Genomic DNA, 112,418 nt, shown 5'->3' with positions numbered 1-112,418 from the left:
AGTCACGACGTTCTTGGTCATGACGTCGCGGACGCGCCGGGAATGGGAACGAACATAGTCGGCAGCCTTCGTGACATCGTCGTCGAGCCAGCGATGCAGCCAGGACTTGTGCGGGGCAGTCTCGATCTCGGCACGGCGGATGAGGTCGGCCTCGGAGACGATTCCGATGACTCGTCCCTTGTCGTCTATGACGGGCAGGGCACTGACATGCTCGCTGGTAAGAATTTCAGCCGCATCGAATACCGAAGCATCCGCCAACACCGACACGACGCCGATGGTCATCACATCCTTGGCCCGCATGATCCCCCCTTATTCGTCTTGTACGTTTCGTCCTTACCCGTTGAGCTGCTGGAGGGCGAGCTTGTCGGTGAGGGTGATGGTGCGTCCGGCGGCGCCGAGCTTGATCAGCCCGTCCCGGACCATCTGCGTCAGGGTGCGCGACACCGTCTCGATCGTCAGGCCGAGATGGTCGGCGATGTCGGTGCGCTGCATCGGCAGGTCCAGCCGGTCGCCCTTGGCCAGGCGGCCCGCCATGTCCATCAGGAAGGTCGCGATCTTTTCCTGCGCCGTCTTGCGGCCCAGCAGCACCATGTGGTCCTGCGCCCGCTCCAGGCTGGTGATCATCGACGTCATCAGCTGGTCCCCGAACGCCGGGTTGTCGTGCAGCAGGTTCGCAAACCGGCCGCGCCGGAACGCCAGCACCACCGTCTCCTCCACCGCCTCGGCCGTGAAGCGGTGCTCCGCCCCGTTCTCCAGCCCGAAGATGTCGCCCGCCAGCTGGAACGCGTCGATCTGCCGGCGCCCGTCGCTCAGCAGCTTGCACACCCGGACCGTCCCGGAAACAACCTGGTAGAAGAAGTCCGCCGCCTCGCCTTCCGCGAACAGCTCCTCGCCCTTGGCGAAGGTCCGGCGCGTCCCGCCCCGATCGTCCGCCAGCGCGGACCGGCCCAACGCGGCACTGCCCTGCATCGCCAGATAACCGGCGGGTATGCGGGCCTGGGGAGCGGCGGTACGGGTCGAAGCGGCGTAGGCTGGCATCGGTCTGTCCCTTTCCAATGATGACGCCTCTTCCCTACGACGGCCTCCAACCCGCCACCATTCAGGTAATGACCTAAGGGGTTCTACGTAGGTTGGGGATCCGGCCGGATTTCCACCGTTTCCGGCTGCATCGAAGCGGAGACCTGACCATCGAGTTCGTCGAACGCCTTCAGCAGGATGCCGACGCGATAGGCCGAGGACAGCCATTCGGCCAAACGCGGATAATTGTCGACCAGCCAGTTGAAGGCCCCTTGGACCGAGACAAACGCCGCTGCCGCCTGCGTGACTTCGCCCAGACTGACGGTGCCGGCCACGTAGTTGGGCGCGCAGAACAGAAGACCGACCACGGGAGCCAGCAGCGTGTTACCGTGTGAGACAAGCGTCGTCCGCATGTGCTGACCACATAGCCGCTTCCATTGATGGATAACTTCGGTCTGGGCGGTCGCCAGGATCGAGGCATCTTCCGGCTGCGGGGCGAGCGTCGCTCGCGTGTTGACGCGCGCCACGACATACTTGAAGTCCGCTTCTGCCTGGTTCTTGTTCTCGATCACCTCGACCATGTTGCGGCCGATGACCATCATGCCGAGCGTTGTCGTGCTCGCATAGACGACGGACGCGATCACGAGATAGCCGGGAACGGCGATGGTCCCTCCCCAGATCCGAATCTCCAGGGCACCACCGACGTTCCACAACACCACGATGAAGACGCTGGCGGCGAGGACAGACGAAAGCAGGCCGACGACCAGATCGATGGGGGCGTCCGTGGCCAGGCGGGCATCCTCCGTGATGCGATATTCCGGATTTTGGCGCTGTCCATTCACGAAGCCGAGCCGTTGATAGCGCTGATCGGCAAGCCACGAAGTAATCAGCTGATGTGTAAGCCAGTCGCGCCACAGGCGCTGGAAGGTCATACGCCCCCATACGGCAATGATCGCCAAGGTAACGCTTGATGCCGCAAGGGCCGCCAGCACCCGCGCCTGGTGCCAGATCTGGCGGCCGTCGCGAGCCTCGAGCGCATTGAAGAAATCCCGATTCCAGAAGTTCAGGCGGTATTGGACGATGAGCTGGAGGATGACGCAGACCGCAAGCATGGCCATCAGCGCCCAGGCTGTCGGTCGGTGCCAGAAGCCACGCGCCGTCTGCCAGAAACGCCGCATCGCTGCCCGGCCGGTCCGATAGCGCGATGCGGGGTCGGTCTCAGTCACGGCGAGGGCTGGCGGCGCACTGCACCTGCCCCTTCTGCAAGGCTCAGTAACCCGATGAAGGCCGGGGTGGGATGCAGGATCACCCGAGTCGGAATGCGGGCCACATATGGCTTGAGCCGGCCCTTCGCCTCGAATTGACTGCGAAAGCTCGAACGGGCCAGGTGGTCGACGAACCGCGGGACGATGCCCCCACCGATAAAAATGCCGCCGAGCGCGCCGAACATCAGCGCCATGTCGCCGGCAACGGCGCCCAGAAAGGCGCAGAACGTGTCGACGGCGGTCCGGCATGCCGGACACGAGCCATTGAAAGCCCCCGTGGTCACCTCGACCGGTGTACGGGCACGGCTCATGCCGCCCTCCAAGGCGACAATGGCGTCATGCAGGTTGCTCAGCCCGGACCCCGACAGGACTCGTTCAGACGAAACCCGGCCGTAGCGACGGCGCAGGAAAGAGATGATTGCCTCGGACTCCTTGTCCATTGGCGCCAAGGCAGCGTGGCCTCCCTCGCTCGGCAATACGCATCGTCCACCCGGTCCGGCAAACAGACAGGCCATGCCCAGCCCTGTTCCCGGCGCGATGATAGCCATCGGGGCACCGGGCACGCTTGTTGCAGGACCGATCAGACGCGTCTGCGACAAGGGCAGATCGGGCAGCCCGGCGGCAACTGCCTCGAGGTCGTTGACGACACGCACCCACGGGATGTTGAAGGCGTGGGCAAGCTCTTCCTCATCGATGATCCAGGGAGCGTTCGTCAGATGGCAACGCCCGCCCTGCACAGGACCTGCCGTTGCGAAGAGCGCTCCGTCGATCCGTTGGCTGCCCCCGTCGGCCTTGATGAAGGCCGCCACCGCTTCGACGACGTTGCGGCGTGCACCGACTTCGGTCGCCCAAGTCGGCCCGATCGTCAGACCGGACGTGAAGGTGAAGCGCGCATAGGTACCGCCGATATCCGCGAGCAGAAGCCGCTTCATGAGACCTCTCGCATCGCCTCGCTGTTGATCAGTCGTGCATACCAGTGCGCCGATTCCTTCGGGATGCGACGCTGCGTTGGATAATCGACATAGACCAGGCCGAAGCGATTGGCATAACCGGCCCCCCATTCGAAGTTGTCGAGCAAGGACCAGACAAAATAGCCATGCACATTGGCTCCCATGCCGACGGCCTCACGCAGGGCGCCAATATAGGCCTTCAGGTAACTAATCCGTTCGTGATCCAGGACCTGACCGCTCTTGTCCGGCGCCTCGTTCGCTCCGGCGCCATTCTCGGTGACGTAGACCGGCAAGCCATAGCGGCGGGAAACTTCGACCAGCAGATCGCGAAAGGCTTCCGGATCGAGTTGCCAACCGATCGGCGAGCGACGCACGGTGGGTGGCGCATCAGCCCAGGCAAATCCGAGCGCGGCGTCGACATCCGCCCGGGCGAAGATCGGCGAATAGTGGTTGACGCCGAACCAATCGATCGGCCGCCGAATGCGATCCAGGTCGCCGGCCTGGATGTAGGGCTCGATGAGCTTGGCCAATGGTTCGGGATAATGGCCGAGCACCTGCGGTTCAGGAAAAACCCTGTTCCAGTAGGCATCGAGCACTCTCGCCGCAGCCGCATCCTCGGGCGAGGAACCGAGGGGCCGTGCCGGTTGCACGTTGTGGATGCAGCCGATTAGCGCCCGAGGCACCTCGGCTCGAATGGCATCGACACCTGCCCCGTGGGCAAGATTGATATGATGGATCGCCTGATGAAGCGCCGCCGGATCCTTCTTGCCGGGAGGATGCCAGGCGAGGCCGTAGCCGAACAAGCTGAAGACAGAAGGCTCGTTGAACGTCACAAAGTGGCGCACGCGGTCACCGTAGCGCTTGGCCACGAGAGCGGCATAAGCGGCATACCAATCGACGATGGCCCGGTTCTGCCAGCCCCCCTCCTCCTGAAGCGCCTGCGGCAGATCCCAATGATAGAGACAGAGCCAGGGCTCGATGCCGACAGCGAGCAGACCATCGATCAGCCGATCGTAAAAACCGAGGCCCGCTTCGTTGGAAATCCCTCGCCCGTCCGGCAAAACCCGCGGCCAGGCGACAGAGAAACGATATGCGCCAACCCCGATGCGATGCATCAAGCCGATATCCTCGCGGTAGCGGTGATAATGATCGCAGGCAATGTCTCCCGTATCACCGTTGGCGACGTGCCCGGGTACTTTCGAGTAGAGATCCCAAATGCTGGGGCGGCGGCCATCGTCTTGGGCCGCGCCTTCGATCTGATAGCTCGACGTCGATACTCCCCAGACGAAGTCTCTCGGCAACCTGGTTCCGGCCACAGGGTTCTCGGGGTCACGCATCGAATTGCCTTCCATCGAAACTCGTCTGCACGCCAATCCACTTTAAGCACGCTGCGCGGCAGATGCGAACAGCCACCATTAGCGCAAGGATGTGACGATCACCGGCCCAGTCGTTGACTTGCATCAACGAAATCCATCGGCTGAACCACTTCGAACCGCGCCGGTCGGACTATGCCATCTGCAATCGTCCGAATATCTCGCATTTGACCAGGTCCAAGACGAAGGCCAGGACCACGGCGGCGGCAAACAGCCCGCCAATGATTCCCAAGGGCAGACTGCTCATGAGAATTCCCCGATTGGCCATGGTCGGGACGATCAAAATGTCCGCAAGCGAGGCGAGAACGACGATCCCGCTCGGCCGGGAAGACCAGATGCGTCCGCGCTCGCGCACGACATAGAACACCGCCTGGCCGTTGAAGACCAACGTTACGAGTGTCAGCGTTTGCAATGCGCCCAGGGACAGGCCGAGCTGGTATTTTCCGAAGGCCAGCACCGCCGAGCAGAAGATCAGATCGAAGAGCCCCAGGATGGCGCCGGCCAATGTCAACCTTCCCACGCGCCAAGTGTTGGGGCGCCGAGACGGCCTCACATTATCGGTCGTTGCCGACATGGCCAGAAAGTCGCCGGTGATCATCGACAGAACCATCATCATCGGCGTCAGCACGGCATGGCGGATCATCACGAGGCCGATTGCGAGAAACAGCACCTGGCGCACCTTGTTGACGATCGAGCGCAGCGTGTAGGTCAATATTCTCTGGAAGGTTATGCGGCCTTCGCGCACCGCCGCGACGATCCCGCCAAGGCCGGGCTCCGTCAGCACGATGCCTGCCGCCGACTTGGCGACGTCGGTTGCGGTGGACACCGCAATCCCGATCTGGGCCTGTCGCAGCGCTGCAGCGTCGTTGGCGCCGTCACCACACATGCCGACGGTATGACCGGCCGCCTGCAGCGCCTTGACGAGATTGAACTTGTCTTCCGGCAGGACGCCAGCGAAGACGGCATAGTCGGACAGCGATGTGCTGCCTGCCGCAATCGGTCCCGGAGGGCGAACAGTTCCGGAAATGCCCACCTGCCGTGCGATGACCTCCGCTGTCAGCGGTGCATCGCCGGTCGCGATGACAACTTCGACGCCAAGGTCCCGAAGTTGGGCAATGCACATCGCGGCGTCCGCCCGCGGTGGATCGCTGAGCGCCAGCAAGCCTGCAAGCTGCATTGCGCCTGCTTGAGCACGAGCGACCGCGAGCACCCGGAAACCCTGCCGCTCGAGGTCGGTGGCCGCTTCGGTCGAGCCGGGACAAGGCTCTGCCAGCGCCGCAACCGTGGCGAAGGCGCCTTTGACGATGCGGATCGCCTTGTCCGTCCCATCCTCGATGGTGGCCTGGGACATTTTGCTGGCAGGATCGAACGGCACGAAATTGAGCAGTCTGCTGCGAAGGGATGGATCTGGCCGGGCAGCCCGCCGGACGGCCTGGTCGACCGGATCCGAGCCGCCTTCCGAACTGGCGAGCGCGCCCAGTTCGGCCACCTGCCGATTATCAAACCCGGGAAAGGCATGAATGGCGACCACCGCCAGTTCGTTGCGCGTAAGGGTCCCGGTCTTGTCCGAGCATAGAAGATCCATCGAGGCCGCTTCATCGACCGCGGAAAGACGCGTCGGAAGCACACCTTGGCCGGCGAGCTTCTGTGCGCCGATAGCCGTCGCCAACGTGAAGGTGGCCGGCAGGGCGACCGGCACAGTCGCCAGGACCGCAATCAGGACAAGCGGAATGAACTCCGTCCCTGGCAGGCCGATCGTCCAGCCGTAGGCGATGAGTGCCGATGCCACCACCGCATTTATGGCCGCCAGATAGGCCACGACCCTGAAAATGGTCCGCTGCTGCGCGCTTGTTACGTAGGCGGTGCGGACCAATTCCGCCGTTCGTCCAAACTTCGTGCGCGCGCCGGTTTGCGTAACAACAGCGATGGCTTCGCCGCGCCGGACAAGAACGCCGGCATAGGTTTCCATGCCGGCCGCACCTTCGACCGGCAGGGACTCGCCGGTGATCGTGGACTGATCGAGCAGCACGCCGCCTGTCAGAAGACGAACATCAGCGGCGATGACATTCCCGAGCGAGAGCTTGAGGACGTCGCCGGGCACGATCTCCGATGCAGGAACGGTTCGCCACTCTCCATTGCGGCGCACGTTGGCGTAAAGGGCCAGCCTCGATTTGAGCGCCTCGACCGTGGCGTGAGCCCGGTTCTCGTGGAACAAGGCCAAGGCAGCGTTGAAGACCAGAAGGACGGCAATGACGCTGGCCTCGATGTATTCGCCGAGGATGAGCTGCAGGGCGATGGCTGCCTCGAGCAGACACGGGATTGGCGCAACGAACTTACCGAGGATGAGCCACAACGGATGAACAGCCACCTCGGGCGTTGCATTCGGCCCAAATTCGGCAAGGCGACGGCCGGCCTCCGTCGTGGTGAGGCCGACGGATGACGTCGATGGAGACTCTTGGTCATTCACGGCGGGTGGAGGCGGTTCGCGATCGAAAAATTCTACGACAAACGGAGCGGGCCACGCTGTCTGCGCGGCCCGCATGTAAAGGAACGACCTCAGGCGGCCGTTCGCCACGATTGAATCTCGCACCGATGCGCAAGATGCGGCTGTCAGCTTGCCTTGATCTCGATCTGCTTGCCCTGCTGGGGCGCATTGGCGGTTTTTGGAATCTCCACCGTCAGAACCCCTTTGACGAAGTGCGCCGCAACGTTGTTGCGATCGGCGTCGTTCGGGAGCGTGAAAGACCGCGTGAAGCTTCCGTAGCTGCGCTCGGAATAATGCGTCTTCTCGTCTGTCCGCTCGACCTTCTTCTCGCCGCTGATGGTCAGTACGTCGCCTTCCACGGTGGCCTTCACGTCCTTCTCGTCGAGACCCGGAAGCTCGACCATGACAGTGTAATGCTTGTCGTTTTCCTTCACTTCCACCTGCGGCATATGCTCGAAGGCCCGCAATGCCCGTGGCGCTTCCGTCATACCGGTCTCAGGCCACTTGAAAGGCCAGCTGCTGCGGAGCAGGCGATTGAAATACTGATCGATATCCATGCCGAGCCACGGGAACGACGGAGCGCTGGGTGGCTGAACGGGCTTGGGAACTTGATTGGCCATTGTCATCTCTCCTGTCCTCGGATTAACGATCGACTAGGATCGCGCGCGGCAATCATCGACTCGGTAGCATGGCGAACATTGATCGAGGTCAAACCCGACCAGGGCACCGTTGACCGGATCGGCATCCCCCCGACCTTTCAAAGGCAACGGGCCAGATCCCAGCAAGCTTCGCCAAAACATCGCGCGATGTCCGCGTATTTTGCCGCAGTCGGGCAGATCAGCCGGACACGTTTCCCGACGGATGCGGCGGCCAGGCCGAGCGCGCACTTGGCTTGGCGACGGGATCGACGCAATGCCGCACCGCGGCGACGGCAGAACCGCCCGGCGCCGCCTTCAGGTCAATCGTTGCTTCGCCATCGAACGAACGGTGCCCACCGCGGTCCTTGGCAACCAGATCGAACCGCAGGATCATGGTCTTGCCGTCCTGGACGCCATCAAGAAGGCGATCCGAGACGAGCGGCACCCGATCCGCAACGGCGTCCGCGAGGACGACATAATCTTCGGCGAAGAACAGGCTGATCGGGTAGACGCGACCATCAATCTGCATTTGTGCGCTCGGGTCGGCCCGCAATTCCCGGGGATTGCTCCCCGCTGGCAAAAGCGGCCCTGGAGGCGACACGTAAAGCTGGAACTGCAGGACGCGTCGGTCCCCGGCCTGCTCGCAGGTCAGCACCAGCGCTTCGATATTGAGATTAGTCTTTACCGGCTCGATCACGGCATAGCTGGGCGGCTCGACATTCGGCTCCAGCTTCCATCCCTGCTGTCGTCCGTCCCCGCTTTGGGCAAACGCTGCACCGGCCAGAAGAAAGGCGCCCAGAAGCGTTCCCACGAACACGCCTGCCTTGGTGCGTCGGCGATCAGCTCGGATCGTTGCCATTGCGCTTCTCCTTACCCTTGCATTGGGCACCAGGATCCAGGGGGCCGCGGTGATCCAGATCAAACAAGGGTGGCCGTCGCGCCGATTCCACTCTTGAAATAGTGCGCCATTGATCCAGCGCAACGTCCGGTCGCAGAGGACGGGGCACTAAATCAGCATGTCGAAACTTCGGCCCCTGATTGCACTGGCCGCCATCTGCTCGGCTGCGATTGCCCCTGCGGTCGCCCAAGACGACGGTCGGCCCAAGATTCCCAACGAACTGCGGTCGCTGATCCTGCAGGACCAGCGGACGGCGCTGATGAATTGCCTTGCCGCATCGGTGGACCTCTTCGACGACCGGATCAGTCCCGCCAATGTCGTTGCATCCGCAGTGGCCTGGCACTGCGAAGCGCAAAAGGTTACGGACAATTACTGGAGCGTTCTGGCGTCACGCCGCTGGACGCCAGATACGATCGACATGTTCTACCGGGACCTTGCGCTCCCCTTCGTGCTCAAGCGGCGGGTCGAGCGGCTGAAGGAGGACGCCGGCTATCCCTGAAATGACCGAACGCTACGCCGGCAGGTTCGACAGCTTGCGTATGGCCGTGGTGCACTCCTGGCGGCTTTTCGAGACGGCAAGGGGATCGGCAGCCGCTCCGAAGACCCGTTCGATATCAGCCCATTCCGCCTGACCAAGAACGTTGCGGGCGACCGACAGCAGGTCGCGTTCCTCGATGCGGGCATGGCGCCGCGCAAACCGGACATAGTCATCGGCCACGATTGCCGTCTGGGCAAGACCGCCCTCGACACCATCCTCCCAATCCTTGAGAGCGGCGCGGAGGCGCACCAGATAGCCCTTGCTCGCCGCATGGTCCCGCTGGGCTCGGGCAACGACCCGTGACAGGCCGGGATCGCGGCTGAGGACGGCCTTGAACAGGTAACGCTCTTCGTTCGGCTGGTGAAGTTTCTCGGGAAAGCGGTCGAGATATTCGAGCAGGCTTTTCAGGTGGGTGAAGTCGGCCTTCCCATCTGAACGCATCGCCCGGCGGGCGATCGTGCGAAACGCCAAAAGAACAGAAAACATGGCCTTCTGCCGGTCCTTCATCATCCGAATCGCGTTGGGCATAGCAGTCTTTCCGAGGGGAGACACAATGCGTCCCGAATGCCACGCTGCCGCCGGCGCTCGATTGATATGGATCAAAGACCATTTGGAAAATATGGATAGGGCGTCTCAGCAGGTTGCTGTTTGCATCTCATTCCCAACTGCAGAGCACCTCCTCGGTGGAAGCCGTCCGGATCTGATGCTCGAACCGTTGCCGGAACAAGGCGAGCAGAGCGTCATGGCTGGCATCGTTGCCGCTGCAAAGCGCGTCGGTTGGCAACACGACCCGGAACCCGCGATCGATCGCGGCCATGACTGTCGCCAGAACGCAGACATCCGTTTCGCCGCCGCTGATGATCAGCGTGCCGATCGATCGCTCACCGAGCCATCGACCCAGGGCCCTATTGGCAAAGGCAGAGTACACCGCCTTGTCACAAACCCTCGCCGGCGGCACCAGCCGCCGCAGCGGCTCGACCAGATCGAGGAGTCGCTCGTCGAGAACATTGCGTGTCAGCGCCTGCCAGTGGCGATAGTAGTTGCGCCAGGCGCCCGGCATTTCCCCTGCCTCGCGCGGCGGGATGAACCGGGTAAAGATGGTCCGATCTGGATGGCGGCTGGCAATAGCCACCACATTGGGAATGGTTCTCGCCATCCAGGGCACGTGCCAGGGGCTGGGCTCTGCGAAGACGCGCTGGATGTCGATCGCAACATGAACGGCGTCGCGACCGAGATGAAAGGGCATCGTCCCGCTGGTCATTTGCGTGGCTGGTAGGTGCGATCGAACAGCTTTTCGCCAACCTTCAGCAGGCGATGAGCTCGACGAGGCCCTTTGCGCTCCAGAACCTCGAGCTCCTTGCCGTTGAGGCCAGCATAGCGAGTAAAGAAGGCCTCCAGCTCTTCGAGTTCACGCCCCGGCAGCTCCGCAAGGTCTTTCAGGTCGCGCAAGGTGCGGCTCTGGGTGCCCACGGCGAGAAACCGGTCGTTGCGCTTCCATCCCTCCGTGGCCGTCCGCTGTCGTATCTCCAGCACGCCAATCAGGCGTGCGGACGCTATGATTCCCGAGGATGCGGCGTGGTCGAGCATCAACAACACATCGAGAGGATCGCCGTCGGCACCAAGGGTCGAGGGAACGAAGCCGAAATCATAGGGAAAGACCATGCCTTCGCCCAACACGGACGAGAGGCGCAAGGCATTAACGGCGGGGTCGTACTTGTATTTGTGGGGGCTTCCCCGGGAGGTTTCGACGACGACGTTGACTTCATCGGAACCGGACTTGCATGCCGGCAGGAACAGGAGACGTGCCTGGGATTTCTTCAAACGGGGCATGCACTCATGAACGAGCGTCTTCGAGCGACGTTGCACCCTTGGGTTGGGAGACTGAAAGGAGAACGACCCTCTAGATCTTGAAAGCTCTTTGCCGCGGCAACGCGCGGGCATGGAGGGCTGTTGAATCCGCGCTGGAACAACCAACTCGCCCTTACGAGGATTTGTCATGGCAGCGCGGCCGTCGTGGGAAGGTCATTTGCGCCTGTCGCTGGTCACCTGCCCGGTGGCACTGTACACCGCGACCAGCGAAGCACAGACCATCCGCTTCAACCTGATCAACCCGGAAACCAACAATCGCATCAGAATGAAGACGGTCGATGCCGGGACTGGTGAAGAGGTCGCGCGCGCCGATCTGGTGAAGGGCTTCGAAGTTGCGAAAGGCGAATATGTCCTGTTGGACAAGGAAGACTTCACCGCCGTGAAGCTCGAGTCGACGCGCGTCATCGACATCGAGAAGTTCGTGCCCCGCACCACGATCGACCGTCTGTATTGGGACATGCCTTTCCATCTGGTTCCCGCCAGCAAGACGGGCATCGAGGCTTTTGCCGTCATCCGCGAGGCGATGGAGCACAAGAAGATGGTGGCGATCGGACGACTCGTGATGAACGGCCGCGAACGTATTTGCGCGATCGAGATCGAACGTGAGGGACTCGTCTTGACGACACTGCGCATGGCCGACGAGGTGCGCGGTCTCGAGGCGGTGCCCCACCCCGAACTTCCCAAGGCAGACCCGCGGATGCTCGACATTGCCGAAAGGATCATCGACCAGCAGTCCGGCTCGTTTGACCCGTCGGAGTTCGAGGACCGCTATGAAGAGGCGCTTCGGGCTTTGATTGAAGAGAAACGCAAAGGCCGGCCCATCCGACCTGCCAAGCCCGCCAACGACGACACGAAAGTGGTTGATCTCATGGAGGCGCTACGCAACAGCCTGAAAGCTGGGGGTGCCTCCCGCGAACGAGCGGAGCGTTTTGCGGCATCAAAAGCAAAGACTGGAGCATCGAAAAGGAAACCGAACCGTCGAAGGGCAGCGTGATCATGGGTAAATCTCCGACGTCTTCCCCCGAAAAGGAATACGAGCGCCTCAACCCGGGGGGCGGCCCGCCCGGTCAACAGGAAGAGCGCAAAACGAAGAAGGCCCCCAAGACCACCCGCGACGACGGTGGAGCGAGTATCCCGGGGAGCCAGAATGCGGATGTGAAGGGACCGAAGCCTGAGCGCGGACCGAGAGGCGCAACCACCTGACCGGCTCAGATCCTCCGCAAGTACTCGGCAACTTCCTAACCGGCCGCACCGTTAGCCGGGAGCAACTTCAGTCAGCGAGCGGAGGTCAACATGAAGAACATGCTTCTCGCCGGGGCCGCAGTCGTCCTGCTGGCAACGCCAGCCTACTCACAGTCCATCGCAGAGAAGACCGGTGTCAATTCCACGCTCGGAATCACCCCGACAACGCAGGACTTCGTGACCGAAGCGGTGAATAGCGACATGCTGGAAATCCAGTCCAGCCAGCTGGTGGCGACCAAGGGCGACACCAAGGACAAGACCTTTGCCGAGCAGATGATCAAGGATCACACCGAGACATCCGACAAGCTCAAGCAACTGGTCACCGGCGGGAAGGTCAAGGTGGACATGCCCAGCACGCTGGATAAAAGCCATCAGGCCAAGCTCGACAAGCTCAAGGGGCTGAATGGCAAGGACTTCACGAAGCAATATGAAGACATGCAGGTTTCCGCCCACAAAGACGCGGTATCCCTGTATCAGCGTTACGCCAAGGGCGGTGATAACGCCGACTTGAAGACGTTCGCTGGCGAGACGCTGCCCAAGCTCCAGGAACATCTGAAGATGGCGCAGGATCTCGACAAATAGCAGAGACAGTCAAGCAGGCGGCGCGGTGGCTTCAGCTCGCCGCGCCGTTCTGCGTCCACAGGCGACGGAGAGGTCCATTCGGGCCATAGACAGGATCAGTCCCTGGGACGGCGACCGAGCGGATGCGGGCAAGCGCTGCGTCGTGATCCAGATTTCCAGGCTCCTGTTGGTCATATCGTCCCTCTGGCGGATAGGCACCGACGACAAGCAGATCTTCAGCCGGAGCGACGCGCTGATGCCCTGTCCCGGCCGGAAGCACAACCACGTCACCTGCCTTCACGGTCACGGTGCAGCCTGTGCCGCCCCCGAAACGGACGGTGGCATGTCCGCGGGCGATGCCCAGAACCTCGTGCACCTGGGTGTGAAAGTGGAGGAAATCGAAGATCCCGTTGCTCCAGCCGTTGCCATCGAAGATCTTCTCCAACACGGCCGCCGGGTCGAAGTCCGAGGGCAGCGCAACGGCGTTCGGATAATATAGCATCGGCAAGGCCGGATTGTTCGGCGTCTCCCCGTCGTCCTTAAACGAGAATGTCTGCGGTTCGACCGTGCGCAGCAGACGCTTCAACTCGCCGTCTGAGGGGCGTCCGATCCCTGTCAAACGTTCCGCAACGCGCTTGGCATCCTCGGCAAACGACATCCGGCTCTCCTTGCGGGCTTGGAACGAGCTGCGACGGTACCGGTTCCAATCCGTATGTGTCGCGAGAGCGATATCGTCTCAAGCCACGCTCTTGGAACACCAGCTGCCGACGGCCCACAGGCTGACGATGATGGTACAGAGAGCCAGGGCAATGCCTCCGACGATATCGTACCAATTGATCCCGCCATAGGGATTGTCGAACCAGATCCAATAGAGCACCCGGCCTGACAGTATGGCCAACACTGGCAGCAGAACCCTCAGGATCCAAAGCCAGATCACTTCGTGAGGAGTTGAAGACCTGCTGTCGGAAGCGCTTGGTGCATCGCTCAGGTCGGCATCGACCTGATCAAGCGGCGAGGGCATGTCTCTTTCGACAAGAACACTCGTCATCACCCACTCCCACAACCCTGCGGCGAAGGTGAGCCATTTTCTGCAGACGCAGAAGTGACAAATGACAGTGCCTCGAATCGATCACAGCATGTGAAAACTCGTACGATTCCGCACTCTGCGCCGAAGCCTCAGGCGACATCCGTAGAGCGCGAACCGGCGAAGTCCGAGCATCACGACGGAGGAACCGAGGGCGGTCGCCCGCGTGTTATTCGCGGGCGACGGCGGCGGAGGCCGCCGAGTCACTGTCGAGCGCCTGATCGTCGTCCAGAACGACGGTCACCTTGCGCAGCTTGCCAGTGAAGGCGAACGGCGCCTCGTAATGCGAGACCGGACTGCCGCGATCGCGGCCAATATCGAGACCGGACCATGAAATGAAACTGATGAAGCCGAGCTGGGTCTCGATTGCGCCGGCAGGCTCGCCGTCGATCAGTAGGGTCGCGATATTGAGCCCCTTGCTGCGCCGCATGCGCACCCCGAGGCGGCGATTGCCGGCAGGAACGGGCCGGTCAGAGATCGCGACATGGTGCACGCCACCTACGTTCATGTCGTAGGTCAGGCGGTTGTCCTTGATGTAGAGCGAATAGCCGGAAGTCATATCGCCATGCGCAATCAGGACCCCCTCCGTAGTCGCTCCATCAATGCGCGCATCGGCCTCGATGGTGTAGGTGCGACTGCGGACATCGGGCGCCACGTCGGTCGGCACATGCCCCATGCCGGCATGGAATACGAAGCGGTTGCGGGGACCATGGAACCGCTTGGCGTTGTCGGAAAAGCGCGGCCCGAAGCGATCGTCGAGCGGCAACACCTTGTAGCGCTCGGCCTGGTGCCACCACGCCTCGATCATGGCCTTCAGGCGTTCCGGCTCGCGCTGGGCGAGGTCATCGGTTTCACTGAAGTCGCGATCGAGGTGATAGAGTTCCCACTGATCCTTGTCGAAATCCGTTCCCGGCGGATGGAATGCCACCGCCTTCCAGCCATCCTTCCATAGGCCGCGATGGCCGAACATTTCGAAGTATTGCGGTGAGGACTTCGATGGACTGCCAGCATCTTCCAGACTTGCCGCGAAGCTCGTCCCCTCGATGGGCATCTGCGGCACACCGTTGATGACATCGGGCGCCGTCACGCCCACGACGTCGAGAAGAGTCGGCACCAGATCGGCGGCATGACAGAACTGAGGACGCAGCTCGCCGCGCGCCGTCAGTCCCTTGGGCCACGACATCACCAGAGGGTCGCGAATTCCGCCGCCATGCGTGTTCTGCTTGTAGCGGCGCAGCGGCGTGTTCGAGGCCATCGCCCAACCAAGTGGAAAGTTGGAATGCGTGTCGGGTCCGCCGATATCGTCGATGCGGTCGATTTTCTCCTCAAGCGGCTCGCGGCGCAGATTGTAGGGGCCCATGGCGTTGACCATGCCGAACGGACCGCCCTCCTGGCTGGCGCCGTTGTCGGACATGACCACGATCATCGTATTGTCGAGCTGGCCCGCCTCCTCGAGAAACTTCACCAGCCTGGCCAGATGCCGATCGGCGTGATCGAGCATGGCCGCATAGGCGGCCTGCAGGCGCGTATAGAGCTTGCGCTCGCCGTCCGGCAGTTCCGACCACGGCCGGACCATGTCGTTGCGCGGCGGCAGGCGCGTATCTTTCGGTACGATGCCCATCTCCTTCTGGCGCGCGAGCCGACGATCGCGTTCGAGATCCCAGCCTTCGGCAAAGACGGCATCGTACTTGCGGATCAGATCGAACGGCGCCTGATGCGGGGCATGACAGGCGCCAAAGGCAAGCCAGGTGAGCCAAGGCACGTTCGCGTCATCGGCGACATGATCGGCGATATAACGGATGCCCTGATCGACCAAGTCGGCCGTCAGGTGGTAACCCGTGGCGAAGGTACCTGGCGGATCGACCGGCGTATTGTCCCGCACCAGCTCCGGCGCATACTGGTCGGTCTCGGCATCCATGAACCCGTAGTAGCGATCGAAGCCGCGCCCCAGCGGCCAGCCATCGAAGGGGCCTGTCGCACCGGACTCGGTCAGAGGCGTCACATGCCACTTGCCGAGCATGTAGTTGCGATAACCGTGCGGGCGAAGCATTTCCGCCAGCGTCCCGGCTTCGCGTGCAATCTTGCCCCTGTAGCCGGGATAGCCAGAATCGAAATTGGCGAGGCATCCGACGCCAACCGAATGATGGTTGCGCCCCGTCAGCAAGGCGGCTCGCGTGGTCGAGCACATCGCTGTCGTGTGGAAGCCCGTATAGCGTAGCCCGCGGCCGGCAATCGCATCGATGGTCGGCGTTTCAATCGGCGAGCCGTAGCAACCGAAGTCGGAGAAACCGACGTCATCGAACAACACGATCAGGAGGTTCGGTGCTCCCTGCTTCTTCAGGCCCGCCGGCCGTTGGGGCCGCTCAGGCCAATGCGGCTGTGACTCGCCAACTGTCCTGCCGATCTTTCCCGCCATCGCTCCCCTCCCGTTTCCTGTCTTGTCCAATACTTGTCCCATTGGATCAACCTTGTCGCTGGCCCGGGCCCGCGTTAGGGAAAGGGATGGCTAAGTTCACCTCCGATGGGCTGTCGCTGGCCTACGACGAGTTTGGTGCGCCGGATGCTCGGAAGGCGATCGTTCTCGTGCATGGTTTCTCCGCCAATCGGTACGAGAACTGGAAGCGCATGGGCTGGTACGATGCGCTCGCCGCCAAAGGCTTGCGCGGCCTTGCGCTCGACAATCGCGGCCATGGCGAAAGCGACAAGCCGCATATGCCGGAGAAGTACAGCCGAGAGGCCATGGCGAGCGATATCTTTGCCCTGATGGATGAGGCGGGCATCGAGCGCGCCCACCTGCTCGGCTTCTCGATGGGCGCCCATATCGCGCTGACTGCCGCTTTGCTCGATGGCAGCCGGATCGACCATCTGGTTCTGGCGGGGGTTGGAGCACGCCTCTTCGAGCCCGCGCGCGATCCCGAAGCGATGGCCCGGGCCATGGAGGCGACTTCGGCCGACGACATCAGCGACCCGATGCTGAAGAGCTTCCGGCAGTTCGCCGACGAGCAGAAGGAAGATCGGCTGGCATTGGCCGCCTGTTCACGCGGATCGCGCTCCGCCTTCACGCCGGATGCGCTCGGGTCCATCCGCCGGCCGACACTCGTGGTCGCTGGCATGCGCGACCAGCTCGCGGGTCCGCCACAGGGTCTGGCGGAGGCCATTCCTGGCGCCAAGGCGGTCACCGTGCCAGGCTGCGACCACTTCTCCCTGATCGGCCACGGCCTGTTCAAGGCGAGTGTATTCGATTTCTTCGACGGCTGGCTCGACTGACGTGGCGAGGGTTTCCTTCAAGTCGATTCGTGAGCGCGCAGCCAGGCGCAAGGGCGGCGAGAAGGCGCTGACGAACCTCATGCCCAGGAAGCCGAGCCGCAAGGCTCTCGCTGCCCTTGGCGATGACCGGGTGCTGTCGGAGATGGCCTGTCGCGTCTTCTCGGCCGGCTTCGTCTGGAATGTGATCGACAAGAAATGGCCCGGCTTCGAAGAGGCTTTCCTCGCCTTCCATCCCAAGCGACTGCTGTTCCAGCCCGACGAATTCTGGGACAAGCTCGCCTCCGATAAGCGCATCGTTCGCAATCCGCAGAAGATTCGCTCGGTGCGGGAGAATGCCAGGTTCGTGACGGAAATCGCAGCCGAGCATGGCAGCTTCGGCAAGTTCCTCGCGGGCTGGCCTGAGGACGATCAGGTCGGATTGCTGGAGCTGCTGGCCAAACGCGGCTCCCGGCTCGGCGGCTGGAGCGGCCAGTACCTGCTGCGCTTCCTGGGCTGGGATGCCTTCGTCCTGTCGGGAGACGTCATGCTCTGCCTCCGCGATGCAGGCGTGCCGCTGAGCGCCACCGGAACGTCGAAGAAGGATCTGAAGGCGGTACAGGCCCAGCTCAATGCCTGGAAGGCAGAAAGCGGCCTGCCCATGACACACGTTTCGCGCATCTGTGCCATGTCCATCGGCGAGAATCACGATGTCGCGCGCCTGAAGGAAATCATGCAGCTATGACCGAACTTCTGCTTATCAATCCAAACACCACCTCCTCGATCACGGAGCTGGTGCTGAAGACAGCGAAGGAATTCGCCGGCAAGGATACGATCCTGCGCGCGGTCAGCGGCGCCTTCGGTCCGCGCTATATCGCCTCCCGTGTCGGCTATGCGATCGCAGGCCACGCAGCGGTCGATGCATTGGCCCGAGACAGGGGGCGCAAGGATGCCGTGGTGTTGGCGTGCTTTGGCGATCCCGGCCTCGCGGCCCTGAAGGAAATCGCCAAGGTGCCGGTCGTCGGCATGGCCGACGCTTCCATCCTGCAGGCTTGCGCCATCGGCCAGCGCTTCTCGATCGTCACCGGCGGCGAGCGCTGGAAGCCAATGCTTGAAGAGTTCGTCGCCAGCCACGGCCTGTCGTCGCGGCTCGCCTCTGTCCGCACGGTGGCGCCGACCGGCGCCGACATCGCGCGCAAGCCAAAGGCGGCGTTGGCCTTGCTCGCCAAGGGCTGCCGGGCCTGTGTGCGCGAAGACAGGGCCGACGTGGTCATCCTGGGAGGCGCCGGACTCGCGGGCCTTGCCGCCAAACTGAAGGACGTCGTCGACGTTCCACTTCTCGATGGCGTCGCTTGCGCGATCTCGATGGCAGAGAGCCTCGCCCGCCAAAAGCTGGCCAAGGCGAAGGTCGGGCCGTTCTCCGCACCCGCGCCGGTCGAGAGCATCGGCCTATCCCCCGCCCTCGCCCGCGCCCTGCGCTGACCGGTCAGCCGCGCGTGAACCTCGGGAACAGGACGATGTTCTCGAGATAGATGTGCTGCATCAGGTCATCGGCAAGCTTGGACGTGCCGGCATAGAGGGCCTGCCAGGTGCGGCACGCTCCGGCGGGAACCGTGAAGCCCTCGGTCAGCGTCTCCAACTCCCGCAGGGCTTCGCCGTGGTCGTTGTGCTCGTGGCGCATCCGGGAGATGGGAGCGTCAAGACCCTTGGCGCCCTGCGTCATCGCCGGGAACAGGATGAGCTCTTCCTTGCACATATGCTGGTGGAGCTCCCGCATCATGCGCTCCAGTAAATCGGCCAGACCGACCGGCGCATGCGGCTTACCGGCATGGACCTGCTCGACTTTGCGAGCGAGCTGCACCAGCTCGGGCAGCTCCCGGCGATGCACTTCGTGATAGCGCGCCAGGATGTGTTCGATCAGTTCCACGGTATCCATCGGCGCTGGCGCCTTGGCTTCGGACAGTTCAGACAGCGCCTGCTCGACCTCGGTGACGTCGACGCCGCGAGCGCGCGCCGAGTCGCCGAGCGCGATGTCGCCCTTGCAGCAAAAATCGATTCCGAAGCGACGGAACACCGCCGTCGCACCCGGCAGCGCGGCGGCGATCTCTCCAACAGTGCGTTCATGCCCCGGCAAGCCGCTCGAAAAGTTGGTCATGGCTTCTCTCCTTCACCGGCTGCAACCGGGGTCTGGCGGTGGAATCGGGTGCCGCGGGCCGGCAACGCGCCGGCACGGAGGGCGACGCCGAGTTCCAGGCTCTGTGCGATGCGACGCGCTCGCTCGACGAAGTGCGTCGCCGCGGCCGGCGGACAGATTTCGGACGCCGTCGCCTCGAACAATTCAAGCCAGCGATCGAAATGCCGGGCATCGACCGGTAGATCGACGTGCTTGATCATGGGATTGCCCTGGTACTCGCCGGTCGCCAGCGCGACGGATGACCAGAAACGGCACATCTGTGCCAGATGCGTGTCCCAATCCCGCACGCGAGCATCGAAGATCGGCCCGAGAAGCCCATCCTGGCGCACCTTGGCATAAAAGGCGTGCACCAGCCGCTCGATCATCGCCTCGTCGATTCCGGTTTGCGCCACGACATCTGCGCGTATTAAATTGGTATTCATCATACCTATTTGAGGTCAGTTAATAGGTATTTCCAATGCCTATTATAGCGGAGCGACAATGCGCCTCACAGCCTTTACCGACTTCGGTTTGCGCGCCCTGATGCGGCTCGCCAGCGAACCTTCGCGTTCGTTCACCACAGACGAGATCGCCACCGAATTCGCGATCTCTCGGCATCATCTGATCAAGGTCGTGCGCCAGCTTGCGGCCACCGGCTACGTCAAGACGCAGCGCGGCACGGGCGGCGGCTTTCAGCTCGCACGGCCAGCCAAGGCGATCACCTTGGGCGAGGTCGTGCGCGATCTCGAGGACGATCAGCCTCTGGTCGAATGCTTTCGGGACGACGGCGGCGATTGCGTCCTCACACCACGCTGCCGTCTCAAGAAGCGCTTGTCGGCGGCGCGCAATGCCTTCCTCGAGGAGCTGGACAAGACCACACTGGCAGAATGTGCTTATCCGGCACCGCCGCGTCGAGCAGCAGCCTGAAGGCGTCTCGCGCCTCCGTGGCTTGACACACCGCAAGCCGCTGCCATGGTCGATTCATGCGGTTGGTCAGCTTTCGCCAAGCGGGCGCGCAACGAGTCGGAGCTGTTGTCGACGATGGTATCGTCGATCTGTCGGCACGCATGAACGGCCGCTGGCACAGCCTGCGTGACGCCATCGCCGGCAAGGGGCTGACGGAACTCGCAAAGGCCGCCAGGAACCAACCTCCCGACGTCGCTCTCGATGCTGTCGAGCTGCTGCCCGTCATTCCCAACCCCGACAAGATCGTCTGCGTCGGCGTCAACTACGCAAGCCACGCGAGCGAAGTCGGACGTGAGCCGCCCACCCAGCCCAGTGTCTTTTCGCGGTTGCACAATACGCTGGTCGGGGCACGCGGCCAGATCGTGCGGCCCAAAGCTTCGATCGCCTTCGACTTCGAAGGCGAGCTGGCGGTCATTATCGGCGAGCACTGCCGGCATGTGCCACGCGCCCAAGCCTTATCGGTCGTCGCGGGCTATACCTGCTTTCTCGATGCCAGCGTGCGGGACTTTCAGAAACATTCGGTGACCGCGGGCAAGAATTTTCCGGCCACCGGTCCGCTCGGCCCGTGGATGGTGACGACGGATGTCATTCCCGATCCGCAGGCGCTGACCCTGACAACGCGCCTGAACGACACCGTGGTCCAGCACGACACCACGGACCACATGATTTTCGACGTGGCTTCCATCATCGAGTATCTTTCGACCGTCACTTGGCTCGAGCCAGGCGACGTCATCGCCACCGGTACGCCGGATGGCGTCGGGCTCGGCCGAAAGCCGCCGCTCTGGATGAAGGCCGGCGACACGGTCGAGGTTGAAATCTCAGCCATTGGGACTTTGAAGGTCAATGTCATCGACGAGTGAACCGCTCGGCCTCTCGGCTCCCGAACAGGCCACCGCAGGATGGCGGCGCGACGCGAAGGTCATCTCGCTGATCTCGGCCGTGCACTTCGTGAGTCACGTCCACATCATGCTGCTGCCGCCCATCTTCGGTCAGGTGCGCGAGGCGTTCGGAGTGAGTTATACGGATATCGCCCTTGCCCTCACGGCCTTCAACGTTGCATCGGCGTTGCTGCAGACACCGGCGGGCTTCCTTGTCGATCGCATCGGTCCGCGCGCGGTCCTGACGGCCGGCCTCCTGGTCGGCGCCGCCGCGATCAGCATGGCCGCACTGCTGCCGGGCTATTGGCTCTTCATCATCGCTTACGGTCTGCTGGGCGTGGCCAACACGGTCTACCATCCGGCCGACTATTCAATCCTGTCGGCCACCATCGACGGCAAGCGCATCGGCAAGGCCTTCTCGATCCACACCTTCGCCGGCTATGCCGGCGGTGGCGTGACGCCGGCGCTGGTGATCGGGTGTGCAGCCATCTGGGGCTGGCACGGCGCCTTCATGGCCGCAGCCATCCTCTCCTTCGCTGCGGCGATGCTGCTCGTGGTTGCCGGCCATGTCCTGCCCAAGCCGTCGCGCAAGCCGAGCGGACCGGCACATGGAGATCACAAAGTCGGCCTGGATCTGCTGCTGAGCGCGCCGATTCTGCGCAATCTCTTCTTCTTCCTCTGCCTCGCCATGGCCAATGGCGGCATCCAGACCTACACGGTCGTGAGCCAGCAGGCGCTGCACGGCACGCCCGCCTCGATCTCCAACATTGCCCTGTCAGGCTTCCTGCTGATGAGCGCGGTCGGCGTACTGCTCGGCGGCGTCATCGCCGACCGCACCCCGCATCACGAACGCGTGGCGGCCATCGGCTTTGCCTTCACTTCCACCATGGCGATCCTCATGGGGTGGACGGCCATGCCGGGCTTCGTCCTGATCCTGGTGATGTCCGTCGGCGGCCTGCTCAACGGCATGATCCAGCCCTCGCGCGACATGATGGTGCGCGCCGTCACGCCCGCCGGGTCGTTCGGCAAGGTGTTCGGCTTCGTCAGCACCGGCTTCAATCTCGGTGGCATGATCGCGCCGCTGACCTACGGCTGGCTGATGGATCATGGGCAGCCGCAGATGATCTACGCGATCGTCGTCGCCTTCATCTTTCTCGCTCTGGTCACCGCCGTCACTCGCCGCAAGCCACAAGGAACGCCTGCATGGACTCGCTGACACCTCAACCTTTCGACAAGGGCGCAAGCCTGGCCCACCGCTACGGTGCGGCGGTGCCCGCGGCAGGCCCGTGGAACGAGACGATCGCCCGCCAGCTCGAGCACCGGTCGGTCCGGGCCTACAAGGCCGATCCGTTGCCAGCCGGGACGGTCGAGACCCTCGTTGCCGCCGCGCAGTCGGCTGCCACCAGTTCCAACATGCAATGGTGGTCGGCGATCGCCATCACCGACCCGGCCAAAAAGAAGGTGCTGGCCGAGGTTGCCGGCGGACAGAAGCATATCGAGCAGTGCCCGCTGTTCATCGCCTGGGTCGCCGACATGGCCCGGAACCAGCGTATCTCCGCGCAGGAGAAGGTCGAGTTCGAATGTATGCCGTGGCTCGAGACCTTCATGGTCGCCTGTATCGACGCCGCCCTGGCCGCCCAGAATGCGGTAGTCGCGGCTGAATCGCTCGGGCTCGGCACGGTCTATATTGGAGCCATGCGCAACGACCCGGTGCGTGTGGCCAAGCTGCTGGGCCTGCCGCCGCAATCGTTTGTCGTCGTCGGCCTCTGTGTCGGCTATGCCGCCGAAACCGGCGCAGGGGAGGTCAAACCGCGCTTGCCCCAGGCTACGGTGCTGCATCGCGAGCAGTACAATGTCGAGAACGAGATCGCCGAACGCCACGCCTACGATGCGGAGATGGCCAATTTCTCGCAGCGCCACGAACTGCAGGCGGCAACCTGGACCCAGCGCGTCCTGAACCGTCTCGGACCGATCAAGTCGATGAACGGACGCGAGAAGCTGCGCACCGTCCTGGCGGGCCTGGGTTTCGAAATCCGCTAAACCGACCTATTGCGCCGGCTTGGGTTGAACCGGCGGGCGGGGCGGCTCGAGACTGCGGCCCTTCTCGGGACGCTGCGGCCCGGCACCCCCCTTGGCATCGGGAATCGGGGCGGCGCCCGATGAATTGAGGCCGGACTTGGCATCGATCCCGATCAGCGGCGCCGACGGCGGAATGAGAGGCGATTGCTGTTGCGCCACCGCCATTACAGCCAAAATGACGGCTGCCGCCAAAGAACCGAAGACCCAGAAAAGCACACGCATTGATCGCCCCGATCGGTGACCATCATCGACGGTCCATTGCCCTCCTTTAGCGTGTCGCAGTGGAATTCGAAAGCGACCTCCGCAGCCGGCTCATTGCCCCAAGCCGGTCACAGCCATCCCGTCCCGCTGCAGCAACCGGCCTCGAACACCATTCGTTTTCCTTGGACCGACCGCACGGCCCTCCGCATGGCCTGTGTGGAACAGGAAACCAAGGTGAGGAGAACAGCATGACAGTCCGATTCTCGTACCCGCGAACGCTGGCGACTGTCTCGTTGGTTGGCATGGCGTTGGCGGTCGTCCCCGTCGGCGCCTCGATGGCCCAGAACCCGACCGCGAAGCCGCCGGCGGCCCAGGCGGCCACCAGCAGCCAACCGGAGACCGTGGAACAGCGCATCACGCAGTTGAAGACGGCGCTCAAGATCACGCCCGACCAGGAGCCCAAATGGAATGCCGTGGCGCAGGCGATGCGGGAGAACGCCGCCGCCATGGACAAGCTGGTCAAGGAGAAGCACGCCAAGGACCCAAACATGACCGCCGTCCAGGACCTGGAGACCTATCGGGATTTCACCCAGGCCCATCTCGACGGTCTGAAGAACCTGATCCCGGCGTTCGACGCGCTCTACAATTCCATGCCTGACGCGCAGAAGAAGAATGCCGACCAGGTCTTCATGAATTTCGGGCCGCCGCACGCGAAGACCCGTTCGCAAGGCTGACCGACCCTGGAGGTGCATCATGACAACGCGACTTGGAGTAGTCCTGGTCCTGGCCGTGACGGCGACGATCGGCCTGGCTGGGCAAGCGAACGCCCGCTGGTGGGGCGACGGTCAATGGCACGACGACGACCGTTGGCATGCCTGGCATGAACAACACGAACAGCGCGAGCACGATCCCTACTACCGCTACAACTATCAGCCGCCGCCGGTCGTGTACGGTACACCCTATAATTACGGATATGCCGCGCCGCCCGTGATCTATGGCGGCGAGCCGGGCCTCAACATCCATATCGGTCCGTAATCCGGAAAAGCTGGCGAGGTGACACTTTGGCGGGCCGATGCCCGCCATTTCTTTGTCCGCCGTCAGCGCTCCTCGTTCCGCTCCAGCCAGCTGTGCTCCAGCGCTCGCAGGCGGGCCGTGACGGAGAACAGGAACGCCGTCGACCACCCGAACAGAAGCAGGCCGTTCGCTCCCTCGATGGCGCCGAACAGCCGCCAGTGATGATCGAGCACGACGTCGCCGTAGCCCAGGGTCGTGAAGCTCGTGGTCGAGAAATACAGCGCCGTCTCGAAATCGGGCAGGCCTCCGACCAGCAGATAGGCCACGGCATAGAGCCAGATCTCGATGGTATGGATGGCCACGAGCCCCAGCACGACGAACAGAATGACCGCTCCCTGGCCGGCGGCGCCCTCATGAGGGCGGAAGCGGTGACCGCGTTCTCGCAGGATCCAAAGCAGGGCCAGCAGGCCTCCAAAGTGGATCGTCACCGTCAGCCCGACCATGAAGGTCGCGAGCGCGAAGTTGGCGATCATTCCGACATTGCTCATCACGGCGAACATTTCAGCTTCCTTGATCAAGATCAAAGCGGTCGGCAGCGGACGCTCTCCATTCTTTACCATGTCCTTCGCGGAGCCATTGCACGACATCGCCCATCTCGGCGGGATCGAACTCTTCACACCTCGCTTCGAGCGGAGCCTCTGGTACTTTCACGATCTTCTGGGAATGGAGGTCGTCCACCGGAACGGCAGTTCGGCCTATCTGCGCGGCTGGGGCGACCATTCGGTCAGCACGCTGAAGCTGACATCGGCCGATCGGCCCGGCGTCGGCTGCATTGCCTGGCGGACGGTGAGTCCACAGGCGCTGGAGCGCCGCGCCGAGGCAATCACTGCCGATGGATTGGCGATCGGCTGGACCAATGGGGATTTCGGACGCGGCAGGTCGTTCCGCTTCTGCGACCCGGACGGCCACCTGATGGAGCTCTACTTCGAGGAGCAGAAGTATGATCCGCCCGCCAGATTACGGTCCGCTCTCAAGAATCAGCCGCAGAAATATACCGGCCGGGGCGTCGGCGTACGTCGCACCGATCATCTCGCCCTGCTCGCCGCCGATGTCGGCCGCAATCGCCGTTTCGCCGAGAGCACGCTGGGCTTCCAGCTTCGGGAGCAGGTCCTGTTCGAGCAGGGAAAGCGCGAGATCGGCTCGTGGATGAGCCCCAACGCCATTCATCACCAGCTCGCCTATGTCGCCGACGTCAAAGGCGGTCATGGACGACTGCATCACATCTCGATGTGGGTCGATAATCGCGAGGACGTGCTGCGTGCGGCGGACATCCTGGTCGAGAACGCGATCTTCGTCGAAGCCGGCCCCTCCAAGCACAACAACTCGCAAGGCTTCTATCTCTATTCCTACGAGCCGGGCGGCAATCGGGTGGAGATCTATTCCGGCTCGTACCTCGTGCTCGCACCTGACTGGCGGCCAGTGACCTGGAACGAAGAGGAGCGTGGCAGCGGCACCTACTGGGGCGCGCCGCTGCCCGAGAGCTTCATCCAGTATGCGACGCCGGATATCGAGCCGCCGGGCCGCAAGAGCGATTCGCTCGACCTGCCGGTGTTCTTCTAGCGTCAACGACGGCGTCTCACCGTCTCAATCCCAAGGGTGTGAGACGGTGAGACGAGAGCCGGACCTCAGGCGTGCGGCACCAGAACCTGGCGAACCGTGGCGACGTCCTGCAAACGGTCGAAGCCCTCGTTCAACTCGTCGAACCCGATGCGCTTGCTCATCATGCGGTCGACCGGCAGCTTGCCCTGCTGATAGAGCGAGATGAAGCGGGGAATGTCGCGCACGGGCACGCAACTGCCCATGTAGCTGCCCTTGATGGTCTTCTCCTCGCTGACGAGGCCGCTCTGCTTGAAGGCGAAGTCGGCCGCGATCGGCGACAGGCCGGCCGATACCGTCGTGCCGCCCCAACGCGTCACCAGATAGGCCGTTTCCATCGCCTTGATGGCGCCGGCAAGATCGAAGGCATAGTCGACGCCGCCGTCGGTGAGATCGCGCACCTGCGTTACATGATCGGCATCCTTGGCGTTCACCGTATCGGTGGCGCCAAGCTGGCGCGCCAAGCCCAGCTTCTCGTCGAACAGGTCGATCGCCACGATGCGGCTGGCGCCCGCCAACACGGCGCCGAGCAGCCCGCTGAGGCCGACGCCGCCCAAGCCGACGATCGCGACCGTGCTGCCCGGGCGGATCTGCGCCGTATTCACAACGGCGCCCACGCCGGTCACGACGGCACAGCCGAACAGCGCCGCGATATCGAGTGGCAGGCTCCTGTCGATCACCACCAGCGAGCCGCGATCGACCACCGCATATTCGGCATAGCACGACACACCGGACTGATGGTTCACCGGCTTGCCATCGTAGTGCAGTCGATGATGGCCGCTCAGCAGCTGGCCGGCGGCGCGCGGCGCCACCGAGCGCTCGCAGATATAAGGCCGGCCTTCCAGGCAACGGCGGCAACGACCGCAACTCACATTGAAGGTGAAGCACACGTGGTCGCCCGGTTTCACGTCGTGCACGCCGGCGCCGACCTCGACGATCTCGCCGGCGCCTTCATGGCCCAGCACGATCGGCGTCGGCCGTGGCCGGTCGCCGTTGATCAGCGACAGGTCGGAGTGGCACAGGCCGCCGCCGCCCACCTTGACCAACACCTCGCCCTCGCCCGGCGGATCGAGATCGACCTCGAGGATGTGGATCGGCCTGCTTTTGGCATACGGGCGCGGCGCACCGCACACGGTCAGAACTCCAGCTTTCATCTTCATCAGGCGATTCCTCCATCGACACGCACGACCGATCCGGTGGTGAAGCTCGATCTCGGCGAGGCGAGATAGAGCGCGGCCGTGACGATTTCCTCCGGCCGGCCGCTGCGCTGCAGGGCAGCGGTGCTGTTGAGCTTGTGCTCCTCGCTCCAGGCCTTGCTGACATCCGTCAGGAACCGGCCCGGCGAGATCGTGTTGACGCGGACCTTGGGCCCATATTCGAAGGCAAAAGCCTCGGTGATGGCATTGAGGGCCGCCTTGGCCCCGGCATAGGGGGCGATCTGCGGCCGTGGCCGCAAGGCACCGGCACTCGAGATATTGATGATCGAACCGCCGCCGCCGGCCGCCATGCGGCTGCCCACCAGCGACATCAGGCGGAACGGTGCCTTGAAGTTCAGCGACACGATGCGATCGAACAACTGTTCGGAGGTTTCCAGCGACGACGGCGCGAGCGGCGACGAGCCGGCATTGTTCACCAGGATGTCGACCTTGCCGAAGGCCGCGTAGGCCGCCTCGACCAGGCCGTCGAGCTCCTGCCAGTTGGCGACGTTGCAGGCATGGGTCACTGCCTTGCGCCCGAGCGCCCGCACCTCGGCCGCGACCTTCTCGCAGGCCTCGATCTTGCGGCTGGTGATGAACACGTCCGCCCCATTCGCGGCGAAGGCCTTCACCATTTGGTAACCGAGGCCGCGGCTGCCACCAGTCACGAGGGCGACTTTTCCAGTGAGATCAAACAGGTCAGTCATGGGCACGACTCAAGACGTTTGACGCTGGCATGTCACTTGCTAAGTGTAATTGAAGAGCGGAACGGACAAGGGCGGGCATGAGCATCCACGTCGCGCTGCATCATCAGACGACCTACGTCTACGACCGCCCGGTGTTGCTGGGGCCACAGGTCGTTCGGTTGAGGCCGGCGCCGCATAGCCGCACGCCGGTCCTGTCCTATTCCCTCAAGATCGAGCCCAAGAATCACTTCCTCAACTGGCAGCAGGATCCGCAGGGCAATCACCTGGCGCGGCTCGTCTTCCCGGAACGGACGACCCGGTTCCAGGTCACGGTCGATCTGGTCGCCGATATGTCGGTGATCAACCCCTTCGACTTCTTCCTCGAACCGCAGGCCGAACATTGGCCCTTCGCCTATGACGCCTCGCTGGCCGAAGAGATTGCGCCGTTCCGCAAGCTCGAGCCGCTCGGTCCTCTGCTGAGCCAGTGGCTGCAGACAGTCGATCGCAGCAAGCAGCGCACGGTCGATTTCCTGGTCGGGCTGAATAGCCGATTGCAGAAGGAAATCGGCTACGTCATCCGCCTCGAGCCGGGCGTGCAAAGTTGCGAGCAGACTCTCGAACGCGCCAAGGGATCGTGCCGCGATTCGGCCTGGCTGCTGGTCATGATCCTGCGCCATCTCGGCTTCGCGGCGCGCTTCGCCTCGGGTTATCTGATCCAGCTGACGCCCGACGAGAAGCCACTGGAGGGCCCTGAGGGGCCGACGCACGATTTCACCGACCTCCATGCCTGGTGCGAAGTCTATCTGCCGGGCGCGGGTTGGATCGGCCTCGATCCGACCTCCGGCCTGCTGACCGGCGAAGGCCATATTCCGCTCGCCTGCACACCCGAGCCGTCCAGCGCCGCGCCGATCGAGGGTGCCGTCGACGAGAGCGAAGTCACCTTCTCCTACGACATGAAGGTGACGCGCGTGCGCGAGACGCCGCGCAGCACCAAGCCCTACACCGAGGAGCAGTGGAACACGCTGCTGGGCGTCGGCGAGACGATCGAGCGCGCCATCGCCACGTCCGATCTCAACCTCACCATGGGCGGCGAGCCGACCTTCGTCTCGATCGACGACATGGATGGCGCGGAGTGGAACACGCTCGCCCTCGGGCCGGAAAAGCGTCGCCGCGCCGGCCTGCTGTTCCGTCGCCTGGCCAAGCGCTTCGCCACCGGACCGTTGCTGCATTTCGGCCAAGGCAAGTGGTATCCCGGCGAACAGCTGCCGCGCTGGGCCTTGACCTGCCACTGGCGCAAGGATGGCGAGCCGATCTGGCGCGATCCCGGACTGACCGCGATCGAGGACAAGCCGACGGCCGCCGACGCCGACATCGCCCATCGCTTCGCCGCCGCCTTCGCCGAGCGGCTGCAGCTCGACCCCAGCTATCTGTTCCAGGCCTTCGAGGACACTTGGTATTACTTGTGGCGGGAACGTCGTCTGCCCAGCAACGTCGCCGTCGACGAGAACAAGGCCAGCGATCCGCTCGAGCGCGAGCGCATCGCGCGGGTCTTCGAGCAGGGGCTCGAAACGCCGGTCGGTACGGTGCTGCCGATCGTCCGGGAATACAATGGACGCGGCCGTTGGCGCAGCGGGCCGTGGTTCCTGCGCTCCGAGAAGTGCTACCTGATCCCGGGCGATTCGCCGATCGGCTATCGCCTGCCACTCGATTCGCTGCCTTGGGCGGCGCCCGCCGATGCCGGCTTCATCGCCGAGCCCGACCCGATGATCAGCCATCCAGCCCTGCCGCCGATCGATGCCTTCCGCCGCGCACCGATCCTGCGCCGCCAGCAACAGGGCGTCCCCGCTGACGAAAAGGATGGCCTCCAGGGCGAGGCGGCGCGCCGGGAGGCGTGGCGGCGGGCACTGGCGCCCGATCTCGCCCAGAAGCCTGGCCTCGGCTCCTCGCCGTCGTGGATCGTGCGAACCGCCGTGGCCTTCGAGCCGCGCGACGGCCACCTGTACGTCTTCATGCCGCCGACCGAACGCAGCGAGGACTATCTCGAGCTGGTCGCCGCGGTCGAGGATACGGCCGAGGAACTCGGCCAGCCCGTCTTCATCGAGGGCTATCCGCCGCCCGGCGGCGATTCCCGGCTCCAGCATTTCAGCGTCACGCCCGATCCCGGCGTGATCGAGGTCAACATCCATCCCTCCACCGACTGGCGCGAGATCGTCGACAAGACCGAGATCGTCTACGAGGAGGCCCGCAACACGCGGCTCGGCACGCAGAAATTCATGATCGACGGCCGTCACACCGGTACGGGCGGCGGCAATCACGTGACGCTGGGCGGTCCGTCGGCCGCCGAATCGCCGCTGCTGCGGCGCCCCGATCTATTGAAGAGCCTGTTGGGCTACTGGCTCAACCATCCGTCACTGTCCTATCTGTTCTCCGGACTGTTCATCGGCCCCACCAGCCAGCACCCGCGCATCGACGAAGCGCGCAACGACGCCCTGCACGAGCTCGAGATCGCCTTCCGCCAGATCGAGCCGGGCCGGCAGACGCCGCCCTGGCTGGTGGATCGCATCTTCCGCAACCTGCTGGTCGACGCCACAGGCAACGCGCACCGCACCGAGTTCTGCATCGACAAGCTGTTCACGCCGGACACCGCCGCCGGTCGCCGCGGGCTGCTGGAGATGCGCGCCTTCGAGATGCCGCCGCACTGGCGCATGAGCGTGGCGCAGCAGGCCTTGTTGCGCGGCCTCGTCGCGAATTTCTGGGAGCGTCCCTATGAGCGGCGATTGAGCCGTTGGGGCACGCGCCTGCACGATGATTTCATGCTGCCGCACTTCGTCTGGCAGGATTTCAAGGACGTGCTCGAGGATCTTGCCGCCGCCGGCTATCGCTTCGCGCCGGAGTGGTTCGCGCCGCATTTCGAGTTCCGCTTTCCGCTGATCGGCGAGATCGCCCAGCGCGGCATCGAACTGGAACTGCGCCACGCGCTCGAACCCTGGCATGTGCTGGGCGAAGAGCCGGGCGGCGGCGGCACCGTGCGCTATGTCGACAGCTCGGTCGAGCGGCTGCAGGTCAAGGTCGAGGGCCTGAACGATGCGCGCCACATCGTGGCCTGCAACGGCTATCGCCTGCCGCTGCATGCGACCGGCAATGCCGGGGAATATGTCGCCGGCGTGCGCTATCGCGCCTGGCAGCCGGCCAATGCGCTGCATCCCACGATCGGCGTGCATGCGCCGCTGATCTTCGACATCCACGATAGCTGGAACGGGCGCTCGATCGGCGGCTGCACCTATCACGTGTCCCATCCGGGCGGTCGAAGCTACGATCGCGTCCCGGTGAATGCCAACGAGGCGGAGGCCCGTCGCCGCGCCCGCTTCTTCCCGATCGGCCACACCGCCGGTCCGGCACCGGAACCCGCCGTCATCGACAATCCCGAACATCCCCTGACGCTCGACCTGCGTCGATCGTGAAGGATCTTTGTCACGGCCGAGAGGACCAGGCCGCGAGCCGTTGACGCCCCTTACCCTCGCTTCTCCGCCTATGGCGCTGATTCCGGTCGTCCCGAGCGCCCTTCGGCCAGTCTTCGGGCAGCTCCGCTCGGGTGACGAAGAGACAAGAGAGAGCCTGTAGCGGTGGGTAGACCCGGGCGCCGCCCCATGCGAATTTGCCCGCCTCGTATCGTCCACTTTCCTGCGGGCCCATGGAGTCGTTGCGCGGCCTTTCCTCCACGCCGGCTAGCGCCTACGACGAACTGGTCACCGGCCAGAAGTCGATCCGCTATCATTGGCAGGGCATTTTAAGCGTCATCCGCTCGTTGCCGGGTGGCGGCGTGCGCGAACGCCTGGAAAGCGCCCAGCGGCAGCTCGAGGAATCGGGCGCGACCGTGAATCTTCTGAACGATCGCGGCGCACCGAGCTGGAGCTTCGACCCGTTGCCGTTCGTCATCACGCCTGACGAATGGCAGACCATCGAACGCGGCCTGATCCAGCGCGCCTGGCTGCTCGATGCGGTGCTGGCCGACGTCTATGGCCCGCAGAAGCTCCTGGACGAGCATCTGGTGCCGCCGATGCTGGTCCATGCCAACCGGCACTTCCTGCGGTCCTGCAAGGTCACCGACGGCAAGCCGCCGCAGCGCCATCTCGGCCAGTATGCCGTCGACCTCGTGCGCCTCGGCGACGGCACCTGGCACGTGCTGGCCGATCATACCGAGGTGCCGTCGGGCGTAGGTTATGCCCTGGAGATCCGCCGCGTGCAGGCCCGCGCCCTGCCCGAGGCTTTCCGTGCCATTCCGGTTCGCCATCTGCGCCCCTTCGTCGATCGCTGGAACGATTCGCTGGCGGCGATGGCGCCGCCCGAGATCGAGCGGCCCAATGTAGCGGTGCTCACGCCAGGCTCGCTTTCGGCGACCTACTTCGAGCATGTCTATTTGTCGCGCGCACTCGGCGTGCCGCTGGTCGAAGGCGGCGATCTCGTCGCGCGCAACGGCGACGTGTCGATCAAGACCCTGGCCGGACTGCGGCCGGTGCACATGCTGTTGCGCCGGCTCGACAGCTCCTTCGCCGATCCACTCGAGCTGCGCGCCGATTCGGCGCTCGGCGTGACCGGGCTGGTCGAGGCCACGCGCACCGGAAAGATCGCGCTCGCCAACGCGCTAGGCTCGGGCCTCGTGGAGACGCCGGCGCTGATGCCGTTCCTGGAACGGCTGTGCCAGCGGCTGCTCGATCAGCCGCTGCAGCTTCCCTCGCTCGATGTCTGGTGGCTGGGCGAACCCACCGCCTATGCCTTCGCCATGGCCCATCTCGATTCGATGATCGTCCGTCCCTGCCTGGGCAGCGATCGCGAGCCGATCGTGGTCGGCATGCTCGATCCCGCCGATCGCGAGGCGCTGGTCAAGCGCATGGCGGCCCAACCCGGCCAGTTCGTGGCGCAGTATCCCATCACCCCGTCGCTCAGCCCCAAGTGGGATGGCGAGACGCTGGCGCCGGCCGCCGTCGTGCTGCGCTGCTTCCTGATCGCCGAGGGCCGGTCCTATCGCGTGATGCCGGGCGGGCTGGCGCGCGAACCGGCCGGCGACACGGCGCTGCGCTCGCTCGGCCGGCTGAACGGCACGCTGAAGGACGTATGGGTGCTGGCTGAGGATGCCGCCGACGTCCAGCTCCCTTCCTCGCGACGCTTCCATCAGCTCAGCGTCGAACGCGGCGGCGCCGACCTGCAAAGCCGCGTCGCCGACAACCTGTACTGGTTCGGCCGCTACATCGAGCGGCTCGACAACGATGCCCGCCTGCTGCGCACCGCCGTGACGCGCGTGGCCCAGGGCGTGATCGGTCCCAGGGAATCGTCGGAACTGCGGCAGCTCGGCCGCCTGATCGACCGCGCCAACCTGATGCCCACCACCGCCGCGCTGGCCATGCCGGAGAGCGCGGCCTTCCAGCAGGGCCTTGCCGCCGTGGCCTCGGACCGGCGCGGCCTGGTTGCCGTGCTCGACGCCATCCAGCGCCTCACCGACACGCTGCGCGATCGCTTCTCGGCCGACATGACCGCCGCCGTCGGTCCGCTGATGGCCGATGTGCGCGAACAGCTTCTGTCGGCCCGCGGCGCCCTCGATCCGCTGCTGGCGGCGCTGGATGAGCTGGTGCGCTTCGTCGCCACCCTGTCGGGATTGGCGCAGGAGAACATGACGCGTGGCACCGGCTGGCAGTTCCTCGATCTCGGCCGGCGCATCGAGCGCTCGCAATTCATCCTCGGCTCGGCGCTGGGGCCGTTCCGCCAGTCGCCGATCGACTGGGATGCGGCGATGCGGCTGGCGCTCGAGCTGTGCGACAGCACCATCACCTATCGCACCCGCTATCTCGGCCAGCTCCAGCCCGCGCCGGTGCTCGACCTCGTGATGCTGGACGACAGCAATCCGCGCGCCCTGGCCTTCCAGCTGCGGTCGATCCGCGGCCATCTCGAACGGCTGGGCCAGGCCTCCGGCACGCGCGTGCCCGATACGCTGCACGAGCTCGACATCGACTTCGAGCGCATGGTGCAAATGTTCGGCGGCGAGGAACGGAGCTGGCGGCACGAGGGGCTGGCGCTGGCGGTGCTGCGCGAGATGGTCGAGGACGCCGAACGTCGGCTCGACGACCTCTCGGAGGCCATCACCCGCGCCTATTTCAGCCACGTGCCGGCGGCGCAGGCCGTGGGCTCCATGGGACGATGAGCGGAGACGGAAAGCCGAGACCTCGATGCAATACCTCCTGTCCCACCGCACCTCCTACAGCTACGCCTCGAGCGTCGACTCGGCGCATCACATCGCCCATCTGCGGGCGCGCGAATTCCCCGGACAGAGGGTGACATCGCTGTCGATCGTCACCCATCCGGCGCCGGCGCTGGCCGTGCATCATCTCGATTACTTCGGCAATCACATCGACATCTATCGAATCGACCAGCCGCATCAGCGCTTCGATATCGAGGTGCGCGCGGCGATCGACGTGCGCTTCCCGGCGCCGCCCGACGATGGCAATACGCCGGCCTGGGAGGAGATCCGCACCCAGCTCGCCGGCAACGGTTTCCCCGATGCCATCGAAGCCTGCGAGTTCGTGCACGAGTCGCCATTGGTGCCGATCGACGAGGCGCTGCGCGACTATGGTGCCGCCTCCTTCAGCCCTGGCCGGCCGATCCTGACGGTGGCGCGCGACCTGTGCCGGCGCATCAAGGCCGACTTCCAGTACAATCCCGGCGCCACCGACATCTCGACGCCGCTGGCCGACGTGTTCCGCGGCAAGGCCGGCGTCTGCCAGGACTTCGCCCATGTCATGATCGCGGCCTGCCGCGCCCATGGCGTCGCGGCCGCCTACGTGTCAGGCTATATCCGCACCGTGCATTCGCGCGAGGAAATGGCGCTGCGCGGCGCCGATGCCAGCCATGCCTGGGTCGCGGTGTGGTGCGGTCCGGGCGCGAACTGGATCCATCTCGATCCCACCAACGACCTGGTCGCGAGCGAAGACCATGTGGCCGTCGCCTGGGGCCGCGACTTCTCCGATGTGAGCCCGCTGAGAGGCGTCATCCTCGGCGGCGACGCCCACACCTACGGCGTCGCCGTGACGCTGGTGCCCACGGAGTGAACGCAGCGCCCGTCTCACCGTCTCAATCCCTAAGGCGTGAGACGGTGAGACGGTCGCAGCCTGCGGTCAGCGCGGCGTCGGGGCCTTGTAGATGCGGTCGATCATGGCTCGCGGCAGGGGCTGGCTCTCGGTCTCGGGGATCATGACCTCGATGTAGCAGCCGCCGTCATGGGTCTGGGCCGTGGCGATGGCCTGGTCGAGCTCGGCCACGGTGGCGACGCGGGCGGTGAACCAGCCCTTGCAGCCCATCGCCGCCGGGAGGGCGTGATAATTCCAGGGCGCGATGTCGTCATAGACGTGGCCGCGCTCGCTCAGCACGTCCTCGACGCCGTAGAGGCCGTTGTTCAGCACGAAGATCAGCGGCTTGATGCCGTAGCGGCCCATCACGCCGATGTCGTTGGCGGTGAGCTGGTGGGCGCCGTCACCGGTCACCAGCACGGCCCGGCGCGACGGATCGGCCAGGGCGACGCCCAGGGTGGCGGGCGTGGCCCAGCCGATCGAGCCCCACAGCGTCTGGGACTCGCACGAGACGCCGGCCGGCAGCACCAGCTTCGGCAGGATCGCCGAGGCGGTGCCGGTCTCGATCACCAGCACGTCGCCGGAGCGCAGCAGGCGCTGCAGGCGCGGATAGAACGAGGCTGAACCGAGACGGTCGTCGGGCGCGCCGACCAGGTCCGCCGGCGTCTTCTCCGGCAGCGCCGGCTTGTCGAACACCGGAGCGCCGGCCAGCAGCCCCTCGACCATGTCGGTCAGCGTCGCGGCGGTGAACAGCTTGTCGCCGACATGCACGAAATTCGTGCCCAGCGTGACCAGTCGATCGTCACCGAGGCGATCGCTCCAGTAGCCGGTGTTGAGGTCCTCGAACACGAGGCCTCCGAGATCGAGGATCAGGTCGGCCTCCTCGACCGCCTGCCGCACCGCTGCCGGGGCCGAGGCCTCGCCGGCATAGAGGCCGAGATAGCCCGGGTGCGATTCGTCCAGCACGCCCTTGTCCATCGGCGACAGGGCGAAGGGGATGCGGGTGCGGTCCAGCAGCGCCGTCACCTTCGCCTGCAGCCCGTAGCGGGCGATGATTGCCGTGGGCAGCAGCACCGGCCGCTTGGCCTGCTTGAGCCGGCCGAGCACCGCGGCCAGCGCGCCCTCGATCTCGGCCGGAGCGCTGGCATGGCGCTTCAGGCTGGCCAACGGCTGGCCCTTGAGGGGCGTGCCGACCACCGGCATGCATTGCAGATCCTGGGGAATGGTGATGTAGGCCGGCGCACTCTGGCGCAGCGCCTCGGCAATCACGCGTTCCATCTCGGCGATGGCATTGTCGGGCGTCAGCTGGGCATAGACGCAGGCCGTCGCGGCCGAGAGCGGGATGAAGTTACCGTAGGTGCCGTCGCCCAGCGTGTGGTGCGTGACCAGGCGACGCTTCTGGATGCGCAGGCTGGGCTGGCCGACGACATGGAACACCGGCAGCGAATGGGCGCGGGCGCCCATGACGCCGTTGATGGCGCTCAGTTCGCCGACGCCGTAGGTCGTGGTCAGGATGGCGGCGCCGCGCCGGCGGGCATAGCCATCGGCGGCATAGGCGGCGTTGAGTTCGTTGGCGCACACGACCCACTCGAGGCCCGGGGTGGTTTCGATCGCATCGTCGATCGGGAACGAATAGTCGCCGGGCACGCCGAACACACGGTCGATGCCGAGATCGGCCAGCCGCTGCATCACATATTCACTGACCGTCGGAGTCTTGGACATCTCTCTGCACCTTTTGTTCGTTCGTTCTGCTGTCGACCCTAGTGAAGGCCACGGCCCGGGACCAGCCATACGAACTCTTCGCCGGAGCCGATGACACGATCAAGACGAAGAATGGCTCCCGGACCTGATCGAAGCGCGGCGTTCGAGGCCGCCGTTCGGGATGCTGCCGCACCAACTTTTTTTGACAAGGGATCGCGGTGCGCATCCACAAATGAAAAAAGCAGCGTTATAAGGCGGCTCTCTCTTACATGGTGTCGTCATGGCCAAGCCTGTTGCCGAAAAGCTCAATCCCGGAATCCATGCTGCGGTCCGCCGCATGCTCTCGCCTGCCCCCGCTCCCCAGCCGCGCAGCAAACCGGCGAAGTCGGCCGCGGGCCGCAAGTCGGTCGGCAAGGGCCGGCGCTGATCCGGACTCCCCGGCTTCCCCGCACCGTCTCAGCGTCTCACCGCCCCGGGTTTGAGACGGTGAGACGGTCGGCCGGAGGCCGAGCGCCGTACCCGACGCGGCATGGAACTTGCGTGACTCACTGGCAATCGCAATGGCTGCCCGGTGGATCATGAATTCGATCAGCTTGGACATCCGGATGTTACGGTCGCTGGTGATGGCGGTCGAGACCGGTAGCATCACCGAGACAGCGCGGCGGCTGGGCCGGACGCAGCCTGCCATCAGCCTGCAATTGCAGAAACTGGAAGAACTCAGCGGCAAGGTTCTATTCTCGCACGAAGGACGGCGAATGGGACTGACCTCCGACGGCGACACGGTGCTGACCTACGCCCGGTCGATCCTGCGGCTGCACGACGAGCTTCTGTCCCGTCTTTGCTCGACGGAGATCGAGGGCAACGTCGTCCTCGGGACGCCCGATCTCTATGCAGCCTATGTGCTGCCCGGCATCCTCGGCGTGTTCAAGACGGCCTTCCCGGGCATCAAGGTGGAACTGCGCTGTTCGCTTTCCACGCCGCTGGTTGCGCTGGTCCAGCGCGGCGACGTCGATATCGCCCTCGTCACGCGGATGAACGACTTCGTCGGCGGTCAGGTCGTGTGCCAGGAACAACTCGTCTGGATGGTCGGCGAAAAGTCGCGGGCGCATCTCGAAGAGCCGATCCCGCTCGCGCTCCTGCCGCCGGGAAACATCTACCGTGACCATGCGATCGAGCATCTCGAGCGCAGCGGCAAGAGGTGGCGCATTGCCTGCGTGAGCGAAAGCGTGGGTGGGCTCCAGGCCGCGGTATTCGCCGGCATGGCGGTGACGGTGCTGGGCCGCAGCGCCCTGGTACCCGGCATGCGCGAGCTCGGGCCGGCCGAGGGATTTCCGGCGCTGCCGAAGGTGGATCTGCTATTGTACAAGGCGTCGGGCTCGATCTCAGCCGCCGCCACGGCGCTGCACGCCTATCTCAGCGAATACCTCGACCGTCGCTGGACGTCGGCCGCCGAACAGAATCCGGGGCCGCTCGCCGAGCCGGGCGAACTCATACCGATAGGGTTGGCCACGTAGCCGCCCAGGGCGCGGCGCGTTCGAAGGCTGCGGCGACGGACAGCAGCAGGTTTTCCTTGAACCACGGCACCACGATCTGCAACCCGACCGGCAGGCCGTCACGATCGAAACCGCAGGGGATGGTGGCCGCGGGCAACCCGGCGAGGTTGATCGGCCAGGTGAAGGGCGACCAGCCGAGATGGGGGTCCACCGCACGCCCATCGATCTCGCTGACGCCGATCGTGCCAGCAGCAAAGGCCGTGGTGGCGACGGTCGGCGTCACGAGGACGTCGGCGCGACGGAAGAGATCGAGGAAACGGCCCCGCAACTGCGCCCGCCGATGGCTGGCGGCGACATAGTCGACGGCGGAGTAGCGGCGCCCCTGGGCGACGACCTCTAGATAGTCCGCCTCCGACTCCCTCAGGGCCGAGGGTGGACAGTGCGCCACGGCACCGGCCTGCTCGCTGAAGGCAATCGGCTTGAGCACGGTTTCCAGGATGTCCGGATCGAGCCCGGGATGATCCTCGACCATCGCCGCTCCCAGCCCGCGCAGCGTCTCCACGGCGCGCTCGAAGGCCGCCCGTACCCCGGGCTGAACGGGCGCGAAGCCGAGGTCGGGGCTGAACGCGATCTTCAGGCCTCGCGGCAACGCCGGGTCGGGCGCGAACGGCCCGGCGGCGACCGGTACGTTGCCGGGGTCCCGCGCGTCGGGCGCGGCGATGACGCCCAGCAACAGGGCGGCGTCCCCGACCGTGCGCGCGATCGGTCCGGTATGGGCCAGCGATGCCCAGGACGGCGGGAAGAAGCCGGGTGAGCGCGGCACCAGTCCGAAGGTCGGCTTGAGACCGAACACGCCGCAGAAGGACGATGGCACGCGGATCGAACCGACACCGTCGGTGCCGACCGCCAGCGGACCACAAGCGGCCGCAACGGCGGCGGCGGCACCGCCGCTCGAGCCGCCGCTGGTGCGATCGCGATGCCAGGGATTGCGGGTGATGCCGGAGACCGGGCTGTCGGCCGTGAGCTTGTAACCCGATTCGCAGGTCGTGGTCTTGCAGGTGAGGATGGCGCCTGCCGCACGCAGTGCCGACACCACTGCGGCATCCACCTCCGGCACGAAGGCGGCATTCATCGGCGCCCCGCCCTTGGCCGGCACGCCGGCGACGTAGATCAGGTCCTTGATCGTAACCGGCACGCCCGCGAGCGCTCCCCTGGCGCCGCCGCTGCGCCAGGCTGCCGTGGCGCGATCCGCCTCCGCCCGCGCGCTCTCGTACATGTCCGTCACGACAACGTTGCAGAGTCGGTCAATGGCCTGCAGCGCCGCGATCACCTCGTCGATCACGTCGCGCGGCGTGAAGCGGCCGGCGCCGTAGCCGTCGAGCAGGTCGCGGGCCGACAGGCGGGCGAGACTCTCCGATGCGGGCGCGAGCCTCGCGGACTGGATCTGCACGGGCATGGCTAGACTGCGGGCTGAAGGGCCGCAGCCACGGCCCGCCGGGCCATCACGCCGATCAGATGCGCCCGGAACGCGGGCTCGGCGTGGATATCGGAGTTGAGCCCCTTGGGGTCCACCGTGAAGCCTGCCACCGCCTCGGGCGCAAAATTCTCCGACAAACGCGCCTCGAGCGGGTGGCAGCGGAACACGCTGGAGGCGGCCCCGGTTACCGCGACGCGCACACCGGCCTTGAACTGCGCCACGAACACACCGACGAGCGCGAAGCGCGAGGCCGGATGCGGGAACTTGGCATAGGCGGCGGCGTACGGGACGGGAAAGCGCACCGCCGTCAGGAGTTCGCCCGGCTCGAGCGCAGTCTCGAACATGCCGCGGAAGAACTCGTCGGCAGCGATCTCGCGTCTCGAGGTGACCAGCGTCGCGCCCAGGGCGAGCACGGCGGCCGGATAGTCGGCAGCCGGATCGTTGTTGGCGAGGCTGCCGCCCAGCGTGCCGCGGTTGCGGACCTGCGGATCGCCGATACGGCCGGCAAGCCGGGCCAGGCCCGGGATGGCCTTCGCCACCTCGGCCGAGCGGGCCACGTCGGCATGGCGCGTCATGGCGCCGATGGTGAGCGTCTTGCCGTCGCTCGCGATGCCCTTGAGGTCGGCGATGGACGACAGGTCGACCAGCGCCTCGGGTGCCGAGAGCCGCAGCTTCATCGTTGGCAGGAGCGTCATTCCACCCGCCAGCGCCAGCGCTCCCTCGCCAGCGAGAAGCGCCACGGCCCGATCGATGGTCGCCGGCCGGTCATAGGCAAAACTGCGCATGGACGATTCCTCCTCTATTCCGCGGCCTGGCCGGGCATGGCGTTCTGGATCAGGCGCCAGATCCGGTTGGGGCTGGCCGGCATGTCGATATGCGTGATGCCGAGATGGGCCAATGCGTCGACGACCGCGTTGGTGACGGCAGCGGGCGAGCCGATCGTTCCGACCTCGCCGCACCCCTTGGAGCCGAGTGGCGTGTGGGTGCAAATGGTACTGTGCGTGCTGATCTTCATCGACGGCACCGAATCGGCCCGCGGCATGCAGTAGTCCATGAAGGACCCCGACAGGAGCTGCCCGCTCTCGTCGTCGTAGACGCAATTCTCGAACAGCGCCTGGCCGATGCCCTGGGCGATGCCGCCATGAAGCTGGCCCTCGACGATCATGGGATTGATGACCGTGCCGACATCGTCGACGGCAGTGTACTTCTCCAGCGAGACGACGCCGGTTTCCGGATCGATCTCGACCTCGGCGATGTGCGCGCCGCCGGGATAGGTGAAGTTGACCGGATCGTAGTAGGCCTGCTCCTCGAGGCCGGGCTCCAGGATCTCGAGCGGGTAGTCGTGCGGCACGTAGGCCGCGAGGGCCACTTCCTCGAAGGTCTTCTTGCGATCGGTGCCGGCGATGGCGAAGACCCCGGCGCTGAAATCCACGTCCTGCTCGTCAGCCTCGAGCAGATGCGCGGCGATCTTCTTGCCCTTGGTGATGACCTTGTCGCTGGCGCGCGCCAGCGCCGAGCCGCCGACGGCCAGCGACCGGGAACCGTAAGTGCCCATGCCGAACTGCACCTTGTCGGTGTCGCCGAACACGATGTCGACGTTGGCGAATGGCACGCCGAGCTTCTCGGACACGATCTGGGCGAAGGTGGTCTCATGCCCCTGCCCGTGATTGTGGGTGCCGATCAGGACGGTCACGTGGCCGGTCGGATGCACGCGCACGGTGGCGCTCTCGTAGAGGCCGCCGCGGGCGCCCAGGCGTCCCGCGATGCGCGAGGGCGCCAGACCGCAAGCCTCGATGTAGGTGCTGAAGCCCATCCCGCGCAGCTTGCCTTTCGCCAGGGACGCCTGCTTGCGCGCCGCGAAGCCCGCCACATCGGCCGAGTCGATCGCCCCGGCAAGGCAACCGGCCGGATCGCCGCTGTCGTACTGCACGATGACCGGGGTCTGGTACGGATAGGCTTCCTTCGGGATCATGTTGCGGCGACGAATCTCGACCTTGTCGATACCCATCTCCATCGCCGCAACGTCGACCAGGCGCTCGACGACGAAGGTGGCCTCCGGCCTGCCAGCACCGCGATAGGCATCGACCGGCACCGTGTTGGTGAACACGACCTTCACCTCGCAATAGATGGCGGGAATCGTGTAGACGCCCGACAACAGCGGCGCATAGAGATTGGTCGGGATGTTGGGGCCGAAGGTCGACAGGTAACCGCCCATGTTGGCGAGCGTCTTCACGCGGATGCCGAGGAATTTGCCGGTCTCGTCCAGGGCGAGCTCGGCCTCGGTGACGTGATCGCGTCCATGGGCATCGGAGATGAAGCCCTCGCTGCGCTCGCAGACCCATTTCACCGGACGCCCGACCTTGGCCGCCGCCCAGGTGACCACCGCCTCCTCGGCATAATGGAACTGCTTGACGCCGAAGCCGCCGCCGACGTCCGGCGCGACGACACGCAGTTTGTGCTGGGGAATGCTCAGCACTGCGCTGCCCATCAACAGACGCACCACGTGCGGAAACTGGCTCGTCGTCCACAGCGTGTACTGGCCGGTGGTCGGTTCGTACTCCGCAACGGCGGCGCGCGGCTCCATCGGATTGCCCACCAGGCGGTTGTTGACCAGGCTGACATGCGCGACGTGGGCCGCCTTGGCGAAGGCCTGCTTGGTGGCCACGGCATCGCCCAGCTCCCAATCGCAACAGAGGTTGCCGGGAACATCGTCGAACAGCATCGGCGCACCCGGCCGCAGTGCCTCGAGGACGCCCGACACGGCGGGCAGGACTTCAAAGTCGACGACGATCGCTTCCGCAGCGGCGCGCGCCTGCTCCGCGCTCTCGGCGACGACGAAGGCCACGGCATCGCCCACATGCCGGACCTTCTCTTGGGCGAGCGGCGGATGCGGCGGCTCCTTCATCGGCTTGCCGTCCTTGCCGGTGATGCCCCAGCCGCAGGGCAGGCCGCCCACGTTCGCCGCCTTGAGGTCGGCGCCCGTGAAGACCGCGAGCACGCCCGGCATCGCCTGTGCAGCGGTGCTGTCGATCGCCTTGATGCGGGCATGGGCGTGCGGCGAGCGCAGGAACACGCCGGCCGTCATGCCAGGCCGCTTGATGTCCGCCACGTAGTGGCCGCGGCCGGAAACGAAACGGAGATCCTCCTTGCGCAGCGGCGAGGCACCGATACCGATGATCTGGGACATTGATTTCGGCTCCTTGGTTGGCGACGGTCAGTTGCCGGCGTTCATGGCGGCGGCACCCGCCAACACCGAACGAACGATGTTCTGGTAGCCGGTGCAGCGGCAGATATTGCCTTCCAGCCACTGCCGCACCTCGTGCTCCGTCGGCTTCGGATGGCGTTTCGCGAAGTCGATGGCGCTCATCAGCATGCCGGGGGTACAGAAACCGCACTGCAGGCCGTGGTTCTCGTGAAAGGCACGCTGCATTGGATGCAGACGATCGATGCCTTCGCCCAAGGCCAGGCCTTCCACCGTGGTGACGTCGCGACCATCCACGGAAACGGCGAGGATCGTACAGCTCTTCACCGACTCGTCGTCGAGATGAACCACGCAGGCGCCGCACTGGCTGGTGTCGCAACCGACATGGGTGCCCGTGAGATCGAGTTTGTCGCGCAGCAATTCCGACAGCAGCAGGGACGGTTCGACGTCGACATCCACTGGCTTGCCGTTCAGCTTGAAGCTTATCTTCATCTTTCTGCTCCAGTATTTGCGGATGGCGTCAATCGAGGAGCCGCGCGCTCTGCGACGGCCAGGTCGCGAGAACGAGGTCGCCGATGGCGAGGGGATCGTCGAAGAACTTGCGCTCCGGCACGTAGGCCACGAACTCCTGGCCGGGCACTGCATCGAGCATGACCTTGACGAAGGAGCCCTGGTACTCGACAGCGGTCACGCGGCTATTGACCGAGGCGACAGACGGCGACAGCGTCGTCACACCCGGCCGAACGAGCTCCACCTCGTCGCGCCGGACCGCGAACTCGACATCTCCGCCGGCCGACGCCGCCACCCCCTTGCGCAGGGGAACCTCTATGCCGCGCAGCTGCGGCGACGCCACGACAATGGAGCTGCCGTTCACGCTCTCGACGCGGCCGGCGAGCACATTCTGTCCACCGAGGAATTCCGCGACGTAGCGATCCTTGGGATAGGCATAGACATCGCGCGCCGGTCCCGCCTGCCGGATCTTGCCCTTTTCCATCACGACCACGATGTCGGCGAGCGCAATCGCCTCGAGCTGGGTGTGCGTGACATGGACGAAGGTGATGCCGAGTTCCCGCTGCATACGCCGGAGCTCCTGGCGCATCTGGATGCGAAGCTGCTCGTCGAGCGCCGACAGCGGCTCGTCGAGCAGCAGAACACGCGGCTCGGTGATGGCCGCCCGCGCCAGCGCCACCCGCTGCTGCTGGCCGCCCGAAAGCTGGGCCGGCAGGCGGTCCGCCAGTTCAGTCAATCTCACCTTGTCCATCAGCCTGTCGACGGCGGCATAGCGCTCGGCCTTCGATTGGCCTCTTACGCGCAGGGCAAAAGCGATGTTGTCGCGTACGGTGAGATGGGGAAACAGCGCATAGGACTGGAACATCATGGCCGTGCGCCGCGCCACCGGCGGAAGGCCCACGACGTTATCGCCGCCGATCACGATCTCTCCGTCGGTCGGATCCTCGTGTCCCGCGATCATCCGCAGGATCGTCGTCTTCCCGCAGCCCGAGGGCCCGAGCAGGCAGCAATAGGCACCATCCGGTATCTTCAGGTTGACGCCCTCGACCGCCATGACCTCGCCATCGTAGGTCTTGCAGACGCCTGCCAACTCGATGTCACCCTTCGCACGCGTCATCTCGTCCTCACTCGCCAGCCGCACGGCCGCCGCGTCGGCGTTGGATCGCCACGATGGCGCCGAGGCACAGTCCGATAGTGAGGAAGGACACGATCGTCGTGGTCGTGCCCAGTGCGTAAAGCGACGGGGATGTAACGTTGAGCGTCATGCTCCAGATCTCGAGCGGCAGGGTGTTCAGGGGACCCGACGTCTGAAGCGTGCGGGCGAATTCGTCGTAGGACAGGGTGAAGCCGAACAAGGCGACGGCGACGATGCCCGGGAGAAGGATCGGCAGGACGACGAGCCGGATGGTCTGCAGAGGACTGGCGCCGAGATCGCGCGCCGCCTCTTCCCAGGCGCCATCGAAGCGCGACATGACGGCGAACATGACCAATACGCCAAACGGTAACGTCCAGGAGAGTTGGGCCCCCAGGGCCGATCCGAAGAGACTCGATTCGATGCCGAGGAAATTGCAGAGAAGGCCGACACCGATACCCAGCACGAGGCCCGGCGCCACCAGGCTGCCGATCATCAGATAGAACAGGATCGTGTCGCCCGGAAAGCGCCGGCGGAACGCCCAGCCGGCGAGGAACGAAAACACCACGGTGAGGACCGTTACCAATGCGGCCAACTTGATCGATCGCCCGAAGGCACCCTTGACGTCGCCGGTCCGCACCTGGGTGAAAAGGTCGACGAACCAATGCAGGGACCGCCCCTTCATCGGAAACACCAGACCGCCCCGTACGTCCTGGAACGACAGGACGTAGATGCAGATCATCGGCCCGTAGAGCGCCAGCACGTAGAAGACGAACAGCGCCAGCAATGCATAGAAGGTCCAGGGGCGGGCACCGGCGCGCCTGACTTTGACGGCCGTCCGTGCCCGGATCGGGAGCGTGGCGGAGGCCGTCATGGCGCGATCTCCTTGCGGATGTCCACGGTCCGCAGGATGGCGGCGACCAACCCCATGACGACGAGGGTGAGCACGACCGCGCTTGCGGCGGCCGGCGGATACTGCAAGACCGAAATGTCCTCGTAGAAGGCGCCCACCACCGAAGCCGATCCGCCACCGCTCATGACCTTGATGACGAAGAAGTCGCCCATGACGATCGAGACGACGAAGATCGATCCGAGCGCGATGCCGCTCTTCGACATCGGCACGATGATCAAGCGCATGATGTCGAAGCGACTGGCGCCGGCATCGAGCGCCGCCTCGACGACACGCTTGTCGATACGGGCCATCGAATTGAAGATCGGCACGATCATGAAGATCGTCAGCTGATGCACATAGGCCACCACCACGGCGAAACTCGAAAACAGCAGGAATTCCATCGGCTGGTTGGTGAGTCCAACGCCCATCGCCGCCTGGTTGATGAGCCCTTCCTTCCCCAGCAGAGGGATCCACGAGATCATGCGGATGATGTTCGAGGTCCAGAACGGCACCGTGCAAAGCAGGAACAGGCCGATTGCCAGCAGCTGGTTGCGGACATGGAAGACGAGGAAGTACGCAATGAAGAAGCCGAGCAGGAGCGAGAAGGCCCAGGTCAGGATCGTGAACTTGATCGTCTGCAGGTAGAGGTCGAGCGTCAGCCTGGCGCTGAACAGGCCGGCGTAGTTGGCGAGTGTCGGCGAGGCGATGATGCCGCCAAAGCCGTCGCCTTCCAGGAAGCTGGCCGCCGCCACGACCAGCATCGGGGCCAGGAAGAACGGCACGATCACCAGCGCGAGCGGCAAAATGCAGAGCCAGCTGGCGCCATAGCGCTCGAAGACCTTGGTCATCGACCGTCCCTCCGGCTCTCGGTCAGGCCACCTTGAAGTCGTTCCAGCGCTTGTTCATGTAAGCCGCCTCGTCCATCAACGTGTTCCAGCACGAGATGTTGGTCACGCGATCGATGAACGATCCGCCGTCGCGCTTGGCCCCTGGTTGCTCCATCGGCACGCCGTAGGGATCGAGGACGACCTGGGTCGCGGGCTTGCCCTCGTACCAGTAGTCCCATTCGGCGGGTGTCAGGAACTTCTTCGCCGTCGATGGCACCGGGCTGTAGTAGCCGTAGCGCGCCACGAAGCCACCCTGCCAGCCGGACAGATACCAGTTGAGGTATTCATAGGCGGCATCGCGCTTCTTGCCCGAGAGATGGCTCATCAGCGCCATGCCGTTGCACCAGCCGCGATAGCCCTCCTTGCCGTTCTTGATGTTCACCGGGGCGTAGACGCAGGGGATCGACTTGACGCGCACCGCCGCTACGGCTGGAGACCACATCGACTGGATCACGACCTCGCCGGCCGCCATGAGCTGGACCGATTGGTCGAATGTCGTCCAGGTGGCGCGAAAGTGGCCGTTCTTCTTCAGCTCGATCAGCTTGTCGATCGTGCCGTCGATCTCGGCCTTGGTCATGTTGCCCTTGTTGCCGTACTTCATCAGCCCGGCGCTCTCGAAGCACAGCGCGGCATCCATGATGCCGATGGCGGGGACGTCCAGGATCGCGGCCTTGCCCTTGTACTTCGGGTTGATCAGTTCCTTCCATTCCGTGACCTCGCCCTGCACGAGGTCGGGCCGGTATCCGATCGAGTCGGCGTTGTAGACCTGGGGCAGGAACGTCATCCAACCGGTGACGCCTTCATGCAGGTCCTTCGAATCAGGCTTCTCGATGTACATCGCCTCGTAGGGAGAGATGCCCTGACGGGGAATCTTGTGACCGTCGATCTCGCCCTTGGTGAAGATCGGCAGGATATTGTTGAACTCCTTGATCTTGGCCACCTCGATGCCCTGCAGGACACCGCGCTTCGTGGCGAGCTTGGCCTGCCAGCCCTCCACGTCGGCGATATCGACCGTCGCCGGCTGCGTGATGAAGCGATTGATGGCGGCCGAGGTATCGAGGTTCTGCATCGTCACCTTGAAACCGAGATCCTTCGAGGCCTGGTCGCCGATTGCCTTGACCACGGAGTAGGACACGCCGACGTGGCGCAGCTCGATGTCCTTGATCTCCTGCGCCCAGATGGTCGGGAAGCCGGCGACGGCGTTAGCGCCGGCGGCTCCCGCGAGCGCTGCACCTCCCCGCATCACGGCGCGGCGCGACACCGCCTTGCTGCTGGCCATGCCAGAATCCGCCGCCTTGTCGCTGCTCTTCCGTGAAGTAGCCATTTGAGCCTCCTGCGGAAGAGATCGTCTCTTCCGGTCGTCCGCGTTGATCGAAACTCTTTGTTCGATGATGCGGCGACGCTAACCCAGGCTCGTTAGTGTCTAAAAATTTGAAATTACAATCCGCGGTATTTGCCGGGCTTATAGTGCTCAGCAACTGCTCACCTGCGCGCCTTTCGGGCGATAGGTTGATCGTTCCGCGCCCATAAACCCCTTGTTCGTGGCGCGATCCTCAACAGGTAGTGGTGAAGCGTCGACGAACTACGACAGAAAATCTTTCGTCCAGGCGGTGTAGTCCGCCTCACGCGTGACTCGCTTCATCAGTTCCGCGTCGGCGATGCCGGTGAGCTTGGACGGTGCTGTGCCCTCGCGCAGGGCCTTCAGCGTGTCATGCACGGCCTTGACCGCCGCCGCGAAAGGTTGATGGCCCTGCAGCGCGATGCGCACGCGTCGGGCCGACAGATAGTCGAGATCGGTCAGCTCGCCTGAGACGCCGCCCAGGATCAGCGGCAGGCGGGTGGCGGCGGAAATGGCATCTAGCTCGGCGCGGCTCTTGATGCCGACGAAGAACAAGGCATCGACCCCGACCGCCTCGTAGGCCTTGCCGCGGGCGATCGCGTCCTCGAGCCCGCTGATCTGGATCGCACTGGTGCGACCGGCAATGCAGAGCGCCGGATCCTGGCGACCGGCCAGCGCCGCCTTCATCTTGCCCACGCCCTCGGCGACAGGGATGAGGCGCGGCTTGGCGGCGCCGAATGGCTGCGGCAGCTCGGTATCCTCGATGCTCATGCCGCCGACGCCGGCCGTCTCGAGCTCCTCGACCGTGCGCTTCACACTGAGCGCATTGCCGTAGCCATGATCGGCATCGACCATCAGCGGCAGGTTGCCGGCGCGGTTGATGCGATAGGCCTGGCCGGCGAATTCGCTGAGCGTCAGCACGATCAGGTCCGGCGCCCCCAGCACCGTCATCGAGGCGACCGAGCCCGCGAACATGCCGATCTCGAAGCCGAGATCCTCGGCGATGCGGGCGGAGATCGCGTCGTAGACCGAGCCTGGATGGACACAGCGCTCGCCGGCCAGGACGGAGCGGAAGCGCTTACGGCGGTCGGTCCAGTTCATGTCGTTTCCTCTCCGCTTTGGTGTGGTTTGCGTCGATCGGCGCGCCGGCCCTTCTAGCAAGGCTGCCGCCGCACCGCAGCGGTGCGTTTCGAGGGGCAAACGCCGCCCCGTCCGGCTCTTCCACCCCTGGCGGCAAAAGCGTAGCGTTTGCAGCATAGGCGGCATGGTGGCGCGGCATCCGCCCAAAAAAGAACGCGCCATGGAGGAGACAAACCCATGTTCGAGGTTCTCGATCGACAAACGCGTTTGACCGGTAATCAGAAAAAGATCCTCGCGGCCGCGATCATCGGCGACGCGCTGGAGTTCTTCGACTACTTCCTCATCGCCTTCGTGCTCGCCTTCCTGATCGGGCCCTGGAAGCTCACCTTCGGCCAGTCGGCGATCGTGCTGCTGTCCTCCGGCATCGGCGCGATCATCGGCGCCTATGGCTGGGGCTGGCTGGCCGACCGCATCGGCCGCCGCAAGGTCTTCATCGGCACGGTGCTGAACTTCTCGGCCGCCACCGGTCTCCTCTATTTCACGCCCGACAACGGCTGGATCTATCTCACCATCATGCGCTTCTTCGTCGGGCTGGGTGTCGGCGGCCTCTATTGCGTCGACCTGCCGCTCGTGCAGGAGTTCATGCCGACCTCCAAGCGGGGCTTCATCGGCGGGCTGGTGACCTGCATCATTCCGATCGGTGTCGGCCTGGGCTCGGTGCTGGGCGCCTTCATGGGCGCGGACCAGTGGCGCCTGCTGTTCGCCATCGGCGTCCTGCCGGCTCTGATTGTGCTGCTGGTGCGCCTGTGGGTGCCGGAGTCGCCGCGCTGGCTGGCCCGCCAGGGCCGTCTCGACGAGGCCCGCCAGTCGCTGGCCTGGGCGCTCGAGGTCGATCCCGCGAGCCTGCCCGCTCCCACCGCCTTCGAAACCCGCATCGTCAAGAGCAACTGGACCGACCTGTTCAAGTATCCGCGCAGCCTGATCGTCTCGTGGCTCGGCAATGCCGGCGCCCAAACCGGGGTCTATGGCATCGTGCTGTGGGCGCCGTCGCTGTTCGTCCTGCTGCTGAAGGTGTCGCCGCAGGAAGCCTCCAAGATGATGATTCTGCTCACCATCATGGGCTTCGTCGGCCGCGTGTCCTTCTCCTGGCTGTCCGAACGCATCGGCCGGCGCGCCAGCGGTGGCCTGCTGGGCTTGGGCGCGGGCCTGCTGACCATCCTGGCCGGCTACAATGCGACGACCATGGTGGCCGGCGTGTCGGCCTTCTGGCTGGTCCTGGCGCTGGCCATGTTCTTCGCCGACGGCGGCTTCGCCATCGTCGGGCCTTACGGCGCCGAGATCTGGCCGTCGCATCTCAAGACGACCGGCATGGGCTCGGCCTATGGCTTCGGCGGCATCGGCAAGATCATCGGCCCGCTCGGCCTGGCGCTGATCGTCGGCTCGGGCAACTACCTGAAGCCTGACGTGCCCTTGCCGCAGATTCCGACCGCCTTCACCTATCTCGGATGCTGGTTCCTGATGGCGGGGATCGTCTACTATTTCCTTGGCATCGAAACCAAGGGCAAGTCGAACGAGCAGATCGACGTCGAACTTGCCGCCGCAGACTGACCCGCTTCAAAGAGGACTGCCTTGGATACCCTGATCCCCACTTCCGCCGACCTTGCCGGAGACCAGAGCCTGGTCTCCCGCGCCGAAGCGCTGCGCCCCGCCGTCGAGGCCGCTGCCACGGAGATCGAACAGAAACGGCGCATTCCGCCGTCCCTGCTCGACCAGTTCCATGAGGCGCGGCTGTTCCGCCTGCTGCTGCCGCGCTCGTCCAACGGGATCGAGACCGATCCCATCACCTTCTTCCATGTGATCGAGACCATCGCCCGCGGCGACGCCTCGACCGCCTGGTGCCTGAGCCAGGCCGGCGGCTGCGCCATGTCGGCGGCCTATCTCGCCCTGCCGGTGGCCAACGCCATCTTCGGCGACGACCCTCGGGCGGTTCTGGCCTGGGGGCCGGGTCCGCGCGTGAAGGCGATCGAGTGCGAGGAGAACGGCGCGGTCACGGGCTACAAGGTCACCGGCGTCTGGTCCTTCGCCTCGGGCGGCCGGCATGCCACCTGGCTCGGCGCGCATTGCCCGATCTACAAGGCCGACGGCACGCCGCGCCTCGATGCCGACGGCAAGCCTGTGGAACGCACCATGCTGGTGCGCACCGAAGACGTGGTGTGGACCGACATCTGGGACGTGGTCGGCCTGCGTGGCACGGCCAGCGACCAGTTCTCGCTAAAAGACCATTTCGTGCGCGCCGACCACTCGATCACGCGCGAATACGAGAAGGAGTGCCGTGAGCCCGGCCCGCTCTACCGCATGTCGGCGCTGACCTGCTACGAGGTCGGCTTCGCCGGCGTGGCACTCGGCATCGCCCGCGCCGCCCTCGACTCTTTCGTCGATGTCGCGCGCAACAAGGTCCCGCGCGGCCAGAAGAGTCCCATCCGCGACAACGCCGTGGTGCAGACCAACCTCGCCCAGGCCGAGGTGGCGATCCGCGCGGCGCGTGCCTTCCTGCTGCAATCGGTGGCTGAGATCTGGAAGGAGATCTCCGCCGGCAGTAAGCTGACGCTCGACCATCGCATGGCCATCCGCATGGCCTCGACCAACTCCATCCACCGCTCCCGCGAGGCGGTGGACTTCGCCTACAACGCCGCTGGCGCCACGGCCATCTTCGAGAGCCATCCGCTGGCGCGGCGCTTCCGCGACATCCACACCGTAACCCAGCAGTTGCAGGGCCGGCTTTCCCATTTCGAGACGGTGGGCGCCTGGATGATGGGCGCCGACGCCGATCTGACCTTCGTTTGACCCAACGGAGACGCACCATGCCGCTTGGCGTTCTGCAGCATTACACCATCGAGCCCTCCGACCTGGAGGCCACCAAGACATTCTATTGCGACGTGCTGGGCCTGGAAGACGGCGACCGGCCCCCGCTCGGCTTCCCGGGCTATTGGCTTTACTCCGGCGGAGTGCCGACAGTGCATCTGCTCGGCAAGCGCCAGCCGCGCGACGGCATCGTCGTGCGCGGCACCCGGAAGAAGTTCAAGGATACCGGACGCTTCGACCATATCGCCTTCGCCGCCACCGACATCGACGGCGTGCGCAAGCGATTACAGGAAAAGAACGTACAGTTCCGCGAGCAGACCATTCCGCGAACGGGCGGTCAGCAGATATTCCTCTACGATCCCGACGGCGTCGGCGTCGAACTGAACTTCCCGCCGCCGTAAGACGAGAACCTTTTCCCCGTCGTCATCAGCGAGGGTACGTGATCGTTTCCGTCGACATCCAGGCTGTCGAACCGCTGGCCGACGGCGCGCCGTTCGGCGACGCCGGCGCCTATGAACGCGTGATCGGCGTCGCCAAGGGTGAGGTCAATCCCAATGATATGGCCAACAAGGGCATCGCGCTGCTCGACAAGGCGCCCCGCAATGCGCGGGGGATGGTCGAATACACGAGCGACATCTTCCTCCTGCGCCCCAGAGATGCCGCGAAAGGCAACGGCCGCATCCTCTACGAGGTCAACAATCGTGGCCGCAAGATGCTGTTCGGCAACATTGCCGACGGCCCGCAGGGCGTGAACGATCCCAAGACCCTGGCCGATCTCGGCAATGGCTTTCCCCTGCGCCTCGGCTACACGCTCGTCTGGTCCGGCTGGGACCCCGATGCGCCGCGCGCGAACAAGGGCCTCGGCCTCGATGCCCCCATCGCGACCGTTAACGGCCAGCCCATCGTCCAGAGGGTTCGCGAGGAATTCGTGTCGGGCACCCGCGCCGGTGTCCTCGAGGTTTTCAAGCTGTCGCATGAAGCCGCGTCGCCCGATCCCTCCCGCGCTCGGCTGACGATGCGCGAGCGCGCCGCCGATCCACCCCAGGAGCTGCCGACCAGCGACTGGTCGTTCGTCGACGGCCGCACCGTGAGGCTGCGCGACGGACTGAAGCCCAGGCCCGGCTTCCTCTACGAGCTCCACTACGAGGCAAAGAATCCGAAGGTCCAGGGGCTGGGCTTCGCCGCCACGCGCGATGTCGTCAGCTGGCTGCGTTACGATCCCGCCGGCGTGAAGGCCACCGGTTGGCCGATCAGCCATGCGCTGGCGATCGGCTTCTCCCAGGCCGGCCGCTATCTGCGCCATCATATCGGCGCCGGCTTCAATCGCGACGAGCAGGGCCGCAGGGTGTTCGACGGCATCCACAGCCATATCGCCGGCGCCGGTCGCATCTTCTTCAACGTGCCGTTCGGCCAGCCCGCGCGCACCAACACGCAGCACGAAGACCATGCCTTTCCCGAGAACGAGTTCCCGTTCTCCACCGCCCTGCTCGACGATCCGCTGACAGGCAGGAAGGGCGCCCTCTTCCGCGGCGACGGCTGCGACCCGCTGCTGATCGAGACCAACACCTCGACCGAATACTGGCAGAAGGGCGCCTCGCTCCTGCACACCGATCCGCTCGGCATGAAGGATGTCGCGCTGCCGGCGAATTCGCGCGTCTACATGATCGCCGGGACGCAGCATGGCGGCCGTGCCGGCGCCACCAGCGATCCTGGGCCGAACGTGAATCCCCGCAACCCGCACAACCCGATGCCGGCCGTGCGCGCGCTGCTGGTGGCGCTCGACGCATGGGTCGTGTCGGGCACGGCGCCGCCGGAGAGCCGTGTGCCGACGCTTGGAGACGGCACGCTGGTCGAGCCGGACAAGACCGGCTTTCCCGCCATCCCCGGAGTTGCGGTGGCTAAGATCACCAACGAGGTGGCGCCGCCGGGGGACTGGGTAAACCCCGAACCGGCCGAACGCCGATATCGCACGCTGGTGTGCCGCGTCGATGCCGACGGCAACGAAGTAGCCGGCATCCGCCTGCCCGACATCGCCGTGCCGCTGGCGGCCTACACCGGCTGGAACGAATACAAGCCGCCCTACCCGGCAGGCGAGCTAGCCGATCGCGACGGCAGCTATCTCGCCTTCCCGGCGGCAAAGATCGCCGAGCGCTACAAGAACCGCTCCGACTACGTCGCCAAGGTACAAGCAGTCGTTCAGCACCTGATGACGGACCGCCTGCTTCTGCAGGAGGATGCCGACCGCTACATCGAGAAGGCACGCGCGGAAGCGCGCGTGAAGGACTGATGGCCAAGCTCGACCGCGATGGCGTGAAGATCCACTACGAGATCCACGGGCCGCCTCGAGGCCCGGCCCTCCTGCTGAGTCACGGCTACAGCTCCACCAGCCGCATGTGGGATGGCCAGGTGGCGGCGCTGAAGGACCGCTATCGGGTGATCGTGTGGGACATGCGCGGCCACGGCGAGAGCGATTATCCGGCGGACCAGAGCCTCTACTCGGAAGCGCTGACGGTCGGCGACATGCTGGCGTTGCTCGACCTTGACGGCGCGCAGAAAGCCATCGTGGCCGGCCTGTCGCTGGGTGGCTACATGTCGCTCGCCTTCCATGCCAGCCATCCCGACCGCGTGCGGGCGCTGATGCTGTTCGACACCGGCCCTGGCTTCAAGAAGGACGAGGCGCGCGCCAAGTGGAACGAAACGGCGCACAAGCGCGCCGCCGCCTTCGACACCAATGGTCTCGCTGCGCTCAATACCAGCGACGAAGTGAAGATCGTGCGCCATCGCGACGCCAGCGGTCTCGCCCGCGCCGCGCGTGGCATGCTGGCCCAGCAGAACGACCGGGTGATCCAGTCGCTCGACACGATCGCTGTGCCGACGCTGGTGCTGGTCGGCGCCAACGACACCAATTTCCTCGCCGCCACGAATTACATGGCGGCCAAGATCAAGGGATCGACCAAGGTGGTGATTCCCGACGCGGGCCACGCCGCCAACCTGCATCAGCCCGCGCTCTTCAACCAGGCAGTCGAGGCCTTTCTCGCCAAGTTGCCGGCCAATACCTCATGCTGAGGAGCGAGCGCAGCGAGCGTCTCGAAGCATGGGCAACCGGCACCTTGCTTGTTGCTATCCTTCGAGACGCGGCCTTCGGCCGCTCCTCAGGATGAGGCATTCACTTTTAGGAGGATATCTATGGGCAAGCGTATCGCGGTCGTGGGTGTCGGCGCCCTGGGCGGTTATGTCGGCGGCTATCTGGCCAAATCGGGCGAGGACGTCACCCTGATCGATTTCTGGCCCGAGAACATCGAGGCGATCCGCAAGCGCGGCCTGGAGCTCGACGGCGTGACGCCCGAAGAGAAGTTCACCGTCACCGAGGCCAAGACCATGCATCTCACCGAGATGCAGGAACTGTCGCGGCGGAAGCCGATCGACATCGCTTTCGTGTCGATGAAGTCCTACGACACTGAATGGGCGACCGCGCTCATCAAGCAATACCTCGCGCCCGACGGCTATATCGTGTCGCTGCAGAATTGCCTCAACGAGGAGCGCATCGCCGGCGTGGTCGGCTGGGGCAAGACGGTCGGCATGGTGGCCTCGCTGATCTCGGTCGACATGTACGAGCCCGCCCGCATCCGCCGCACGGTCGCCAAGGGCGGCGACAAGCACACGGTGTTCCGGGTCGGCGAGGTGCATGGCCGCATCACCAAGCGCGTCGAGGAGCTGCGCGACATGGTGGGCCGCATCGACAGCGCCAAGACGACGACCAACCTGTGGGGCGAACGCTGGTCCAAGCTGTGCCAGAACGGCATGAAGAACGGCGTCTCGGCCGCCACCGGCCTCACCGGCACGGACTGCGACCGCAACGATGCCATTCGTCGCTTTGCCATCAAGCTCGGCGGCGAGGCGGTGCGGGTCGGCCAGGCGCTAGGTTATCACATCGAGAAGATCGGCAAGATGGAGCCTGAGACGCTCGCCAAGGCATCGGAGGGCGACAAGGCCGCGCTCGACGAGATCGAGTCGATCATGCGGCCGGGCTCGAACGTCAATCCGAATCCCCGAGCCGACATCCAACGCCCGTCCATGGCGCAGGACATCCGCAAGGGACGCCGCACCGAGATCGAGTTCATGAACGGCTACATCGCCGAGCGCGGCACCTATATCGGCGTGCCGGCGCCCACCCATGCCAAGCTGACGGAGATCGTGAAGAAGGTCGAACGCCTTGAACTCAAGGCCGCGCCGGCCCTGCTGGGCGGTTGAAGATCGGGGACCATAAAGAGCGCTGCTGTGGCGCGAAGCCCAGCAGCCTCGCGAACCGGTCCACTTTCCATTCCGCTTGGCGCTTGCTTCTGTCCCCGCTTCCGCGCGAAGCTTGGGCAATGAGTACGAATATTTCCATCAAACGGCTCGGGTTTTTCACCCGGCTGCTCGATGAAGTCGATGCCGCCGAGCGCTATCGGCTTGCCGCCGCCCAGATCGCGCATGCCGAGCGCTTCGGCTACGACACGGCCTGGATCGCCCAGCACCATTTCCACGAGACCGAGGGTGGCCTGCCGGCCCCGTTCGTGTTCCTGGCGCACGTGGCCGCCAGGACTCCGCGCATCCGCCTCGGCACCGGCATCGTCACCCTGCCGCTGGAGCTGCCGATCCGCGTCGCCGAGGACGCCTCGGTGTTCGACCTGATGAACGACGGCCGGCTGGAACTGGGCGTCGGCCCGGGCGGCAACATGGCCGCCTTCGCCGCCTTCGGCCTCGCCAGCGACGACCGCCATGCCCTGTTCGACAAGAACCTGGAGGTCCTGCGCACGGCGCTGAGCAACCGTCCGCTATTGGGGGGCGACCGGCTCTATCCGGCCAATCCCTCGCTCGACAGCCGCATCTGGCAGGCGACCTTCACCGTGGCCGGCTCGCGGCGTGCCGGTCTTGCCGGCGACGGCCTGATGCTCTCGCGCACGCAGCCGCGCGCCCCCGACGCGTTGGGTGCCTCGCTGGCCGATATCCAGAACCCGATGATCGACGCCTATCTCGAGGCTCTGCCCAAGGGACGCGAGCCGCGCATCCTCGCGTCACGCACCGTGTTCGTGGCCGACGATCACGACGAGGCGATGCGCCTGGCCGAGAAGGGCCTGATGCGCATGCGCCATCGCCTTGCCGCCACGGGCAACCTGACCTCGGGCAATCTGGTCGGCGACATCATCACGGCCATGGACGTCCATGTTGGCACCGTCGAGGAAGTGATCGCGTCGCTGCAGGCCGACAGCACGCTCGAACGGGCGACCGACCTCACCATGCAAGTCCATTCGATCGATCCGCCGCATCCCTTCATCCTGCGCTCGATCGAACTGTTCGCCGAGAAGGTGGCACCGGCCTTGGGCTGGGCGCCCGGCCGCACCGAAGGAGCACGAAGAGTCGCATGACCGACGTCATAAACTTGCTGGCCGGCATCGAAGCCGGTTCGGCGCTCGACAAGGCCCGGGACAACCGGCCGGAAGCCCGCAAACATGCCCAGGCAAGCTACGAGGCGCTGTTCGCGCCCAAGACTCCCGGCACCTTCTCGCTGCAGGAGCGGTTCGCCGTCGCAGCCTTCGTCGCCGGCCTGCATGGCAAAGCCGAGACGAAGGAGTATTACGTCGAGAAGCTCACGGGCACGGGTGCGTCGCCCGAACTCCTGGTCGCGGTGGCCTCGGAGGTCTTCGAGTCCCATACCCACGGTCCCTACGGCCATTATCCGACGGGGCCGCTCACCATCGAGAACAGCGACGGCCTGAAGTATGCCGTCACCGTGACGGCCCGCCATGTCCTCGGCCAGCGTCTCGCGACCGCCTTCGAGCACGCACACATGTTGGTTTTCCATCCGCGCGATGCCGCGCCGCCCTCGCTGCAGGCAATGCTCGATGCCGGCTGGTCGACCACGGACGTCGTCACCCTGTCCCAGCTTGTTTCTTTCCTGGCCTTCCAGATCCGCGTCGTGGCGGGCCTCAAGGTCCTGAATGCGAGGTCCGCATGAGCGAGAAGACCCTGACCCCGCCGCCGCACACCGAGCCGGTCGTCTTCACCCGAGACATGCTCGACTGGCTGTCCTGGCTGCAGCCGCCGACGGAAGAGGAGCTGACGCCGCGCCAGAGGGAAAGCCTGGTCGATGCGGCGCGGTCGAAGTCGGAATATTTCCGCCTGCTGGCGCGCGCCCCGGATATCCTCGAAGCGCGCACGCGGACCGACAAGGACATCTTCTACAATCCGCAGGCCGGTGCGCCGCGCGCCGAGCGCGAGCTGGCCGCCGCCGCCACCTCGCGGCTGAACGGCTGCATCTACTGTGCCTCGGTGCATGCGCGCCATGCCGCGGTCTATTCCAAGCGCACCGACGACGTCGACCGGCTGCTCGCGCAAGGCGTCACCGCCGATCTCGGCGAACGCTGGAACGCGATCGTCTCGGCCTCCGCGGCTTTGACCGCGATCCCGATCGATTTCGGTCCCGAGCATGTCGAGCGGCTGCGCAAGGCGGGTCTCGACGAACTCGCCATCATCGACATCATCAACGCCGCCTCGTTCTTCAACTGGGCGAACCGCCTGATGCTCTCCCTTGGCGAGCCGGCGAAGCAGGGCTGAGCAGCAGACGATCCGAACGTTGATCCTGTTCGGGCAATAAATTGTTTTTGCAAATAGTGTCATCCCGAGCGCAGCGAGGGATCTCGGTCCGGCATCGCTAAGGATCGATCGCTGTGCTCGGGATGACACCGGTGAACGGGGCATCCCTCTAACACCGCGCAGCAGGACGCCACTTGCGCCAACCGCCTCGCCGGATACAGCGGCGATCCGCATCCTCTATCGCGGTATCGAGCCGGTGGGCAACGTGGTGCTCAAGTCAGTTCGATCGTAGGAGCCTCATGGACCGCTTCGCCACTCCCTCCGTGTCATCCCGAGCGCAATGAGGGATCTCGGTCTCGCATCGCTAAGGATCCCTCGCTGCGCTCGGAATGACACGGCAAATGAGGCACAACTGCCTCACTGATTCGAGCTTGTCTAAGCCGCGAGCTTCACGCCTGCCTTGGCGTCCTGCTTGATCAGGTCGGCGCCCTTCTCGGCCACCATGATGGTGGGGGCGTTGGTGTTGCCCGAGGGGACGGTCGGCATGACCGAAGCATCGATCACGCGCAGGCCGGCGATGCCGTGCACGCGCAGCCGGTCATCGACCACAGCCATCGGATCCTGACCCATCTTGCAGGTGCCGATGACGTGATAGGTGGTCTGGCCGTTGCGGCGCGCGAAATCCAGCCACTCATCGTAGCTCTGGACCTTGTCGCCCGGATTGTTCTCGTAGGCGATGTACTTGGCCATCACCGGGTGCGACACGATCTTGCGGGCGATCTGCATGCCCGCGACCGTGCAGTCGCGATCCGTCTGCGCCGACAGGAAGTTCGGCCGGATCGCCGGTTCCGTCCCCGGAGTTGCCGACTTGATGTGGATCGAGCCGCGCGAATCGGGACGGCACTGGCCGATCGTCACTGTCATGCCAGGATCGCGTTCCAGCAGGCGCTTCTGGGCCGAATCGTAGCTCGCATGCGCCATGTGGAACTGCATGTCGGGCGATTCGAGGCCCGGCCGCGTACGCACGAAGCCATACACGATGCCGGCCGTCCAGGTGAGGATACCGCGGCCGGTCGTATAGTACTTGACGATCTCCTTCATCATGTTGAGGCCGCGCGTCTGCTCGTTGAGCGTGATCGGCACCTTGACGCGCCAATTCATGCGCGGCGCGAAGTGATCGCCGTAATTCTCGCCCACGCCCTTCAGCTCGTGCCTGACCTCGATGCCGTGCCGCTTCAGCAGCTCCGACTGGCCGATGCCCGAATGCTCCAGCACGCCTGGCGACTGCACGGCGCCGCAGGACAGGATGACCTCGCGGCCGCAGCGCGCCTCGCGGGGCTGACCATGGACAGTATAGGCGACTCCGACGGCGCGCTTGCCCTCCAGCATCACCTTGCTCACCAAGGCATCGGTCTCGATGCGGAGATTGGGGCGATGGCGGATCGGATCGAGGAAGGCACGCACGGTCGACCAGCGCTTGCCGTTCTTCATCGTCACCTGATAGTAGCCGAAGCCTTCCTGGTGGCCGTTGTTGTAGTCCTTGTTCTTCGGGTAGCCACAGGCGGCGGCGGCATCGATGAAGGTGTCGCAGATCTCGTGGCGTTCATACATGTCGGCGACGTTGAGCGGGCCGCCCTTGCCGCGACTGTCGTCGCCATTGCCCTCGTAGTTCTCCGACTTCTTGAAGTAGGGCAGGATCTGCTCGTAGGACCAGCCGCGATTGCCGAGCTGCGCCCAGGTGTCGTAGTCGAGCGGCTGGCCGCGCACGTAGAGCATGCCGTTGATCGAGCTCGAACCGCCCAGGGTGCGGCCGCGCGGACAGGGAATGCGGCGGCCCGCCATGCCCTCCTCGGCCTCCATCTCGAAGTTCCAGTTGAACTTCTTGTGGTTCAGCAGCTTGGTGAAGCCCACCGGCACATCGATCCAGATCGACTTGTCCGGACCGCCCGCTTCGAGCAGCAGGACCTTGACGTTCGCGTCCTCGGTCAGGCGGTTGGCAAGCACACAGCCTGCCGAGCCTCCGCCCACGATGATGTAATCCCAATCGGCCATCGAACGCCTTCCTCCTTCTGCGGCCCCTCCCTGTCCCGGAAGAGGTGATCTGGCGTGAAGCTTAGCGCAGATGACAGGAAACGTGATGCCCCGGCGCGATTTCGCGCAGCGGAGGCGCTTCCACCTTGCAGTGCGCCTTCGCATAGGGGCAACGCGTGTGGAAATGGCAGCCGGCCGGCGGATTGACCGGGCTCGGCACATCGCCCTCCAGAATCCGCTTCTGCCGCTTCACGGTCGGATCCGGCACCGGGACGGCCGAGAGCAGCGCCTCGGTGTAGGGATGCTGCGGCCGCACGAAAATCGATCGGGTGTCGGCATATTCGACGATCCGGCCGAGATACATCACGGCAATGCGGTGGCTGATATGCTCCACGACAGCGAGATTATGCGAGATGAAGAGGTAGGAAAGCCTGCGCTCGCGCTGCAGGTCCTGCAGCAGATTGATCACCTGGGCCTGGATCGAGACGTCGAGCGCCGACACCGGTTCGTCGCCGACGATCAGCTTCGGTCCCAGCGCCAGGGCGCGCGCGATGCCGATGCGCTGCCGTTGCCCGCCGGAGAACTGGTGCGGGTAGTTGGCCATCTGCGCCGGTCGCAGGCCGACGCGCTCGAACAATGCCGCGACCTGCTCCCGCCTCTCCCTCGCCTTGGCGAGGCCATGCACGAACAACGGCTCACCGACGATGTCGCCCACAGTCATGCGCGGATTGAGGGAAGAGAAAGGATCCTGGAAGACGATCTGCATCTGGCGGCGATACGGCCGGAGCGCCTTCTTCGGCAGATGGGTGATGTCCTGCCCGGCCATGCGTACCGAGCCCGCCGTCGGTTCGATCAGGCGCAGCACGGCGCGGCCGGCGGTCGACTTGCCACAGCCGGATTCGCCGACCAGCCCCAGCGTCTCGCCCTCGCCGATCGAGAAGCTGATGCCGTCGACAGCATGGACCTGTCCGACCGTCCGGCGCAGCAACCCCTTGCGCACGGGGAAGTGCTTCTTGAGGTCCTTCACCTCGAGGATCGGAGTCGCGTCAACCATCGGTGTGCCAGCAGGCGGCCCAGTGGCCGGACTGCTTCTCCTCATAAGTGGGCCGCTCGCGCCGGCAGAGATCGTCGGCCTTGGGACAGCGCGGGGCGAAGGCACATCCCGCCGGCAAGGCGAACAGCGGCGGCACGATGCCGGGGATTTCCTGCAGGCGTTCGGTCTGCCGCCGTTCCTCGCCGCGCATCAGCTCGAGCCGCGGGATCGATTTCATCAAGCCGGCCGTATAAGGATGCAGCGGCTTGGCGAAGAGCGGGCCGACCGCCGCCTCCTCGACCTTGCGCCCGGCATACATGACGATCACGCGGTGCGCGGTCTCGGCCACGACGCCGAGATCGTGGGTGATCAGGATCACCGCCGCCTTGAACTCGCGCTGCAACTCGACGATCAGGTCGAGGATCTGCGCCTGGATGGTGACGTCGAGCGCGGTGGTCGGCTCGTCGGCGACCAGGACCTTGGGATTGCAGGCGAGCGCCATGGCGATCATGGCGCGCTGGCGCATGCCGCCCGAGAGCTGGTGCGGATATTCCCGCGCCCGCTGCGCCGGCTCAGGAATACGCACCAGATCCAGCATCTCGACCGCCCGCTTGAGGGCCTGCTGCCGGTTCATGTCGCGATGCAGGATCAGCGCCTCGGCAATCTGCTTGCCGATGGTCATGACCGGATTGAGCGAGGTCATAGGCTCCTGGAAGATCATCGAGATCTCGTTGCCGCGAACCTTGCGCATCTCCTCTTCACTGATCTTCAGGAGATCGCGACCGCCGAGCTTGACCGCACCGGAGACGATGCGGCCGGGCGGATCGGGGATGAGCCGCATCAGCGACAGCGCCGTCATGCTCTTGCCGCAGCCCGACTCGCCGACGATGGCCAGGGTCTCGCCGGCGGCGACGTGGAAATCGACGCCGTCGACCGCCTTGACGATGCCGTGACGCGTATAGAACCAGGTGCCGAGATTTTCGACCTGAAGCTGGGGGGTCACGAGCGTTGCCTCGGATCGAGCAGGTCACGCAGGGCGTCGCCCAGCAGGTTGGTGCCGAACACCGTCAGGCTGATGGCGACGCCGGGCCAGATCACCAGCCAGGGCGCGGTACGGACATATTCGGCAGCGGATTCGGACAGCATGCGTCCCCAGGAAGGATGCGGCTCGGGCACGCCCAGCCCAAGGAAGGAGAGCGACGCCTCGACCAGGATCGCGGAACCAAGTTGGGCCGTCGCCAGCACGATCAGCGGCGCCAAGGTATTGGGCAGGACGTGGCGCACGGCGATGCGCAGCTCGCCCATGCCGACGGCACGCGCCGCCTCGACGAAGGGCAGCTCGCGCAGAGACAGAGTCGAGGACCGCACCACGCGCGCCACGCTCGGCACCAGCGGGATGGCGATGGCGAAGATGGTGTTGCGCAACGACGGTCCCAGCGAGGCGGCCATGATGATCGCCAGCACCAGGAGCGGCAGCGCCTGCATGATGTCCATCAGCCGCTGCAGGGCGAGGTCCACCCATCCGCTGAGATAGCCGCTGGCCAGCCCGATGGCGATGCCCAGCACACATCCCAGCCCCATGGCGCCGGCGCCGACCGCAAGGGAGACGCGGGCGCCATGGATGATCCGGCTGTACATGTCGCGGCCCATGAAGTCGGCCCCGAGCCAGAACATGCTGCTGGGCGGAGCCAGCGAATATTTGGCGTTGGTCGCGGTCGGATCGACCGGGGCGATCACGTCGGCGAATACAGCCGTGAAGACGAACGCCGCGACGATCACCGCGCCGACGGCACCGAGCGGATAGCGCCGGGCGAAGAACAGCGTCCGGCTCCACCAGCCGGTGACATTGGCTCCAGCGCGAGCGAGGGCGGCATTATGGTCGATTACGGTCATCGGTCAGCCGAACTTGATGCGCGGATCGAGGACCATGTAGGCCATGTCGACCAGGAAATTCATGGTCACCACCACAACGGCGATCAGCATGGTGAGGTTCTGCACGATCGGATAATCGCGCCAGCGGATCGCTTCGACCAGGAAGCGTGCCACGCCCGGAATGTTGAACACCGTCTCGGTGACGATCAGGCCGCCGACCAGGAAGGCGGCTTCGATGCCGATCACCGTGATGACCGGCAGGAGCGCGTTGCGCAGCGCATGATCGTAGTTGACCGAAGCGTTCGAGGCGCCCTTGGAACGCGCCGTCCGCACGTAATCCTGACGCAGCACCTCCAGCATCGACGACCGCGTGAGGCGCATGATCAGCGCCGAGCTGCGGAAGCCCACCACGATCGCCGGCAAGGCCAGCATCTTCACCTGCGCGAAGAAGCCATGCGCATCGGCGTCGTAGATCGGGATCGTGCCGAACCACTGCACCGACGCCATCAGGACCAGGAGGCCGAGCCAGAACGACGGGAACGACAGGCCGCTCAGGCTGAGCACGCGCAGGCCGTAATCGAGCCCGGTATTCTGGCGCACCGCGCTGACCACCCCGAGCGGCACGCCGAGCAGGATGGCGAACACGATCGCCAGTCCCGCAAGCTTGCCGCTGATCGGGATGCGTGGCGCGATCTCCTCGATGGCCGGACGCTCGGAGACGAAGGCATAGCCGAGATCGCCATGCGCCAGCCCGTCGATCCATTGCCAATACTGCTCGGTCACCGGGCGATCGAGGCCGAGATCGTGGACGATCCGCGCCTTCTCCTTCGGATCGTCGTTGCCCGACGCATCCATGAGGATGTCGGCGATGTTGCCCGGCACCATGCGCAGCAGCGCGAAGATCAGGATCGACATCCCGACCAGCGTGACCGCCATCAGCAACAGACGACGGACGAGATACGCTCCCACCGCGACTCCTTACCCGTTACTTGTCGAGCCAGACGTCTTCGAAACGCCAGCCGTTGTAGATGCTGTTCACCTGCAGCACGAGCCCCTTCACCTTGGGGTCCCAGCAGGTGTTGGCGACGTTGTGGCCGATGACGGGACGCGCCACGTCATCGGCCAGCTTCTTCTCGATCTCCCAGACGATCTTCTTGCGCTTGCCCATGTCGAGCTCGGCCGACTGCTGGTCGATCAGCTTGTCGACCTCGGCGTTCTTGTAGCCGGTATAGTTGCGGTCGGACGTCGAGTAGAAGTTCTCGTAGAAATTGACGTCGGGATCGTCGATGCCGATGCCGGTCAGGTTCATGCCGAGCTGGTAATCCTTCTTGGCGATCTTGTTGTACCAGATCGTCGTGTCGATCGGATCGAGTTCGCCGTCGATGTAGATCTGCTTGAGCTGGTCGATCAGGATCACCGCCGGGTCGCGGTAGATCGCGATGTTGCGCGTCGCCACCTTGATCTTGAGCGGCTTGTTGGGGCCGTAACCCAGCCCTTCCATGATCTTGCGCGCCTCGGCCCGGCTCTTCTCGACGTCGGGCGAATGGCCCGGCAGCGTCGCCAGCATGTCGGCCGGCATGCCCCAGAAGCCGGCCGGCGGCGGCAGCATGGCAGCGCCGTCGAGGTCATGGCCCTGGCTCAGGATCTGGTTGAACGCCTTGATGTCGAGCGCCAGCACCAGCGCCTTGCGCACCTGCGGATTGTCGAACGGCGGCGCGTCGCGATTGATCAGGATGTTGGAATTGACGTTGGTCGGCCGCGCCTCGCACACCGCGTTCGGCTTCTGCGCCATCACGTCCTTGAGCAGCGGGAAGGTCACGTCGGAGTCGAACGTCATGTCGAACTCACCCGACTGGAAGCCCAGCAGACGGGTGCTGCGGTTGGGCACGATCTTCCAGTCGATGGCATCGAGATAGGGCTTGCCCTTCTTGAAGTAGTCGGGATTGCGCACCAGCTTGATCGATTCGTTGCGCTTGAAATCCACCACCTTGAACGGACCGGTGCCGATTGGCTTGGAGCGCATGACGCGATCGGGCACATGGCAGGAGTAGACCGGCGAATAGCCGCCCGCGAGCATGGTGAGAAAGGACGGTTCCGGCCGACCGAGGACGAAGGTGACCTCGTAATCGCCGTTGGTCGTGACGTCCTTGAGATTGTTGTACCAGATCTTGCGCGGGTCCTTGCGGATGATGTCGCTGTCCTTGCCCGCCAGCGCGTCCCAGGTGCACTTGACGTCCTTCGAGGTGAAGGGTTGGCCGTCGTGCCACTTCACGCCCTGGTGCAGCTTGAAGGTCAGCTTGGTCTTGTCGTCGCTCCACGACCAGCTGTCAGCGAGATCGCCGACGATGTGATCGGGGCTGTTCACCTTCTCCTTGGGATCGAACACGACCAGGTTGTTGAAGACGGCCATGAACGGCTGCACGACCGAGATGGTCGACTCTTCGTGGATCGACGCGCTCGGCGGATTGTCGCGATGGGAAATGCGCAGCGTGCCGCCCTGCTTCTGCGCGAACGAAGGTGACGCAACCGTCACCAGGCCGAGCACACCCGCGGCCCAGACAGCCCTTGTCAGACGCATCCGAATTCCCTCCCAGATCAGCGCCAATTTGCTTTGTTCTTATGGCGGCCAAGCTATCACATCGTGTGCAGCGGCCAAGCGCTATTGCGCCGCGCCCTTCAGCTCGATCTGATTTCCTTCCGGGTCGTGGAAATACACCGACGGGCCATTGCCTTCAGCCCCATAACGCTCGACCGTTTCGCCCACCGTAATGCCGAGAGGCGAAAGCCGCGCCACGATCCGCGCGCGGTCGAACGGTTCGATGCGGAAGCAGAGATGATCCATGTTGCCGCCGGTGGCGGGAGGCTCGCCCTGGATCAGGTCGAGCAGCGAAGCACCGGCCCGCATCTGAACCAGATGGAGCTTCTCCAGCGTGCGCTCGACCTTGAAGTCGAGCGCCTGCTCGTAGAATCGGACCATGGCAGCGAGGTTCCGCACCCGCAGCACGACATGATCGATCCGTTCGACATGGAAAGTCATGGCGTTTAGCTTAGCGCCGCCGGACGGCCGGCGGAAGCGGTGGAGGAAACAATGGGCTTTGCAATCAACGCCGCCAAGGCGCGGCTGAAGAACAACGAGCTGGCGATCGGCATCGGCATCCGCCTGGTGCGCAACGTCGATATCATCAAGGTCATGAAGGCGGCAGGGTACGACTGGTTGTTCATCGACCTGGAGCATGGCTCGATGTCGATCGAAACCGCCTGCGCCATCTCCGTCGCGGCCCAGGATTCCGGCATCGCGCCGATCGTGCGCGTGCCCTATGGCGAGCTGACGATGGCGACGCGCGTGCTCGATGGCGGCGCGCTCGGCATCGTCATTCCCCATGTCGACACGGCCGAGGAAGCGAAGGAGATCGCCGACAAGCTGCGCTATCCGCCGCGCGGTCACCGCTCCGTCGGCGGCGGCCAGGCGCAGTTCGACTATGCGCCGATGCCGCTCGGCGAGATGACCGCCAAGAGCGACGAGAACACGCTGATCACCGTGATGATCGAAACGCCCAAGGCGGTCGAGAATGCCGAGGCGATCGCCTCGGTGCCCGGCATCGACTGCCTGCTGGTGGGTTCAAGCGATCTCTCGATGGAGATGGGCATCCCGGGCGACACCGGCAATCCAAAGGTCCAGGCCGCCGTCGACAAGGTCATCGCCGCCTGCAAGAAGCACGGCAAGTGGCCCGGCATGGGCGGCGCCTATACCGAGGAGCTGCTGAAGCTCTACACCGGCAAGGGCATGAAGCTGCTGCTGTCCGGCAACGACCTGCCCATGCTCACCAACGCCGCCCGCGCGCATCAGGCGAAGGTCCGCGCGTTCCAGAAGTAAGATTTAAAGATCCCTCACTCCGTTCGGGATGACACCGCTGGTGAGGCGAAGCCGACGGATCCCGATCCGATGCCCGCCAGAGATCCCTCGCGGCGCTCGGGATGACACCGTTGATGGGGCGAAGCCGAGGACAGTATCGTGCCGGCGCGTAGGGCAGCGTCGTCGCGAGGCACGTGACGATGTCGCTCCAAGAACCGTGTCATCCCGAGGCGGAGCCGAGGGATCCCGACACGACGGTTGCCAGAGATCCCTCGCAGCGCTCGGGATGACACCGTTGATGGGGCGAAGCCGAGGACAGTGTCGTCCCGGCGCGAGGGACAGCGTCGTCGCGAGGCAAGAGGCGCGTCATCCCGCCACGAGAGGCAGTGTCATCCTGAGGCAGTGACAGTGTCATTCCGACCCACAGGACAGTGTCGTCCCGAGGCGAAGCCGAGGGATCTCGGTCCGGCGCCCGCCAGAGATCCCTCGCAGCGCTCGGGATGACACCGTTGATGGGGCGAAGCCGAAGACAGTGTCGTCCCGGCGCGAGGGGCAGTGTCGTCCTGAGGCAGTGACAGTGTCATTCCGACCCGAAGGACAGTGTCGTTCCGACCCAAAGGACAGTGTCATCCCGAGGCGGAGCCGAGGGATCTCTCGCTGCTCCGTAGGTGACCATAATCGTCGGTTCTGAGGCGGCGGGTTTAGGGTCGGTGCCCAACACATCCCGAGACACGCATGTCCTGTCGCCGCCCGCTCCCCTTGTCCGTCGCTTCGCGTCCCGACTCGCAGCCCCGCTCACCGTTTTCCCTCCGTTTAAAAACGGTAAAAACGGTGAACCGCGATGCTCCCGCGCCGCGACGTCCGCGCCCGCAGCACGCCACCTGCACCCGTTATTTTCCCGTTATTTTAACGGGCGCGGTGGCGAGGGATCCTGGTCTTTTCCGCCCTGCGTGGACGCTCGCGCCTCCGAAGACGCGGCCGCCCGCCGGCAGCGCGTCCTCGCGCTACCGCTTTCCTTCGATCTCGATCTCGATCAGGTGCGGCTTGCCCGACTTGAAGGCGGCCGCCACCGCCGCCTTGATGTCGTCGGCTTTCGTCACGTGCGTGCCGCCGAGGCCCATGCCCTTGGCGAGATCGACGAAGCCCAGCGCAGGGCCGGTCAGGTCCATGTGCATATAGGGCTTGTTCGACTGGACATCGAAGCGCGTGCGGTAGGCATCGATGTTGTGCTTCAGCACGCGGTATTCGCGGTTGGCCAGGATCACGAACACGATCGGCAGGTCGTGATGGGCCGCGGTCCACAAGGCCTGGATGGAATACATCGACGAGCCGTCGCCGGAGACGCACAGCACCGGCCGCTTGTCCTGCGCCACGGCAACGCCGATCGCGCCGGCGACGCCTTGCCCGATGCCGCCGCCACGGCCGCTGAAATAATCGTCCGGGCCTTTGAAGGTGAAGGTCTTGAACAGGTCGAGATTCGCCGTGATGGTCTCATCGACCACGACCACATCCGCCGGCGCGCCGGCCCGGATCGCGGCCAGGGCGCGGGCCATCGAGGTCGGCGTGCGCGACCAGGCCTTGGCAACGCGCGCCTTCTGCGCGGCGTCTTCCGCCTCCTTCTGCTCCTTGTGCGCCTCGTTGCGTCGCTTGGCCTCAGCCGGATCGATCGCCACAGATTGCGCCAATGCCTCGAGCGCGGCACCGACATCGGCGACCAGGCCGGCATCGACCGCGAAATTGTAGGCCAGCCGCGACGGCGCCGCCTCGATCTGCAGCACCTTGGTGCCCGGCACGAACGGAGAGCCCGGCCCGTACCACACCTCCTCGAAGAACGGTCCGCCCACCATCAGCACTAGATCGTTGGTCGCGAACTGCCTGGCGACGCCCGGCGCGTCGAAAGCGAGCGTGCCGCGATAGGCCGGATGATCGGTTGGGAAGGAATTGCGGCCGCGCAGCCCCTCGAACCACACCGTCGTGCCGATCTTCTCGACCAGCGCCACCAGCGCCTTGTCGGCGCCGGCGCGGGCAATGTCATCGCCGGCAATGACGGCCGGCCGCTTCGCATCCGCCAGCAGGCGCGCCATCGCCTCTACTCCCGCGGGATCGGGCCGGCTGGCGGCAAACAGCGTCGCCGGCGCGCCCGGCGAAATAGTGGTCTCCTGCTCCATCACATCGATCGGCAGCGCCACGAACACCGGACCGGCCGGCGCCTCGTTGGCGATCTTGAAGGCGCGCTGCAGGATCGGTCCGATCTCGTCGGCGCGCTCGACCTGAACGCTCCATTTGGTCACCGGCGCGGCCATCGCCACGAGGTCGTGCCCGAGCACGGGATCGCGCAGGCGGATGCGCGTGTCCTGCTGGCCGGCCGTGACCACCATCGGCGAGTTGTTCTTGAGCGCGCCATAAATCATGCCGATCGCGTTGCCGAGGCCCGGCGCCACATGCAGGTTCACGAACGCCGTCTTGCCGCTGGCCTGGGCATAGAAGTTCGCCGCCCCGACCGCGACGCCTTCGTGCAGATGCACGACATAGTCGATCTGCGGATAATCGAGCAGCGAATCGATCAGCGGACTCTCGGTCGTGCCGGGATTGCCGAAGATGCGATCGACCCCATGGTTGAGCAGCGTCTGCATGAGAACCTGGCGGCCGCGCATGTCTCGTTCCTTCCCCTTGTTTCTCTCCCCCGCTAGGAGGAGAGGTGATAAGAGGCTGAAGGGAGAAGCGCATGCAAGCGGATTACGTGGTGGTAGGGGCCGGCTCGGCTGGCTGCGTGCTCGCGTCTCGTCTGTCGGAAACGGGCGCCTCGGTGATCCTGCTCGAGGCCGGGCCCAACGACTGGCATCCGATGATCCATATCCCGGCCGGCATGCGGTCGCTGATCCGCAATCCGCTGGTGAACTGGAACTACACGACCGAACCGGAGAAGGCGTCGGGCGAACGTCGCATCGATTGGCCGCGCGGTCGCACGCTGGGCGGCTCGAGTTCGATCAACGGCATGCTCTATGTGCGCGGCGCGCCGGCCGACTTTGACGGCTGGGCCCAGATGGGCTGCCGCGGCTGGAGCTGGGACGATGTGTTGCCCTACTTCAAGCGCTCCGAGCACTACGTGCAGGGCGGCGATCCCGAAGTGCGCGGCAGCGGTGGCCCGCTCAAGGTCGAGGACTACCGCACCATCCTGCCGCTCACCCACCGCTTCGTCGAAGCGGCGCAGCAGGCCGGCTTCCCCTTCAATCCCGATCTCAACGGCAAGCAGCGATACGGCGTCGGCTATTCGCAGATGACGCGGCGCGGCCGCTTCCGCGGCTCGACGGCACAGACCTACCTGCGCGAGGCGCGGCGGCGACCCAACCTGCGGATCGAGACCGACGCCCAGGCCGGCCGGCTGAGCTTCGAGGGCCGACGCTGCACCGGCATCTCCTTCCAGCGCGGCGGCAACCTCACCCATGTGCGCGCCAATCGCGAGGTGATCGTGGCCGGCGGCACCATCAACTCGCCGCACATCCTGCAGGTCTCCGGCATCGGCCCGGCGGCCCATCTGCAATCGCTGGGCATCCCGGTCGTCCACGACCTGGCGGGCGTGGGCGCCAACCTGATCGACCATTATGTGATCCGGGTCGTGCATCGCGTGAAGGGTGCCGAGACGGTCAACGAGATCGCGCGCTTCCCCCGCGTGCTGCCGGAGATCGTGCGCTTCGCCGTCACCGGCCGCGGCGCGCTCACCTTCGGCGTCACCACGGCGCAGGTCTTCTGCGACAGCCGCGAGGGCCTGGCCTCGCCCGACCTGCAGCTCCTGTTCACGCCCGGCAGCACGCATCCGCTGAAGTTCGGCCAGCTCGACGAGCAGCCGGGCATGAGCTGCGTCGTCTGCGTCGTGAAGCCGGACAGCCGGGGCACGATCATGGCGACCTCGCCCGAGCCGTTCGAGCGGCCGGCGATCCGGCCCAATTATCTCAGCACCCGCACCGACGAGCTCGCCCTGCTCGGCGGCACGCGCCACGCGCGCCGCATCTTCGCGCAGGCCTCTCTCTCGCAGCATAGCAGCGGTGAGATCCAGCCCGGCGCCGACATAAGCAGCGACGCGGACCTGCTCGCCTATGCCCGCCGTGCCGGCAACACGCTCTATCATCCGGTCGGCACCTGCCGGATGGGCGAGGATCCGCGCGCCGTCGTCGATTCGCGCCTCAGGGTCCACGGCATCGAAGGCCTGCGCGTGATCGACGCCTCGGTGATGCCGACGCTCACCACCGGCAACACCAACGCCCCCACCATCATGATCGCCGAGAAGGGCGCGACGATGATTGCGGAGGACGCGAAGCCATAAGGTGCATCTGCCGTCGGCGCCGCAGCAGGGACGGCAGCGCCAGCCACAGGGCGCCGGCAACGAAAAACCAGAGGAAGGCCAGCATCTGCAGCAGGGGCGCGATGTCGGGAGCGACTCGCGCGGCGGACAACAGGCCGACGAAGCCCAGCACGCCCACGACCTGCACGCCCGCCAGGGCCATCCGCGCCTGGGTGAACGACCGTGTCCGGCGGTCGGGACGAAAGTCCGCGCTCCGGTCAGGCGGCAAGATAGGTGAAGACCTTGTAGGCCAGGCCGGCGGGAAACAGTGCAGCCGGCGTCACGCACAGAAAGCCGACGACGAACTGCGCCGCCTTGGCGGTCAGCCGTTCGGCGCGCGTCAACGGAGGTTCTTCTTCCTGAAGATGAACAGCAGAGAGGGACATGGCGGACTCCTGATGAGACCTGGTCGGCCCCATAGTTGGAGATTTCGCCATAGGGATTCGAGAACGCTGACGGCTCTCGGCCATAGCCGCATCATAGGAATCGATGATCCATTGGCGCCCCTCGCACCGTCCTTGCCGGAACGCGCGAAGGGCGTGCTACGGTGCGACGTGGTTTGGGAATCGATCCTGCCGGACAGGCGTCTGACACTGCCGCTCATCCTGCGCCGGCTGCTCCTGTGGCTCGGCGCGATGGCCGGAATGGCCGGACTGTTGTCGCCGGCGCTTGCCGCAGACACGGCCACGATCGAGCTGTCGATGCGGCTGGAGAACATCTCCGGCTTCTCGACCCGGGACAAGACCTACTCGGTCGATGGCACGCTGTGGCTGGCCTACGACGCGGCTCTGGCCCGGGCGTTGGACGAGCACAAGATGGCCGCCATCGATCTCGTCCGCTTCCAGAACCTGGTCAATCCGTGGGACTCGACCGTCGAGCTGCTGACCCGGCAGCCGGCGCGGCTGGCCGACGGCAAAGTCTTCCAGGGCTATCGCTTCGTCGGCACGTTCTATTCCAACGACATCGACTTTGCCCACTTCCCGTTCGGCCAGGTGACGCTGTCGGTCGTGATCGAGCCCAGGATCGGCATCGCTGACCTGCTCGGCCGCACCATCCGGGTCGCGGTGGCGCCATCGGGGGCCGAGCTCGGCGCGCGGGCCGGCATCAGCGGCTACGATCTCAGCCGCTGGGCCTTCGTCGACGTGCCCTACAAGCGCGCCACCAGCCTGATGGGGGGCGCCGCCGCCACCGAGAGCCGCGCCGTCTTCAACCTCCATTACGACGCCAACGACTATGCCGCAGCCGTCAAATGGGTCCTGCCGCTGGCCGTCGTGATGCTGATCATGCTGCTGACGCCGACGCTCTCCAGCGCCCTGATCTCCGAGCGGCTGGCCGTGCCGCCGATGATCCTGCTCAGCATCGCCCTGATGCAGCAGAGCTATCGCGAGAACCTGCCGGCCATTCCCTACCTGACGTTCCTCGACAAGCTCTATGCCTTCTCCTTCATCGTGACGCTGGCCTTCTTCGTGCTCTTCATCTGGGCCGCCAACGCGCTGCGCAGCGCCTCACCCGCCAGCTCGGCGCGACAGACGCGGCGCATCAACAGGGTCGATCTCGCCACGCAGATTTTGGCCGTCGCCGGCTACGTGCTGATCGTCGTGCTCTCGGTGTAGGCTGCGGCCGATCGATCATGGATGCCCGACGCCATTCGGGCCCGAAAGGAGACCCGAGGATGGCCGATGCCCTTCCCGCCCTGTGCCTGATTGCCATGCCGGGCCGCCGGCGCCGCACCATCGAGCTCTGCAAGGAAGCCGAGACGCGTGGCTTCGCCGGCATCTATGTGCCGAGCCCATTCGGCAACATGTCGATGTGCGAGGCGCTGTCGTGGAACACCGAGAACGTCCCCTTCGCTACCTCGATCGTGCCGATCTACCAGCGCACGATCGTCGATTTCGCGCAGAGCGCCGCCATGATGCACGAGGTCTCGAACGGCCGCTTCCGGCTCGGCATCGGCATCGCCCACGGCCCGTCCTACGTGCGCATGGGCGTGACGCCCGGCAAGCCGCTGGCCGACACGCGCGCCTTCATCGAGAAGTTCCGTGCCGAGACGGCGTTCGGACCGCTGCCGCCCATCATCGTCGCGGCGTTGCGCCGGAAGATGGTGGCGCTGGCCGGCGAACTGGCCGAAGGCGTGGTGTTCGCCAATGTCTGCCGCTCGCATGTGGGCGACTCGCTGGCGGCGCTGCCGGCGGCGAAGCGCACCGGCGATGCCTTCTTCATCGGCAACATGATCCCGACCTGCATCAGCGACGATGTCGAGGCGGCCAAGGCGGTGAACCGGCGCACCCTCACCAACTACGCCTTCCTGCCCAACTACCGGAACTACTGGAAAGAGGCCGGCTACGCCGAGGAGATGGCGGCGATCGAGAAAGCGATCGCCGAGGGGCGCCGCGACGACGTGCCGAAATACCTCACCGACAAGTGGCTGGCCGACACCACGCTGTTCGGCCCGGCCGCCAAGGTCCGCGACGGCGTTGCCGCCTGGCGCGCGGCCGGCGTACACACGCCAATCCTGGTGCCTTCCTCGGCCGCAGGCAATCAGATGAAGGCAATCGAGGAAGTGTTCGGGGCGTTTGGGTGAGGGTGAACTGCTCCACTCTTAAGTTCATCCAGCTCCCATAAACGTGTGAGGCAACATCGTGGCGCATCGAGCGTTCGTTGCGTTTTCTGGCGGAGGCGCTAAGGGCATCGTGCATGTCGGTGCCCTCAAAGCGCTCGAACTGCGCAACGTAGAAATATTGGGCGTTTCCGGTACTTCTGCGGGAGCCATCGTGGCTGCGCTAGCAGCTTCTGGGTTTCGAGCAGACGATATCGTAGACGGAGCTACGGGAAGCACTATCCTTCGTGAGCTGTCAATTATCGATCCAAGGCTGAGACGAGCCGTTGATCTTTTTGGTGGTCAGTGGTGGCGGATTCGGCTGCTCCGCGCGGTTCTCACTCTTCCAATGCCACTAGGCTGGACCGCATTCCTAACTTGGGTCGCTTTGCTTCTTCTCGGCTGGGGACTTCAGGCACTGTTACCGTCGTCCGTAACTTTTCTCTTTTGGCTTGGCTACTGGCTCATTCTCGGCATAGCAGCATTTGTCATATCTCGCGTGGCATTGGGGGGACTAAGCGACATTCGTCGGTTCCGCGATGCCCTAAACCGACTATTGCAACGTAAGATGTTTCCCGACGAGGCGGAGCGAACCGTCCTGCTCGAAGACTTCGGAAAAGAGGGTCGCCCAACTTTGAAAATTGTGAGCGCAAATCTAAGCCAACATTCGCTACACCTGTTCTCACCGGAACGTACGCCAAAGATGCCGTTAGCCGACGCTGTCGCAGCGTCAGTTTGCCTTCCGGTGGTATTCTCTCCGTGGCAAATAGCGCAAGATCTACATGTTGACGGCGGAATTGTCTCAAATTTACCGGCTTGGTCGTTTGACGAAGAGAGGGAATTGGACCCCGAAGCTTTGACGATTGCCGTGGAGGTCGAGGTGCAACCGGAAAGCGCATACTTGAACCGATTTAATTGGGTTCCGGCTGCGATTCGAACGGGCCTTTTTGGCTCAGGAGAGCTAAATTTGCGCATATCCGGGCCAAGCGAGAAGTTGGCTCTGCCGACTAAGTTTGGGCTTCTAGATTTCGACAAATCGGCAGAAGCGACGGCGGCAGAAGTTCGGGAAGTCGCTGCCGCTGCGGGTACTCAAGCCAGAGAGGGTGCTTAGAGGACCACTCTCAGACATAGGCTCTGTCGCATCGTCGAATGAAGACGACACGGTGGCCGCCGCCCGCATCTTGTCCGTCCCCGCCAACGCCTGGGCGAATTCGGCCATAAGGACGGCAGCGTGCTGCTCGCGGGCAAATGCTCCATTGTGGAGTTCCAGCCATGCGCCGAGCGTCATCCTGCTGCCGCTCTTCTTCTCCAGACGCCGAAGGCGGCGGGCAATCAGATGAAGGCAATCGAAGAAGTGTTCGCGACCTTCGGCTGAGGCGAATGGCGCGGGCTGCCGCGCCCGCGGCCGCTACTGGATCAGGTCGTCGGCGCTGGCCAGCAGCGTCTGCGGCAGGGTGAGGCCGAGCGCCTTCGCGGTCCTGAGGTTGATCACGAGGTCGAACGCGGTCGGCTGCTCCACCGGCAGGTCGGCCGGCCGGGCGCCGGCCAGGATCCGCTTCACATAGTACATCGAGCGCCGCACCAGCGTGGTGAAGGTAGCGCCATAGCTCATCAGCGCCCCGGCCTCGGCCACGTTGCGGGACGGGCCGATCACGGCGATGTGGCGCTCGATTCCCAGAGCGGCGATGCGGCCGACGAGCTGCCAGAACAGGGCATCGGCGACCAGCAGCAGCGCGTCGGGCTGCACCCCGTCCGGTGCTATCTCGCCCCTCGGGCCGAACGCCGCGTCGAAGCCATCGGGCGCGCTGAGCTCGATCGCGCGTACCTCCAGCCCGATCCCGGCGCCGACCGTCCGCACCCGCTCGAAGATCGGCCGGTTGGTGGCATTGAGCGGATTGATCAATACCGCGAGCGTCCGTGCCTGCGGCAGCACCGTGCGCACCAGCTCCACCAATTTCGGCACCGCGTCGTCGGCCATGGTGGCGACGCCGGTCGCGTTGCCGCCAGGACGCGCCAGACTGTCGATCAGCCCGGCGCCCACGGGATCGTTGATGGCAACGAACACGATCGGCACCGTCCGGGTCGCCTGCAATGCGGCGCGTACCGAGGCAATCGTCGCCACCAGGAGGACAGCAGGGTTGGTCGCCAGCGCCGCCTGGGTGAGGGCCGGAAAGCGGCTGTACTCACCCTCGGCAAAATAGACGTCGAGCACATAGTCGCGGCCGTCCTTCAGGCCGTTATCGGCCAGGCCGGCATGGATCGTGGCGATCATGGGCGCTTCGGTGTGGGCATTGGCGGGCGCGATGAAGGCCAGCCGCGCCGGTGTCGCCGCCTGCGCCCGCATCGGCCCTGCCACCGCCGCGCCGCCCAGCGTCGCGATCACCACCCGCCGCCTCACGCTCCCCGCGCCCGCGGTCGGGCCGTCGGTCCTTCTACCGTTCGCCAAGAATGATCCCCCGCACTCCCCGGGCGGAACCGTAGAGGGGTCGTTGCGGACATGCAACGCAGGCGGCGGCGCCGACGCTGTTTAGGGGCGGCCAAGGCTGCGAAGACCCCCGTGCTCGCCGGCTAAGCTTTGCTCAAGCACGCTCGGTAGAGCTGCATCTACAGCAATGTGAGCGCCACTGGAGTGGCGCGCTCCCGTGAGCCCGACATGAAATGTTCCTGCCCCCTCGCCCGCTTTCATCGGAGCGCGCAACTCCAGTTGCGCTCATTCCAGGTGACATGCCTCTTTGAAGTCATCTCGCTGGACCGCTCTCTCTTCGTCCTCAACTAACGGGTATCGCATCGCCTATCGTTGGCAACCAGAATCGGGCAATCACACGCCGGTGTGTATCCTGTCGGCATGTACGCCGATCTCGCCCATAGCCGATGCTCGTTCCACTCGTTTCCCGAATTCGCGAAGGACTCGCGAGGCTCGCGAGCCTCGCGAGGAATCGTGCAAAATACCGTAAAGACGGGCACTTCCGGCCGATCCTCGCGAGCCTCGATTTTTTTGTGCGAACACCACCGGGGGATGCGCCACCGACGGGAAATTTACTGGAAAGCGCCGATGAACGCGGCATCCGCGGCTTCCCACCGCACGGGAAGGCACGAGACTTCGTGGGAACAGGCAGCCGGCGCTCCAGGGCGGATGCGCCGAGCGCCTGCTCAATCGACGGTCGCGCCCACCGTCTTCACCACCTCGGCCCATTTGAGGCGGTCGGCATGAACCGTCGCTTTGAACTGCTCCAGCGTCTCGTAGCGCGGGGTATTGCCGAGCTCGATCATCTTCTTCTGCGTCTCGGGATCATCGAGCGCGGCCTTCACCGCGGCGTTGAGCTTGCGCGCGATCGCGGGGTCGAGCCCCTTGGGCGCGAACAGGCCGAACCAGGTGTAGCTCTCGAAGTCCGGCAGCCCGGCCTCGGCGATGGTGGGCACGTCGGGGATCGCCGGCACGCGCATGGCGGTGGTGACGCCCAGCAGCCGCACCTTGCCGGCGCGGTAGTGCGGCAGGGCCGTCTGCACCTGATTGAAGATGCAGCAGACGTCACCGTTCAGCACGCCCTGGATGGCGTCGGGCCCGCCCTTGTAGGGCACGTGCACCATGTCGAGCCCGGCCTTGTGCACGAACTCGGCGAAGGCGAGATGCGTGCCCGTGCCGTTGCCGGTCGAGGCGTAATTGTACTTGCCGGGCGCGGCCTTCACCGCGGCGATGAACTCCGGCACCGTCCTGACATCGATCACCTTGGGGTTGATCATCAGCACATTGGAGACGTCGTTCAGGGTCGAGATCGGCGTGAAGTCGGCCTCGACGTCGAACGGCAGGCGCTTGTAGAGGGCGGCGTTGACGCCGTGGGTGGCGGCGGTGCCGATCAGCAGCGTATAGCCATCGGGCTGGGCACGGGCCACGATCTCCGAGGCGACGTTGCCGCCGGCGCCGGGCTTGTAGTCCAGCACCAGTCGCTGCCCGAGCGACTTCTCCATCGCCGGCTGCAGCATGCGGCCCACGACGTCGACGCCGGAGCCCGCGGGAAAGCCCATCAGCACGGTGATCGGCCGCGTCGGCCATTCCTCGGCGACGGCAGCGAACGGCAGCAAAAGCGCGGCCATAACGGCCAGGCCGCGAACGAAACTCCCCATGCGACGACTCCCCCTTCTCGGATTCCCCTTTTAGAGGCAGCGCCGCCATACGGCCACCATTCGGGGCGGAAGGAGAAAAGGCTTGCGGGCCGTCGCTTGCCAAGAGACAGGAACAACGGGGTTTCGGAACGGGGGACGACATGAAGCGACGGCAGGCCATCGGGCTGATGGCCGGATCCGCGGTCTCGGCGGCAGCGACGGCGCGCGCCCAGCAGACGCCGCGGATGTGGACGGTGGGTGTGGCAACCGGCAGTGCCGAGGGCGATTCCGAGGCCGAGGAGCGGCTCGAGGCGTTCCGCCAGGGCATGCGCGACCTGGGCTGGAGTGAAGGCCGGAACGTCCGCTACGTCTATCGCTGGATGCGCAACGACGCCGCTCTCGGGCGCACCATGGCCGCGGAGCTGGTGGCGCTGGCGCCCGATGTCGTCCTGACCTCCGGCACCGTGGCAACCGTCGCGCTGCATACGGCCACCGATACGGTGCCGGTCGTGTTCGTCAACGTGACCGATCCGGTGGCCGGCGGGTTCGTGGCCAGCCTTGGCCATCCCGGCGGCAACATGACCGGTTTCACACCGTTCGAGTATGAGATCTCCGGAAAATGGCTGGTGCTGCTGCGGCAGGTGGCGCCGGCGGTCTCGCGCGTGGCCCTGATGGGCGACATCGGCAACCACAACTTCAAGGGCTTCTGGCTGCCGTTCGAGGAGGCCGCGCGACGGGCAGGCATCGAGCCGCTGCGGATGCCGGCCACCAGCGCGGCCGAGATCGAGAGCGGGATCGCCGCCTTCGGCGGCACGCCCGGAGGCGGCCTGATCGTGACCGCGTCAACCTTCTCGCTGGTCCATCGCGAGTTGATCGAGAGCCTGGCGGCGCGGTATCGCCTGCCGGCGATCTACTGGACACGCTTCTTTCCGCAGACCGGCGGCCTGCTGTCCTACGGGCCGGACAGCAACGCCATGACACGCGAGGCGGCGCGCTATGTCAGCCGCATCCTCGAGGGCGAGAAGCCAGCCAACCTGCCGGTCCAGGTGGCGACGAAGTACGAGACGGTGCTGAACCTCGGCGTGGCCCGCAAGCTCGGTCTCGCGGTGCCGCCGCAGTTCGCCGCGCTGGCCGACGAGGTGATCGACTGACGCTGCGATTCGCTCGCTCGTGCCGCATATCGGCTGCGAATGCACGAACGAGATCGCGCCGGCAACCGGTCCGCTACACTGCGGCGACAGCAGAGAGGAACGCCATGGGCTACATGACCGACGAGCGCCGCATGATCCAGGAGACGGCGCGGGCCTTCGCGATGAAGGAGGTGCTGCCACTCGCCAACAAGCTCGATCCCGAGAAGGGCGACATCCCAACCGAGCTGATCGAGAAGCTGGCCGACATGGGCTATTTCGGCATCGTCATCCCCGAGCAGTATGGCGGGCTGGGGCTCGGCGTGTTCGAGTATTGCCTGATCACCGAGGAGCTGGCGCGGGCGTGGATGAGCGTCGCCTCGATCATCGCCCGCGGCAACGGCTTGAGCGCCGGTCGCGGCATGACCGAGGAGCAGCGTGCGGTGTTCCTGCCGCGGGCGGCGAAGGGGCAGTTCCTGGGCGCGGCGGCGATGTCCGAGCCGGATGTCGGCTCGGATCTCGGCAACATCTCCTGCCGGGCGCGGCGCGACGGCGATTCTTGGGTGATCAACGGCAACAAGTACTGGTGCACGTTCGCGGATGGGGCGGATTACATCATGCTGGTGGCGCGCACCTCGGATGCGCCCGACCCCAAGCGCAAGCATGTCGGCCTCTCCTCCTTCCTGATCGAGAAGAAGCGCGGGACGCTGCCCGAGGGCGTGCGCGGCGCGCCGATCCCCAAGATCGGTTACTTCGGCTGGAAGACCTGGGAGCTCGCCTTCGACAATTGCCGCCTGCCGGCCTCGGCGCTGATCGGCGAGGAGGGGCGCGCCTTCTACTACATCTCGGCCGGTCTCGAACGCGCCCGCGCCCATACCGCGGCCCGCGCCATTGGCTTGGCGCGCGGGGCGCTCGAGGATGCGACCGCCTATGCGCAGGAGAGGCGGCAGTTCGGCCAGGCGATCGGTGAATTCCAGAACACGCGGTTCAGGCTCGCGCGCATGGCGACCGAGATCGAGGCGTCGCGCCAGCTCATGTACTTCGTGTGCGACGAGATCGACAGCAAGCGCCGCTGCGACAAGGAAGCGGCGATGGTGAAGTTCCACGCCTCTGAGATGGCCGAGCGCGTGACCAGCGAGGCGCTGCAGATCTTCGGCGGCGCCGGCTACACCACCCTTCACGCGGTCGAGCGCTACTGGCGCGACGCGCGGCTCACCAAGATCTTCGAAGGCACCAGCGAGATCCAGCAGCGCATCATCTCCGATCACCTGCTGGGCAAGCCCAAGGCCGCGTAGTCATGCCCTCGCCCCTCTTTCTCGGAATCCCTCCCCCTGGCGGAACCCGCCAGGGGGAGGTGTCGCCGTCATACGGCGACATAGGGGGCGGCGACGGAGGGGGATTGCCTACAGCGCGCGCAGGAACTGGACGAGATCCTGCTTTTCGGGCTGCGTCAGTTTGGTGCCGAGCACGAGGTTGAAGAACTCGACCGTGTCGTCGAGCGTCAGCAGGCGCCCGTCGTGCAGGTAGGGCGGCGAGTCCTTGATGCCGCGCAGCGGGAAGGTCTTGATCGGGCCGTCGGCGCTGGCCATCAGGCCGTTGATCATCACCGGCTTGTAGAAGCGCTCGACCTGGAGATTGTGCATCAGGTTGTCGGTGTAGAAGGGCGGCGTGTGGCAGGTCGCGCACTGGCCCTTGCCGAAGAAGATCGCCTGGCCGCGCATCTCGGCGGCCGTCGCCCTGGCCGGATCGAGCTTGCCGAACAGGTCGAGCTTGGGGGCCGGCGGGAAGTCGAGCAGTTCCTGGAACTCGGCCATGTCGTGCACTTGGCTGCCGCGCTCCAGCACGTTGACGCCCTTCTTGGTCGCGATCACCGGATCGCCGTCGAAATAGGCGGCACGCTGCTCGAACTCGGTGAAGTCCTCGACCGTCTTGAGCGCGCGCTGCGAGCCGAAGAGCCGCTGGATGTTCACCCCGCGCAGCGACGGCGTGTCGATGCGGTGACGATGCTCCTGCGGACGGATATCACCCACCTCGTGGGTCGAGCCGTTGGTGTGGCCGTTGGCGTGGCAATCCAGGCAAGCGACGCCGCGGCTCGCCTTCTCCGAGCGACGGTCCTCGGTCTGGTTGAACTGCTGCTGCGGGAACGGGGTAAGCAGCAGCCGCAGCCCCTCGATCTGCTTGGGATTCAGGATGCCGTTGAACAGCTCGTAGTAGTTGTCGATCGTGACCAGCTTGCCTTGCGACACGTCGCCGAGATCGGGCCGCGTGGTCAGGTAGATCGGCGCCGGGAACTCGGGCAGGAACTGGTCGGGAATGTCGTACTCGAGGTCGAAGCGCGTGAGATCGCGCGCCTCCTGCTTCCTGATCTCCTCGATCTCGAACTTCGGGAACACCATGCCACCCTCGGCCTGGTTGGGATGCGGCAGCGGATAGAAGCCCTTGGGAAAGAGGTTGCGGTCGCGGATTTCGACCGGTGTGGCGTTCGCCAGCTGCTCCCAGCTCGTGCCCGCCGGCAGCTTCACGCGCACGCCGTCCTGCACGGGCTTGCCGCGCGACATCGTCATGCCCGCGGCCGGACGGTTGGCAAGGTCGTAGCGCTCGGCCAGCAGATCGGCCTGCCGCTTCTGGACGGCCGGCTGCGCCGCCTTCATGCGGGCCATGATCGCGGCGAATGGTTCCTTGATATCGACTGGCATGTAGCTGGTGGCGCCACGCTGCGCGTCCTGAGCAGAGGCGATGGCGAATGTCGCAAGAGCGGTCGCAGTCGTGAGCGACAGCCACAGCAGCTTGGATTTGGGCAGGCGCATGGAAGCTCCTCGTCATCGTATCAGAGGCGCCCCCGCCGGACGGAAAACTACCCTTGCCCGTCCGCCGTGGCAATCACCGAAGACTGCAGAGGAGACCTCCGATCAATCGCGGAAGGAGGGATCGATCCGGTCGAGCTTGCGCAGGAGAGCCGGCCACTCCATCACGCCGAAGGGGCGGCGCGTCTGCGGCTGGTAGTTCAGGTAGGTCGCCTCGACGACGTCGGCCGGGACATCGACCAGTGGGGTGTTGCAGGCCATGGCCGCGAGCTGCGTCTTGCAGGAAAGTTCCAGACGGTGAATGGCATTGAAGGCCTCGGCGACAGTGGCGCCGGTGGTGAGCAGGCCGTGATTGCGCAGGATCATCGCATTGTTGGTGCCGAGGTTGCGCACCAGCGATTCCTGCTCGCCGAGATCGAGCACCACGCCGTTGAAGTCGTGATAGCTGATATGGGCGAAGCGCATCGAAGTCTGGGTGTTGGCGAGCAGGCCGCACGCCAGCGTCGAGACCGCCATGCCGGGCCAGGTGTGGGTATGGATCACGCACGCCACCTCGGGCCGCGCGCGATGGATGGCGCTGTGGATCACGAAGCCGGCACGGTTGATGCCGTAGTCGAGGCCGGCCCCGAACTCGGGCTTGGCGAGGATGTTCCCCTCGTGATCGATCTTGATCAGGCTGGAGGCGGTGATCTCGTCATAGAGCATGCCGTAGGCGTTGATCAGGAACGCGTCGGGCTCGCCCGGCACGCGGACCGAGACATGGTTCGCGGCCATGTCGGACATGCCGTAGAGATCCATGAGGCGATAGCAGGCAGCGAGATCGATACGCGCCTGCCATTCCTCGGGCGAGACCTCGTCGCGCAGATGGGCGACCTTCGACGTCTTCAGCGCATGTACGGCCATAGGGCCCTCCCGGTTGTGCGTGCAGGGCACGACCGTAGCGCCGGGCCGGCCCGGCCGTCCATGGGGCCGCGCTCAGATCTTCTTCTTCGGATCGCGCAGATTTCGCGGTTCGAGCGGGATCGGATAGGCGGTGGTCGACTTGATGCGCTCCATGGCGAAGCGCGAGGTGACGTTCTTGAGCGGCATGCTGTCGATCAGCTTCTTGTAGAAGGTGTCGAAGGCCTGCATGTTCGGCACCGCCACGCGCAGCATGTAGTCGATGTCGCCGGCCATGCGATAGAACTCCATCACCTCGGGCATCGCCGTCACGGTCTGGGCGAACTTCGACAGCCAGGCCGACGAATGATCGCCGCTTTCGATCGACACGAACACGGTCAGTCCCTGGCCGATCGCCTCGGGCGACACCAGCGCCACGCGCTTCAGGATGACGCCGGTCTTCTCCAGCCGCTGGATGCGCTTCCAGCACGGGCTCTGCGACAGGCCTACGCGGTGGGCAATCTGCGCCAGCGACAGGCTGGCATCCTCCTGCAGGAGGGCCACGATCTTCCGGTCAATCGCATCCATGTATCGGAATCCTATGGGGCTTCGTCGCCCACTGTCGGGCGGCCGGCGTCCAAACTCAACCGGTCTTCAGCCCGAAACCGCGTCGAACCTCACCGGCGCGCCGAGGCGCAGGCTGAGGGCCTGGGCCAGGTCCTCGACGTCGCCGTCGATCGCGCCGGCATAATTGGCCAGCCGCGGATCGGCATCGCCGGACCACGACAGGCGCCAATCGCCGCCACTACAGACCAGCGCGCCGACGATGCGACCGCGCGTGGTCACGGCCCAAAGGCCCTGCTCGTCGCGACCGACGGCGAACAAGCGCGCGGCGCGGGAAACGAGATCGTTGGCAAGCGAGAACATGCTTCACTTTACTGCCCTCTCTGCACCACCCTCAATGAAATGGCCTGGTCGATTGCAAGGGGAGGAGGAGAAGGAAAGTCTTCGCCCGTCAGCCCGGAAGGAAGTTTTTCCTGCTGGCGCCTAATCGAGCGCGCCGCAGCGTCGAAAGTACCGCGCCACGCCCGACTGCAGCAGGCCAAGACTCGGCGTCGCCGCAAGGGTGTTCTTCACCGTCGTATAGAGAAGCTGCTTGGTCCGAAGGCCGGCATTCTCAGCGCGATGGAACGCAAAGGCCAAGCGATAGCCGGTGGCATCGGACAAGTCCGGCCGCGCCAGGATGAAGCTCCAGGAACCGACGGTCTCGATCGGGTCGTACTGTCCGGGATAGAGCCGCGCCGGCACCGTCAGCGGCTCCAGGAACGGATAGTTGGCCGCGATTCGCACGATCTCGTCCTCGACCGGCGCAATGAAGCGCGCGCCAACGGCCGAATCGGTCAGCGTGACGAAGGGCGGCCAGCGAAAGCCGCTGCCCCACATCGCCGCCGCATGGCCGGCAAGCACCAGCGGCGCCGCGTCGGCGAAGCGCTCCGGATAGATCGCCTGGAAGTTGCGATCGATGTCGAGACCGAGCGCGCCCATGACGTAGCGCGCCTGGACCATGGCGGCGGAGTCCTTGCGGTTCCACACCACGGGCCGGTCGACGAGATCCTTGATGTGCCGGAACCGGCTGTCGGCGCGCACGGCGAACAGGCCGGGAGTCGGATAGGTCGCGCTGATGATGCGCAGTCGCTCGCCCTCGGGTGCCGCCGCGGCGAAGACTTCATGCGCAATCTCGCCCGACACCAGGCCGAGATCGATGTCGCCGCGCTTCAGTTGCTCGACATTGTCGTACGCCCCCTTGGTCGGGACAGCGCGGATCTCGAGCGCGGGATCGACTGTCTTCAGCGCCTCGAGCAGCGCCGCACTGTACAAGGGCACGTTGCCGCCTTCCGCCGACGTCGTGCCGAAGGACAGGGTGACCTCCTGTGACCTGGCCGAGGTCGAGGCGATCAGCGTGGCGCCTGCCAGCCACGAGACGACCGCGCGGCGCCTCATGGCCTGACCGCCGGTGCGTCCATCGTCATGCCCTTGGCCCTCTGCATGAGATAGGCCTCGAGCGCGACATACTCCGGCGCGTCGTACGCGAACGGCTCGGCCCGCATGCCGATCATGCAGTTGCGCAGCCGGCGCTTGAGCGAGCCCAGCGTCTGCCATTCGAGACGGTAGATGGGATAGCCGGTGGGATGGGCCTGCGGGATCGTGGCCCCGCCCAGGCTCTTGCCGGCATTGTCGTCGTGGCAGTCGGCGCAAGAGAGATTGAGCTGGCCCTGGCGGCCCTTGAACAGCTGCTCGCCCTCGGCGCGGACCGGCGTCAGGCGCGCATCGTCCGGCGGGGCGATCGGCAGGCCGCGCGACTGCAGGGCAAGATAGGCCGAAAGCTGCAGCAGTTCCTGGCTCTCCGGCCCGAAAGCCGGGGCCTTCTGCTGCGTCGTGCGGCAGAGGTTGATGCGGCCGTCGAGATCGACCGGCCTGTCGCTGCCGGGCGTGAAGGCGGGATAGCGGGCGGCTACGCCCTTCATGCTGCCGGCGGCATGGCAATCGGCACAGGCCTTGTCGGAGGCGCCGGCCTTCTGCTTCCACAGTGCCTCGCCGGCCTGAACGAACAGCATGGCCGGATTGGCGGTGTCGTCGTCCTGCATCTTCTGCAGCGCCGCGCCCATATCCTGGTAGCCCGAGCGGCGATCCTCGGCACCGCCTTGCGCGGCGGCGAACGACGCCAGGAACACCATCCCCAGCGCCAGGGCGCACGATCTTCTGTTCATGTCACGAGGGCCATCGGCTCAAGTCACCGCGACCGTCACCGAACCCTCGGCCGAGAAGTCGTTGTCGCCGCTCCAGCGGAAGCGGATCGTGCCGCTCTCCGAGGCGACAGTGAAGAACGACACGTAGGGATTGGCGGCGATGGCTGGCGACATCCGCATGCGAAAGATCTCGATGCCGTTCCAGGTCGCGATGAAGTCCTGGATGATGTTGCGCGGGATCATGGTGCCGTTGGTGCCCGGCCGGAAGCCAGTCTCCATCGGATGCAGGATCAGCGCCTTGACCTCGATGGTTTCGCCCTTGCGCGCGGTCTTGGGCGCATTGATGAGGACGTTGGCCATTACTTCACGTCCTCGACGCAGGCGGCGATGGTCACGATCACGTCGGCGCTGGCGCTCCAGAACTGGCCGGTGCTGGTCTCGGCAATGGCGACGACCTTCTGGGTGTCGGCAAGCTTGATACGCGTGCCGACGACGGCCCTGCCGTTGCGCGGGCCGAGCCAGGCGTTGAAGACATGCGGCTGCGGGTTCTTCTCATTGAAGACATGGATGGCCTTCACATGATCGGCGTCGGTCATCGGGCTCTCGACCGACACGGTCAGCGGCACCGCGTTGCCGTTCTCGATCAGCGGCGGGATGTCGAGCTTGACGCGACCGGACCGGACTTCCACCTCGCCCACCACCTCCTTGATCGCGGCGGCCAGACTCTCGGGCGTGGCCAGCGCCGGCGCGAACGGAATCACCGTCACCGTCGCGGCGGCGACAAGGAAGTGGCGTCGCGTCGGAAGACTGCTCATCGCGTCATTCCTTCAGGCTCACCAGATAGGCCACGACATCCTCGATCTGCCCTGCGCTCAGGATGGGTTTGTCCTCGAACCCCCGCGCCACACGGTGCAGGCGATCCAGCCGATAATAAGGCGGCATGATCGTGTTGGGATTCAGGCGCGATGCATCGACCAGCCGCAGCCGAAGCTGGCCCTCGCTCCAGCGTGAGCCGGCTCCGGCCAGATTAGGGGCCAGATTGCCCTGGAAGCGTTCCTCCGGAATGGGTGCGCTGTGACAAAGCAGGCACAGACCGGCCGTGCGACTGGCGACGATCGCTCGACCGCGTTCTGCATCGCCGCTTAGGCCGGTGAGCGAATCGGGTATCGAATCGCCGACGATGACGTAGGGACGAAGTTCCTCCTGGGCCATGGCAGAAACCGCCCAGACGGCGCCGACGACGGCAAGCGGAAGGATGAAGCGCAGGCGCATGGTCAATCAGCCAAAGATCTGAGCCGTCGTCGCACGAAACCAGTCGTCTGCATAGCGCGCTTCCTGGGCGCGCAGCGCCGCATCGCCGTCGATCGGACTGGCGCCGCCCGCGCCCGGCACTTCCAGCAATTGTCCTTTCTCGGGCCGGTAAACGCCGACCAGCGAGAAGCCGTAGTCCGGCGCCACCAGGTTGTAACAAGTGCTGATCAGGCGCGAGTCCGGCGCCGGCTGGCCGGCCAGACTGGCAACGATGGCCGCGGCGCAGACCTGGCCCTGGGCGCTGGCGGAGAAGGCGGCCTTAGGCATGGCGCCCATCAATGCAGCATCGCCCAACACATGGATATCCGGTTGCAGAGTCGATGCGAATGCTACCGGCTCGACCGGACACCAACCGGTCCGGTCGGCGACGCCAGCCAGCCGTGCCAGACCGCCGGCCTTCTGCGGTGGGATGATATTGGCGACATCGGCCTTGTGCTTGTCGAAGTCGGTGTTGACGGTCAGGGTCGCCGGCTCGACCGAGATGACGTTGCCACCCTGGCTCAGCGATACCCACTCGATCAGCCCGGGATAGAGCTCGGACCAGGCCTTCTGGAACAACGGCTGCTGCGAGAAGCTGTCCTTGGCATCGAGCACCAGCACCTTGGATCTCGGCTTGCTGGCCTTGAGAGAATGGGCAATCAGACTGGCCCGCTCATAGGGCGCCGGCGGGCAGCGATAAGGGGTTGCCGGAGCGGAGATCACAACCAGTCCGCCATCGGCCATGGCCTCGAGCTGCCGGCGCAACAGGACGGTCTGCTCGCCGGCCTTCCAGGCATGCGGCATCCGCTGCGCCGCCGCCTCGTCGTACCCGGGCAGCGCCGCCCAATCGAAGTCGATGCCGGGCGCCACGACCAGCCGGTCGTAGGAGAGCTTGCCGCCATCGGCGAGCGTGACCGTCCTCGCGCCCGGATCGACCGCCGTCGCCGCAACGGAAGCGACGGTCACGCCCGCACGCGCGATGCCGTCATAACCGAACTGCTGCTGCCCGATGCCGCGCAGACCGGCGATCACCTCGTTGCTGAACGGGCAGGCGGTATAGGTCTTGTTGGCCTCGACCAGCGTCACGGCCATGTCCGGCGCCAGTCCCTTGAGAAACCGCGCGCAGGTTGCGCCACCAAAACCCCCGCCGACGACCACTACCTTGGCTGCCCCCTGCCCGCGCACGATCGCCGGCGCGACAACAGCGGACGCGGTCAGCCCGACAAGGATGCGACGGCGCGTGGACATACGTGCTCAGTTGGCCTGCTTTGCGAACCATTCGGCAATAGCGTCAGTCTCGGCGTCGCTGAAGCCGCGGGCAATGCGTCCCATCACCGTAGCGGGACGCGCCCCACTTTTGAACTCCCGCATGATGCCGCCGATCTCGGCAGCAGGGCGACCGGCAACAACTGGAAGGGATGTCCCCGAAGCTGGCGAGCGGGCATGGCAGCTGGTGCAGGACCACGCCCCGGCCGGCACTTCGGCGGCGTCGACGGCACTGGTGAGCCCGAACATGGCCACCAGCGCCACCAACAACCTCGGGAGGATCAAGCCCCTTTCCTGAGGTCGTGGTTCATCAACGGCAGTTCTCGGATACGCTTACCCGTCGCCTTGTAGATGCCATTGAGCACGGCCGGCGCCGCCACGGCGATGGTCGGCTCGCCGACACCGCCCCAGAAACCGCCGGACGGCACCAGAACCGTCTCGACCTCCGGCATCTCGTCCATGCGCATGACGTTGTAGCTATCGAAGTTGGTCTGTTCGACGGCCCCGTCCTTGATGGTGATCTCGCCATAGAGAGACGCCGAGAGACCGTAGACGAACGAACCTGCGACCTGCCGGTCGATCAGCCACGGATTGACGCCATAACCCGGATCGGTGCCGGCGGTAATCTTGTGGACCTTGAGCACGCCATCGTTGCTCACGGAAATCTCGGCGATGCCAGCGACGTAGCTGCCGTAGCCCATGATCTGGGCAAGGCCGTGAAAATGACCGTCGGGCAGCTTCTTGCCATAACCGGCCTTGTCGGCCGTGGCCTTGAGCACGGCAGCATACTTTGGCTTCAGCATCTTCAGCCGGAAGTCGAGCGGATCCTGGCCCGCCGCTTCGGCCACCTCGTCCATGAAGCATTCCATGTAGATGGCGTTCTGGTTCGTGTTCACGCCGCGCCAGAAGCCGGGCGTCACATGCGGGTTGCGCATGGCGTGGTCGATCAGGAGATTGGGCACGGTGTAGCCGTAGGCCGCCTCCGGGCCGCCCGGCATGAAGCCCTGAAAGACCCGCGAGTCCATGCCGTTCTCCAGGCTCTGCGGCGAGAGCGCGGCAAGGATCGACTGTCCCGAGATGCGCACATGCAAGCCCACCAGCTTGTTCTCGGCATCGAGACCCGCCGTCATCTTGCACATGGTCGTGGGATGATAGCTGTCCTGCGTCATGTCCTCTTCGCGCGACCAGATCATCTTGACCGGCGTGCCCGGCATCTGCTTGGCGATCAGCACGGCCTGGCGCACATAATCGGCGCGGCCGCGGCGACCGAAGCCGCCGCCCAGGATCAACTTGTAGGCCTCGCACTTCGAGACCGGCAGCTCGGCTGCCTCGGCCGCGGCCGCGAGCGCCGCCTCGCCGTTCTGGGTGCCGCACCACACCTCGCACTTCTCGGGCGTGTACAGCGCCGTCGCATTCATCGGCTCCATGCAGGCATGGGCCTGCCAGGGAAATTTGTAGGTCGCCTCGACCTTCTTGGCGGCGCCGGCGATGGTCGCCTTCGCATCGCCCGCCTTGTTGCCGATGAAGGCCTCGTTGGCGTCAAGACCTTCCTTCAGCATCGCGGTGACGTCGTCCTGCTGGACCTGGCCGAGCTTGCCCGCATCCCATTCGACCGGCAGCGCCGCGAGCGCGGTGTGCGCATTCCAATAGGTGTCCGCCACGACCGCCACGGCATTGCCGTCGACGGGCACGACCTTCTTCACGCCTGGCATCTTCTCGACCTTGGCAGCGTCGAAGCTCTTGAGCTTGCCACCATGCACCGGGCAGGCCTTGATCGTGGCGATCAGCATGCCCGGCAGGCGCATGTCGATGCCGTAGACCTGCTTGCCGGTCAATTTATCCAGGGTATCGAGTCGCTTCAGCGGTTTGCCGATCAGCTTCCAGTCCTTGGGGTCCTTGAGCTTTACGGCATTCGGTGGATCGAGCTTTGCGGCCGCCATAGCCAGCTGTCCGTAGCCAAGCTTCCGGCCCGATGCTGTGTGCGTGACGACGCTGTTGGCAGCCGTGCATTCGCTGGCTGGCACCTTCCATTCCGCCGCCGCGGCCGCGATCAGCATCTCGCGCGCGGCAGCGCCGCCTTCACGCACATACTGGTGGCTGGTGCGGATGCCGCGGCTGCCGCCAGTGCCCATCTCGCCCCAGACTCTCTTGCGTTTCAGGTTTTCGCCCGGGGTTGGAAACTCGGTCGTGACCTTGCTCCAGTCGCATTCCAGTTCCTCGGCGACGAGCTGGGCCAGGCCGGTCAGCGTGCCCTGCCCCATCTCGGAGCGGGCGATGCGGATCACGACCTTGTCGTCGGGATGGATCACCACCCAGGCGTTGATCTCCTTGATCTCGGCTGCCTCGGCCGCATCGTCATCGGCCGGAATGCGGAAGCCAAGGGACAGGCCGCCGACGACAGCGGCGGTCTTGACGAGAAAGCTGCGGCGGCCGAGCGAAGTCTGGATCGTCATGCGCTCCTCCCTCAGGCCTTGGCGGCGGCGTGAATCGCTTCGCGCACCTGCTTGTAGGTGCCGCAGCGACAGATGTTGGTCATGGCAGCATCGATGTCGGCGTCGGTCGGCTGCGGTTTGGCCGCGAGCAACGCCGTCGCGGCCATGATCATGCCGCTCTGACAATAGCCGCACTGAGGCACGTCGAGCTCGAGCCACGCCTGCTGGATCTTGGTAAGCTTGCTGTCCTGGGCCAGCCCTTCGATGGTCGTGATCTTTTTGCGACCGACCGAATTGAGCGGCACCTGGCAGGAGCGCGTGGCGACGCCGTCGATAAGCACCGTGCAAGCCCCGCATTGGGCGATGCCACAACCATACTTGGTGCCGGTGAGACCGAGCGTATCGCGCAACACCCAGAGCAACGGCGTGCGCGCATCGGCATTGGCCTCAAGAGACTTCCCATTGACGTTCAGGACGGCCATGGCGATCTCCCCAATTGGAGCGTTGTGCGGATGAGGAAAAACGGTAGCGCGCGACGATGACCGTTGGAAGGCGCATTCGCTCGCGCCACTTCACAGCGTCGTGAAGCTCATCCGATCACACGCCGTGCGCGTTGGTCACCGTCACGCCAAGCTGGCCGCGAAGATCCGCTGATAGTTGCCGCCCAGAAGCTTGGCGGTCTCGTCGAGATTGAAGCGGGCGCGGAGGGCAGCAGTGAGTTGCGGCAGGTCCGCGTAACTCGGCAGAGAACTGGGGCCGAGAAGACCGAGTTGATCGGTGCCGATGCCGACATGATCGACGCCGATCTGGTCGACCATGCGGAAGATGCCCTCGGCATAGGAGCTGATGGCCGCGATCGAGTTCACGGGCCAGATGCCGACCACACCGCCGGTCGCCGCAATCGCCTTGGCGTGGTCGGGCGTGATGAGACGGGTCCACGGACTGGGGCGCTGCGTCAGCCCCGTATGCGAAAGCAACAGCGGCTTGGTCGTGACCGACGCCGCCGCCTTCACCAGCTCGTAGGTGCCGTGGGCCACATCGACGACGATCCCCAGCTGGTTGCAGCGACGGATGACGTCGGCGCCAAAAGGCGTCAGGCCGCCATGCACCGCGGGCTCGGTCTGGATGTCGCCCAGTTCATTGGGCCGGTAGTGGGTGAGCTGAAGCTGGCGCAACTGCCAGCGCTGATAGGCCTCGTCGAGACGTTCGATCTTGCCTTCGAGGAAATCGCCGCCTTCGGATGTCACGATCACGGCAGGTTGACTGGCCTGGGCGGCGCGCAGCTCGGCCGCCGATCGGATGATGGCCATGGATTGGCCACGCGCCAGATCATGGACCTTGGCGAACTGCGTCTTGCTGAATTCGTAGAGCTCGCCCGGTCGAGGTTCGCGACCCGGGCGCAGACGGCCGCTGGACACCTGGATGATCGGACCGTCGGCCACGATGGCAAGGCAGATCACCGCCAGACCGCCCGTGCGCATCGGCCCGGCGACGTCGAGCAGGGTGTCGCGACCGTAGCTTGCGCGAATGATGTTGCCGGCATGCGTGTGCATGTCGACGGCGCCAGGTGGCGTCTGCGCCATCGCCGGCACCGGCAGGCAGACCAGCGGACTCGCGGCGAGCAGGCGACGGCGCGTGACGCCACCGACAGGGCGCGCGTCACACAGTCGATAGCGCCAGGCATCGCGCTCACCCTCGACCACCTGCAAGGTGCCCGAGAGGCGCATCACACCGGCGTCCAAATCGAGCAGCTCGCGGGCCTGCACTTCGATGACGGCGAGCGGATTGGCCGGCACGCAGCCGGCGCAGCAATTCGCTTCTGCCATGAGAAGAAAATGGTCGGAGCGGCTGACGCCCCACGCAGCCGTAGGCCAGCCAATGACCTCCACGGTCACGCCGTGGGACCGGTCGGCACGGGGCATCCCGAGATCGCGCCAGCGCAGTCTCATGCGCTGGAGTATGCGCTAGAGCTTGGGTGGCGGATAGTAGGGCCTGTCCCCCAGCGCCTGGACCCGCGCCCAGAACTCCGGGCCGGAGGCCTTGCCGACCTCGTCGAGATCGGCCGCCTGCCGCCACATGCTCCACGACTCCGGATACAGGCGGCTGGCCTCAGCCATCTGGCGATCACCTTCGGCCGTGCGACCGTGCTGCCGCAACCAGACGCCGAGCCGGAAGTGCGCCCGGGCTTCGGCGATCTCCGGCGTGACCCGAGGCAGGCCCGCCCGCGCCATTCCCGATGGCAAGGCGTGCTGGCCGGTTCGGACCCAGGCGCGCACGGCATCGAGATAGGCTTCGCGGGCAGCAAGGCGTTCGGCCTGGTCCTGTGGCGACATCGTCTTGGTCTTGAGATCCATGCGCCGGAAGTGGTCGGTCGATCCCGCCGTCTCCGGCGGTCGCACGATACGGCCCTCCTCGTCGATCCAGATCGCCTGAGGCACGTTCACGAGATTGTAGAGATCGCTCAACCGGTGCTCGGTATCGATCAGCTGCCAGTAGCTCGACTTCGCCTGCTCGATCCAGGGTCGCGCATGATCGGCGCCACGGCTCTCCTCCGCCACGGCCACCACCATGAAGCCCTTGTCCTTCAGTTCATCGTAGAGATGCTGCCACACGGGCAAGTCGAACCGGCAGCCTCACCAACTGGCCCAGGTGGCAAGAAAGACCTTCCTGCCCCTAAGCTGTGACAGCGTGCGCGGCAAGCCATCGACATCGGGCAGCGTGAAGTCCGGCGCCTCGAGACCTTCGAGCGCCGCGTTGCGTTCTTCCGGCGCGGAGCCGAGCGCCCACACCATCCGGTCGTCGCTTGCGATTACCGGCCCGCCGAGCTTCTTCCAGAAGGCCGCGACATCGACCTCGCCCCCGGCCACCGATGCTGCCGGCATCGGCACGCAGGCGTCGGCCCAGCACATGCCCTCGGGCTTCAGCACCCAGCCAATGACGCGCTCGGCATCGGCCGCCGACATCCAGAGGCCGTCATGCGTCGCGACGTCGTGCTCGGTCAGCGCGGTGAGGATCTTGGTCATGGCAATCTCCAATGTTGTCATCCCGAGCATAGCGAGGGATCTTTACTGTGACCTTAAAGATCCCTCGGCTGCGCCTCGGGATGACACCCGCCGGGTGTCATTTCGGCGTCGAGATCGTCACTTCCTTCGAGGTGATGAACTCGAGCAGCGCCGGCACGCCCTTCTTCGTCTGTTCGATGCCGCGCTTGATGGCCGGCACGATGTCCTCCAGCTTGGTCACCCGCTCGCCATAGCCGCCGAAGGCGCGGGCCATCGCCGCATAATCGCCGGAGATGTCGGTCGAGCGGTACTTCTCGGTTGAGACCTGCATGATGTGCAGCTCGATCGCCATCGAGAAGTTGTTGAGCAGGATCGACATGATCGGAATGCGCTCACGCACCGCGGTCTCGAAATCCATGCCGGTGAAGCCGATGGCGGCATCGCCCCAGACATTGATGCAGAGCTTGTCCGGGCAGGCAAGCTTGGCGCCCATGGCGAGGCCGAGGCCGTAGCCGAGCTGGGTGGTCTTGCCCCAGCCGATATAGGTGTGCGGCGCTGTCGTCTTCCAGAACGGCGAGAGCTGGTCGCGCGGGCTGCCGGCATCGTGGGTGATGATGGTGTTGGCGACATCGACCGTATGCTGCAAGTCCCAGAGCACCCGGTAGGGGTTGAGCGGCGCGTCGTTGCTCTTGAGCTTGGGCAGCCACTCCTTCAGCCACTCGCCCTCGATCTGCTTGATTTCTGCTGCAACCGCCGATGCATCGCGCTTGGTGGCGCCGGCCGCCTTGCAGGCGGCGATCAACGCGGCAAGCGTGAGCTTCGCATCCCCCACCAGCCCGTACTTGATCTTCACATCCTTGTTGAGATGGGCCGGATCGAGCGTGGCGTGGATGATGGTCTTTCCCTGGGGCATCGAGATGCCGAAGTTCGTTTCCGTGAACGAACAGCCGATACCAAGGATGACGTCCGAGCGGTCGAGGAAGCTGCGCACCGCCTTCGGATAAGCGCGGCCGCCAGAGCCCAGTGCCAGCGGATGGGTCTCGTCGAAGCTGCTCTTGCCTTCGAGGCTGGTGCACACCGGAATGGCCAGCAGCTCGGCCAGTTCCTTGAGTTCGGCATAGGCCTCGGCCCAGTGCACGCCCTGGCCGGCATAGATCACGGGACGCTTGGCCGCCATCAACACCTGCGCCGCCTGCTTCACGGCGGCAGGATCGGGACCGTATTTGGTAACGACGACCGGCTCGTAGTTCAGCGGCTCGGGCGCCTCCTCGCCATAGACATCGGCCGGCAGCTCCACGACCACCGGCGAACCGCGGCCGTTGCGCAGCAGGCTGAAGGCCCGACGCATGATGTTCGCCACTTCCTTGCCCGAGGTCACGGGCTCGCAATGCTTGGCGACATGGGCCATCGCCAGCGTCGAGTTGAAGTTCGGCGGCACATGGGCGATGCGCCGGGGATAGCCCTGCGGGATCACGAGCACCGGGATGGACTCGCCGAAGGCCTGGGCAACGCCGCCATAGGCATTCTCGGAGCCGGGGCCGCTCTGCATGCAGAAGACGCCCATCCTGCGGCCCTTGCTGAGGCGCGACATGGCATCGGCCATGTGCAGGCCGATGCGCTCCTGGCGGACGATGATCGGGCGGATGTCGACCGCGGCGCAGGCTTCGATCAGATGATTGACCGGATAGGCGAAGAGATACTCGACGCCTTCCTTCTTCAGGATGTCCGCGATCGCCGGCCCGGTCTTCATCTGCATTCCTCCTTGATTATCTTGTGTCATCCGGAGCGAAGCGAGGGATCTTCAGGCGGCTCAGGATGACACTTCGTGTCACTTGTTCAGTTCCTTCATCGCGCTGTCGAGGCCGCCCAGGGTGAGCGGAAACATGCGGTTTGCCGTGAGCTGCTGCAGGAGCTGGATCGACGGGGTGTAGCTCCAATGCCGCTCCGGCACCGGATTGAGCCACACCATGCTGCGATAGGTATCGGCCATGCGCTGGATCCAGACCTGGCCCGCCTCCTCGTTCCAATGCTCGACCGAGCCGCCGGGATAGGCGATCTCGTACGGGCTCATCGAGGCATCACCGATGAAGATGATCTTATAGTCGGGCGGATAGGTGTGCAGAAGCTGCGCCGTCGGGAAGGTGTCGACGTGGCGGCGACGATTGTCCTTCCACAGCTTCTCGTACAGGCAGTTGTGGAAGTAGAAGAACTCTAGGTGCTTGAACTCCGAGCGCGCGGCCGAGAACAGTTCCTCGCAGACACGGATGTGCGCATCCATCGACCCGCCGATATCGAACAGCAGCAGCAGCTTCACCTTGTTGCGCCGCTCCGGGATCATCTTGATATCGAGGTAGCCAGCATTGCGCGCCGTCGAGCGGATCGTGTCGGGCATGTCGAGCTCGACCTCGGCGCCCTCGCGCGCGAACTTGCGCAGGCGGCGCAATGCGATCTTGATGTTGCGCGTGCCGATCTCGACCGTGTCGTCGAGGTTCTTGTACTCGCGCTTGTCCCACACCTTGACTGCCCGACCCTCGCGGTTCTTGTCCTGGCCGATGCGCACGCCTTCGGGATTGAAGCCGTAGGCGCCGAACGGCGAGGTGCCGGCGGTGCCGATCCACTTGCTGCCGCCCTGATGGCGCTTCTGCTGCTCCTCAAGACGCTTCTTCAGCGTCTCCATCAGCTTCTCCCAACCGCCCAGGGCCTCGATCTGCTTCTTCTCCTCCTCGGTGAGAAGCTTCTCGGCCAGCTTGCGCAGCCATTCCTCGGGAATCTCCGCCGTGGCGCCTTCCGCCGCCACCGCCTCGAGGCCCTTGAAGACATGACCGAACACGCGGTCGAACTTGTCGAGATTGCGCTCGTCCTTCACCAGCACGGCGCGCGACAGATAGTAGAAATCGTCGACGCTGTAGGCGGCAACGCCCTTATCCATCGCTTCCATCAGCGCCAGGTACTCCTTGATGGAGACCGGCACCTTGGCCTGGCGCAGCTCGAGGAAGAAGTTCACGAACATGGTCTTCCCTCACGATATCCGTGTCGTCCCGAGCGCTGCGAGGGATCTTTCGCGGCGCCGATTAAAGATCCCTCGCTGCGCTCGGAATGACACCATTTCCTGTCACCGAGATCCTACAGCGAGGGGCACAACTACTGACGCTGTTCCCGGCGCGCCATGAAGGCGAGGCGCTCGAACAGGTGGACGTCCTGCTCGTTCTTCAGCAGCGCACCATGCAGCGGCGGAATCAGCTGCTTGGTGTCCTTCGAGCGTAGCGCTTCCGGCGAGATGTCCTCGACCATCAGCAGCTTCAGCCAGTCGAGCAGCTCCGACGTCGAGGGCTTCTTCTTCAGGCCGGGCACCTCACGGATATCGTAGAAGATGTTCAGCGCCTCGCGCAGCAGGTTGCGCTGCAGATCCGGGAAGTGCACGTCCACGATCTGCGTCATCGTCTCGCGATCGGGAAAGCGGATGTAATGGAAGAAGCAGCGGCGCAGGAAGGCGTCGGGCAGCTCCTTCTCGTTGTTGGAGGTGATCATCACGACCGGGCGCTGCGCGGCCTTCACCACTTCCTGCGTCTCGTAGACGTAGAATTCCATGCGATCGAGTTCGAGCAGCAGGTCGTTCGGGAACTCGATGTCGGCCTTATCGATTTCGTCGATCAGCAGCACCGGGCGGTTCTCGGCCGTGAAGGCTTCCCACAGCTTGCCGCGCTTGATGTAGTTCTTGATGTCCTTGACGCGCTCGTCGCCGAGCTGGCTGTCGCGCAGGCGCGAGACGGCGTCGTACTCGTACAGGCCCTGCTGGGCCTTGGTCGTCGACTTGATGTGCCACTCGATCAGCGGCGCGTTGAGCGCCTTCGAGACTTCGTGCGCGAGGACCGTCTTGCCAGTGCCCGGCTCGCCCTTGATGAGCAGCGGACGCTGCAGCGAGATGGCCGCGTTCACAGCCACGCGCAGATCGTCGCTGGCAACGTAGGAGTCGGTACCGGTAAATTTCATGGTGCAAAATCCAGGTTCATTCGGGTGCTGAGCCACCCTAGAGGCCACCCTATCGGGCAGCAAGGGTGCGGGGCCGAGCCCCAGCCATGAATTCAGCCCCCGGCCCGAAGGATGAAATAGACGATCGCCGCACAGGCAATCAGCACGGAAAAGGCCAGCCGTCCGGAGGCAAAGCTGATGCGCGGCGGCGCCTGGCCGGGAGCGACCGTATCGTCCATCGGCTTGCGGCCGGTCACCATCGGACGCACGAGATTCTGCCGCTTGAGGACGAGATAGGCGAACACCGCCAGCACGTGCAGGCCGACCAAGACCAGCAGTACCTTGACCCAAAGATGATGGAACGCGGTCGCTTTATCGACCCACTTGTCGGCGATCAGGTTGGCCAGCGGCCCGCTGACCGTGCCCATGTCCGTATCCGCGGAAAACAGCCCGGCTGCTACCTGAGCCAGGACGGCGACCAGCAGGACGACCACCATCAGCCCGCCGAGCGGATTGTGCCCGACCTCGCGCGGCCGTCCGGGCCTGAACAGATCGCCGAGATGCGCCAGGGTAGCCGCCGGTCCCTTGATGAAGTCGGAGAATCGCGCGGTCGTGCTGCCGACGAATCCCCAGCAGATCCTGAACAGCAGCAAGGTGAGGATGGCGTAGCCCGACCAGAAGTGGAACTTCATCCAGTCGCCACCGGCGCGTCCGGTGAAATAGGACACCGTCATGAGGACCACGAGGCCCCAGTGGAACAGACGGACCGGAAGATCCCAGACCCGAATGCTCTCGTTCCCCTTGGCTCCCCTGGCCCCCGAATCCTGTCGCATACGCTCGCCCCTGCTTCCATCCATCAAACTACACGCAGTCGTGAGAAACTATTCCGGAGATCTGTTGTTCGCATTCAATGCGAAGTCTGCAACAAATACGCGGCCGGCGGGGTCGAGGCCACCGATCGGCTGTTCGGATCACAACAGGGGATGGCAATGAGGAAGAGGAGTCTGGTGGCGGCTGCCTTCGGCATGCTCGCGGCGGGAACGATCGTCGGCAGCGCGACGCTCGCAGTGGCGCAGGCCGACGTGGTCAAGCAGCGCCAGGAGAATCGCAAGCAGACCGCGGCGGCGATGCGCGCGATCAAGGGCGTGATCGATTCCAAGGGCGATGCCAAGATCGTCGTGCAGCAGGCGGCGAAGCTCAAGGAACTCGAGGCGGCTTTCGTGAAGATGTTCCCGGCGGGATCGGACAAGGACAGCAAGGCGCTGCCGGCCGTGTGGAGCGATCAGGCCGGCTTCCAGGCGGCCAGCAAGGCGGCCGACGCGGCCTACGACAAGCTTGCCGTGGCCGGCGGCTCGGGCGATTTCACCGCCATCGCCACCGCCTTCCAGGATACCGGCAAGGCCTGCGGCGCCTGCCACCAGAAGTTCCGCGCCAAGGACAACTGATCGCCCAAGACACAGGGTGGAGCCTGTACGAAGGCGGCGGGTCCTCTCGCCGCCTTTTCTGTTGGCAAAAGGAAAGGCCGGTCGCTTGGGGAACGACCGGCCTCCTGGGTGCCCGTGGCTGGGGTGTGGGTGTGAAGACGAAGCCTTTGGGTGTGGGAAGGGTGCTTCGCCGTGGTGGCTGGTTAGGCCACCGCCACGGGCTGTGTGGGAACTGTAAGAGCTTGCTGAACGATGGCCTCCGCCGTGAATCGCCAGGTGCGGGAAGCATGAAGAGGCGACAACCGAAGCTGCTCACGCATGTTCATCCAGCTGTCGAGGCCAAAGGCCAGATCCAGCGAGTCGAGGACGAGATCTCGCGAAGTGGGGTCGAGGTTGCCGAGTTCCGTGGCGAACCATGCCGCCAGACGTTCGCGCAGGAGCTTGCGCAGCTGGGCCACGCCAAGGCCGACAGCGGGCGCCACGCTGCGGACACGCTCGGCGAAATGCCATACTGGCAGCCATTGCTCGAACAGTTCCGACCGATCCGACACCAGCAGGTCGATGCGATTCGAGAGGGGCACGGCCAGATCGACGGGGCGATGGCCGTCGAAGGCGCGGTAAACCGCGAGATCGAAGGCCGCCGCATAGAGATCGGCAAGGCTGGGGAAATGCTGGAACAGAGCGCGACTGGAAACGCCAGCGATCGTGGCGATCGCAGCCGATGTCGGTTCGATATCGCCGGCCTGGATCAGGTCCAGCGTCGCCTGGATCAGCGACTGCCGGGTCCGCAGGCCGCGGACGATACGGCCGTCCTGCGACCGCGATACGTCAACCGGGAAGCCGACAATTTTCATATCAAAACCGATAAAATAAGAATGTCTCTCTAATGTCGAGACACTAACACGCGCTTCGCGTCGCGTAATCTGCAAAAATGCATATCTCAGCGCATTGAATGCCTGATTTCATTGAATAGTTTTTTTCGAGATAGCCAGTTTTGGATATCTCGGCGTGGCCCGCCCCCTACGCGATATCTGGGAGGCAACGATTCCGGGGAATTTCAAGCGGGCGGCATTCCAGGATGGGCAAAGGCCAGAAATATGAAAGGCCGGTCGCTTGGGGAACGACCGGCCTTCCTTAGGAGCCCGCCTGGGTGTGGGATTATCGAAGCCTTAGGGTGTGTGGGAAGGGGGCTTCGATGAGCGGCCTGGGGAGCCGCCGGCGGGCTAAGGGAACTGGGATGTGGTGCGCAAGCGCGACCAATGTGTGGGTCTAAAAGCCTTTCGGAAATTACCTAAAACGAACAACGACGCTTCTTATGAACGCACCCTAACAAATTGGGTCTCCGGTCGTCACTTGCAAAAATGCATATCTTGTCCGGCGGACTCCCCGTATTTCCTAAGCTTTGTGAAGCAATGATGCCACCAGATAGTCAAAAAAGGGCAGGCTCAAACGCATCTCCACCCCGTCAACTCGCCCCCATTTCCCTTGATTTACAGTGGGATAGGCAATCGGAATGCCCGCGCGTGGCTATCTTCTGCTGCAAATACATGACAGGCCTTCGTTAACGACCGGGCGATGACCACGGGCGATCGCGGCCTTGCCGGACTGGAGTCCGGCTTCGGCGTCGCACCGCGTGTTGCTGCCGCATTTCCATGGTAGACGTCGCGCGTTTGGCCATCATCGGAGATCAGCTGTGCGCGTTTCTGCTTCATTCCGACTCGTCTCTGCTGTTTGCAGCGCCGGCTTGCTCCTGACCGCTCTCGCGCGGCCGGCGGCAGCGGGCATCGAGGACGGTGTGAAAGCGATGCAGTCCGGCGACATGCCGGCCGCCGAGAAGGCGCTGCAGAACCTGGCCAAGGAACGCGACCCCCGCGCCCAGTTCCTGCTCGGCTTCTATGTCTACGGCAATCCGGACTCGAAGCTGTACGACATGAACAAGGCCGTCCCCCTGCTGCTCGATGCTGCCGAGCGCGGCTACACGCCGGCGATGATTCCACTGGCCGGTGCCTATGCCGACGGCAAGGGCGTACCGAAAAGCTTCCCCGAGGCGTTCAAGTGGCTGGCGATCGCGCAGCGTTGGAACGCACCAAATGCCGAACAGCTCATGGGCCAGATGGCCCAGGAACTGAAGCCGGAAGAAATCGAGCAGGCCAAGGCGGCCGCAGCCGCCTACACCTTCAAGACCAAATGAGGATCGTCCCGGCGGCGCTGCTCGCGGCGCTGCTCGGCGCGAGTTCTCACGCCTTCGCTCAAGGCGCCGACCTATCCGGTACGTCCCCGGCGTTGCGCAATGCCGTTGCCACCTACCGTGCCGGCGATCTCGCCTCTGCCGAGGCCGATTTCCGCAGGCTTGCCGCTTCCACCCCCGATGCCCGAGCCTGGCTGGGCGTGGTCCTGATCGAGCGCGGAAATGCTCGTGACGGAGTGCAGATGCTCCAACAGGCGCTCGCCGCCGGCTCGGCGGAAGCCGCCCTTCAGCTTGGTGTCGTCTATGCGCAAGGTCTGGGCGGCCTGCCGCGCGACGATGCCCGTGCTGCGCAGCTGTTCGAGAAGGCCGCGAATGCCGGCCATCAACGCGCCCAGCTCAATCTCGGCATCCTGTACTTCCGCGGCCAAGGCGTGCCGCGCGATCTGGTGCAGGCACGGGCCTGGCTGGAAAAGGCGGCATCCGGAGACGATCCGTACGCCCTTTATGCCCTCGCGCGAGCGACTGAGGACAACGACGGATCGGCCATCGCGGATCCGGTGCGGGCAGCCGATCTCTATCGCCGCGCCGCGGAAAAGGGCCACCCGCTCGCCGCGCTCCGCTACGGACTGGCGCTGGCCGAAGGCAACGGCACCAAGCAGGACGCGCTGGCGGCCCAACGGTGGCTGATGATCGCGGAGAAGGACGGCGTGCCTGAAGCGGCGCTGGCCTTGGGAGACATGACCGCCCGTACGCGGCCATCGCGAGACAAAGCTGCCAATCAGACCATCCAGCAGAATGCCGTGGCCTGGTATGCCGTGGCGGCCAATGCCGGCGTCGCCTCCGCCCAGTTCAAGCTCGGCAATGCCTATTACGCCGGTGCCGGCGTCGCGCGCGACGTCACTCAAGCGGCGACGTGGTATGGGAGAGCGGCACGGCAGGGACTGCCTGAGGCGCAGCAACTTCTCGGCGTGGCATTGCTCGGCGGCCTGGCCGGGCAGACCGATCCGGTCGAAGGCTACAAGTGGCTCCTCATCGCCGAAAAGGCCGGCAATCTCGCCGCCCGTGCCACCAAGGAGCAGGCAGCAGCCAAATTGTCCGATGCCGAGCGCAAGCGCGCCGAGGCGCTGGCGGCAGCCTTCACTCCGGTTCTCGAGCGACCGATCAGCGATGTACCGCCGCGGCTCGCTCCGCCGACTCCCTGAATGGTCGAGGCGATGGCTTCGCCCCTGCCCCGCCAGGCGCGACCGGAAATCACCATTGCCGTATGCCGCGGCGCGTGCCGCCTGATGCGCCAGACCGGCAGGTCTGTCGTTCTCGAGATGCCGCTGCCGGATGGCCGACGCGCCGATATCTTTGCCGTGGGCGCCGGGGGTGATCTCACTATCGTCGAAGTGAAGTCCTCGATCGAGGATTGGCGCGCCGACAACAAGTGGCCCGATTATCTCGCTTGGTGCGACCAGCTCTATTTCGCGGTGCCCGTCGATTTTCCGCAGGCGCTCATCCCGGAGCCGGTCGGGCTGATCGTGGCCGATGCCTATGGCGGCGAATTGCTGCGACATCCGCCACGTCGAGCCGTTGCCGCGGCCCGACGCAAATCACTGCTGATCGACTGCGCCCGGCTGGCATCCGAGCGGCTTGCCCGTCTCGAGGATCCGGACTTCGTCGAGCTCGGCTAGACGAAGTCCGATTCCGTCAGCGGGCGCTGAAGGCCCGCTTCAGTTCCGGCACGAGATCGAGCCGTTCCCAGGAGAAACCACCGTCGCGATCCGGCTTGCGGCCGAAGTGGCCATAGGCGGCGGTGCGGCGGTAAATTGGCCGGTTGAGCTGCAGGCCGCGGCGGATATTGGTAGGCCGCAGCGGGAAGAGATCGGCCAGCACCTTCTCGAGCTTGCGCTCATCGACCTTGCCCGTGCCTTCGGTGTTGACGTAGAGCGACATCGGATCGGCGACGCCGATTGCGTATGCCACCTGGATCAGGCAACGGTCCGCGAGGCCCGCCGCCACGACGTTCTTGGCCAGGTAGCGCGCGGCATAGGCGGCCGAGCGATCGACCTTGGTCGGATCCTTGCCGGAGAAAGCGCCGCCGCCATGCGGAGCGTAGCCGCCATAGGTATCGACGATGATCTTGCGACCCGTCAGGCCGCAATCGCCATCAGGACCGCCCACGACGAAATTGCCAGTCGGATTGACGAAGAAATCGGCGGCCTTCTTGGGCATCCAGCCACCCGGCAGCGACTTCTCGACGTAAGGCGCGATCATCTCGCGAACCATCGCCGAATTGTACTTCTTGCCCTTCGCTGTCTCTTCCCGATGCTGCGTGGAGACGACAACCTTGACCGCGCCGACCGCCTTGCCGTCGACGTAGCGCACGGTGACCTGGCTCTTCGCATCCGGCTGCAGATCGGGGAGTTCGCCCGAACGGCGTGCCTGGCTCAGCACCTCGAGGATCTTGTGCGAGAAATAGATCGGCGCCGGCATGAAGGAGTTCTTCTCGTACTCCTCGCTGTCGCGGCAGGCGAAGCCGAACATCAGGCCCTGGTCGCCCGCGCCTTCCTGCTCGCCGAGGTTGCCCTTCATCTTCTTGGCGTTGACGCCCATGGCGATATCCGGCGACTGGCCGTGCAGCAGCACCTCGACATCGGCGCCATGGTAGCTAAACCCATCCTGATCGTAGCCGATGTCCCGCACCACATCGCGGGCGATCTGCGCCAACGCTTCGCGGTTCACCACCGTATGCTTGTCGTACTTGCGCATGAACGGTTCGGAGGCGCGGCCTTCGCCGGCGATCACGATCTTGTTCGTCGTGGCCAGGGTCTCGCAGCCGAGGCGGGTATTGGCATGGCTGTCGTCGGCAATACCCAACTTGACGTCATTGGCAATGAACGCGTCGAGGATCGCATCTGAGATCTGGTCGCAGACCTTGTCCGGATGGCCTTCGGAAACCGATTCACTGGTGAAGATATAGTCCTTGAGCGTCATCAAGCCCTCCCTCAGATGTCACTGGACCTCCGGGCAGGGCGGATGAGCCGCCAACGTCCGGCTTAGCCTTTGTTCATGCGGTGGCAAGTCGTCCAAATCCGTCCGCAACGGCATCGATCGGTGATGATCGAGGCCGCGCCGCAAAAAACTCCAAACGAAACAAGAAATCAAGGGCCTGCTGAGGCTATTCAGCGACCTTTGCGTCCGCCAAGCACTTCGGCATGGCTGGCGGCGCCGACCGCCTTGACCATCTCGAAGATGCGCTTGCGGACACGCGCCTCGCGAATCTTGTAGTAGGCGCGCACAAGTTCGAGGGTCTCGCGCTTGATCAGCGGATCCTTCTCCTGTTCGAACGGCGTGGCGGCTTCGCCAAAGCCGCCCTTGCGCGCGCGGCCCGACATCGGCCGACCGGCCAGGGCGTTGGACGGCATCTCGTCGAAAAAGTACGACACGGGCACGTCCAGCACCTTGGCGAACTCGAACAGGCGGCTCGACCCGATCCTGTTGGAGCCACGCTCATATTTCTGAATTTGCTGGAAAGTGAGCCCCACTGCGGTCCCTAGCTTCTCCTGGCTCATACCGAGCAAAGTCCGACGCTGGCGCATGCGCGCTCCCACGTGAACGTCAACAGGATGCGATCTCGCCATAGCTCCTGATCCTTTTTTGGTTCTTGGCTTTAGAACGTCGACGCCGTTGCATGAACTACGGAACAGACACCTTTAACTTGTGCTTGGTGCCACAAACCCAGCTGTGCAAAAATGCATATCTACACGCCAGGAGTGCATAGGACATTACCTGCTCTTGTTCATAATGCAAGCTTAACCTGAACTCGCCGCCTTAAGGTGAGGCATTGTCGCGATAAAGGCGGCCTGCCGGGAATTTCAGCACCGCCGGTAGCAGCAAAGACAAGAGCCAGATCAGCAGTATCCAATCGTGCCAGAGACTGTACGGGGTCGCCGGCCGAGCCGGTGGAAGGGCGTGGTCGATGGTCCCCTCCTGCTCCATATCGAGAGAATCGAGCACCCGACCGTAGGCGTCGATCACCGCGGATACGCCCGTGTTGGCGGCACGCATCATCGGCAACCCTTCCTCCACAGAGCGCAGCCGTGCGCTGGCGAGATGCTGATACGGACCGCTCGAGACGCCGAACCAGGCATCGTTGGTCACGTTCACGATCCATCTCGGGCGACGATCGGAACCGACGATCGCGCCGGGAAAGATGACCTCGTAGCAGATCACTGGCGAGAAGGGCGGCACTCCGGGCAAGGCCAGGGTGAGATGCGACTCACCAACCTCGAAGGAGCCGCGACCGACCAGTCCCGTGAGCGGCGGAAGATCCTTGTGGAAAGGGATGTACTCGCCGAGCGGTACAAGATGGACCTTGTCGTAATGCGCCACGATGGCGCCGCTCTTGTCGATCGCGAGAAGCGAGTTCCAGACACCGTCGCCATATCGGGCAGCGGTGCGTTCGGCGCCCGTCAGCAAGTAGCCGTTGGGTGGAACGGCTTCGGCCAGGACCGGCAGGATGGGCGATCCGGGTTGCACGATGAACGGCACCGCGGTCTCCGGCCAAAGCACGACGGCCACACGGTCGAAACCGGGACGATGTGACAGATCGATCAGTCGTCGGAGATTGCGGACCGCGGCGTCGCGGTCCCATTTGAGCGATTGCGCCGTGTTCGGCTGGACGATGCGCACCACCGGCCCATCCTGCTCGTTCCCGACTGGCGGCATGATCGCGACACCGACAACACCTGCACCGCCGACGATCGCCAGAGCGACCATCGACGCGCGCCAGCCGGCGGTGGGCGCAGCAAGAATCAGGAATGTTGCCGTGCCCAGCCCATAGACACCGACCACAGCCGCGCCCTGAAGCAGCGGCGTTGCGAACGTCCACACGTGGCCGAGCGGGTTCCAAGGGTAGCCTGTGAAGATATGGCCGCGCAGCCACTCCGCTGCTGTCCAGGCGACAGCGAGGATCACGAGTCGGCGATACCGGCCGCCAAGGAATGGCCAGCGCAAGGCGGCCCAACGCGTGGCGCCGGCGGCCAGTCCCGGAAAGAAGCCAAGCAGGACGGCGAGACCAAGAACGATCGGCGGTCCGAGCAGCTTGAAGTCGGCCGGCGGCACGAAGAACGCTTCGACGATCCAGTACGAGCCGACGGCAAAATGGCCAAGCCCCCAAGCCCAGCCGCGCAACAGCGCCGCCTTCCAGGTCGGCGCGCCGTCCCAAAGCCAGACGAACACGACGATGCCCACGACCGCAAGCGGCAACCAATCGAGGGGCGGCATGGCGAGTGCCGCCAGCGCGCCCGAAACCAAACCGACGCCGAGGGCGCGCTTTCCTTCAAGTCTCATGAGCGCAAGGTGACCGATCAGCTCTAGGCTTGCGGCGCGGCAGGCGGCCGCACACGCAGACGACGAATTCGGCGCGGATCGACATCAAGAATCTCAAACTCGACACCCGATGGATGGCGCACCACTTCTCCCCGTTCGGGAATGCGCCCGAGCAGCGAGAAGATTAGACCGCCCACCGTGTCGATTTCGCGTCGCTCGTCCTCGGACAGAACGTTGCCGATCTCCTGCTCGAGCAGCTCTATCGTCGTCCGTCCGTTGACATCGATCGTGCCGTCGGCGCGGCGTGCCAGGGTGGGGGCCTGGGCGACGTCGTGCTCGTCCTCGATCTCGCCCACGATCTCCTCGACCAGGTCTTCGATCGTCAGCAGGCCATCAGTTCCGCCGAATTCGTCCACCACTAACGCCATATGCGTGCGCGAACGCCGCATATCGAGCAGCATATCGAGCACCGGGAGCGTCGGTGCGACGAACACAACCCGCCGCAATATGTCGCGCAGGTTAAATTTCTTGCTCGTTCCCCAGTAGGTGAGAACATCCTTGATGTGGACCATGCCGATGACGTCATCGAGCGATTCCCGATAGACCGGATAGCGCGAATGAGCCTCGGCCTGGATCAGGCGCACGACCTCGTCCAGCGGCGTATCGGCGGCAATGCCGACGATATCAACGCGCGGCACCATCACGTCGGCCACCGTCTTGCCGCGAAGTTTCAGGATGTTGACCAGCAGTTCGCGCTGGTCGTCGCTGATCGGCGTATCGCTTTCAGGCGTCCCCTCGATCAGTTCCTCGATGGCCTCGCGCACCGCCTCGTTCCGATCACGCCGGCGCAGGCGGCGCCAAAGACTTCGGGCCCAGCTACTGTGGGCGGGCGAGTCGGCGGCCGATGGAGGCGGAGAAGGCGACTCTCCCGGCGAGGCCTGGCTGGTCGAGCCTGGCTGCGAAGCGCGCGCTGTGGAGTCCGGCATGGCTTCTAAGATAGGCTAAACCCTCTGCGTTGCAATCGTGGAAGTTCCCGATGCGTTCCCTCAATCTTCCTTCCGGTGCCCAGATGCCTGTTTTCGGCATCGGCACCTGGCGCATGGGCGAAAGCGCACGGATGCGTGCGCAGGAACTCGATGCGATCCGTCATGCGCTCGATCTGGGCTATCCCCTGATCGACACGGCGGAGATGTATGGTGAAGGCGTGGCGGAAGAGATCGTCGGCGAGGCGATTTCGGGCCGCGCCGATCGCCCCTTCATCGTCAGCAAGGTCTATCCCCACAATGCCTCCCGTCAGGGAACGATCGCCGCATGCGAGCGCAGCCTCAGACGGATGCGGTTGGAGCGTATCGATCTCTATCTGCTCCATTGGCGCGGCAGCATACCGCTGGCGGAAACCTTCGAGGCTTTCCATCGCCTGCGCGAGGCGGGAAAGATCGCCGACTTCGGCGTGAGCAACTTCGATCTCGACGACCTGGAAGAAGCCGCCGCGCTGGACGACAGATCGATGGCGGCCAACCAGGTGCTTTATTGCCTGTCGCGACGCGGCCCCGACTTCGACCTGCTGCCGTGGATGCGACGACGCTCGATTCCCCTCATGGCCTATTCGCCTCTCGATCAAGGGCGCCTGCTGGGCAAGAGCGCCCTGCGCAAGCTCGCCGGCGAACTCGGCTGCACGACGGCCCAGCTCGCCCTGGCCTGGTTGCTGGCTCAGCCGGGTGTCGTCACGATTCCCAAATCAGCGACTCGCCAGCGCGTGGAAGAGAATCTCGGCGCCCTCGACATCACGCTGTCGCCCGAGATCCTGGCCGAACTCGATCGCGCCTTTCCGCCGCCGCGCGGCAAGCAGGCGCTGGAGATGCTGTAGACGTTTCTGCGCTCAGCGCTCCAGGTACGGATCGGCAATGCCCAGCTTCGCCAGGATCCGTCGTTCCAGCCGCTCCATTCTCTCGGCATCCTCGTCACTCGTCTCGTGATCGTAGCCGAGCAGATGGAGCGTGCCGTGCACCACGAGATGCGCGAGATGATCGGCTGGCGCCTTCTTCTGCTCCCGCGCCTCGCGCCACACGGTCTGGCGCGCGAGGACGATATCCCCCAGGAACGCCTTCTCGCCGGAAGGATAGGACAGGACGTTGGTCGGTTTGTCCTTCTTGCGATCCCGCGCATTGAGGATGCGCACGCGCTTGTCGTCGGCCAAGGCGACATTGAGCGAATAGCTCGCCCTGCGCCGTGCGCCGACGAGGGCAGCCCGCGCCGCGCGACGCACCAGGCGCTCGACTGAGGGCAGAGACCGACGCCACTGACCGTCGAGCACGACGACGGTGCAGCTAAGCTTTGCGCTGTTTGTCGCGCGCGTCATAGGCTTCGACAATGCGCGTCACCAGATCGTGTCGCACCACATCCTGGGAACTGAGCCGTACGAAGCGAACGCCCTCGACGTCGCGCAACGTCTCGACCGCGTCGGTCAGACCAGATTTCTGACCGCCAGGCAGATCGGTCTGGCTGGGATCGCCGGTAACGACCATGCGGGATCCCTCGCCCAGGCGGGTCAGGAACATGCGCATCTGCATCGGCGTCGTATTCTGCGCTTCGTCAAGGATCACATAGCAGTGGGCAAGCGTGCGACCGCGCATGAAGGCCAGTGGAGCGATCTCGATCTCGCCCGACTCCATTCGATTGGCGATCTGCTCGGCCGGCAGCATGTCGTGCAGCGCGTCGTAGAGCGGTCGCAAGTACGGATCGATTTTCTCCTTCATGTCGCCGGGCAGGAATCCCAACCGTTCGCCCGCCTCGACGGCAGGCCGCGACAGCACGATCCGCTCGACCTTGCCGGCCAGCAGCAACGACACGCCCATCGCCACGGCGAGATAGGTCTTGCCGCTGCCGGCGGGTCCCAGAGCGAACACCATGTCGCGTTCCTGAAGCGCCGCGAGATAGCCGCGCTGCCCGGGCGACCGTGCCTGCACGGTGCGGCGTCGGGTCCGGATCCCTTCGCCCTCTGCTCCTTCCGCGCCCGTTCGCGCGAAGCGCACGGCAGCATCGATATCGGCCGCCTCGATCGACAGCCCGCGCTTCAGGCGCTCGTAAAGCCCCTGGATGGCCTTATGAGCCACGCCGGCATCATCGGCGGTCCCGGAGATCGCGAGCTGGTTGCCGCGCGCGCTGATCTGCACATTCGCCAACTGCTCGATGCGGACGAGATTGCGGTCGTGGTTGCCGTACAGCATGGCAAGCAGCGCATTGTCGTCGAACGTCATGCGCCGGACATCCGCCGTCCGACCGCTGCCGCCGGTTCCCGTGTCGCTCACGCCGCAGCCTCGAGCGACGGCACGATTTCGCCGGCCAGACTGACGGCATGCGCCTCGATCAGCCGCACTGCGGCGATGCTGCCGATCAGCGAGGCTGGTCCCTCGACATACACCGATTGCAACCACGGGCTCTTGCCCAGGATCTGGCCAGGCTTGCGGCCCGGTTCGGCAAATAACACGGGCACGGTCATGCCGACCTTCTCAAGGTTGAACTCGCGCTGCTGGCGCGCAAGCAGCGCCTGCAGGGCAGCCAACCGCGCCGCCTTGACGCTTTCCGGAATCTGGTCGGCCAGCGCCGCGCCGGGCGTTCCGGGACGCCGGCTGTATTTGAACGAGAAGGCGGCGGCGAAGCCCACTTCGTCGATCAGCTGCATGGTCGCGTCGAAATCGGCGTCGCTTTCGCCGGGAAAGCCGACGATGAAATCCGACGACAAAGCAAGATCGGGCCGTCGGTCGCGCAGCCGGTCCACCAGCCGCCGGAACAGATCGCGGCCGTGGCCCCGATTCATCGCCTCGAGGATGCGGTCGGATCCCGATTGCACCGGCAGGTGCAGATACGGCATCAGTTGCGGCACCTCGCCATGGGCGATGATCAGATCGTCATCCATGTCGCGCGGGTGCGAGGTGGTGTAGCGGATGCGCCTCAAACCATCGATCTCGCCGATCGCCCGCACCAGGCGGGCGAGCGACCAGGTCGATCCGTCCAGCGCCTCGCCGTGATAGGCATTGACGTTCTGGCCCAGGAGCGTGAGTTCGATCGCCCCGGCCGCGACCAGCGCCCGGGCTTCCTGCAGGACCGATTGCGCTGGACGCGAATACTCGGCGCCGCGTGTGTAGGGCACGACGCAAAAGGTGCAGAACTTGTCGCAGCCTTCCTGGATCGACAGAAAGGCTGAACCGGCACGAACACCAGCCGGCGCCGGAAGGTGGTCGAACTTGCTCTCGGGCGGAAATTCGGTGTCGAGCACGCCGGCCCCTGGCAACCGCTTGCCGGCGCGGCGCAGCGCTGCCTTGCGTTCGGCCTCGGCCAGCAGTTCCGGCAAACGGTGATAGGCCTGCGGACCGACGACGATATCGACGGCCGGTTGGCGTCTCGCGATCTCCTCTCCTTCGGCCTGGGCGACACAGCCGGCGACCGCGATCATGAGGTCGGCGCCGTCGCGCCGGCGCTCGACCTTGACGTCGCGCAGGCGACCGAGCTCGGAATAAACCTTCTCCGAGGCCTTCTCGCGAATATGGCAGGTATTGAGCACGACCAGGTCGGCCTGCTCCGGGCTGTCCGACAAGGCATAGCCGAGCGGACGCAAGACGTCGGCCATGCGGTCCGAGTCATAGACATTCATCTGGCACCCGTAGGTGCGGATGAAAACGCGCTTGCGAGACTCCTTGGCGGCCAATGTCATGATGCCGGGCTTCTATCACCCGGGCTGAAGGGGGTCGAGTCGGCCCGTCACGGTGCCGTGGTGGGTGGCGGCAGCAGTTCGTAGCGGCCGGTATTGGCCGCCTGGACCCCCGAGGAGACCTGGCGGAAGCAGAATTCGGCCAGTTTCTTGCGGTCGCCCAGCTTCTCGATGTCGACCGGGGGAAAGAAGGTCACGACCGCCTCGGTTTCGCCCAGGCAGACCATCTGCCACAGATGAGGCACCAGTTCGAGGTCGCCGAACCAGGCGAAGAGCGGCCGCCAGTAGCGGCCGAGCGGAATACCGTCGAGACGCGTGTAGGCGATGGCGACGGGCTGGACCACGATCGGCTTGTCGTCCCGCCTCAGTTGCGCGACACCGAACAGAGCCGTGCGGAACGGCAGGACACGCGTCCCGTCGCTGCTGGTTCCTTCCGGAAACAGCATGAGATTGTCGCCGGTATCGAGCCGCTTCATCATCTCGTCGCGGCTCGAACTCGTCTTGCTCGAGGTCCGTTCGACGAAGATGGTGCGCTGCGCCTTCGCCAGCGTCTTGAAGAACGGCCAGGTCGCCACTTCTGCCTTGGCGACGAAGCTGCCCGGCACCAATCCCCCCAGCACCTCGATGTCGAGATAGGACACGTGGTTGCAGACGAACAGGGTCGGAGTGACAGTGGAACGCTCGCCATAGACGCGCACCCGAATGCCGAGGATCGCGCACACCATGCGGTGATAGAGAACAGGCAATCGGCTGCTGATGGCGCGCAGCCCGAGGGACATCGCCAGCAAGTGGAAAGGCAGCAGCGTCAGGGTGAGCAGCAGGTAGCTCACCAGCCGGGCCGCTCCACGCAAAGGGGAACCGATCCACATCGCCGCGTCGGATGCGTCAGCCGTGCTCGCGCATCCCGCGTTCGTAATGGCGGATGTATTTCTCCGTCACCAGCTCGGTCTTCACGATGATGAAGACGTCGGTGGTATTGAAATCCGAATCAATCACCGCGCCGTCGCCCACGAACCCGCCGAGCCGCAGATACCCCTTGATGAGCGGCGGCACACGGGCCAGCGCCTTGCGCGGCTCGTAGCTGCTCGGCTCGAGCATATCCATCTTGATGTAGCGGCTCTCGAGCGCCCGCACACGGATCTCCGGGGGCGCGAGATGGTGAT

111 protein-coding genes (2 of these 111 cut by a window edge) are annotated in these 112,418 nt (G+C 65.0%); 40 read left to right on the top strand and 71 right to left on the bottom strand.

Going from position 1 to position 112,418, the window contains the following annotated elements; genetic code table 11:
• From B5D62_RS18320 to B5D62_RS18285, 8 genes are all read right to left on the bottom strand, one after another.
• Window positions 1-300: the 5' end (the start) of a CBS domain-containing protein gene (locus B5D62_RS18320; RefSeq protein WP_085935363.1), read on the bottom strand. 396 nt of this gene lie to the left of the window's left edge; only the first 300 of its 696 coding nucleotides appear in the window; its start codon is at window positions 298-300; its stop codon lies off the left edge, out of view.
• 33 nt (window positions 301-333) lie between these two features.
• On the bottom strand, window positions 334-1,038 hold the full coding sequence (locus B5D62_RS18315; RefSeq protein WP_218191125.1) for a cyclic nucleotide-binding domain-containing protein: 705 nt from the start codon (window positions 1,036-1,038) through the stop codon (window positions 334-336).
• An 83-nt stretch (window positions 1,039-1,121) separates the two neighbouring features.
• On the bottom strand, window positions 1,122-2,243 hold the full coding sequence (locus tag B5D62_RS18310; RefSeq protein WP_218191124.1) for an SbmA/BacA-like family transporter: 1,122 nt from the start codon (window positions 2,241-2,243) through the stop codon (window positions 1,122-1,124).
• Complete coding sequence (gene glk, locus B5D62_RS18305; protein WP_085935361.1) at window positions 2,240-3,214, bottom strand: glucokinase; 975 nt, start codon at window positions 3,212-3,214, stop codon at window positions 2,240-2,242. Before glk ends, B5D62_RS18310 begins: the two co-directional genes overlap by 4 nt.
• Window positions 3,211-4,584 carry a GH1 family beta-glucosidase gene (locus B5D62_RS18300; RefSeq protein ID WP_085935360.1) on the bottom strand — a complete coding sequence of 458 codons (1,374 nt, stop codon included), beginning with the start codon at window positions 4,582-4,584 and terminating at the stop codon, window positions 3,211-3,213. The genes glk and B5D62_RS18300 overlap by 4 nt, the downstream gene beginning before the upstream one ends.
• Window positions 4,585-4,738: 154 nt before the next feature.
• Window positions 4,739-7,072 carry an HAD-IC family P-type ATPase gene (locus B5D62_RS18295; protein ID WP_218191123.1) on the bottom strand — a complete coding sequence of 778 codons (2,334 nt, stop codon included), beginning with the start codon at window positions 7,070-7,072 and terminating at the stop codon, window positions 4,739-4,741.
• Window positions 7,073-7,215: 143 nt separating this feature from the next.
• Window positions 7,216-7,710, bottom strand: a complete 495-nt coding sequence (locus B5D62_RS18290; protein WP_170921006.1) for an Hsp20/alpha crystallin family protein — start codon at window positions 7,708-7,710, stop codon at window positions 7,216-7,218.
• A gap of 217 nt (window positions 7,711-7,927) precedes the next feature.
• Entirely contained in the window at window positions 7,928-8,710 is a 783-nt protein-coding gene (locus tag B5D62_RS18285; RefSeq protein WP_139373951.1) for a hypothetical protein, read from the bottom strand.
• Window positions 8,711-8,744: 34 nt separating this feature from the next.
• On the opposite strand from B5D62_RS18285, the gene B5D62_RS18280 reads away from it, so the two are divergent.
• Window positions 8,745-9,125: a hypothetical protein gene (locus tag B5D62_RS18280; RefSeq protein ID WP_085935357.1), complete on the top strand. Its 381-nt coding sequence runs from the start codon at window positions 8,745-8,747 to the stop codon at window positions 9,123-9,125.
• Window positions 9,126-9,137: 12 nt separating this feature from the next.
• Here B5D62_RS18280 and B5D62_RS18275 read toward each other — a convergent pair whose 3' ends face one another.
• The 3 genes from B5D62_RS18275 to B5D62_RS18265 form a co-directional block, all read right to left on the bottom strand.
• Entirely contained in the window at window positions 9,138-9,692 is a 555-nt protein-coding gene (locus B5D62_RS18275; RefSeq protein ID WP_085935356.1) for a hemerythrin domain-containing protein, read from the bottom strand.
• A gap of 127 nt (window positions 9,693-9,819) precedes the next feature.
• Window positions 9,820-10,425: a cysteine hydrolase family protein gene (locus B5D62_RS18270; protein ID WP_231714853.1), complete on the bottom strand. Its 606-nt coding sequence runs from the start codon at window positions 10,423-10,425 to the stop codon at window positions 9,820-9,822.
• Window positions 10,422-10,994, bottom strand: a complete 573-nt coding sequence (locus B5D62_RS18265; RefSeq protein WP_170921005.1) for an inorganic diphosphatase — start codon at window positions 10,992-10,994, stop codon at window positions 10,422-10,424. The genes B5D62_RS18270 and B5D62_RS18265 overlap by 4 nt, the downstream gene beginning before the upstream one ends.
• Before the next feature lie 166 nt (window positions 10,995-11,160).
• Between B5D62_RS18265 and ku the strand changes: the two genes are divergently transcribed.
• Both ku and B5D62_RS18255 read left to right on the top strand, forming a co-directional pair.
• Window positions 11,161-12,027: a non-homologous end joining protein Ku gene (gene ku, locus B5D62_RS18260; RefSeq protein WP_085935354.1), complete on the top strand. Its 867-nt coding sequence runs from the start codon at window positions 11,161-11,163 to the stop codon at window positions 12,025-12,027.
• A gap of 299 nt (window positions 12,028-12,326) precedes the next feature.
• Window positions 12,327-12,857 (top strand): DUF4142 domain-containing protein, encoded by a 531-nt coding sequence (locus B5D62_RS18255; RefSeq protein ID WP_085935353.1) that lies wholly within the window; start codon window positions 12,327-12,329, stop codon window positions 12,855-12,857.
• A gap of 31 nt (window positions 12,858-12,888) precedes the next feature.
• On the opposite strand, the gene B5D62_RS18250 is transcribed toward B5D62_RS18255, so the two are convergent.
• The 3 genes from B5D62_RS18250 to B5D62_RS18240 all read right to left on the bottom strand — a co-directional run bounded on the left by B5D62_RS18250 (window position 12,889) and on the right by B5D62_RS18240 (window position 16,336).
• The gene (locus B5D62_RS18250) at window positions 12,889-13,494 is read right to left on the bottom strand and encodes a cupin (RefSeq protein WP_218191122.1); all 606 of its coding nucleotides are present in this window, start codon (window positions 13,492-13,494) and stop codon (window positions 12,889-12,891) included.
• Between the two features lie 78 nt (window positions 13,495-13,572).
• On the bottom strand, window positions 13,573-13,884 hold the full coding sequence (locus B5D62_RS18245; protein ID WP_139373950.1) for a hypothetical protein: 312 nt from the start codon (window positions 13,882-13,884) through the stop codon (window positions 13,573-13,575).
• 205 nt (window positions 13,885-14,089) lie between these two features.
• Entirely contained in the window at window positions 14,090-16,336 is a 2,247-nt protein-coding gene (locus B5D62_RS18240) for an arylsulfatase (protein WP_085935351.1), read from the bottom strand.
• An 86-nt stretch (window positions 16,337-16,422) separates the two neighbouring features.
• Between B5D62_RS18240 and B5D62_RS18235 the strand changes: the two genes are divergently transcribed.
• From B5D62_RS18235 to B5D62_RS18225, 3 genes are read left to right on the top strand one after another with little or no spacing between them, the layout of a single operon-like run.
• Window positions 16,423-17,187, top strand: a complete 765-nt coding sequence (locus B5D62_RS18235) for an alpha/beta fold hydrolase (RefSeq protein ID WP_085935350.1) — start codon at window positions 16,423-16,425, stop codon at window positions 17,185-17,187.
• A gap of 1 nt (window position 17,188) precedes the next feature.
• Window positions 17,189-17,908, top strand: coding sequence for a DNA-3-methyladenine glycosylase I (locus B5D62_RS18230; protein ID WP_218191121.1), 720 nt, complete (start codon window positions 17,189-17,191; stop codon window positions 17,906-17,908).
• Window positions 17,905-18,645, top strand: coding sequence for an aspartate/glutamate racemase family protein (locus B5D62_RS18225; RefSeq protein WP_085935349.1), 741 nt, complete (start codon window positions 17,905-17,907; stop codon window positions 18,643-18,645). Before B5D62_RS18230 ends, B5D62_RS18225 begins: the two co-directional genes overlap by 4 nt.
• Before the next feature lie 4 nt (window positions 18,646-18,649).
• Here the strand turns inward: B5D62_RS18225 and ric are convergent, their stop codons facing one another.
• Together ric and B5D62_RS18215 are read right to left on the bottom strand one after the other, a co-directional pair.
• Window positions 18,650-19,318, bottom strand: coding sequence for an iron-sulfur cluster repair di-iron protein (gene ric, locus B5D62_RS18220; protein ID WP_085935348.1), 669 nt, complete (start codon window positions 19,316-19,318; stop codon window positions 18,650-18,652).
• A complete protein-coding gene (locus tag B5D62_RS18215; protein WP_419188792.1) occupies window positions 19,315-19,782 on the bottom strand; it encodes a group III truncated hemoglobin in 468 nt (155 codons plus the stop codon). Before B5D62_RS18215 ends, ric begins: the two co-directional genes overlap by 4 nt.
• 55 nt (window positions 19,783-19,837) lie before the next feature.
• Between B5D62_RS18215 and B5D62_RS18210 the strand changes: the two genes are divergently transcribed.
• The 4 genes from B5D62_RS18210 (at window position 19,838) to B5D62_RS18195 (ending at window position 23,220) form a co-directional block, all read left to right on the top strand.
• Window positions 19,838-20,263 (top strand): RrF2 family transcriptional regulator, encoded by a 426-nt coding sequence (locus tag B5D62_RS18210; protein WP_085935347.1) that lies wholly within the window; start codon window positions 19,838-19,840, stop codon window positions 20,261-20,263.
• 140 nt (window positions 20,264-20,403) lie between these two features.
• The gene (locus B5D62_RS18205; protein ID WP_218191118.1) at window positions 20,404-21,162 is read left to right on the top strand and encodes a fumarylacetoacetate hydrolase family protein; all 759 of its coding nucleotides are present in this window, start codon (window positions 20,404-20,406) and stop codon (window positions 21,160-21,162) included.
• Window positions 21,146-22,396 (top strand): MFS transporter, encoded by a 1,251-nt coding sequence (locus B5D62_RS18200; RefSeq protein ID WP_085935345.1) that lies wholly within the window; start codon window positions 21,146-21,148, stop codon window positions 22,394-22,396. Before B5D62_RS18205 ends, B5D62_RS18200 begins: the two co-directional genes overlap by 17 nt.
• Window positions 22,384-23,220 carry an NADPH-dependent oxidoreductase gene (locus B5D62_RS18195; RefSeq protein WP_085935344.1) on the top strand — a complete coding sequence of 279 codons (837 nt, stop codon included), beginning with the start codon at window positions 22,384-22,386 and terminating at the stop codon, window positions 23,218-23,220. The genes B5D62_RS18200 and B5D62_RS18195 overlap by 13 nt, the downstream gene beginning before the upstream one ends.
• Window positions 23,221-23,226: 6 nt before the next feature.
• Here B5D62_RS18195 and B5D62_RS18190 read toward each other — a convergent pair whose 3' ends face one another.
• The gene (locus B5D62_RS18190) at window positions 23,227-23,481 is read right to left on the bottom strand and encodes a hypothetical protein (protein WP_085935343.1); all 255 of its coding nucleotides are present in this window, start codon (window positions 23,479-23,481) and stop codon (window positions 23,227-23,229) included.
• Between the two features lie 227 nt (window positions 23,482-23,708).
• Between B5D62_RS18190 and B5D62_RS18185 the strand changes: the two genes are divergently transcribed.
• Together B5D62_RS18185 and B5D62_RS18180 are read left to right on the top strand one after the other, a co-directional pair.
• Entirely contained in the window at window positions 23,709-24,194 is a 486-nt protein-coding gene (locus B5D62_RS18185; RefSeq protein WP_085935342.1) for a Spy/CpxP family protein refolding chaperone, read from the top strand.
• Window positions 24,195-24,213: 19 nt separating this feature from the next.
• Window positions 24,214-24,495: a hypothetical protein gene (locus tag B5D62_RS18180; RefSeq protein ID WP_085935341.1), complete on the top strand. Its 282-nt coding sequence runs from the start codon at window positions 24,214-24,216 to the stop codon at window positions 24,493-24,495.
• A 62-nt stretch (window positions 24,496-24,557) separates the two neighbouring features.
• Here B5D62_RS18180 and B5D62_RS18175 read toward each other — a convergent pair whose 3' ends face one another.
• A complete protein-coding gene (locus tag B5D62_RS18175; protein WP_218191117.1) occupies window positions 24,558-25,034 on the bottom strand; it encodes a potassium channel family protein in 477 nt (158 codons plus the stop codon).
• Between the two features lie 10 nt (window positions 25,035-25,044).
• Between B5D62_RS18175 and B5D62_RS18170 the strand changes: the two genes are divergently transcribed.
• Window positions 25,045-26,094 carry a VOC family protein gene (locus B5D62_RS18170; RefSeq protein ID WP_218191116.1) on the top strand — a complete coding sequence of 350 codons (1,050 nt, stop codon included), beginning with the start codon at window positions 25,045-25,047 and terminating at the stop codon, window positions 26,092-26,094.
• 65 nt (window positions 26,095-26,159) lie between these two features.
• Here the strand turns inward: B5D62_RS18170 and B5D62_RS18165 are convergent, their stop codons facing one another.
• Both B5D62_RS18165 and B5D62_RS18160 read right to left on the bottom strand, forming a co-directional pair.
• Window positions 26,160-27,290 (bottom strand): zinc-binding dehydrogenase, encoded by a 1,131-nt coding sequence (locus tag B5D62_RS18165; protein ID WP_085935339.1) that lies wholly within the window; start codon window positions 27,288-27,290, stop codon window positions 26,160-26,162.
• Entirely contained in the window at window positions 27,290-28,033 is a 744-nt protein-coding gene (locus B5D62_RS18160) for an SDR family NAD(P)-dependent oxidoreductase (RefSeq protein ID WP_085935338.1), read from the bottom strand. Before B5D62_RS18160 ends, B5D62_RS18165 begins: the two co-directional genes overlap by 1 nt.
• 77 nt (window positions 28,034-28,110) lie before the next feature.
• On the opposite strand from B5D62_RS18160, the gene B5D62_RS18155 reads away from it, so the two are divergent.
• The 3 genes from B5D62_RS18155 to B5D62_RS18145 all read left to right on the top strand — a co-directional run bounded on the left by B5D62_RS18155 (window position 28,111) and on the right by B5D62_RS18145 (window position 35,109).
• Window positions 28,111-31,473: a transglutaminase family protein gene (locus B5D62_RS18155; RefSeq protein ID WP_085935337.1), complete on the top strand. Its 3,363-nt coding sequence runs from the start codon at window positions 28,111-28,113 to the stop codon at window positions 31,471-31,473.
• Between the two features lie 230 nt (window positions 31,474-31,703).
• Window positions 31,704-34,205, top strand: coding sequence for a circularly permuted type 2 ATP-grasp protein (locus B5D62_RS18150; protein ID WP_085935336.1), 2,502 nt, complete (start codon window positions 31,704-31,706; stop codon window positions 34,203-34,205).
• Between the two features lie 25 nt (window positions 34,206-34,230).
• Entirely contained in the window at window positions 34,231-35,109 is an 879-nt protein-coding gene (locus B5D62_RS18145) for a transglutaminase family protein (RefSeq protein WP_085935335.1), read from the top strand.
• Window positions 35,110-35,175: 66 nt separating this feature from the next.
• Here the strand turns inward: B5D62_RS18145 and B5D62_RS18140 are convergent, their stop codons facing one another.
• Window positions 35,176-36,849, bottom strand: coding sequence for an alpha-keto acid decarboxylase family protein (locus tag B5D62_RS18140; protein WP_085935334.1), 1,674 nt, complete (start codon window positions 36,847-36,849; stop codon window positions 35,176-35,178).
• 259 nt (window positions 36,850-37,108) lie between these two features.
• Between B5D62_RS18140 and B5D62_RS33435 the strand changes: the two genes are divergently transcribed.
• Both B5D62_RS33435 and B5D62_RS18135 read left to right on the top strand, forming a co-directional pair.
• Window positions 37,109-37,255: a hypothetical protein gene (locus B5D62_RS33435; protein WP_170921004.1), complete on the top strand. Its 147-nt coding sequence runs from the start codon at window positions 37,109-37,111 to the stop codon at window positions 37,253-37,255.
• Between the two features lie 133 nt (window positions 37,256-37,388).
• Window positions 37,389-38,342, top strand: coding sequence for a LysR substrate-binding domain-containing protein (locus B5D62_RS18135; protein WP_218191115.1), 954 nt, complete (start codon window positions 37,389-37,391; stop codon window positions 38,340-38,342).
• Here the strand turns inward: B5D62_RS18135 and B5D62_RS18130 are convergent.
• The 9 genes from B5D62_RS18130 to B5D62_RS18090 form a co-directional block, all read right to left on the bottom strand.
• Window positions 38,317-39,777: an amidase gene (locus tag B5D62_RS18130; protein WP_085935333.1), complete on the bottom strand. Its 1,461-nt coding sequence runs from the start codon at window positions 39,775-39,777 to the stop codon at window positions 38,317-38,319. The two genes, B5D62_RS18135 and B5D62_RS18130, sit on opposite strands and share 26 nt — an antisense overlap.
• 2 nt (window positions 39,778-39,779) lie before the next feature.
• Complete coding sequence (locus B5D62_RS18125) at window positions 39,780-40,583, bottom strand: FAD binding domain-containing protein (RefSeq protein ID WP_085935332.1); 804 nt, start codon at window positions 40,581-40,583, stop codon at window positions 39,780-39,782.
• Between the two features lie 14 nt (window positions 40,584-40,597).
• Window positions 40,598-42,985 (bottom strand): xanthine dehydrogenase family protein molybdopterin-binding subunit, encoded by a 2,388-nt coding sequence (locus B5D62_RS18120; RefSeq protein ID WP_085935331.1) that lies wholly within the window; start codon window positions 42,983-42,985, stop codon window positions 40,598-40,600.
• 27 nt (window positions 42,986-43,012) lie between these two features.
• On the bottom strand, window positions 43,013-43,492 hold the full coding sequence (locus tag B5D62_RS18115) for a (2Fe-2S)-binding protein (protein WP_085935330.1): 480 nt from the start codon (window positions 43,490-43,492) through the stop codon (window positions 43,013-43,015).
• 28 nt (window positions 43,493-43,520) lie between these two features.
• Complete coding sequence (locus B5D62_RS18110) at window positions 43,521-44,627, bottom strand: ABC transporter ATP-binding protein (RefSeq protein WP_085935445.1); 1,107 nt, start codon at window positions 44,625-44,627, stop codon at window positions 43,521-43,523.
• Between the two features lie 7 nt (window positions 44,628-44,634).
• Window positions 44,635-45,516 carry an ABC transporter permease gene (locus tag B5D62_RS18105; RefSeq protein WP_085935329.1) on the bottom strand — a complete coding sequence of 294 codons (882 nt, stop codon included), beginning with the start codon at window positions 45,514-45,516 and terminating at the stop codon, window positions 44,635-44,637.
• The gene (locus tag B5D62_RS18100) at window positions 45,513-46,382 is read right to left on the bottom strand and encodes an ABC transporter permease (RefSeq protein WP_085935328.1); all 870 of its coding nucleotides are present in this window, start codon (window positions 46,380-46,382) and stop codon (window positions 45,513-45,515) included. Before B5D62_RS18100 ends, B5D62_RS18105 begins: the two co-directional genes overlap by 4 nt.
• Before the next feature lie 22 nt (window positions 46,383-46,404).
• Window positions 46,405-47,745: an ABC transporter substrate-binding protein gene (locus tag B5D62_RS18095; protein WP_085935327.1), complete on the bottom strand. Its 1,341-nt coding sequence runs from the start codon at window positions 47,743-47,745 to the stop codon at window positions 46,405-46,407.
• Window positions 47,746-48,003: 258 nt separating this feature from the next.
• Window positions 48,004-48,861, bottom strand: coding sequence for an isocitrate lyase/PEP mutase family protein (locus B5D62_RS18090; protein WP_085935326.1), 858 nt, complete (start codon window positions 48,859-48,861; stop codon window positions 48,004-48,006).
• Between the two features lie 216 nt (window positions 48,862-49,077).
• On the opposite strand from B5D62_RS18090, the gene B5D62_RS18085 reads away from it, so the two are divergent.
• From B5D62_RS18085 to B5D62_RS18045, 9 genes are all read left to right on the top strand, one after another.
• Window positions 49,078-50,448: an MFS transporter gene (locus B5D62_RS18085; RefSeq protein ID WP_085935325.1), complete on the top strand. Its 1,371-nt coding sequence runs from the start codon at window positions 49,078-49,080 to the stop codon at window positions 50,446-50,448.
• Window positions 50,449-50,469: 21 nt separating this feature from the next.
• Window positions 50,470-51,684 (top strand): acyl-CoA dehydrogenase family protein, encoded by a 1,215-nt coding sequence (locus B5D62_RS18080; protein ID WP_085935324.1) that lies wholly within the window; start codon window positions 50,470-50,472, stop codon window positions 51,682-51,684.
• A 17-nt stretch (window positions 51,685-51,701) separates the two neighbouring features.
• Window positions 51,702-52,103 carry a VOC family protein gene (locus B5D62_RS18075; RefSeq protein WP_085935323.1) on the top strand — a complete coding sequence of 134 codons (402 nt, stop codon included), beginning with the start codon at window positions 51,702-51,704 and terminating at the stop codon, window positions 52,101-52,103.
• Between the two features lie 38 nt (window positions 52,104-52,141).
• Window positions 52,142-53,989 carry an alpha/beta hydrolase domain-containing protein gene (locus tag B5D62_RS18070; RefSeq protein ID WP_085935322.1) on the top strand — a complete coding sequence of 616 codons (1,848 nt, stop codon included), beginning with the start codon at window positions 52,142-52,144 and terminating at the stop codon, window positions 53,987-53,989.
• Window positions 53,989-54,768: an alpha/beta fold hydrolase gene (locus B5D62_RS18065; protein WP_085935321.1), complete on the top strand. Its 780-nt coding sequence runs from the start codon at window positions 53,989-53,991 to the stop codon at window positions 54,766-54,768. The genes B5D62_RS18070 and B5D62_RS18065 overlap by 1 nt, the downstream gene beginning before the upstream one ends.
• Window positions 54,769-54,888: 120 nt before the next feature.
• Window positions 54,889-55,953 (top strand): ketopantoate reductase family protein, encoded by a 1,065-nt coding sequence (locus B5D62_RS18060; RefSeq protein WP_085935320.1) that lies wholly within the window; start codon window positions 54,889-54,891, stop codon window positions 55,951-55,953.
• 119 nt (window positions 55,954-56,072) lie between these two features.
• Entirely contained in the window at window positions 56,073-57,110 is a 1,038-nt protein-coding gene (locus tag B5D62_RS18055) for a putative FMN-dependent luciferase-like monooxygenase (protein WP_085935319.1), read from the top strand.
• Window positions 57,107-57,700, top strand: coding sequence for a CMD domain protein (locus B5D62_RS18050; RefSeq protein ID WP_085935318.1), 594 nt, complete (start codon window positions 57,107-57,109; stop codon window positions 57,698-57,700). The genes B5D62_RS18055 and B5D62_RS18050 overlap by 4 nt, the downstream gene beginning before the upstream one ends.
• Window positions 57,697-58,299 (top strand): alkylhydroperoxidase domain protein, encoded by a 603-nt coding sequence (locus B5D62_RS18045; protein ID WP_085935317.1) that lies wholly within the window; start codon window positions 57,697-57,699, stop codon window positions 58,297-58,299. The genes B5D62_RS18050 and B5D62_RS18045 overlap by 4 nt, the downstream gene beginning before the upstream one ends.
• 414 nt (window positions 58,300-58,713) lie before the next feature.
• On the opposite strand, the gene B5D62_RS18040 is transcribed toward B5D62_RS18045, so the two are convergent.
• The 7 genes from B5D62_RS18040 to B5D62_RS18010 all read right to left on the bottom strand — a co-directional run bounded on the left by B5D62_RS18040 (window position 58,714) and on the right by B5D62_RS18010 (window position 66,251).
• Window positions 58,714-60,330 carry a GMC family oxidoreductase gene (locus tag B5D62_RS18040; RefSeq protein WP_085935316.1) on the bottom strand — a complete coding sequence of 539 codons (1,617 nt, stop codon included), beginning with the start codon at window positions 60,328-60,330 and terminating at the stop codon, window positions 58,714-58,716.
• A gap of 61 nt (window positions 60,331-60,391) precedes the next feature.
• Window positions 60,392-61,363 (bottom strand): ABC transporter ATP-binding protein, encoded by a 972-nt coding sequence (locus B5D62_RS18035; RefSeq protein ID WP_085935315.1) that lies wholly within the window; start codon window positions 61,361-61,363, stop codon window positions 60,392-60,394.
• Window positions 61,356-62,345 carry an ABC transporter ATP-binding protein gene (locus tag B5D62_RS18030; protein WP_085935314.1) on the bottom strand — a complete coding sequence of 330 codons (990 nt, stop codon included), beginning with the start codon at window positions 62,343-62,345 and terminating at the stop codon, window positions 61,356-61,358. Before B5D62_RS18030 ends, B5D62_RS18035 begins: the two co-directional genes overlap by 8 nt.
• Complete coding sequence (locus B5D62_RS18025) at window positions 62,342-63,235, bottom strand: ABC transporter permease (RefSeq protein WP_085935313.1); 894 nt, start codon at window positions 63,233-63,235, stop codon at window positions 62,342-62,344. Before B5D62_RS18025 ends, B5D62_RS18030 begins: the two co-directional genes overlap by 4 nt.
• A gap of 3 nt (window positions 63,236-63,238) precedes the next feature.
• On the bottom strand, window positions 63,239-64,183 hold the full coding sequence (locus tag B5D62_RS18020; protein ID WP_085935312.1) for an ABC transporter permease: 945 nt from the start codon (window positions 64,181-64,183) through the stop codon (window positions 63,239-63,241).
• A 16-nt stretch (window positions 64,184-64,199) separates the two neighbouring features.
• On the bottom strand, window positions 64,200-65,792 hold the full coding sequence (locus tag B5D62_RS18015; RefSeq protein ID WP_085935311.1) for an ABC transporter substrate-binding protein: 1,593 nt from the start codon (window positions 65,790-65,792) through the stop codon (window positions 64,200-64,202).
• An 81-nt stretch (window positions 65,793-65,873) separates the two neighbouring features.
• Window positions 65,874-66,251, bottom strand: a complete 378-nt coding sequence (locus tag B5D62_RS18010; protein ID WP_085935310.1) for a VOC family protein — start codon at window positions 66,249-66,251, stop codon at window positions 65,874-65,876.
• Window positions 66,252-66,302: 51 nt separating this feature from the next.
• Between B5D62_RS18010 and B5D62_RS18005 the strand changes: the two genes are divergently transcribed.
• Window positions 66,303-67,088: an HpcH/HpaI aldolase family protein gene (locus B5D62_RS18005; protein ID WP_085935309.1), complete on the top strand. Its 786-nt coding sequence runs from the start codon at window positions 66,303-66,305 to the stop codon at window positions 67,086-67,088.
• A gap of 983 nt (window positions 67,089-68,071) precedes the next feature.
• On the opposite strand, the gene B5D62_RS18000 is transcribed toward B5D62_RS18005, so the two are convergent.
• A complete protein-coding gene (locus tag B5D62_RS18000; protein WP_085935308.1) occupies window positions 68,072-69,721 on the bottom strand; it encodes a thiamine pyrophosphate-binding protein in 1,650 nt (549 codons plus the stop codon).
• A gap of 71 nt (window positions 69,722-69,792) precedes the next feature.
• On the opposite strand from B5D62_RS18000, the gene B5D62_RS17995 reads away from it, so the two are divergent.
• Window positions 69,793-71,388, top strand: coding sequence for a GMC family oxidoreductase (locus B5D62_RS17995; RefSeq protein WP_085935307.1), 1,596 nt, complete (start codon window positions 69,793-69,795; stop codon window positions 71,386-71,388).
• 236 nt (window positions 71,389-71,624) lie between these two features.
• On the opposite strand, the gene B5D62_RS33430 is transcribed toward B5D62_RS17995, so the two are convergent.
• Complete coding sequence (locus tag B5D62_RS33430) at window positions 71,625-71,792, bottom strand: hypothetical protein (protein ID WP_170921003.1); 168 nt, start codon at window positions 71,790-71,792, stop codon at window positions 71,625-71,627.
• A 111-nt stretch (window positions 71,793-71,903) separates the two neighbouring features.
• On the opposite strand from B5D62_RS33430, the gene B5D62_RS33425 reads away from it, so the two are divergent.
• From B5D62_RS33425 to B5D62_RS33420, 4 genes are all read left to right on the top strand, one after another.
• A complete protein-coding gene (locus B5D62_RS33425; RefSeq protein ID WP_170921002.1) occupies window positions 71,904-73,019 on the top strand; it encodes a hypothetical protein in 1,116 nt (371 codons plus the stop codon).
• Between the two features lie 59 nt (window positions 73,020-73,078).
• Window positions 73,079-73,987: an LLM class flavin-dependent oxidoreductase gene (locus B5D62_RS17985; protein ID WP_170921001.1), complete on the top strand. Its 909-nt coding sequence runs from the start codon at window positions 73,079-73,081 to the stop codon at window positions 73,985-73,987.
• A gap of 58 nt (window positions 73,988-74,045) precedes the next feature.
• A complete protein-coding gene (locus tag B5D62_RS17980) occupies window positions 74,046-75,113 on the top strand; it encodes a patatin-like phospholipase family protein (RefSeq protein WP_269435108.1) in 1,068 nt (355 codons plus the stop codon).
• A gap of 120 nt (window positions 75,114-75,233) precedes the next feature.
• Complete coding sequence (locus B5D62_RS33420; RefSeq protein ID WP_170920999.1) at window positions 75,234-75,377, top strand: hypothetical protein; 144 nt, start codon at window positions 75,234-75,236, stop codon at window positions 75,375-75,377.
• 33 nt (window positions 75,378-75,410) lie between these two features.
• Here B5D62_RS33420 and B5D62_RS17975 read toward each other — a convergent pair whose 3' ends face one another.
• On the bottom strand, window positions 75,411-76,385 hold the full coding sequence (locus tag B5D62_RS17975; RefSeq protein ID WP_170920998.1) for an ABC transporter substrate-binding protein: 975 nt from the start codon (window positions 76,383-76,385) through the stop codon (window positions 75,411-75,413).
• A 767-nt stretch (window positions 76,386-77,152) separates the two neighbouring features.
• The gene (locus tag B5D62_RS17970; RefSeq protein WP_085935302.1) at window positions 77,153-78,124 is read right to left on the bottom strand and encodes a Bug family tripartite tricarboxylate transporter substrate binding protein; all 972 of its coding nucleotides are present in this window, start codon (window positions 78,122-78,124) and stop codon (window positions 77,153-77,155) included.
• Window positions 78,125-78,264: 140 nt separating this feature from the next.
• On the opposite strand from B5D62_RS17970, the gene B5D62_RS17965 reads away from it, so the two are divergent.
• Both B5D62_RS17965 and B5D62_RS17960 read left to right on the top strand, forming a co-directional pair.
• Entirely contained in the window at window positions 78,265-79,254 is a 990-nt protein-coding gene (locus B5D62_RS17965) for an ABC transporter substrate-binding protein (protein ID WP_085935301.1), read from the top strand.
• Window positions 79,255-79,358: 104 nt separating this feature from the next.
• Entirely contained in the window at window positions 79,359-80,525 is a 1,167-nt protein-coding gene (locus tag B5D62_RS17960) for an acyl-CoA dehydrogenase family protein (protein WP_085935300.1), read from the top strand.
• Between the two features lie 108 nt (window positions 80,526-80,633).
• On the opposite strand, the gene B5D62_RS17955 is transcribed toward B5D62_RS17960, so the two are convergent.
• The 20 genes from B5D62_RS17955 to B5D62_RS17860 all read right to left on the bottom strand — a co-directional run bounded on the left by B5D62_RS17955 (window position 80,634) and on the right by B5D62_RS17860 (window position 98,452).
• Window positions 80,634-82,037 carry a cytochrome B6 gene (locus B5D62_RS17955; protein WP_085935299.1) on the bottom strand — a complete coding sequence of 468 codons (1,404 nt, stop codon included), beginning with the start codon at window positions 82,035-82,037 and terminating at the stop codon, window positions 80,634-80,636.
• 102 nt (window positions 82,038-82,139) lie between these two features.
• Window positions 82,140-82,937, bottom strand: coding sequence for a class II aldolase/adducin family protein (locus B5D62_RS17950; RefSeq protein ID WP_085935298.1), 798 nt, complete (start codon window positions 82,935-82,937; stop codon window positions 82,140-82,142).
• 72 nt (window positions 82,938-83,009) lie between these two features.
• Complete coding sequence (locus B5D62_RS17945; RefSeq protein WP_085935297.1) at window positions 83,010-83,501, bottom strand: Lrp/AsnC family transcriptional regulator; 492 nt, start codon at window positions 83,499-83,501, stop codon at window positions 83,010-83,012.
• A 66-nt stretch (window positions 83,502-83,567) separates the two neighbouring features.
• Complete coding sequence (locus B5D62_RS17940; protein ID WP_085935296.1) at window positions 83,568-83,840, bottom strand: hypothetical protein; 273 nt, start codon at window positions 83,838-83,840, stop codon at window positions 83,568-83,570.
• Between the two features lie 120 nt (window positions 83,841-83,960).
• Window positions 83,961-84,914: a TAXI family TRAP transporter solute-binding subunit gene (locus tag B5D62_RS17935; protein ID WP_085935295.1), complete on the bottom strand. Its 954-nt coding sequence runs from the start codon at window positions 84,912-84,914 to the stop codon at window positions 83,961-83,963.
• On the bottom strand, window positions 84,911-85,681 hold the full coding sequence (gene soxA, locus B5D62_RS17930) for a sulfur oxidation c-type cytochrome SoxA (RefSeq protein ID WP_085935294.1): 771 nt from the start codon (window positions 85,679-85,681) through the stop codon (window positions 84,911-84,913). Before soxA ends, B5D62_RS17935 begins: the two co-directional genes overlap by 4 nt.
• 18 nt (window positions 85,682-85,699) lie before the next feature.
• Window positions 85,700-86,020, bottom strand: coding sequence for a thiosulfate oxidation carrier complex protein SoxZ (gene soxZ / locus B5D62_RS17925; RefSeq protein WP_085935293.1), 321 nt, complete (start codon window positions 86,018-86,020; stop codon window positions 85,700-85,702).
• Entirely contained in the window at window positions 86,020-86,475 is a 456-nt protein-coding gene (locus tag B5D62_RS17920; RefSeq protein WP_085935292.1) for a SoxY-related AACIE arm protein, read from the bottom strand. The genes soxZ and B5D62_RS17920 overlap by 1 nt, the downstream gene beginning before the upstream one ends.
• Window positions 86,476-86,479: 4 nt before the next feature.
• Window positions 86,480-86,872 (bottom strand): sulfur oxidation c-type cytochrome SoxX, encoded by a 393-nt coding sequence (soxX, locus tag B5D62_RS17915; protein WP_231714862.1) that lies wholly within the window; start codon window positions 86,870-86,872, stop codon window positions 86,480-86,482.
• Between the two features lie 66 nt (window positions 86,873-86,938).
• Complete coding sequence (locus B5D62_RS17910; RefSeq protein ID WP_085935291.1) at window positions 86,939-88,198, bottom strand: NAD(P)/FAD-dependent oxidoreductase; 1,260 nt, start codon at window positions 88,196-88,198, stop codon at window positions 86,939-86,941.
• Between the two features lie 6 nt (window positions 88,199-88,204).
• The gene (locus B5D62_RS17905) at window positions 88,205-88,501 is read right to left on the bottom strand and encodes a c-type cytochrome (protein WP_218191114.1); all 297 of its coding nucleotides are present in this window, start codon (window positions 88,499-88,501) and stop codon (window positions 88,205-88,207) included.
• A complete protein-coding gene (locus B5D62_RS17900; protein WP_085935290.1) occupies window positions 88,498-90,669 on the bottom strand; it encodes a xanthine dehydrogenase family protein molybdopterin-binding subunit in 2,172 nt (723 codons plus the stop codon). Before B5D62_RS17900 ends, B5D62_RS17905 begins: the two co-directional genes overlap by 4 nt.
• Window positions 90,670-90,680: 11 nt before the next feature.
• The gene (locus B5D62_RS17895; RefSeq protein ID WP_085935289.1) at window positions 90,681-91,130 is read right to left on the bottom strand and encodes a (2Fe-2S)-binding protein; all 450 of its coding nucleotides are present in this window, start codon (window positions 91,128-91,130) and stop codon (window positions 90,681-90,683) included.
• Between the two features lie 141 nt (window positions 91,131-91,271).
• Window positions 91,272-92,597, bottom strand: a complete 1,326-nt coding sequence (locus tag B5D62_RS33790) for a dipeptidase (RefSeq protein WP_085935288.1) — start codon at window positions 92,595-92,597, stop codon at window positions 91,272-91,274.
• 15 nt (window positions 92,598-92,612) lie between these two features.
• Window positions 92,613-93,266 carry a TlpA disulfide reductase family protein gene (locus B5D62_RS34480; RefSeq protein WP_139373948.1) on the bottom strand — a complete coding sequence of 218 codons (654 nt, stop codon included), beginning with the start codon at window positions 93,264-93,266 and terminating at the stop codon, window positions 92,613-92,615.
• Between the two features lie 15 nt (window positions 93,267-93,281).
• Window positions 93,282-93,671 (bottom strand): peroxiredoxin family protein, encoded by a 390-nt coding sequence (locus B5D62_RS34475; RefSeq protein WP_085935286.1) that lies wholly within the window; start codon window positions 93,669-93,671, stop codon window positions 93,282-93,284.
• Window positions 93,672-93,768: 97 nt separating this feature from the next.
• Window positions 93,769-95,400, bottom strand: a complete 1,632-nt coding sequence (locus B5D62_RS17875; protein ID WP_085935442.1) for a thiamine pyrophosphate-requiring protein — start codon at window positions 95,398-95,400, stop codon at window positions 93,769-93,771.
• A 78-nt stretch (window positions 95,401-95,478) separates the two neighbouring features.
• The gene (locus tag B5D62_RS17870) at window positions 95,479-96,660 is read right to left on the bottom strand and encodes a vWA domain-containing protein (RefSeq protein ID WP_085935285.1); all 1,182 of its coding nucleotides are present in this window, start codon (window positions 96,658-96,660) and stop codon (window positions 95,479-95,481) included.
• Window positions 96,661-96,791: 131 nt separating this feature from the next.
• Window positions 96,792-97,640: an AAA family ATPase gene (locus B5D62_RS17865; protein WP_085935284.1), complete on the bottom strand. Its 849-nt coding sequence runs from the start codon at window positions 97,638-97,640 to the stop codon at window positions 96,792-96,794.
• A 92-nt stretch (window positions 97,641-97,732) separates the two neighbouring features.
• Window positions 97,733-98,452: a cytochrome b/b6 domain-containing protein gene (locus tag B5D62_RS17860; RefSeq protein ID WP_085935283.1), complete on the bottom strand. Its 720-nt coding sequence runs from the start codon at window positions 98,450-98,452 to the stop codon at window positions 97,733-97,735.
• 156 nt (window positions 98,453-98,608) lie between these two features.
• On the opposite strand from B5D62_RS17860, the gene B5D62_RS17855 reads away from it, so the two are divergent.
• Entirely contained in the window at window positions 98,609-99,064 is a 456-nt protein-coding gene (locus tag B5D62_RS17855; protein ID WP_170920997.1) for a c-type cytochrome, read from the top strand.
• Between the two features lie 182 nt (window positions 99,065-99,246).
• Here B5D62_RS17855 and B5D62_RS17850 read toward each other — a convergent pair whose 3' ends face one another.
• A complete protein-coding gene (locus B5D62_RS17850; protein ID WP_085935281.1) occupies window positions 99,247-99,897 on the bottom strand; it encodes a TetR/AcrR family transcriptional regulator in 651 nt (216 codons plus the stop codon).
• A gap of 890 nt (window positions 99,898-100,787) precedes the next feature.
• Here B5D62_RS17850 and B5D62_RS17845 point away from each other — a divergent pair.
• From B5D62_RS17845 to B5D62_RS17835, 3 genes are read left to right on the top strand one after another with little or no spacing between them, the layout of a single operon-like run.
• Window positions 100,788-101,234, top strand: coding sequence for an SEL1-like repeat protein (locus B5D62_RS17845; protein ID WP_139373947.1), 447 nt, complete (start codon window positions 100,788-100,790; stop codon window positions 101,232-101,234).
• A complete protein-coding gene (locus B5D62_RS17840; protein ID WP_085935279.1) occupies window positions 101,231-102,433 on the top strand; it encodes a tetratricopeptide repeat protein in 1,203 nt (400 codons plus the stop codon). Before B5D62_RS17845 ends, B5D62_RS17840 begins: the two co-directional genes overlap by 4 nt.
• A gap of 12 nt (window positions 102,434-102,445) precedes the next feature.
• Window positions 102,446-102,907: an MmcB family DNA repair protein gene (locus B5D62_RS17835; RefSeq protein WP_085935441.1), complete on the top strand. Its 462-nt coding sequence runs from the start codon at window positions 102,446-102,448 to the stop codon at window positions 102,905-102,907.
• A 16-nt stretch (window positions 102,908-102,923) separates the two neighbouring features.
• Here the strand turns inward: B5D62_RS17835 and metK are convergent, their stop codons facing one another.
• From metK to B5D62_RS17815, 4 genes are all read right to left on the bottom strand, one after another.
• Window positions 102,924-104,210: a methionine adenosyltransferase gene (metK, locus tag B5D62_RS17830; protein ID WP_085935278.1), complete on the bottom strand. Its 1,287-nt coding sequence runs from the start codon at window positions 104,208-104,210 to the stop codon at window positions 102,924-102,926.
• A 188-nt stretch (window positions 104,211-104,398) separates the two neighbouring features.
• Complete coding sequence (locus B5D62_RS17825; protein WP_231714852.1) at window positions 104,399-104,815, bottom strand: helix-turn-helix domain-containing protein; 417 nt, start codon at window positions 104,813-104,815, stop codon at window positions 104,399-104,401.
• Between the two features lie 232 nt (window positions 104,816-105,047).
• Window positions 105,048-106,568, bottom strand: coding sequence for an apolipoprotein N-acyltransferase (gene lnt, locus B5D62_RS17820; RefSeq protein ID WP_085935276.1), 1,521 nt, complete (start codon window positions 106,566-106,568; stop codon window positions 105,048-105,050).
• A gap of 23 nt (window positions 106,569-106,591) precedes the next feature.
• Entirely contained in the window at window positions 106,592-107,371 is a 780-nt protein-coding gene (locus B5D62_RS17815; protein ID WP_231714851.1) for a hemolysin family protein, read from the bottom strand.
• A gap of 212 nt (window positions 107,372-107,583) precedes the next feature.
• On the opposite strand from B5D62_RS17815, the gene B5D62_RS17810 reads away from it, so the two are divergent.
• Window positions 107,584-108,414: an aldo/keto reductase gene (locus B5D62_RS17810; RefSeq protein WP_085935274.1), complete on the top strand. Its 831-nt coding sequence runs from the start codon at window positions 107,584-107,586 to the stop codon at window positions 108,412-108,414.
• A 12-nt stretch (window positions 108,415-108,426) separates the two neighbouring features.
• On the opposite strand, the gene ybeY is transcribed toward B5D62_RS17810, so the two are convergent.
• The 5 genes in view from ybeY to B5D62_RS17785 are tightly spaced (at most 55 nt apart) and all read right to left on the bottom strand, a layout consistent with a single transcriptional unit that may run on beyond the window.
• Window positions 108,427-108,906 carry an rRNA maturation RNase YbeY gene (gene ybeY, locus B5D62_RS17805; RefSeq protein WP_085935273.1) on the bottom strand — a complete coding sequence of 160 codons (480 nt, stop codon included), beginning with the start codon at window positions 108,904-108,906 and terminating at the stop codon, window positions 108,427-108,429.
• Window positions 108,875-109,804, bottom strand: a complete 930-nt coding sequence (locus B5D62_RS17800) for a PhoH family protein (protein ID WP_170921015.1) — start codon at window positions 109,802-109,804, stop codon at window positions 108,875-108,877. The genes ybeY and B5D62_RS17800 overlap by 32 nt, the downstream gene beginning before the upstream one ends.
• Window positions 109,805-109,851: 47 nt before the next feature.
• Window positions 109,852-111,258 carry a tRNA (N6-isopentenyl adenosine(37)-C2)-methylthiotransferase MiaB gene (gene miaB / locus B5D62_RS17795; RefSeq protein ID WP_085935272.1) on the bottom strand — a complete coding sequence of 469 codons (1,407 nt, stop codon included), beginning with the start codon at window positions 111,256-111,258 and terminating at the stop codon, window positions 109,852-109,854.
• A gap of 47 nt (window positions 111,259-111,305) precedes the next feature.
• Window positions 111,306-112,085, bottom strand: coding sequence for a lysophospholipid acyltransferase family protein (locus B5D62_RS17790; RefSeq protein WP_231714850.1), 780 nt, complete (start codon window positions 112,083-112,085; stop codon window positions 111,306-111,308).
• Window positions 112,086-112,140: 55 nt separating this feature from the next.
• On the bottom strand, window positions 112,141-112,418 hold the 3' portion of the coding sequence (locus B5D62_RS17785; protein ID WP_085935270.1) for a GNAT family N-acetyltransferase. The gene runs 571 nt beyond the window's last position; only the last 278 of its 849 coding nucleotides appear in the window; its start codon lies beyond the right edge, outside the window; it ends in the stop codon at window positions 112,141-112,143.

It is taken from the genome of Enhydrobacter aerosaccus, from assembly GCF_900167455.1.
Classification (GTDB): domain Bacteria; phylum Pseudomonadota; class Alphaproteobacteria; order Reyranellales; family Reyranellaceae; genus Reyranella; species Reyranella aerosaccus.
Note: the sequence above shows the minus strand (reverse complement) of the source record. Positions and strands in the feature narration are given on the sequence as shown.

Coding starts and splice junctions, on each gene's coding strand:
- B5D62_RS18270 (WP_231714853.1), bottom strand. CDS start 10,425: ATGACCAGCGGGACGATGCCCTTTCATCTCGGTCGCGACGCCGTTCAT.
- B5D62_RS17960 (WP_085935300.1), top strand. CDS start 79,359: ATGGGCTACATGACCGACGAGCGCCGCATGATCCAGGAGACGGCGCGG.
- B5D62_RS17810 (WP_085935274.1), top strand. CDS start 107,584: ATGCGTTCCCTCAATCTTCCTTCCGGTGCCCAGATGCCTGTTTTCGGC.
- B5D62_RS18005 (WP_085935309.1), top strand. CDS start 66,303: ATGGGCTTTGCAATCAACGCCGCCAAGGCGCGGCTGAAGAACAACGAG.
- B5D62_RS17840 (WP_085935279.1), top strand. CDS start 101,231: ATGAGGATCGTCCCGGCGGCGCTGCTCGCGGCGCTGCTCGGCGCGAGT.
- B5D62_RS18265 (WP_170921005.1), bottom strand. CDS start 10,994: ATGCCCCGTTTGAAGAAATCCCAGGCACGTCTCCTGTTCCTGCCGGCA.
- B5D62_RS18300 (WP_085935360.1), bottom strand. CDS start 4,584: ATGGAAGGCAATTCGATGCGTGACCCCGAGAACCCTGTGGCCGGAACC.
- B5D62_RS17870 (WP_085935285.1), bottom strand. CDS start 96,660: ATGTTCGTGAACTTCTTCCTCGAGCTGCGCCAGGCCAAGGTGCCGGTC.
- B5D62_RS18145 (WP_085935335.1), top strand. CDS start 34,231: ATGCAATACCTCCTGTCCCACCGCACCTCCTACAGCTACGCCTCGAGC.
- B5D62_RS18190 (WP_085935343.1), bottom strand. CDS start 23,481: ATGCGTGTGCTTTTCTGGGTCTTCGGTTCTTTGGCGGCAGCCGTCATT.
- B5D62_RS17985 (WP_170921001.1), top strand. CDS start 73,079: ATGGCCGATGCCCTTCCCGCCCTGTGCCTGATTGCCATGCCGGGCCGC.
- B5D62_RS17910 (WP_085935291.1), bottom strand. CDS start 88,198: ATGTCCACGCGCCGTCGCATCCTTGTCGGGCTGACCGCGTCCGCTGTT.
- B5D62_RS18275 (WP_085935356.1), bottom strand. CDS start 9,692: ATGCCCAACGCGATTCGGATGATGAAGGACCGGCAGAAGGCCATGTTT.
- B5D62_RS34475 (WP_085935286.1), bottom strand. CDS start 93,671: ATGACCAAGATCCTCACCGCGCTGACCGAGCACGACGTCGCGACGCAT.
- B5D62_RS18015 (WP_085935311.1), bottom strand. CDS start 65,792: ATGCGTCTGACAAGGGCTGTCTGGGCCGCGGGTGTGCTCGGCCTGGTG.
- B5D62_RS18150 (WP_085935336.1), top strand. CDS start 31,704: ATGGAGTCGTTGCGCGGCCTTTCCTCCACGCCGGCTAGCGCCTACGAC.
- soxA (WP_085935294.1), bottom strand. CDS start 85,681: ATGAACAGAAGATCGTGCGCCCTGGCGCTGGGGATGGTGTTCCTGGCG.
- B5D62_RS18125 (WP_085935332.1), bottom strand. CDS start 40,583: ATGCGCAGTTTTGCCTATGACCGGCCGGCGACCATCGATCGGGCCGTG.
- B5D62_RS18055 (WP_085935319.1), top strand. CDS start 56,073: ATGAGTACGAATATTTCCATCAAACGGCTCGGGTTTTTCACCCGGCTG.
- B5D62_RS18160 (WP_085935338.1), bottom strand. CDS start 28,033: ATGACTGACCTGTTTGATCTCACTGGAAAAGTCGCCCTCGTGACTGGT.
- B5D62_RS18060 (WP_085935320.1), top strand. CDS start 54,889: ATGGGCAAGCGTATCGCGGTCGTGGGTGTCGGCGCCCTGGGCGGTTAT.
- soxZ (WP_085935293.1), bottom strand. CDS start 86,020: ATGGCCAACGTCCTCATCAATGCGCCCAAGACCGCGCGCAAGGGCGAA.
- B5D62_RS18065 (WP_085935321.1), top strand. CDS start 53,989: ATGGCCAAGCTCGACCGCGATGGCGTGAAGATCCACTACGAGATCCAC.
- B5D62_RS17800 (WP_170921015.1), bottom strand. CDS start 109,804: ATGACGTTCGACGACAATGCGCTGCTTGCCATGCTGTACGGCAACCAC.
- B5D62_RS18095 (WP_085935327.1), bottom strand. CDS start 47,745: ATGGCTACTTCACGGAAGAGCAGCGACAAGGCGGCGGATTCTGGCATG.
- B5D62_RS17855 (WP_170920997.1), top strand. CDS start 98,609: ATGAGGAAGAGGAGTCTGGTGGCGGCTGCCTTCGGCATGCTCGCGGCG.
- ric (WP_085935348.1), bottom strand. CDS start 19,318: ATGACCAACTTTTCGAGCGGCTTGCCGGGGCATGAACGCACTGTTGGA.
- B5D62_RS18205 (WP_218191118.1), top strand. CDS start 20,404: ATGAACGGCCGCTGGCACAGCCTGCGTGACGCCATCGCCGGCAAGGGG.
- B5D62_RS17955 (WP_085935299.1), bottom strand. CDS start 82,037: ATGCGCCTGCCCAAATCCAAGCTGCTGTGGCTGTCGCTCACGACTGCG.
- B5D62_RS18290 (WP_170921006.1), bottom strand. CDS start 7,710: ATGGCCAATCAAGTTCCCAAGCCCGTTCAGCCACCCAGCGCTCCGTCG.
- B5D62_RS18085 (WP_085935325.1), top strand. CDS start 49,078: ATGTTCGAGGTTCTCGATCGACAAACGCGTTTGACCGGTAATCAGAAA.
- B5D62_RS17850 (WP_085935281.1), bottom strand. CDS start 99,897: ATGAAAATTGTCGGCTTCCCGGTTGACGTATCGCGGTCGCAGGACGGC.
- B5D62_RS18090 (WP_085935326.1), bottom strand. CDS start 48,861: ATGAACTGGACCGACCGCCGTAAGCGCTTCCGCTCCGTCCTGGCCGGC.
- B5D62_RS18165 (WP_085935339.1), bottom strand. CDS start 27,290: ATGAAGATGAAAGCTGGAGTTCTGACCGTGTGCGGTGCGCCGCGCCCG.
- B5D62_RS18035 (WP_085935315.1), bottom strand. CDS start 61,363: ATGGTTGACGCGACTCCGATCCTCGAGGTGAAGGACCTCAAGAAGCAC.
- B5D62_RS33430 (WP_170921003.1), bottom strand. CDS start 71,792: ATGTCCCTCTCTGCTGTTCATCTTCAGGAAGAAGAACCTCCGTTGACG.
- B5D62_RS18200 (WP_085935345.1), top strand. CDS start 21,146: ATGTCATCGACGAGTGAACCGCTCGGCCTCTCGGCTCCCGAACAGGCC.
- B5D62_RS18315 (WP_218191125.1), bottom strand. CDS start 1,038: ATGCCAGCCTACGCCGCTTCGACCCGTACCGCCGCTCCCCAGGCCCGC.
- B5D62_RS18120 (WP_085935331.1), bottom strand. CDS start 42,985: ATGTCCCAGATCATCGGTATCGGTGCCTCGCCGCTGCGCAAGGAGGAT.
- B5D62_RS18040 (WP_085935316.1), bottom strand. CDS start 60,330: ATGGCCGATTGGGATTACATCATCGTGGGCGGAGGCTCGGCAGGCTGT.
- B5D62_RS18175 (WP_218191117.1), bottom strand. CDS start 25,034: ATGTTCGCCGTGATGAGCAATGTCGGAATGATCGCCAACTTCGCGCTC.
- B5D62_RS17860 (WP_085935283.1), bottom strand. CDS start 98,452: ATGCGACAGGATTCGGGGGCCAGGGGAGCCAAGGGGAACGAGAGCATT.
- B5D62_RS17965 (WP_085935301.1), top strand. CDS start 78,265: ATGAAGCGACGGCAGGCCATCGGGCTGATGGCCGGATCCGCGGTCTCG.
- B5D62_RS18280 (WP_085935357.1), top strand. CDS start 8,745: ATGTCGAAACTTCGGCCCCTGATTGCACTGGCCGCCATCTGCTCGGCT.
- B5D62_RS18045 (WP_085935317.1), top strand. CDS start 57,697: ATGAGCGAGAAGACCCTGACCCCGCCGCCGCACACCGAGCCGGTCGTC.
- B5D62_RS17865 (WP_085935284.1), bottom strand. CDS start 97,640: ATGAAATTTACCGGTACCGACTCCTACGTTGCCAGCGACGATCTGCGC.
- B5D62_RS18050 (WP_085935318.1), top strand. CDS start 57,107: ATGACCGACGTCATAAACTTGCTGGCCGGCATCGAAGCCGGTTCGGCG.
- B5D62_RS17900 (WP_085935290.1), bottom strand. CDS start 90,669: ATGACGATCCAGACTTCGCTCGGCCGCCGCAGCTTTCTCGTCAAGACC.
- metK (WP_085935278.1), bottom strand. CDS start 104,210: ATGACGCTCAAGGACTATATCTTCACCAGTGAATCGGTTTCCGAAGGC.
- B5D62_RS17950 (WP_085935298.1), bottom strand. CDS start 82,937: ATGGCCGTACATGCGCTGAAGACGTCGAAGGTCGCCCATCTGCGCGAC.
- B5D62_RS17945 (WP_085935297.1), bottom strand. CDS start 83,501: ATGGATGCGATTGACCGGAAGATCGTGGCCCTCCTGCAGGAGGATGCC.
- B5D62_RS17835 (WP_085935441.1), top strand. CDS start 102,446: ATGGCTTCGCCCCTGCCCCGCCAGGCGCGACCGGAAATCACCATTGCC.
- B5D62_RS18210 (WP_085935347.1), top strand. CDS start 19,838: ATGCGCCTCACAGCCTTTACCGACTTCGGTTTGCGCGCCCTGATGCGG.
- lnt (WP_085935276.1), bottom strand. CDS start 106,568: ATGAGACTTGAAGGAAAGCGCGCCCTCGGCGTCGGTTTGGTTTCGGGC.
- B5D62_RS18195 (WP_085935344.1), top strand. CDS start 22,384: ATGGACTCGCTGACACCTCAACCTTTCGACAAGGGCGCAAGCCTGGCC.
- B5D62_RS33790 (WP_085935288.1), bottom strand. CDS start 92,597: ATGAGACTGCGCTGGCGCGATCTCGGGATGCCCCGTGCCGACCGGTCC.
- B5D62_RS18185 (WP_085935342.1), top strand. CDS start 23,709: ATGACAGTCCGATTCTCGTACCCGCGAACGCTGGCGACTGTCTCGTTG.
- B5D62_RS17970 (WP_085935302.1), bottom strand. CDS start 78,124: ATGGGGAGTTTCGTTCGCGGCCTGGCCGTTATGGCCGCGCTTTTGCTG.
- B5D62_RS17875 (WP_085935442.1), bottom strand. CDS start 95,400: ATGAAGACCGGGCCGGCGATCGCGGACATCCTGAAGAAGGAAGGCGTC.
- B5D62_RS18235 (WP_085935350.1), top strand. CDS start 16,423: ATGGCTAAGTTCACCTCCGATGGGCTGTCGCTGGCCTACGACGAGTTT.
- B5D62_RS17825 (WP_231714852.1), bottom strand. CDS start 104,815: ATGCGCCAGCGTCGGACTTTGCTCGGTATGAGCCAGGAGAAGCTAGGG.
- B5D62_RS18240 (WP_085935351.1), bottom strand. CDS start 16,336: ATGGCGGGAAAGATCGGCAGGACAGTTGGCGAGTCACAGCCGCATTGG.
- B5D62_RS18010 (WP_085935310.1), bottom strand. CDS start 66,251: ATGACTTTCCATGTCGAACGGATCGATCATGTCGTGCTGCGGGTGCGG.
- B5D62_RS17895 (WP_085935289.1), bottom strand. CDS start 91,130: ATGGCCGTCCTGAACGTCAATGGGAAGTCTCTTGAGGCCAATGCCGAT.
- B5D62_RS17995 (WP_085935307.1), top strand. CDS start 69,793: ATGCAAGCGGATTACGTGGTGGTAGGGGCCGGCTCGGCTGGCTGCGTG.
- ybeY (WP_085935273.1), bottom strand. CDS start 108,906: ATGACGCGCGCGACAAACAGCGCAAAGCTTAGCTGCACCGTCGTCGTG.
- miaB (WP_085935272.1), bottom strand. CDS start 111,258: ATGACATTGGCCGCCAAGGAGTCTCGCAAGCGCGTTTTCATCCGCACC.
- B5D62_RS18155 (WP_085935337.1), top strand. CDS start 28,111: ATGAGCATCCACGTCGCGCTGCATCATCAGACGACCTACGTCTACGAC.
- B5D62_RS18225 (WP_085935349.1), top strand. CDS start 17,905: ATGACCGAACTTCTGCTTATCAATCCAAACACCACCTCCTCGATCACG.
- B5D62_RS33435 (WP_170921004.1), top strand. CDS start 37,109: ATGGCCAAGCCTGTTGCCGAAAAGCTCAATCCCGGAATCCATGCTGCG.
- B5D62_RS18115 (WP_085935330.1), bottom strand. CDS start 43,492: ATGAAGATAAGCTTCAAGCTGAACGGCAAGCCAGTGGATGTCGACGTC.
- soxX (WP_231714862.1), bottom strand. CDS start 86,872: ATGGCCCAGGAGGAACTTCGTCCCTACGTCATCGTCGGCGATTCGATA.
- B5D62_RS18075 (WP_085935323.1), top strand. CDS start 51,702: ATGCCGCTTGGCGTTCTGCAGCATTACACCATCGAGCCCTCCGACCTG.
- B5D62_RS17920 (WP_085935292.1), bottom strand. CDS start 86,475: ATGAGCAGTCTTCCGACGCGACGCCACTTCCTTGTCGCCGCCGCGACG.
- B5D62_RS18215 (WP_419188792.1), bottom strand. CDS start 19,782: ATGATGAATACCAATTTAATACGCGCAGATGTCGTGGCGCAAACCGGA.
- B5D62_RS18105 (WP_085935329.1), bottom strand. CDS start 45,516: ATGACGGCCTCCGCCACGCTCCCGATCCGGGCACGGACGGCCGTCAAA.
- B5D62_RS17935 (WP_085935295.1), bottom strand. CDS start 84,914: ATGAGGCGCCGCGCGGTCGTCTCGTGGCTGGCAGGCGCCACGCTGATC.
- glk (WP_085935361.1), bottom strand. CDS start 3,214: ATGAAGCGGCTTCTGCTCGCGGATATCGGCGGTACCTATGCGCGCTTC.
- B5D62_RS18140 (WP_085935334.1), bottom strand. CDS start 36,849: ATGTCCAAGACTCCGACGGTCAGTGAATATGTGATGCAGCGGCTGGCC.
- B5D62_RS18180 (WP_085935341.1), top strand. CDS start 24,214: ATGACAACGCGACTTGGAGTAGTCCTGGTCCTGGCCGTGACGGCGACG.
- B5D62_RS18245 (WP_139373950.1), bottom strand. CDS start 13,884: ATGACGAGTGTTCTTGTCGAAAGAGACATGCCCTCGCCGCTTGATCAG.
- B5D62_RS18000 (WP_085935308.1), bottom strand. CDS start 69,721: ATGCGCGGCCGCCAGGTTCTCATGCAGACGCTGCTCAACCATGGGGTC.
- B5D62_RS17940 (WP_085935296.1), bottom strand. CDS start 83,840: ATGTTCTCGCTTGCCAACGATCTCGTTTCCCGCGCCGCGCGCTTGTTC.
- B5D62_RS18135 (WP_218191115.1), top strand. CDS start 37,389: ATGGCTGCCCGGTGGATCATGAATTCGATCAGCTTGGACATCCGGATG.
- ku (WP_085935354.1), top strand. CDS start 11,161: ATGGCAGCGCGGCCGTCGTGGGAAGGTCATTTGCGCCTGTCGCTGGTC.
- B5D62_RS18100 (WP_085935328.1), bottom strand. CDS start 46,382: ATGACCAAGGTCTTCGAGCGCTATGGCGCCAGCTGGCTCTGCATTTTG.
- B5D62_RS18025 (WP_085935313.1), bottom strand. CDS start 63,235: ATGACCGTAATCGACCATAATGCCGCCCTCGCTCGCGCTGGAGCCAAT.
- B5D62_RS18250 (WP_218191122.1), bottom strand. CDS start 13,494: ATGTCGTTTGCCGAGGATGCCAAGCGCGTTGCGGAACGTTTGACAGGG.
- B5D62_RS18255 (WP_085935353.1), top strand. CDS start 12,327: ATGAAGAACATGCTTCTCGCCGGGGCCGCAGTCGTCCTGCTGGCAACG.
- B5D62_RS18130 (WP_085935333.1), bottom strand. CDS start 39,777: ATGCCCGTGCAGATCCAGTCCGCGAGGCTCGCGCCCGCATCGGAGAGT.
- B5D62_RS18110 (WP_085935445.1), bottom strand. CDS start 44,627: ATGACGCGTGCGAAGGGTGACATCGAGTTGGCAGGCGTCTGCAAGACC.